This is a genomic window from Bhargavaea cecembensis DSE10, assembly GCF_000348905.1.
Taxonomy (GTDB): Bacteria; Bacillota; Bacilli; order Bacillales_A; family Planococcaceae; genus Bhargavaea; species Bhargavaea cecembensis.
Genome location: NZ_AOFT01000007.1, coordinates 1 through 114,258, shown reverse-complemented (window position 1 = coordinate 114,258; position 114,258 = coordinate 1). Strand labels below are relative to the sequence as shown.

The following is a 114,258-nucleotide window of genomic DNA, read 5'->3' as shown; positions in this document are numbered from 1 at the left end:
CTTCCGTCCATCGGCTGCCTGCCCGCTTGGCGACCAATCCCTCGCCGTTCCCGGCAATCAGCCGGCCTTTGAGCGGTTCGGATTGAGTATGCGCAGGCACACCCTGTAACGGGGACATGTCGTGATGGCTGATTTCTATCGGAAAGCCCGCCGCTTGCAGCACGTTGCCGAGAAGTTTCTTGCGCTCCTCGACTGTTCTTGAACGAAGGTCGTCACCGCCCGACTCCAACAGGTCAAATGCGGCGAAGCGGCACGGGAACATCCGGCTCTGCTCTGTGATGGCCGCTTTCGTCCGGAGCCTCGACCGGCGCGCGACGACGGAAAAATCGCTCCTCACATCGTTCAGCAGAAATACGAGCTCGCCGTCAAGGAGAAGGGGCAGGTCAGGTCGGACGGCATCACTTGTCTCGCTGATCGCCGAAATGATTTCCGGGAAGCGGTCCGCCAGGTCATGGCCGTTCCGGCTCAGCAGGCGTATCCCATCCTCCCGCCAGTCCAGCAGGCACCGGAAGCCGTCGTATTTGACTTCATAAAGCCAGCCGGGACCTTCCGGCAGTGTTTCTGCGGGTGTGAGCTTCATCGGTTTCACGATTTTCCTCCTCTTGTGAAGCGGGATTTTTCGTGAGAGTTAAGATTAGGTGCGTGAGAGTAATGAATTGCGTCCATGAGTGCTAAGATTAGCGCTCAAAGCGTTATGATGATGTGTCCGGCCCCGTGCACCTCCATTCCAGTGTGCGCACCTCGGAAAGCTTCATACATATCACTGTCCGGACGGGACATGCTAGGAAAAAAAGCAGGTGATGGGATGCATACGGTATGGAAGGGCAGCATCAGCTTCGGGCTCGTCAATATCCCGGTGAAGCTGCACGCCGCGACCGAGGACCGGGACGTTAAGCTCCGGCAGCTGCACAAGGAATGCAACGCGCCGATCTCCTATAAGAAGGTGTGCACGTCGTGCAATGCGGAAGTGAAGCCTGAGGACATCGTGAAGGCGTATGAATACACGAAGGGCAAGTTCGTTGTGCTCGATGATGACGACCTGAAGGCGCTCAAGAAGGAAAATGAGGACAAGGCGGTCGAGATCGTCGACTTTGTAAAACTCGAAGAGATTGATCCGATCTACTTTGAGCGGACGTATTTTCTCGCACCGGACAAGGGCGGGGCAAAGGCCTATGCGCTTCTCCGTGCTGCCCTCGGAGATTCTGACAAAATCGGAATTGCGAAAATCATCATCCGGCAAAAGGAACAGCTTGCTGCGGTCCGTGTCTATAAAAATGCGCTGATGCTGGAGACCATCCACTACCCGGACGAGGTGCGCAAAGTTGAGGATGTCCCGAACGTGCCCGAAGCAGAGAACGTCCAGAAAAAAGAGCTGGATGTCGCACTCATGCTGATCGAGCAGCTGACGACACCGTTCGAGCCGGAAAAGTACAAGGACGAGTATCGGGAAGCGCTCCTGGAGCTGATCGAGGCGAAAAAGGCGGGCAAGGAGACCGTCACCGCAGCCGAGCGCGAGACGCCGGCCGCGACCAATGCGACCGACCTCATGGCCGCGCTCCAGGCATCACTGGAGAAAACCACAAAGAAAAAGCCGGCACCGAAAAAACGGGCGGCCGCCAAGAAAAAGAAAGCGTGAGGATGGACCCGGCCAAAGGCCCGGGTCCTCATTTTATTTGCGCCAGGCAACACCTTAGGAATTATTACTAATATAGTTTTTATAGAAAAGATATTGAATCTTCAGCTCATCTTTACTAAGATAGAACACATGCTTTACTGTGTTAAAGGGGGAAAGTGTGATGGCGAATGCCACTGAAACGAAGAAGCGGGGGATTTTCAACCGGTTCCTCGACTTCATCGAGAAATATGGAAACAAGCTGCCCGATCCGATCATGCTGTTTGTCTATATCACTGCGGCCATCCTGATCGCCTCCGCAATCTTCGGCTTTATGGGCACGACCGCGACGCACCCGGGCACCGGGGAGAAAATCACAGTCGTCAACCTTCTGAACGCGGATGGTCTTGTCCGGATTCTTACGGAGATGGTCACCAACTTCACCAGCTTCCCGCCGCTCGGTCTTGTGCTCGTCGTCATGCTTGGCGTAGGGCTTGCCGAGTCGACCGGCCTGATCACCGCTCTCCTGAAGGCGTCGATCCTGAAGGCGCCGCAGAAAATCATTCTGCCGGTCATCGTCATCGTTTCGATCTGCGGAAACGCGGCTGCTGACGCGGCGATGGTCGTCCTGCCTCCGATTGTTGCGATGATCTTCATCGAACTCGGGCGCCACCCGATTGCGGGTATGGCCGCAGCCTATGCATCTTGCGCGGGCGGTTTTGCGGCAAACCTGATTTTGTCGCTGTCAGACCCGCTGGTTTACGGGTTCACGGAGCCGGCTGCTCATATGATCGACCCGGACTATGTCGGAAATCCGATGATCAACTATTATTTCCTCGTCGTGTCCGCGCTCGTCCTCGTACCGGTGGCGACATTCGTTACCAACCGGATTGTCGAGCCGCGCCTCGGCAAATATGAGGGGGCTGCCGAAGGCGTAGGAGAGCAAGTCACGGCAGAAGAAAAAAAGGGCCTCCTCTGGGCAGGTCTCTCTCTTGTCATCACCGGAGCCATCATCGCATTGCTGACGCTGCCGGAAAACGCCATTCTGAGGAATCCCGAAGATGGCGGGCTGATCGTGTCGCCGTTCATGGATTCACTGATTCCGATCATGATGATCCTCTTCCTCGTTCCGGCTCTGGCCTACGGCAAAGCCTCCGGCACGCTCAAGGACTCCAAGGATCTTGGTGACCAGCTCAGCAAGGCAATGGCCGGCATGGGTACATACATCGTCATCGCTTTTATCGCCGGGCAGATGATCGCCTACTTTAACTGGAGCAACCTTGGTCCGGTCATTGCGATCAAAGGCGCAGCCGCACTTGACTCGATCGGCCTTACCGGACTGCCGCTCTTTATCGGTTTTATGATCGTCGCCACGCTGATCAACTTGCTCGTTGCCAGCCAGTCCGCAAAGTGGGCGATTCTGGCACCGGTGTTCATTCCGATGTTCATGCTGCTCGGTTACGACCCCGCAGTCACCCAGGTCGCCTACAGGATCGGGGACTCCATTACGAACCCGATTACGCCGATGCTCGCCTACTTTGCCATCGTGCTCACGTTCGCGAAAAAGTACGATCCGAAAATGGGGATCGGGACATTCATGTCCTCCCTTCTCCCGTACACGATCGCCTTTGCCATCATGTGGACCATTTTGTTCAGTGTGTGGTACCTGCTCGGCCTTCCGCTCGGACCGGGCGGCGGAATTTATCTCGACCAATAAAATCAGCAGCCGTCCGTTTGCATAAATCTGGTGCAAACGGACGGCATTTATTTTTGGATTCAATAATTGTCGGGACCATTGTAATGATTCTTTTATACTGGTTTTTTCTAACAATTCCTTTACCCCGAATTAACTCTGCGTAAACATTCCTCAGATATAGTTGCAAGTGTTCGAGAAACTTGTATTGAGGAGTGGGTAGTATGCTGAAGAAAGTCGGAATTGCCGCGCTGGGGGCGGGCCTCATTTTATCCGGAATGGGTGGCCTTACGGCAGCAGATGCAGCCAAGCCGGAGTGGGCTGGCCAGGGCAAGCCGGAATGGGCCGGAAAACCCGGTAAGGGAAATGGAAAGGACAAAAGCAAAATTGAAAACGTCATTTATATGATTCCGGACGGATTCAGCGCTGATTACGCATCAAACTACCGCATCTACAAAGGCGAAGAAGCGGTGTGGGATGCGCATCTGAAAGGGATGTTCACTACATATTCGGCCAACTCGGACATCACGGATTCCGCAGCGGCGGGAACGGCGATGGCAACTGGCGTCAAGACGAACAATGGCGTAGTCGGCCTGGATGCAGAAGGAAATGAGCTGGAGTCGATCCTTGAGGCATCGGAAAAAGCCGGCAAGTCCACAGGCCTCGTCGCCACTTCGACGATCACACACGCAACGCCGGCTTCATTCGTCGCGAATGTTGAAAGCCGGAACAATGAAACGGAAATCGCCCGCCAGATGGCGGACAGCGAAGTTGATGTACTCCTCGGCGGAGGCAAAAACAACTTCCTTCCGGCGTCCGCAGGCGGCAACCAGGATGAACGCAACCTGATCCAGGAAGTACAGGAAAAGGGCGCTGCATATGTTGAAACCCGTGACCAGCTGCTCGACGTTGATGACCTGGATGTGGACAAAGGCGACCGCCTGATCGGCCTCTTTGCCGATGATGCGCTGGCGCCTGAACTCCACCGCGGCGAAACGGAACAGCCGAGCATTGCGGAAATGACAGAAGCCGCCATCGATGCGCTTGAAGAAGACAAGGACGGATTCTTCCTCGTCGTAGAAGGCAGCCAGATCGACTGGGCGGGCCATGACAACGACGCAGCATGGGCAATGTCTGACGTTGCGGCATTTGAAGAGGCGGTCGAAGAAGCGATCGAATTCGCCGAAGAAGACGGAAACACGCTCGTCGTTGTCGCGGGTGACCACGACACAGGCGGCATGACAACCGGCTCCAAGGGGTCCATGGCGCTGAACGCGGACATCCTCCAGGACGTGACGGCGACAGGCGACCACATGGCTGCCCAGCTGAACGAAGACCGTTCGAACGTGGCGGAAGTGGTAAAGACCTACACCGGTTTTGACCTGTCTGAAGAAGAAATCCAAACAATCAGTAAGGCGCGCAACGCCAGCCTGGCGATCAACCACGTGATCAGCGACCGCGCGAACATCGGCTGGTCGAGCACAAACCACACCGGCGCGGACATTCCGCTCTACGTGTACGGACCTGAAGCGGACAGCTTTGTAGGCCTCCATGACAACACGGACCTTCCGAAGCTGATCGCAGAAGCGATGAAACTCGACAAGTAAACAGAAGCAGGAAAGGGGACCGGGCAACCGGTCCCCTTTTGCTATGGAAAATCTGCAAACATTAAATATTACATCCCGTTTGAACGGGATGTCAATAATAAATTTGTGATATTTCCGAAAAAATGTTACAATAATCGTACAATTGTTTTCCCTACTCGTATTCCTATTTCTGCAGCATGTTCCGCAGATCGCAAAGAATACGTTTTTTTATATTCTTTTTTATACCGAAGTAAAAAACAGTTGGGGAGCAGTTTTACGGAGGAGGAAAAGAATCATGAATCTGATTGACAAGAAAGTCACACACGAACGTTTTGGGACCGGTAATATCGTTCGTTTTAATGATTCCAGAATTGAAATCAAGTTTGGCACGGAAAAAAAGCGTTTTGTTTTTCCGGACGTTTTCGGAAAGCACCTGGTTCTGCATGACCAGGATGCTGCCCATTCACTGAAGAAGTTGATTAAAGAAAAGGAAAGTGAACGGGAGGAAGAAGAACTAAAAAGGGAAGAGGAAAAAGAACTTCAGCAGAAAAAACAGGAACTCCGCCTGGAGCATGAAAAGCTGATGAAGAATCATAAGCTGCATCCCCAATCACAGATGGTCTTTTGGTGTTATCCTGAAGAACGGCATCGTGCTCTTTCGGAGTGGACCGTTTTTTCGGATGAGATTAAAAGTGGCAAGAATCAGGGGAAGCCGAACAAACCCATCCGTCTTCACCAAAACAGTGCCGTCCTGCTGACAGCAAGGGATTCCGCCATGCCTGAAAAAGACAGAAGGATCCTGGGGGTCTATATGGTGAACGAAGAATGCACCGGCAGGCAGTGTGAGGACGGAATGGTCCCTTCCCATTCAGTTTATCGACTCCCGCTCACCGAACAGGAATCGGCTCAAATGCATTTCTGGAAATACTATATCAACGAAAAAACACCCGACAAAATGACGTGGAACACAGGCAAATACCGTTACTTTGATAATTTGTGGATGGCCCAGATTTTGCGGGATATCGTTTCGTTGAAAAGTGACCCGAAGGAAAAGGAGCTCGCACAGCAATTCTTCGGGCATTTCTGCAAAATGAATCAGATCATCGAGCAGGAAATCCCGCAGCCTGACGGCGCATTAATGCGGCATTAATATCTGATGCGATCGGCAGAAAGGAACATGGAATGCCACAGGAAAAAGATGAGATCATCCTAAGAGGACTGAAAGAAAACAACCTGAAAAACATCGATCTGAATCTCCCGAAAGAGAAGATCATCGTGTTTACCGGCCTTTCAGGATCGGGCAAAAGCTCCGTCGTATTTGATACGCTGGCAACAGAGAGCCGGAGGCAGATGACATTAAACTATCCTGCCTATGTCAGATACCAGATGCCGAGATACGAAAGGCCCCAGGCCGACCTGATGCAGAATTTAAGCCCGGTGATCGTTGTGGAGCAAAGAGCTGCCGGAGGCAATTCACGATCCACGGTCGGCACCTATATGGATATTGATCCGCTGATCAGGCTGCTGTTTTCGAGGATCGGGCAGCCGGCGATCGGTTCCGCCAATGATTTCTCCAGCCAGAGTTCATTCGGCAGGTGTCCGGAATGTGGCGGGTTTGGGGAAGTGATCACGCCGGACGTGAATAAGCTGGTCGATTTCGACAAGTCGCTCAGGGAATATGCCGTCAGGTTCAAGCCGCTGTCGCCTTCCGGCTGGCAGGGCAATTGGATGATGACGTGCGGATTGTTTGATCCGGATAAACCGATTAAGGATTACTCGGAAGAAGACCGGCGGCTGCTGCTCTACGGCCCGCGGGAAGGGGAGCGCGCCTATGCACCGTTCCACACGAAGAATGGGCCGCAAAATGCGGAGTGGGACGGGTTATTGCCGCGATTTATACGCGTCTATATCAATCGGGACATTTCAAAGCTCAAGCAAGTCTCCCAGGAAGATGTTTTGGCCGTGTCGACCCATTCATTGTGTCCGACCTGCCAGGGGTCCGGCCTGAATCCGCAGGTGCTGGAATGCAGGATCAACGGCTTGAATATCGCGGAATATGATCAGTTGGAGCTTCCGGAGCTGCTGGCCGAACTGAGGAACATCCAGGATCCGACCGGAGAAGCGATCGCCAAGCAGGCCATCCCCTATGTGCAACAGCTGATTGACATGGGGCTGGGCTATTTGAGCCTGTCCAGAAGGGTGGGCACCCTTTCAGGCGGAGAAGCCCAACGGGTGAAAATTGCACGCCACCTGGGGAACAGCCTGAATAACCTGACCTATATTTTCGACGAGCCGAGCGCGGGCCTCCATCCGGAAGAAGTGCATCTGCTGATCCAGATGCTGAAAAAGATCAAAGACCAGCACAATACCGTCATCGTCATTGAGCATGATCTTTCCGTCGTAAAAGCAGCGGATGAAATCATCGAAATGGGCCCCGGGGCCGGCGTAAGCGGAGGCAGCGTCGTCTTCCAGGGGAAACTGGCAGGATTGGAAAATTCCCCGACTGCAAAAGCTCTGGAGCATCAGCTTCAGATAAATAAAAAGCCAAGGGACCATAAGGGATACTTTTCGATCAGAGATGCCAATCACAATAATTTAAAAGATGTCAGTGCCGATATTCCGAAACAAGTGCTGGTCTCAGTATGCGGAGTGTCCGGTTCAGGCAAAAGCTCTCTGATCCTGGAGGCATTCAAGGGGAAATACCCGGAATCCATCACAGTGGGGCAGGGCGGGATCGGAATCTCCAGCCGCTCGACCATGGCGACGTACATGGGGATCATGGATGACATCCGTGCGGCCTTTTCAAAAGCGACGGGGCAGCCGGCGGGATTGTTCAGCTTCAACTCCCTGGGAGCATGTCCTGTCTGCAAAGGAAAAGGCGTCCTGACGCCGGAAGTGGCATTTGCGGATCCGGTCACGATCCCGTGTGAAGCATGCGGCGGGACAAGGTACTCGGATGAAGCCCTGTCGTATCGGTATGAGGGCAAAAACATCATCGAGATTCTCGAATTGACCATCGACGAGGCTGCCGATTACTTTAAACAGCAAAAGATCCTGAACAGGGTGCATACGCTAAAGAACGTCGGATTGGGTTACCTGACGCTGGGGCAGACGACGAGTTCGTTGAGCGGAGGGGAAGTCCAGCGCCTGAAGCTCGCAAGCCAATTACAGAAAGAGGGCCAGATCTACCTTCTCGATGAACCGTCCCTGGGTTTGCATGCGGTAGACTCCGGAAAACTGCTGGACGTTTTTCAGAACCTCGTGGACAGGGGGAACACGGTCATCATCATCGAACACAATCTGGACCTGATCGCAGCAAGCGACTGGGTCATCGAAATGGGCCCGGGAGGAGGGAAGCGAGGCGGGGAAATTCTGTTCGAGGGGACACCGGAAGACATGCTGGGCGCACAGACGGTGACCGCAAAATGGTTAAGGGACGGGGTTGGCGCAGACCAGCCATAAAAATGGAATAATAAAATTTGGCCGCATTCCGAATGGAGTGCGGCTTTATCGTAATCAGACATTCTTGTGAATAGGCGGAAAATTCATTTACAATGAGAGGAAACCGGACACGGAAGGCGGGATGGGGATGGAATACGACGTAATCACGGTCGGGCACGGACTCGCGGGGCTGGTTGCCGCAGCGGAACTGGCGGAAGCGGGGAAGAAGGTCCTGCTCCTCGATCAGGAGCCGGCGTCGAATTTCGGCGGGCAGGCCTGGTGGTCGTTCGGCGGGCTGTTTCTCGTGGATTCGCCGGAGCAGCGCCGGATGGGCATCAAAGACTCCCATGATCTGGCCTGGCAGGACTGGCTCGGAACGGCAGGATTCGACCGGATGAATGACGAGGATGAGTGGGGCTATCAGTGGGCAAAGGCGTATGTCGACTTTGCCGCGGGCGAAAAGCGCGAGTGGCTCCGGTCGCTCGGCGTCCGGTTTTTCCCGGTTGTCGGCTGGGCGGAGCGCGGCGGTAGCCTCGCGGACGGACACGGCAATTCCGTCCCGCGCTTTCATATCGTGTGGGGAACAGGCCCGGGGATTGTCAGGCCGTTCGCGGAAAAGGTCCGACAGGGGATCCATGAAGGACTCGTCCACTACCTGCCGCGCCACCGGGTGACGGAATTCATTACGGAAAACGGGACGGTAACGGGTGTGCGCGGGGAAAAGCTGGCGGCGGACGACCGCCCGCGCGGCGAAAAGACCACCCGTGAAGTGGAGCGGCTCTTTGAAGCGCGCGCAGGCGCGGTGCTCATGACAAGCGGCGGGATCGGCGGCAACCATGAACTGGTCAGGAAAAACTGGCCGGAGCGCCTCGGCACGCCGCCTGAACGCATGCTGTCAGGCGTGCCCGCCTATGTTGACGGGCAGCTGCTCGGAGAGGCGGAAAGGGCAGGCGGGCGGCTCGTCAACCGCGACCGCATGTGGCACTACACGGAAGGCATCCAAAACTATGATCCGGTCTGGCCGAATCACGGCATCCGCATCCTGCCCGGGCCGTCTCCGCTCTGGTTTGACGCGGAAGGGCAGCGGTTCGGCGCGCCCAACTTCCCGGGCTTTGACACACTGTCGACGCTCCAGGCGATCGGGAAAAGCGGCTACGACTATTCCTGGTTCGTCCTGACGAAAAAGATGATCGAGAAGGAGTTCGCCCTGTCCGGCTCCGAGCAGAACCCGGACCTGACCGGCAAAAGCATCCGGATGATCCTATCCCGGGTGCTCCCGGGTGCACCGGAGCCCGTCGAGAAATTCATGAAGCGGGGCGAGGACTTTGTCGTCGCACGGACGCTTCCGGAGCTGGTCGACGGCATGAACGACCTGGTCGGCGAGGAGCGCATCTTCCTTGAGGAGATGGAGCGGCAGATCCGGGCGCGGGACCGCGAGATCGACAACAAGTTCGCCAAGGACCTCCAGGTGATGGCAATCCGGAGCGCACGTGCGTCAATGGGCGACAAGCTTGTCCGTGTCGCCCCTCCGCATCGCATCCTTGATCCCGCAGCCGGTCCGCTGATCGCCGTCCGCCTGAACATCGTCAGCCGGAAGACGCTCGGCGGCCTTCAGACCAACCTGTCGGGCCAGGTCCTGGGGGCGGACGGCAAACCGGTTCCGGGCCTCTATGCCGCAGGAGAGGCGGCAGGCTTCGGCGGGGGCGGTGTCCACGGCTACCGCTCGCTTGAAGGCACCTTCCTCGGCGGCTGCCTGTTCTCGGGACGGCAGGCGGGCAGAGCGCTCGGGCAGGGATAAACATTTGGCTGTACAGATTGCGAAACAGGAGGGAAGGGTGCGGCCTGAGGGGGCGCAGCCGCCAAAATGAGAAAATGGATCATCGGCCTTGCAGCAGCTGGCATATTGGGAATCGGGGCATGCAGCGGGGAAGAAGCTGCTCCCGAATCCGGCGGGCAAGAACCTGCAGAAGAAACTGAAGTAAAGGATGAAGCGGCGTCCGGGGAAGTAGAGAAGTCCGGCAATGCAGGCTCGCGTGAAATGATTGACCCTGCCTTCATGGTGGAAATGGGGGACGTGGAGGGATGGATGAAAACCGGCCCGGGTCCGTATGGAGGCGACCAATACGATGAGGAAGCGGTCCGGGCGGAAATCGGCCAGTGGCCGGAAGGACTGGATCCGGAAGACTATTTTCGGGCGATCGTGTCACTGACTTCGGCTGATTACCGGCCTTATCAGGAGATATTGGAGACCACTGAAATCGATTATGGAGAGCTGACCGATACGCCCGACGCGGAATCCGGGGAAGAAATCCCGGCAGATGCCCCTCCGCTGAACGTCCAGATTTTGCTGGATGCCAGCGGCAGCATGGCCGGACAGATGGAAGGGCGTTCAAAGATGGATCTTGCCAAGGAAGCGATCACCGGTTTTGCGGGCAGCCTGCCGGACAATGCGAATGTCTCTCTCAGAATCTACGGACATGCGGGATCCAACCAGCCGGACGGGAAGGAACTTTCCTGCTCCACGACGGAAGAAGTGTATGCCCTGGACAGTTATGATGCGGCTTCCTTCAGGAAGGCGCTGGACACGGTTGCGCCTACGGGCTATACGCCGATCGGCCTTGCGATGGAAGAGGCGGCCGCCGATCTGAAGCAGCACGGTGACGGTGCACAGAATGTCGTCTACGTCGTCAGCGACGGCAAGGAAACATGCGGCGGGGACGCGGTCGCTGCGGCAAAAAGCATGCAGCAGGAAGGCATCCGGGCTGTCGTCAATATTATCGGCTTTGATATCGCGGAAGAAGAACGTCAATCGCTTGAGTCCATCGCAGAAGCGGGAGGCGGGGAATACCTCCGGGCCGACACTGCAGAAGAGCTGAAAAATACGTTCAGTGAAGAGCGCACGGCGCTCATCAATGACTGGTTCGACTGGGTCAACGAAAACATCAACAGCACCTATGACCAAAGCACCGACTATGCGCTGGATGCCTATGACAAGGAGACGGAAGCCAAACTTCTTCTGTATGACGAGCAGACCCGCCAGAAGCTTCTCGCGTATGATCTGGAGGGTCAGATGGAGGGAGTAGAGAGTTCCGATATCATCGATATGATCAGTGAGCGCACCGGGCTGATGCTGGACCACGTCCAGGAAGGGTTCCAGGCAATCAGGGATGAAGCCAGTGAGGAAGGGAACAAAATCCGGGAAGACATCAGGGAAAAGGGGAATGATGAGCAGGAAAAGCTCAGAGAAAATGACACTGATTAAGCCTGGTAAATTAAGTACTTGAAATCTTCCGACCTTTTGACCGAAGATAGAAGAGGTCTACATAAGGGGAGGAGATTCATGTGAAGGTACTGACACTGGTCGGCAGCCTGCGGAAGGAATCGTTTAACCGCCGGCTGGCCGAGACGATGCAGGAACGCTATCAGGATAAATTCGAGATGGAGATTGCCGATATCGGCGCGCTGCCTCATTTCGACCAGGACGAGGAGCTGGATCCGCCTGCTGTCGTGAAGGAGTTCAAGCAGAAAGTGCTGGATGCGGACGCGATCATCATCGTGACGCCGGAGTACAACTGGTCGGTTCCGGGTGTTTTGAAAAACGCGCTGGACTGGACGTCCAGGGGCGAGCGGGTTATGGTCGGCAAGCCGGTCTTCCCGCTGGGCGCATCCATGGGCATGGCCGGAACACTCCGCGCGCAGATCCACCTGCGGCAGATCCTGGTCGCGCCCGGCGTCTCCGCCAAAGTGCTGCCTCCGGGCGGAAACGAAGTGCTCGTCAACTTTGCCCAGCAGAAATTCGAAGGCGAATCGGGCAGCCTGACCGACGGGTCCACGCTGGAGTTCCTTGATCAGAAAGTGGATGCGTTTATCGAGTTTGTGAAAGAGGGCTAATGTGCAGCCGGAGGCTAACTCCGGCTGTTTTTTGATGGGGATCCGGCGAGTTTGAAGAATACGGGCGCGAGTTTGAAGATTAGGTGCGTGAGTTTGAAGATTAGGTGCGTGAGTTTGAAGATTAGGTGCGTGAGTTTGAAGAATACGGCGAGGAGGCTTAACATTAGCTCTCCCGGGAGCGCAAACCGGCACCTTAAATCAGTCTAATATTAACTGTCCCACCTAAAACCACTGTTTCAACGTTTCATTTCCCGGGAAACTTATGCAACAGGAGGGGATTCCCGATGAAACTGCATGAACCGATGCCGGAACTGTCCGGCGCGACCGCATGGCTGAACGGTGAAAAAACGAAGGCGGAGCTGGTCGGCGACAAGCCGACGCTCATCCATTTCTGGGCCGTCAGCTGCAGCATCTGCAAGGAAACGATGCCCGAAGTAAACGAACTGCGGGACAAGTACAAGGATGATCTGAATGTCGTGGCGGTCCATATGCCGCTCACCGGCGCAGACAATGACATGGACAAAATCCGGGAGGCGGCGGACCAGTACGGTCTCACCCAGCCGGTGTTCGTCGACAGTGAGTACAAGCTCACCGACGCCTTTGAAAATGAGCTGGCTCCGGCGTACTATGTCTTCGACAGGGAAGGCCAGCTCCGCCACTATCAGGCGGGCCGGACCGGCCTCGACATGGTGGAGGACCGGATCGAGCGGGTCATCGAACAATGAGGAGTGCCCGGCGCATCAGGCGCCGGGTTTTCTTGGGCATAGTTGCCGGCCCTCAGGTCATATGATAATCTGGACTCAACTTAATTCGGAAAGGAATGACGAATGGGAAGATGGACAAGTGACGGAGCGCTTTAGACGAATCGGATGCTTTTTTCGAACGTCGGCGGGATCCGTCTGCCCATTTTTCCATCGTCATCCCGAACTGCGGCCGCAACCGTGCGGCTTGTTTGACGACGCGTAAATGAGGCGTTTTTCGGATCCCTCCGGCCACTATGGCCGGGGGGGCTTTTTCATGCCCTCCAGGAAACAGGGAGGAATCTGTATGTTGCTTGGAAGACTGGAGGAACTCACCGTCGTCTACGGGGATGTCACGATTTTTGAGAAGGTATCGGCTGATATACCGGAAGGCGCGGTCATCGCGCTTGTCGGTCCGAACGGTGCGGGCAAATCGACGCTGATGGAGCGGATTGCAGGCAGACGGGAGCCGTCTTCGGGACGGGTGCGCTGGCACGGGAAGCGCCCTTCCGTCACTTATTTCCGGCAGGAGGAGGTAGCGCCGGACCTGCCGGCTGAAACAGGCGAAGTGCTGGCCGAACGGAAGAAATGGCGCTTATCCGATGAGGTTGCATACAATACCGCGAGCGGGGGTGAGCGGATGAAGCTCCGCCTATCCGCCGCCCTTGTGGAACCAAGCCGGCTCGTGCTGCTCGACGAACCGACCAACCACCTCGACCGGGAAGCGCTGGAGCGCCTGATCGGACAGATCAGCGAAAGCCGGTCGACCTTCATTGTCGTGTCTCATGACCGTCATTTCATCGATCGGGTCGCGGACAGCATATGGGAGCTGGACCATGGCACCCTCACCGAATACGAGGGCAACTACACCAATTACCGGAACAAGAAGGAAGCTGCGCGTGCCGCGCAGCAAAGGCACTACGAACAACAGCAGAAAAAAGTCGCGCGGGTCGAGGAACAGCTTTCGCAACTGTCCGACTGGTCGGACAGGGCGCACCGGGAATCGACGAAAAAAGGCGGCATGAAGGAGTACTACCGGGTCAAAGCAAAGAAAAAGGACATTCAGATCCGCTCCAAGCGCAAACGCCTCGAAGCCGAGCTGGAGAAGGATGGCGTGGAAAAGCCGGAAGAAGAGGCGTCCGTTACGTTCGACGTAAAAGGCGGCCGTCGAAAGGGCATGAGGGTATTCGAACTCCGGGACGTTTCGAAATCATTCGGAAAACGGACGCTTTTCCGTGATGTGCGTTTTACCGTATTGTCCGGAGAACGCCTCGCCCTTCTAGGACCGAACGGCTCGGGCAAGACGACGCTATTCCGCATGCTGCTTGGCGAAGAGCCGCATGAAGGGGAGATCTGGCGGACGGAAGGGATGACGGTCGGCGTGCTCAGCCAGTCGGTGCTGGACCTGCCCCTCGGGAAGACGATGGAGGCCTACTTTTCCGCCGCCACGTTCGAACAGCAGGGAAAGCTCCGGACCGACCTGGCGAATCTCGGCTTTACCGCGCAGCACTGGACACTTCCGCTTTCCCGGCTGAGCATGGGCGAGCGGCTCAAGGTGAAGCTGATGCGGTTCATCCTGGAAGGGACAGATGTCCTGCTCCTTGATGAGCCGACCAACCACCTCGACCTGCCGTCCCGGGAAGAGCTGGAGCGGACACTCGGCACATTCCCGGGAACGCTCCTGTTTGCATCACACGACCGGTACTTTACAGGGAAGCTGGCGGATGGCATCCTCGTATTCGCGGAAGGGACCGTCCGGAAACTCCCGATGACGCCCGCTGAATGGGAAGAAAAGCGGAGCGGGGAAGGGAAGGACAGGGACGGCAAGGTGATGGAAGAAGAGCGCCTGCGGCTTGAGACAGAGCGCCAGGCGGTCCTCGGCAAACTCAGCCTGCTATCACCGGGCGATCCGGATTATGCAGGTCTAGACACCCGTTTCCTGGAGCTGACCCGCGAGATCCGGCAGCTTGAAGAGCATAGGAAGGGCAATTGAACCATTGAAAACCGGCCATTGTTCTGCTATTCTTTCCTTAAATTTAGTTTGAATTTTCTTTAAATTAAGGGGGTAGGCACAATGGTGGAAAGAATGATCGGTAATCCGGCACCCCGCTTTGAGATGAAGGCCGTCCTGCCGAGCAGGGAATTCGGCACGGTCAGCCTGGAGGAAAACATGAAAAAGGGCAGATGGACGGTCCTGATTTTTTACCCGATGAACTTCTCTCAATCAAGCCCGGCCGAGCTCACGGCGTTTTCCGACCGCCAGGTTGAGTTTGCGGAGCTGAATGCCGAAGTCATCGGGATCTCGACGGACACGGTCCACGCCCACCTCGCCTGGGTCGGAATCGCCCGCAAGAACAACGGCCCCGGAGGTCTGAACTTCCCGCTTGCCTCGGACCGGAAGCTCGCTGTTTCCCGGGATTACGGCATGCTCATTGAAGAAGAGGGCATCGCGCTCCGCGGTCTCTTCATCATCAGTCCTGAAGGCGAACTCCGCTATCAGACTGCCTTCCGTGAAGACATCGGCAGAGATATCGATGAGACGCTCCGGGTACTGCAGGGCCTGCAAATGGGAGGCCGCCGCGCCGCGAACTGACCCGGGCCGGGGACCTTTTAAACAGGAGGAGATCTGATGAAACTTCGCACACCGATGCCCGAGCTCCACGGCGCAACCGATTGGTTGAACGGTGTGAAAACCAGGGCGGATCTGGTCGGTGAACGTCCGACGCTGATCCATTTCTGGTCCGTCAGCTGCCGCCTCTGCAAGGACATGATGCCCGATGTCAGCGCAATCCGTGACAAGTACCGGGACCGGCTGAATGTCATCGCGGTCCATATGCCGCGCTCGAGGGAAGACACAGACCCGGGGAAGGTCAGGGAAGCGGCCGCGGCGCACGGCATTACGCATCCTGTCTTCGTCGACAGCAGAAGCAAGCTGACTGCTGAATTCGGCAACCGGTATGTTCCCGCCTATTATGTCTTTGACAAAAGCGGACGTCTCCGCCACTTCCAGGCGGGTGAAGGCGGCATGTCCATGCTGGAAAAGCGCATCACCCGGCTTCTGGAAGATTGACCATGAATTTCACACCCGGCCGCTATCTGAAAAGGGAGCGCCCGGGTGTTTTGTGTGTGCAGCCCTTGTTTTGAACCATGGTAGGCCTTTCGATAAAATAAATTCGACTGGGGGAAGGGTATATGGAGAAACGCAAAAAGAGGAAACGCTCTGATTACCTGGGAAGAGGCTGAAGAGCAAGGGCTGATCGATAAAATGCGAACTCGCAGAAGTAGGGGGTGCTGAAAGTGAACCTGACCCATTTTGAAAACAGGATCAGCGAAGTGATCCTTAAACGTGCTCATCGCTACTTCCTGGAGGGCCGTGTGACAGATGTCCGTGAAATCACTGGCGGTGAATTTGAAGTAGTTGTGGAAGGCACAACCGACTATGAAGTGTCTCTTGTAGTAGAGGCTAACGGGGACATTCTTTATTCAGAATGCAGTTGTCCGTACGATATGGGACCGGTCTGCAAGCATGAAGCAGCCGCTTATTATGAGATTCGGAAGATTTTGCAGGAGCGCAGGCTGTCGAATTCAGTCCCGTCAGCAGAGCTGACCAAGATCCTGGAGGCCATGCCTCGGAAAGAGCTGATCTCGCTGCTGCTGGAGCAGGCACAGAAAGATCAATTGCTTCGGGAGAAACTGATTGGGCATGGCAAGCCGGCTGGTGACGGTTCCTACATAAGCGGAGTGGAAAGAGCGATCGAGAAAATTGAGGACAATTACTCGGACCGTTATGGATTTATCGGCTATGCCGAAACGATGGATTATGCGGATGACATGGAAGAGTTGCTGGATAAGAGAAGTGATGTGGAGGATCCTGTGCTCAAGGCGGAGGTTGCCTGGCGCATTCTTCGTAAGGCGGTCGGTGCTCTGAAATACGCTGATGATTCCGGGGGAAGTTTCGAATTGCTGATTGACAGTGCAATAGAAACGATTCGTCAGGCAGCAGAGGAAGCTGCGAAAGAAGAACGTGAAGCCGGTGAGAAATTGCTTGAGCGCATAGTGGTCTGGAGCGCAGACAAGGTTTTTGATGAGTGGAAGTATATCAGCCACAATTTGCTTTTTGCCGCGCTGGAATTGGCTGACGTCCCTGATTTCAGGAAAAGATTGATGGAATGGATCATGGAATTGTTCCGCAAAGCGGATGAATACGATCGGCGTGACCTTCTGGATATACAGATGGAACTGATTGTCCGGGGCGGCAGCGAAGAGGAACTGAACCGGTTTCTGGATGAGTATGTGCAATATTCAAATGTACGGGAGGAAGCCATCCGCCGCGCGGCCAACGCAGGTGCATTTAAAGAGGCGATTGAACTGGCGAGGCAGGGGGAAGAGCAGGACAGCGAGGACGCTGGGCTTATGAAGAAATGGCGCGCAATGCGGTTCAATTTGCACAAAGAGACCGGACAGAAACGGGAAGCCGAGAAACTCGCCTGGATGCTGCTGGTCGACGGAGAATTGAACTATTACGGGGAACTTCGTGAGCTATCAGCAGACTCTGGCCAACTATATGAAACAGCCAAGCAAAAACTTAAGGATGCCGGAACGTGGAGGGCCGAGCGAGTTTTCCTCTCCCTGATTGACCAGGAAAACGACCTTCCGGAAATGATGGCCCGTTCTTGGGCGAAACCGTCCTCGATCACTTCCTACGGTAAACGGTTGGCCGGTGAATATCCGGAAGAAGTCGCGGAAATTTATGAGACCTACATCATGGATACTGCCAAGCGGTCTTCCAACCGGGGCCAATACCGGGAGTTGTGCAATATTCTTAAAGCCGGCATCGGAACAATTGGAAAAGTTCAGGTGGAATCGCTGATCGTCCGACTTGAAGCCGATTATCGGAGGCGTCCGGCGATGTTGGACGAGCTGGAAAGATTGAAAAGAGAAATACACTCATAAATAAGCCGTCCGCACCCGGTAAATGGGTGCGGCCGGCTTTTGATTGTCCCGATGCAGTCTGCTTCCCGGCCATTATTCCCTCACAGGGGCAGCGGCCTCCGTGTTCCCGGTTTCTTTGTCCTCCATCTTCACCTTCGTGACCGCAAGCGAAGCAATCAGGATCAGTTCGAACAAGTTCGTCGCGGCGTCGCTCGGGATGTCCGGATTGAACATGCTGCCGATGGTCATGGCAACCGTACCGGCGAGCATCCACCAGGAACCGGCCTTCCATGCAAGGAAGATCCCGGCAACCAGAAGCGCTGCGAGAACGATCAGGATCATGGCAGGCGGTCCGGATGCTTCCTCCGCTGAAGAGTAGCTCAGCACGCCATAGCTTTCGCTTTTCTCCAGCTTCAGGCCGCTGAGCACGGTGGTGTATTCGACGACGACCGCGGCAATGGCGGCCGCCCAGAACAGCAGGGCCGCCCAGCTTTTTTGTGCCCACTCAATTCCGGCCTGCCGCATCGCGCCGAGCGAGAATAAGATCAGGGTCGGCGTCACAAGGGCGTGAAGCCAGAAGCGCGCAGCATTCAGCCCCTCCAGCAGGGCCCCTTCCCCGATCAGGCTTCCGACCGCCAGGATGCCGTTGTCATAAACAAGTGCCAGCATGACGAGCAAGATGACGCTCATCAGCGTCCAATGCCTTTGTTTGTTGACGGACCAGATTAGCAGTCCGAGATAAGCAAGGGCAAATGCCCCGAAAATATACGGATCCATCCCATCACTCCCGTGTCCGTTTCGGACAGTTTCTTCCACTCTTCCCTTTAGAAAGGCATGCGGAAACCTTTCTTTGTTATACAACAGATAGGGACAGCCCCTCAGCGGGCGCTGTCCGTTTTGGCTTTTCTCGGCCAGATAAAATAGGAGAGTGAAAGGGCAAGGTCGATGGCGGCGACGAGCGTCCAGACTTTCAGAATCTGCAGGAGGACTTCGGTCTGCTCCGGATTTCCCGCGAGGCGGATCAGGAGGAAGAGGTAACCTCCGCCGAGCACCCAGGCCAGAACATGAAGGAGGCTGCCCGAGAGTTCGTGCCTGGCATGGTCGTAGCCGTACCGCTTCACCGGCCTCGGCCCTTTTTTCATGATGTGATAGCGGAAGCGTTCATCCGCCCACCGGATCATCCGCTTTCCGAACGTGAGCGAGACACCCAGGTAGATGGCGGCAATGCCGTGGGCGGCCGTGGCGGTCGCATCATTGGCAAGGATGTCATAAGTCGTCGCAATCAGCAAAATCAGGTCGAGCACCGGTGTCATGGCCAGCAGCAGCAGCCCAAGCCGTTTCTTTCCAAGCAGATAGCGCGTGACAAGACCTGCTGCGATAAATACCCAGAATCCGACTTCCGCGGCGATGATCAGGAAGGCGATAACGCTCATGTTTGCACTCCTTTTTAATACGTTTGTGTTATTTAGATTTTAACACGCACTTTTTAATTAGCACAAGTGTTTTATTTAAAAACCGATGGTATACTAGAGGTATGCCAAAAATCGTGAATCATGAAAAGCGGCGCGAGCAGATTGCGGAAGCCATGTGGCGGGTCATCCTGGAAAAGGGCATGGAAGGGGCGACGGTTCGGAACATTGCCGGGGAAGCGGGGCTGTCAACGGGTGCCCTGCGGCATTATTTCAAGGACCAGGATGAACTGCTGGTGTACGCGATGCGCCTTGTCAATGAGCGCGTGGAAAAACGGGCGCTGAGCATCCTGCAGGAGGAGCTTCCTCCCAAGGAAAAAGTGATCCGGGTGCTGCTGGAGATTGTGCCGGTCGACGAGGAGCGGCGGGCGGAAATGGATGTGTGGTTTACCTTCCAGGCGCATGTCCGCCACCGGAAGGATTTGGAGGGCGCACCCGGCCATGCGCTCCGCGGGGCTGTCAGCAAGCTTTTCGACTTTCTGAACTATGAAGGGGTGCTGAGAGAGGACCTGGACATCGGGCTCGAGGCGGAGCGGCTTTATTCAATCGTCGATGGGCTGGCGCTTCACGCGTTTCTTGAGCCGGAGCACCTGAAGCCGGACCTGGCGGAAGCGCTCATCCGGGACTCGGTCGGCAGGATCAGCAGGTAAAGCGCCTCTTGCAAAATATTCTGTCCATGATATAGTGGGTGTGAAAACTGAACATGAACTGCCACTGGGGGAGCCTTTCAGAAAGGCTGAGACGCGCATGGGCTGCGCGGACCCTTGGAACCTGATCCGGATCATACCGGCGTAGGGAAGTGGGGCCCGCAGCTTTAGCTGTATCCGAATGCAGATTCAGGCCGCCTTCCGCGTCGAACCGGAAGGCGGCTTTTTCATGTTCTCCAACCAGGAAAGGGGACAGAGAAGATGGGATTTTGTGAACGGGTAAGGCGGGAGTGCGACGGGATCTGGGAGGCGAGTTTCCGGCATCCTTTCGTGGAGGCGCTCGCTGACGGAACGCTTGACGAGGATGTCTTCCGGTTTTATGTGCTGCAGGACGCGTACTACCTGTCTCATTTCGCAAAAGTCCAGGCTCTTGGCGCGGTGAAGGCGCAGGACCTGCTGACGACACAAAGCTTTGCCAGGCATGCGGAAGCGACATGCTCCGCGGAACTGGCGCTTCATGAAGAATTCTTCACGATGCTCGGCGTGACGCCGGAAGAGCATGCGGCGTTCCGGCCGGCGCCGACCGCGTACGCCTACACGTCACATATGTACCGGGCGGCCATCGAGGGCGACCTTGCCGATGTGCTCGCCGCGCTGCTTCCGTGCTACTGGCTGTATTGGGAAATCGGCGAGCGGCTGAAGGGCGCCGAGCCGGGGCACCCGGTCTATGATAAGTGGATCGCAACCTATGGCTCAGAATGGTTCGGCGAACTGGTGAACGAGCAGATCGGCAGGATGAACCGGCTGGCTGAGGAACTGCCTGAAGAGCGCATCCTGGAACTTGCGGAGAGGTTCCGCAAGAGCAGCATCTATGAGCTCAGCTTCTGGGAGATGGCCTGGACGAAAGAACAGTGGGAGACTCCGGAAATGGAGGGTGCAAAATGAGCAGACTGTTGTCGGAACTCCGTGAAAGCCGCCCTCTCGTCCACTGCATGACGAACATCGTCGTCGCGAACTTCCAGGCAAACGGGCTGCTTGCCCTCGGTGCTTCCCCAGTCATGGCGGCCGCGCCTGAAGAGGCGGAAGAAATGGCGGCGGCCGCCTCCTGCACAGTGCTGAACATCGGAACACTCCACCGGGAGGCGCTGGAAGCGATGGAACTGGCGGGCAAGTCAGCGAACAGGGCGGGGAATCCCGTCATACTCGATCCGGTCGGCGCCGGCGCGACCCGGTTCCGGAGAGATGCCGTCAGCCGGCTGCTCGGGGCGTTGGATGTGGCGCTGATCCGCTGTAATGCAGGCGAACTTGCCGCAATTGCGGGCGTAGACTGGCGGGCCTCCGGCGTGGATGCGGGCGAAGGCACAATGGATACGGAGGAAGTCGCTGCGCAAGTGGCACGGCAGCACGGCTGTCTTGTCGCGGTCACCGGAGAAACGGATGTGCTCACGGACGGGGAACGGACTGTGCGCATCGGCGGCGGACATCCGGCCATGAGCCGGATCACCGGCGCCGGCTGTTTGCTGAGCGCGGTGTGCGGGGCGTTTCTCACGGCGGGCAAAGATGACCCGTTTCGTTCCGTGGCCGCGGCACTCGCCTTCTACAAGGCGGCGGGAGAGGGCGCGGCGGAAACTTCATCTGTTCCGGGAAGCTTCCTTCCGGCATTTATCGACCTGCTGGCGCTTCTGGAAGACGGAGACTTCGAGCTTCCGGAATCGGCAAAGGAGGTGCGGGCATGATGGGCGTCGCACTTACCATTGCGGGATCGGATTCGGGCGGCGGTGCGGGCATCCAGGCGGACCTGAAGACATTTCAGGAGCTGGGCGTGTTCGGCACGTCCGCGCTCACTGCCGTCACCGCTCAGAACACGCTCGGCGTGCACGGTGTCTGGCCGCTCGGCCCGGAGGCGATACGTGCGCAGATGGATGCGGTGTTTGCGGACTTTGATGTGGCCGCCGCAAAAACTGGCATGCTGTTTTCCGGGGAGATTATCGGCGAGGTCGCGGCGGGCCTTGCCGCGGCGGGCAACCCGGTGCTCGTGGTGGACCCCGTCATGATCGCGAAGGGCGGCGCACATCTGCTGCGTGAAGAGGCCATAGCGGCCATGCGGGATAAGATCCTGCCGGTGGCCACGGTCATCACGCCGAACATTCCCGAAGCGGAGGTGCTTGCCGGGATGGCGATCAGGTCCGCGCAAGACATGGAGGAAGCCGGCCGACGGCTGATTGCGATGGGCGCCCAATCTGTCGTCGTGAAGGGCGGTCATATGGAGGAAGAAAAGCGGGCCTGCGACCTGTTCATGGACGGACGCGGGGAGCGGATCTGGCTGTCAGCGGAGCGGATCCGGACAAAAGACACCCACGGCACAGGATGCACGTTCTCCGCTGCACTCACGGCATTTCTTGCTGCCGGGGAACCGCTTGAAAAAGCCGTCGGGGGAGCCAAGCGGTTCATCCATGCGGCGATCTCCGACGGTCTCGGCCTCGGCGGTGGCCACGGCCCGACCAACCACTGGGCCTATCACCGTGCCGGAAATGCCCTGAAAGGAGAGGTACTCATTGATTCGTGAGAAGCTTGGTGTTTACTTCATCATGGGAAGCCGGAATGCCGGCTCGCGCAATCCGCTGGAGGTGCTGGAGGCGGCACTGAGGGGCGGCATCACCTGTTTCCAGCTGAGGGAAAAGGGACCCGGTGCGCTTGCGGGGAATGAGCTGCACGCATTCGGTGAGGCTTGCCGTGATCTGTGCCGGGCGCACGGCGTGCCGTTTATCGTGAACGATGATGTGCGCCTTGCGCTGGAGCTCGGGGCGGACGGTGTCCATATCGGACAGGAGGACGGCGACCCCGGAGAAGTTCGAAGGCTAATCGGTGACCGGATTCTCGGCGTCTCGGCGCATAACCTGGATGAAGTCCGGGAAGCCGTTGCTGCAGATGCGGACTATATCGGCATCGGCCCGGTCTATCAGACGACATCCAAGCCGGACGCCCGCCCGGTCTGCGGCACGCTGCCGCTCCGGGAAGCAGCAGCGGCATTCCCGGAGCTCCCGTCAGTCGGCATCGGCGGCATCACTGCGGATAATGCGCGTCCCGTCATCGCGGCTGGCGCGTCAGGTGTCTCTGTCATCACGGCGATTTCCCTGGCGGACGATCCGGAGCGGGCAGCACGGGAGATCCGGCTGGCCGTCAGCGGGGCGCTCAGGCTGCCGGAGGGAGGTGCGGCCCGATGAAATGGAATACAAGGACACTTGTCCTAATGACGATGTTTACGGCCATTGCGGTCGCGGGCTCGGTGTTTGTCTCCTTCCCGGCCGGCGTGGCGCGGGCCTATCCGGTCCAGCACGCGGTGAACGTCATCGCGGCCGTCTCGCTCGGGCCCGGCCCGGCCGTCGGAATCGCGTTCCTGACCGCGCTGATCCGGATCCTGACGGGGACCGGCTCGCTTCTCGCCTTCCCTGGAGGCATGATCGGCGCGCTCCTGGCAGGCTGGCTGTACCGGAGAACCGGCAGGGCCTGGACGGCATCGGCAGGAGAAATGGTCGGCACCGGCGTCATTGCCTCGCTGCTGGCGGCGCCCTACGCCAATCTTCTGATGGGCGCTTCGGCAGGCGCTTTCTTCTTCCTTCCGGCTTTCCTCGTCTCGAGCATCAGCGGTGCGCTGATCGGTCTGGCGATTGCGATCCGTCTGGAGTCGGCGGGCAGGCTTCCTGTGATCGGTGAGCGCTCATAAAGGTAATGTAACGTTCATAGGATCATACGGGTGTCCGGCTGGCCGGGCAATGGTTACTGTTAGGCCTCACGCATCTTCTGTGAGCGCTAATAGAAGCTGTATAAAAGGCGGAGGCACGCGGCCTCCGCCTTTCTTTGACTTTTGATTGACCACCCTGGTCAATTCCGCATATACTGGTATTGACCAGGGTGGTCAATTGCCATCCGCAGAACGGGGTGAATCGATGAAAGAAACATTCAGGCGCCTGGAAGCCGGCCGGCAGGAGGAGATTCTGAAGGCCGCCATGAGGGAGTTTGCGGAAAACGGATATGACAAGGCATCGACGAACCGGATCGTCAGGGATGCCGGCATGAGCAAGGGGATGCTGTATTACTACTTTGAGAACAAGGAAGACCTGTTCCGGGACTGCATCGGCTATGCGCTGGACCATATGGAACAGAGCCTGGAAAGCTGGATCGGCACGGAGCGGGAGGGGTTCATCGAGCGGATGGCCCGGATCGCGGAGGCGAAGCGCCGGTATTTCCGGGAACATCCGGAAATCTCCGGGTTTTCGGCGGTGATCTTGCTTTCGCCGAACGTACCCCCGTCCTTCAGGGAACGCCTCGGAACGCTCATGGAGGAGGGGAAACGGAAGATGTTCGACGGACTTGATCTGTCGCGTTTCCGCGGCGACCTTCCGCCGGAGACGCTCATGCGTCTTGTGCAGTGGACATTTGACGGCTACGCCCGGGAAGCAGAGGAGCAGATGAAGGCGGAAGGGGTGAACTTCGGTGACCTGGACCGTTATTGGGATGAATTCGGTGTGTATCTGGATGCGATGAAGACGATTTATTACAGGGGGGACGGATCATGAGCGTGCTGGAACTAAAGGGGATCACGAAGCGGTTCGGGAAGTTCACCGCAGTGGAAGAGGTATCATTTGAAATCCGCGAAGGGGAAGTGTTCGGGTTTATCGGGCCGAACGGTGCGGGCAAGTCGACCACGATCCGGGCCATCATCGGGGCCATCAGTCCGACGTCGGGAGAAGTTCGGCTTCACGGAAAGCCGGTAACCGCGCAGCCGGACTACCGGAAGCACATCGCCTACGTGCCGGGCGATGTCCAGCTCTGGCCGAATCTGACAGGCGGCGAGGTGATCCGCTTTTTCATGGAGATGAGCGGAAATGCCGACACGGAAAAGATGGAGACGCTGATCCGGGAGTTCCGGCTGGATCCCAAAAAGAAATGCAAGACGTATTCAAAGGGGAACCGACAGAAAGTCGCGCTGATCTCAGCCTTCCTGTCTGATGCGGACCTGCTCATTTTCGACGAGCCGACAACCGGACTCGACCCGCTGATGGAGCGGACGTTCCATCGCCATGTGCTCTCGGCAAAGTCAGAGGGCAAAAGCATCCTGCTCAGCAGCCATATCCTCTCTGAGGTCGAAAAGCTGGCCGACCGGATCGCCATCATCCGGGAAGGGAAAATCATCGAGACCGGCCGGTTCAGTGAACTCAAGCACATCACACGCGTGCACTACCTGGTCCGGACACCGGAGGACCTGGCAGCGGTCGGCCGCATGGAGGGGGTACATGAATTCAGACAGGAAGGCGGGGAGGCGGAGTTCCTAGTCGACGCGGACCGGGTGAAAGATGTCCTGGCTGCCCTGAAGCGCTATGAGCTGGAAGGCCTCGAGACGCTGCCGCCGAAGCTCGAAGATATTTTCATGCGCTACTATGACGCGGGGAGTGGCGCGTCATGAGGCATTATTTACGCCTTTCCTTGAAAGACACCCGGTTCAGGATTTTCTGGTGGATCTTCGGCATCGCATCCCTCACGCTTATGATGCCGCCGTCGTTCCATGAACTCTACCCGACCCAGGCGGACCGTGACGTGCTGAAGGCGACGATGGAAAATCCGGCTGTCATTGCCATGACGGGTCCGATCCAGGAGGGCGACTACACACTCGGCGTCATGTTCTCTCATGAGATGGCGGTGTTCATGGCGATCGTCGTCGGCCTGTTCAACGTCATGATCGCCAACTCCCTGAGCCGCCGCAAAGAGGACGACGGGCTGCTCGAGGTGGTGCTGTCCAGAAACATCACGCGGGGCGGAGTTTTTGCAGCGCAAATTCTGCTCGGCCTCCTCATGAATGCCATCCTTGCACTTGTGCTGTTTGCGGGCCTTCAGTCGTTCGGCTATGAATCGATGGATACCGCGGGCAACTTCCTGTACGCCGCCCACACATTCGGCTTCGGGCTGTTTTTCTATGGGCTGACCCTGCTTGCGGCACAGCTGCTGCCGTCAGCGGACTGGGTGTTCGGCATCGTGCTGACCGTCTTGCTCCTCGGCTATGCGTACCGCGCTGCGACCGACGTGGCGGCGCCGCACCTTTCCGTCATCTCGCCCTACAACTGGATCAGCCGGCTCTCGCTGTACAGTGAAAATGAAGCGATCTGGCTCGTTCCGTTTATTCTGGGACCGGTCTTTCTGCTGGCGGCCTGGCTGCTGTTCAGAAACCGTGACCTCGGAGATTCCGTCATCCGGCTGCAGATGAACCGCCGGAGCCGGAACATCGGGAGCCATCTGCGGCTGGCATTCACGCTGAGCCGGACGCTCATCATCAGCTGGCTTGCCGGGATGCTTCTGATCGGCGCAAGCTACGGATCGATACTTGGTGACCTGGAATCCTTCATCGGCGACAACGAGATGCTCCGCCAGATGGCCGGTGAGGGAGGAAACGGCCTGACCGTCCAGTTTGTCGGGACGCTCATGGTGATCGTCACCATCATCGGACTGGCTCCCCCGCTAATGGTGATGGGGAGATTGTTGAAAGAAGAACGGCGGACGCATCTGGAATATCTCGGCACACTGGACATCAGACGAATGAAAATGATGGGGGATTACGTTATTCTCGCGCTTGCGGCGGGATTCCTCTCCCTGTTTCTCGCAAATGCCGGCATGTATGCGGCAAGCCTCGGCGTAGAAGGCATCGGCCTCACGTTCGGCGATTACACGGTAAGTGCATTCAACTACTTCCCGGCGGTTCTGCTGTTCACCGGGCTGTCGGCGTTCCTGATCGGCCTTCATCACCGGCTCCATGTGCTGGTCTGGCTGTATCTGCTCTACAACTTCTTCGTCAGCTACCTCGGCCAGCTGCTGGGCCTGGACGACATTTACCGGGTCCTGACGCCGTTCCATTACCTGAATGAAACGCCGAACGAAGCCGCTGATCTGTTGGCCTGCCTGGCGGTCGGAGGCACGGGTGTGGTGCTGATGGTACTTGGGCTGATTCTTTTCAGGAGGAGAGATCTCGCTTAGGAATACGGCATTTCCCGGGAAACAATCGCATAACAAAAAAGCGGAGGCGATCGGCCTCCGCTACGCTGGGAGCAGGAGGGGATACGGATGGAAGGGTTGCCCGCAGGTAGTGTGTTTCTGGTTGACCATGATGACAGGTGGAGGGAATCATTCCGGGAAGAAGCGGAGCTGCTCCGGAAATTGCTCGGCCCGAAGGTGGTTGCGGTGGAGCATATCGGCAGCACGGCGGTGCCGGGGCTGAAAGCGAAGCCGCTCGTCGACCTGCTTGTCGGACTGGATGACCTGGGGGAATACGAACGGTTCGATTTCAATGCGCTTGCTGCCCGCGGCTACTGCCGGCTGCGGAACGCGGCGGTCGAAGGGAAGCGGGTTATTGCGAAATTCCGGCAGCTCGACCCGCCGGTCAAGACCCATGTCGTCCACGTCGTCGTGCACGGCGGGGACTGGTGGCAAAAGCATTTGCTTTTCCGCGACCGGCTACGGGAAAATCCCGAAATTGCCGGGGATTATGAGCGCCTGAAGCTTGGATTGGCGGAGCGGCATCCGGGCGACGAGCGGGCGTATGCCGATGCGAAACTGGAATTTGTCGAGAGGGTTCTTTCCGAAAAGTAAAAAACCCCGCTCGAGGCGGGGCGGAATCATTCTTCCGGGTCCTTCGGTTCTTCCGGAAACAGAAACCAGGAGATGACGCCGCTCAGGAGGGCAGCGCCGATTGTGATATACATGCGGTGTGTTCCGGGAACGTCCTGGAACTCCTTGTTCAGGTACCACCAGGCCAGACCGGCGACAATGAGCATGATGGGAATCGCAAATTTAAGTGCTCGTTTCAATCGGAGTCATCCTTTGTGTGTTGTTGACCCGATTTTACCACAACGGATCAGTAGCCGCGTCGCCGGAAGAATCCAGTATTGCCGAAGCCGGATCCGCCGAATCCCGGACCTCCGAATCCTGGACCGTAGGAGTCCGCGTAGATGTTGCGGCCCGGAACTGTTGTTTCGGTCTCGGTGAAGTAGTGGCGCGGTACGTTCACGACGTTTTGCCGGTTGACGTTCACGATCGGATGGACGAATGGAACTTCGCGCTGGGTGAAGGTGTCGTGGAAGCGGTATGTCGGCGGGCAGACGATCGGCTGTGTCCGGCACGAGTGGCAGCCGCAGCCGTGTCCATGGCGATGGTGTTGCATGTGTCGCCTCATGATAAGCACCTCCTCTCTTTTCTTATTACATGCGTGACAATCGCATGCAGATGGACGCGCGTCACGTCCCGGGTCCTGTTTTGCCTCGCGGAGGACGGGGAATACTCGGAAGAGATAGCAACTGCCGGGAGGAGGCAATCCGAAATGAAGAAAGAACGTATCGTGCTGTTTGACGGAACCTGCAATTTCTGCGACAAAAGCGTCCAGTTCATCATCAAGCGGGACCCCGTCGGACACTTCAGATATGCATCGCTCCAAAGTGATGTGGGCCAGGAGCTGAGAAAAAAACACGAGATTCCCGACGATGTCGACTCGATGGTTCTGATTGAAGGGGACAAGGCCTATACCAAGTCCACCGCAGCCCTGCACATCGCGAAGAAACTGGACGGGCTCTGGCACTTGGCCTTCCTGTTCATTGTCGTGCCGAAGCCGCTCCGGGACCGCGCCTATGACTACATCGCAGAAAACCGGTTCAAGTGGTTCGGCAAGAAAACAGAAGAAGAGGCGTGCAGGCTGCCGCCCCGGAACATCCGGGAACGCTTCCTCGCGTAACAACCGCGGTCATCCGCGGTTTTTGCATTCCCGGGAAATTGTCGATTTCCGCCGCTATTTCCCGGGAAATATGTCGGTCCCTGTGATTATTTCCCGAAATAAAGAAGGCCGCCCTCATCGGCGGCCTTTTCATCATTCAAAGTTCGACGTGATCCAGTGCTGGTAAGCGATAACTTCCGACATATGGGCGAGGCCTTTTGACGCCGCGCGGTGAATCGGCACCCAGCCGTCCCCCTTGTCGAGGTAGACCTCGTGATGGGGCGCCTGGTCGTGGTAGCCCGTCACATGGAACGTGCCGTGGCGGCGCAGGATGGCGTGGACCTCGTAATCGATCAGCGGGGCGGGGGTCAGCGGATTGCCGACGGAGTGTTTGAGTTCAAAACCGAACTCCCTTCCGTCATGCTCAAGGGGCTCGATGGTAAAGTCGTCGATCGAAGCGGTTCCTTCCTCCCGTTTCCGGCCCGACAGCCCATACGCGACCGTCTTGCCGGCTTCTTTCCGGAAGACCAGGGGATAGCCCGGGTCCTTGTAGGAAAGTGTCACGTCACCGCGCGTCCGGAACGAATCACCCTCGGGATCGAAGTCGCGGCCATCGCCCTTGAACGTCCGGTTCGGGGAGAGCACGTTCGGGTTGTTGATGAACTTCTCCTCCAGAAATGTCGTATAGCGCATCCGCCAGCGTTCGACCGGCTCGGGCTCCCGCCATTCTTCCACCGGCAGGAGAAGTTTCGACGGCTGCCCGATCACTTTTGTAATCCAGAACTCCTCCATCACATCTTCCTGTGTGCTCGAATCCGGATTGAACTTTCCGGCGATGCGGCCGAGGATCGATTTGCCCGCGCTCATCGGCTCTTCCGCCTCCCGGGCGGGTCGGCTTGTCCGGATCATATAGAAAGTCTTTTCGTCCGGGACTTCCCGGTCGATAAAATAGCAGTCCCCGGTTTCTTGCACAAGGTCGCCGTTTTTAAAGACGGCGTAGGTCTCCGCCTCGGGGATCTTCTCCCAGGAGAGGGCCACCTGCGACTTGGCGACAATCGTTGTGAATACGAGGTAGCGGAGCGGGTTATGGGCGTCTTTCTTCTTTTTCAGCGCGGAGGTCTGCATCATGATGACGTCCTCGGTCCGGTTGTTGCGGATCCGTTCGATCGAGTAATGATACATTTTGCCGTCCTTCACGTCCTCGTCGGTGAAATCGCAAACCGGGCCTTCCTGGCGAAGCTTGCCTTCCTTATAAACCCGGTAGTCATCGCCCGTGTCGTCCCATTCAAAGGTGATGACACCGGGACGGTGCGTCACCGAGCGGATTTCAAATTTCTCCGGTTCCAATCGGCTCACTCCTTTTCTGACAGCTGGTCTGTTATTCGAGTATCGGGCGTCTCTCATCCGTGTATACCCGGAAAAGCGGCCGGATACTGCATGGAGTTTCTCGTTTGATGAGGTACGATGGAGACGGAGGTGATCGATTGATCATGAAGGACCGGGCAAGTCCCGGAATAAGAAAGGTATGTGATGCCGGATTGCGCAGGCTCAGGCCGGGCCATCCGGTCGCCGGCAAACTGGAGGAGCGCAGAAAACAGGCCGAGGCCGGATTCGGCGGAGAAGAACGGGTCGACGGCGTGCTCGCGGAGTACCGCCACCCCGGTCCGATCCGGGTTTTTGCGGATCTCGGGCTTGTCTGTGGCTCCAGGTTCCAGCTGGACGCTCTTTTGCTCACCCGGTCTTGGGCATGCCTTCTCGAAGTGAAAAATATCTCCGGCCGCTCCGTGATCAGGGACATCCCCCCTCAACTGGTCCGGATCACCAAGGACGGCCGCGAAGAAGCGCTCGGCAGCCCGTTTGCCCAGCTGGACAGCCACCTGATGCTGTTCCGTGACTGGCTGCATGAGCGCAATACCCCCATTCCTGTATACGGCGCCGTCGTCTTCGCCTATCCGAGCCAGATGGTCGAGGCGGCAGCCGCTCCACACCCCATTCTCTTTCCGAACAATATTCCATTATTCTTGCGCAACCTTCCCGAACATCCCTTGCTGGACGAACATGAACTGGACGGGCTTGCCCGCCAAGTGCTTGCTGCACATTCGCCTTATGTACAGCGGCCTCTTTGCACCATGTACCCTCAAGTGAGCCGGTCGGACATCCGCACCGGCGTCATCTGTCCTGACTGCGGGGAGATGGGCATGCGCTGGCACGACCGGGCATGGCATTGCCGCTGCGGGTGCATCTCCCGCTCCGCGCATATCGGTGCGCTCCATGACTGGTTCCACATTTTCGGCGGCGAGCTCACCAATGAGGAATGCCGGAGGTTTCTTGGGGTGGAGGACCGGCATGCGGCAAAGCGTTTGATGAAGAGCGCTGGTTTGGAGGTTAGCGGTTCCGGCAGATGGACGACATATAGGCTCAAACTGTGAATTGGGTGCCCATTGCGGCACTTTTTTATTGGGTGAATCCATGAGCGCTCGTAGAAGGGGCCGAAGCGCTCGTAGAAAGTTGATGAGCGCTCATAGAATCTCATCAAGCGCTCATAGAAAGTGGATAAGCGCTCATAGAATTCTATGAGCGCTCCGCCGCCCCATAAATTCTGGACAACCTCCGCGCTCCATAAAAAATGAAACCACCGCCCCCTTTTGTCCGTAGAAAGACCATACACTCCAAAAAGAGAGGGTTTTTCCTCATGCTGAATTTATTGTTGTTTTCCGTGATCGCGGGTCTGGTGCTGGCGCTGCTTGCCGTGCCGTTCCGGGCCACCAAGAATGTGAAAAAGGACGGACACAAGACGGAGGAGCCGGTGAACACGGTGCCGCTCCTGATCGGGTCCGCCGTCACGTTCGCCATCATCACGTTTGCCGTCTATTACTTCCTCAATCTTGACCGCAACTGGACATCGCTCTGGCCGGCGGTTGTCATCGCGGCGGTGATCGGTGCCGCATCGGCTGCCAGGGGCATGGAGCGCAAGGCGCGCACGCTCGTGTCGCTTGCGGCGCTCGTGTTCGCGGCCTATATCCTCGCCGCTCCGCTGTTTAACGCCAATGACAAATACAAGGCAGTCGAGATGGATGAAGAGGTCGAGATCAGCGCGTTCGACGAAACGAAGACGCCTGCCAGCGTTCCGCCGAAGTTTGCACGCAACAAGATGAAAAAGGCGTTCGGCCAGGTGCCGAACACCAGCTACTATGAACTCGGCGAGCTGCAGATCCAGAAAGTCGAAGGCGAGTTCGTCTACATCGCACCGGTCGAGTTTGCCGGATTCTTCAAGTGGATCAACGGTGACACGACGCCCGGCTACTTCACGATGAGCGCAACCGACTCCGCCGACAATCCGAAGTTCATGAAGGCCGAGATGGCCTACACGCCGTCGTCCTATTTCCATAAGAACGTCGAGCGCCATATGCGCATGGCGCATCCGGGCCTCATCTTCTACGGGGATGCCCAGCTGGAGATTGATGACGAAGGCAAGCCGCACTATATCCGCTCGTACGGGGAGTTCATCTCCGCGCGGAACGGCTTTGACGTGAAAGGAATTGTCACCGTCGACCCGGCAACCGGGAAGACGCAGCGCTACGCCATCGGGGACGTGCCGGAATTTATCGACGGCGCCGTTTCGCCCGAGGCCGTCAGCCTGGCAAACAGCTACTTCGGGAAGTACGTCCACGGCTTCTGGAACTCGCTGTTCGGCAAGAAAGACGTGAAGCTTCCGTCCGACGAGGGGACCGAGGCGAATGTGAGTCCGGTGTTCGACGAGACCGGCCATATGTATTACTTCACCGACTTCACGAGCCCGAAAGAAGAGGTGGACTCGATGCTCGGCTACGCGCTCACCGATGCGCGGACCGGGGAGGCCACTTACTATACGGGCAATCTTGAAGAGTCGTACATGGACTCCCAGGGGACGCTCCAGATCATTGAGAAGAAGTTTATCGAGAAGAAATGGTCCGGCGAGATGCCGGTGCTGTACAACTTCTACGGCGAGGCCAGCTGGCTGACGCCGGTGCTTGACCAGAACGGCTTCCTGCAGAACTACTTCATCGTCTCGGCAGCGAATCCGGAAATTTCTGCATTCGCCGGCACGCCGAACGAAGCACTCAAGCTGTACAAGACGGCGCTCCAGCGAGGCGGCTCGACCGTCGACGGATCGTCGGATGCCGAAGAGGCCAAGGCGGCCGTCACCGTCCGGCGTGTCTACAAGGAGCGCGCGGGTGACTTTACGCTCGTGTCGGTCCTGGCAGAAGACGGGCGGAGCTTCCTCGCTTCCACGGAAACGGTGCCGCTCGCGGTCTATATCCAGGAAGGCGACCAGCTGGACATCACCTACCTGGAAACCGGGGAGCTATTCCTGCCGGTAAAAGAAATGACGAATACGACCATCGGACAATAAGTAAAGCCCTCCGCGTGCGCGGAGGGCTTTCTGCGTTATGCGGAGACCGTGAACGGCTCCAGGATATCTTCTTTCCGGCGCTCTTCCTCATGGAAGTCGAACACTTCGTCGGTATGCTCGTAAGATTCGCCGTAGAAGTCCTCGTCTTTGTATGTGTGGATCTCTTCGTATGTCTTGCGCATATGGTCATAGATGGCCTGTTCGACCGTTTCTTCACCCTCATGGTTAGGTGCCCAGTACAGAATTTCCAGGGAGGTCTTTTCTCCGGTTGCCAGCGACCGACGGCTGTAGCCGATCCGGCGGGCGTGGGCAAATCCGTTGTGGGCATAGAACTTCAGCCGCTTGGCGGTATCGGTGTCGTCATAGTCGACCGGCTCGACTTCAAGGATGATCGGCTTGTTCTTGGCTTTCAGCTTATCAATCAGCTTGCCCCCGAGCCCCTGGCCGCGCGACTTCGACGAAACGAACAAATAATCGACAAAGAGAAACTCGTCGAATTCCGCGTACATCAGCACGTGGTACGGCCCCTCATCTTTTCCGTATACGCCTTCCTTTTCTTTAAGAAGCGTCTCCATATGGTCCCTTGACTTCATTTCTTCCACGGGAAAGTATTCGTTGAGCTTGTCGTACCAGTTCAAATCAAATCGCCTCCGGTATGTTTGGATTCATCCGGGGTTTTTGTTTTGGGGGAGATGAAATGAGGAAAAAAACTGATGAGAAAAAATCCTCGAACGTTCCGGCGGGGCCGGTAATTCATGCATTAACGCATGGCACATCCCTTTCTTTACCCGCCCCGGAACAAGATAAACCTCTTTTTATAAAAAAGTTTCATTCTCTCTTATACAACCGGGCTGCGGCCCGCGCAAAATCTTTGCGGATGCATGTATAACATCGTATAATTAAGTCAAAGATAGTCAAAGTCAACTGGGCTCATGTGCATTGGAAAGAGGTGATACCATGCGGAACATCTCCGACATCATTGAAGGATATTTGAAGGCGATTCTCGAAAAAGAACAGGACGGGATGGCGGAGATCAAGCGGAGTGAAGTCGCGGAGAAATTCCAGTGCGTCCCTTCGCAGATCAACTACGTCATCAAGACCCGGTTCACGACGGAGCGCGGCTACATGGTCGAGAGCAAGCGGGGAGGCGGGGGATACATCCGCATCGTCCGCGTCCGGCCGCACAGCCGGATCGACCTGATCGAGCAGATTGTCGAGGGGCTGGACGGCGGATCCACCCAGGCGATGGCCGAGGATATCATCCGGCGCCTTATCGATGAGGATGTCCTGACGGAGCGCGAGGCAAACATGATGCATGCCGCCGTGCACCGGCTGACGCTCATGTCGCAGCTTCCGGAACGGGACCTGCTCCGCTCCCGGATCATGCAGGCGATGCTCAGCACTTTAAAATACGAGGCGTCAGGCGGCCCGGCGAATAGGCAGGGCGGCTCCGCCGATGAAGGAAAAGGCAAATGACCCACGCCGGCACTCGCATGCCGGCCGCTGAAAGAGGTGTGTTCGTTGATCTGTGACAATTGCCAGGAACGGCCGGCTTCGGTCGTCGTGACCCAGAGCAAAAACGGAAAAACAGAGGAGCGGCATCTGTGCGACGTCTGCGCGGCGCACTTCCAGCCGTTCCAGGGGGACTTCGGGGGAGACCCGCTCGGCATCCAGCAGTTTCTCCAGAACTGGTTTGCCGGCCCGGGGACGTTCCAGAAAACCGCGCAGCCCCAGGTTGCCAGCGGCCCCGAATGCCCGAACTGCGGGCTGACGTTCCGCCGCTTTATCGAGCGCGGGAAGTTCGGCTGCGCGGAATGTTACGGCGCATTCCGCAAAGAACTGCCCGAAGTGTTCAACAAGGTCCAGGGCGGCCATACGAAGCATGAGGGCAAGGTACCCGATTCCTACAGCGGGCGCATTGCTGCGGAACGGAAGATCAAGGATTTGAGAAGACAGATGAAGGAAGCCATCAACCAGGAGGAATTCGAGCGGGCGGCACAGCTCCGGGACGAAGTCCGGGAACTGGAGCGCAGCCTGGAGGAAGGGGGCGGACAGGATGTCGTCGATTGAAAACTTCCTTAAGAACGCGGTCACTCCGTGGATGGGGCCGAAGGGCGAGTACTCGAATATTGTCATGTCGACACGCGTCCGCCTTGCGCGGAACCTGAAGGGCTTCCGCTTCCCGCTGGATTTCAGCCGGGAAGAGGCGGAAGAGGTCGAACAGAAAGTTGCGGCAGCACTGGGGGGCATGGAGGACTTTTCCCATATCCCGATGGAGAGCGTACCGGCGATCCAGCGGCAGGCGCTTGTCGAGAAGCACCTGATCAGCCCTCAGCTGGCGGACCCGGAACGGCCCGGATCCGTGATCCTCTCCGGTGATGAATCGGTTTCGATCATGGTGAACGAGGAGGACCATATCCGGATCCAGGTGATCTACCCGGGCCTCCACCTCATGGAAGCGTTCGACCGTGCGAACGACATCGACAACCGGCTTGAAGAGGCCCTGCCGTACGCATTTGACGGGGACTTCGGCTACATCACGAGCTGCCCGACAAATACGGGTACGGGACTGCGCGCCTCGGTCATGCTGCACTTGCCGGCGCTGTCCATCACGAGCAACATGACGCGCATCGCGCAGGCGGTCGCACGGCTCGGCATGACGGTACGCGGCAGCTACGGCGAAGGGTCCGATGCGCTCGGCAATGTCTATCAGGTGTCGAACCAGATGACGCTCGGGAAGTCGGAGCGGGACATCCTGATGGACCTGCGCGACCTGACGGAGCGGCTGATCGAGCAGGAGGAACGGGCGCGCCGGGCGCTGCGGGAGCATTCACCGATGAAGCTCGAGGACCGTGTCTGGCGGTCATACGGAATCCTGACAAACGCCCGCGTGCTCGCGACGGATGAGGCGGCAAACCGGCTTTCCGACGTCCGGCTCGGCATCGATATGGGCATCATCCCCGATGTCGACCTGTCCGTCCTGAACGAGCTCATGATCTTCATGCAGCCGGCGTTTCTCCAGCAGTATGCGGGAGAGACACTCCAGCCCGGCGAGCGCGACGTCTTCCGGGCGCAGCTGATCCGCGAACGGATCGGCATGGGCCGCCAGTCCGGCGGCGCGGAAGACTGACCCGCAGGATGGAAAGTGTTCCGCGAGCATATGTTTTGTACAGGTAAGTCGTACGCCTTATAATGGTCAAAGAAGGTCAAAAAAGGCCTTACCGAAAGAGTTGTCCCGGTTCTTCCGTTTCCGGTTTGACGCCGGGCGGTTTAGGGGAACCTTTTATCATATAACCAGAATCAAAGTTCATCAGGATCTGCATAAATGAATCATTAAGAGAAGAGAGGGATTGTGCATGATGTTCAACCGCTTTACGCAACGCTCACAGAAAGTTCTCCAGCTTGCGCAGGAAGAAGCGATCCGGATGCGCCACGACGCCATCGGGACCGAACATATTCTCCTGGGCCTCATCCGTGAAGGCGGCGGCATCGCCGCGAAAGCGCTCGAGGCGATCGGCATTAATTTCGAAACGATCGAAGAGGGCGTCGAAAAGCTCGTCGGCACAGGCGACCGCGATGTCGGCCCGATCATTCATTACACACCGCGTGCCAAAAAGGTCATCGAGCTGTCACTGGATGAATCCCGCAAGCTCGGCCACTCCTATGTCGGCACCGAGCACCTCCTCCTCGCGCTGATCCGCGAAGGGGAAGGGGTCGCGGCACGCGTCCTCGCCAATGCAGGCGTTTCCCTGAACAAGGCCCGCCAGCAGGTGCTCCAGCTGCTCGGCTCAAATGAAAACGGCCAGGGCGCGCAGGGGGGCGGCGGCAATTCGTCCGCCAGCACGCCGACGCTCGACTCCCTTGCACGCGACCTGACCGAGATTGCCCGCGAAGGCACGCTTGACCCGGTCATCGGCCGCTCCAAGGAAATCACCCGCGTGATCGAAGTCCTGTCACGCCGGACGAAAAACAACCCGGTCCTCATCGGGGAACCGGGTGTCGGCAAGACGGCGATCGCTGAAGGCCTCGCCCAGCAGATCGTCAACAACGAAGTGCCTGAGACGCTCCGTGACAAGCGCGTCATGACGCTCGATATGGGCACGGTCGTCGCCGGCACGAAATACCGCGGTGAGTTCGAGGACCGCCTGAAGAAAGTGATGGAGGAAATCCGCCAGGCGGGCAACATCATCCTCTTCATCGACGAGCTCCACACGCTGATCGGCGCCGGCGGCGCGGAAGGCGCGATCGACGCGTCGAACATCCTGAAGCCGGCCCTTGCACGCGGCGAGCTCCAGTGCATCGGTGCGACGACGCTCGATGAGTACCGCAAGTACATCGAGAAGGACGCCGCGCTCGAGCGCCGCTTCCAGCCGATCCAGGTAGACGAACCGACGGTCGAGGATACGATCAAGATCATCCACGGCCTGCGCGACCGCTACGAGGCGCACCACCGCGTGAAGATCACGGACGAAGCCGTCGAGGCGGCTGCCAAGCTGTCCGACCGCTACATTTCCGACCGCTTCCTCCCGGACAAGGCAATCGACCTGATCGACGAGGCCGGCTCCAAAGTCCGGCTGCGCTCGTTCACGACGCCGCCTGACCTGAAGGAACTCGAGCAGCAGCTCGACAGCGTCCGCTCCGAGAAGAACGCCGCGGTCCAGAGCCAGGAGTTCGAAAAGGCCGCTTCGTTCCGCGACAAGGAACAGAAGCTGAAAGAAGAGCTGGAGCGCACGAAGGAAGAATGGAAGGAAAAGCAGGGCAAGAAAGAGTCCGAAGTGACCGTAGAAGATGTGGCACAGGTCGTCTCCATGTGGACCGGCGTTCCGGTCTCGAAGATCGCGGAGACCGAGACTGCAAAGCTTCTTAACATGGAAGAAGAGCTGCATAAGCGCGTCATCGGCCAGAACGAAGCGGTCGACGCGATTTCCCGTGCGATCCGCCGTGCGCGTGCCGGCCTGAAAGATCCGAAGCGCCCGATCGGCTCGTTCATCTTCCTCGGACCGACCGGTGTCGGTAAGACGGAACTTGCCCGCGCGCTTGCCGAAGTGATGTTCGGCGACGAAGACGCGATGATCCGCATCGACATGTCGGAGTACATGGAGAAACACTCCACGTCCCGCCTCGTCGGCTCGCCTCCGGGCTATGTCGGCTTTGACGAGGGCGGCCAGCTCACAGAGAAGGTCCGCCGCAAGCCGTACTCCGTCATCCTGCTGGATGAGATCGAGAAGGCGCACCCTGACGTCTTCAACATCCTCCTCCAGGTGCTCGAGGACGGCCGCCTCACCGACTCGAAGGGCCGCACGGTCGACTTCCGCAACACCGTCGTCATCATGACGTCGAACGTCGGTGCCGAAACGCTCAAGCAGAACAAGTACGTCGGGTTCAACCTGCAGGACGGCAAGCGGGACCACAAGGACATGAAGGACACGATGCTCGGCGAGCTCAAGAAAGCCTTCCGTCCGGAATTCCTGAACCGTGTCGACGAAATGATCGTCTTCCACTCGCTCGACAAGGAAGAGCTCGGCCAGATCGTCAACCTCATGGCCGACCAGCTTGTCAAGCGGCTGGCCGAACAGGACATCGAGCTCGTCATCACGGAAGCCGCGAAGGAACGGATCGCCGAAGAAGGGTACGACCCTGAATACGGTGCCCGCCCGCTCCGCCGCGCCCTCCAGAAGAACGTCGAGGACCGCCTGTCCGAAGAACTGCTCAGAGGCGAAATGCTCGCCGGCCATAAAGTCGTGTTTGACGTCGACGAAGACGGCAAGTACACGGTCCGCACCGGAGAGCCTGCAACTGCAGGAAGCGCGAAAGAATGATATAATCAATCTATCAAACCAATGGTTCAGACATCCCGTCCGCATTCCGCGGCGGGATGTCTTTTCCGTGCCTGGAGGTACTAATGGCGAAGAAGAAAACAAAGTTCATGTGCCGGGATTGCGGATATGAGTCTCCGAAGTGGATGGGCCGCTGCCCGGGCTGCGGGGAATGGAACACGATGGACGAAGAAGTGGCGATTGTCGGGAAAGCCGCGCGTGGCGGCGCTTTCCGCACCGAGGCAGGCCCGGCCGGCAAGGCGTCCCCGATCACTTCGGTCGAGACGCAGGAAGAGCCCCGCGTCGAGACGGCGTTCGGCGAGCTGAACCGGGTGCTCGGCGGCGGCGTGGTCCCGGGCTCGCTTGTCCTGATCGGCGGCGACCCGGGGATCGGGAAGTCGACGCTGCTGCTGCAGGTGTCGTCGCTCCTCGCTGAAAAGGGCCGCCGCGTCCTTTACATCTCCGGCGAGGAATCGGTGCGCCAGACCAAACTCCGCGCGGAGCGGATCGGTGTCACTTCACCGGAGCTCTATATCTACTCCGAGACCGACATGGAACATATCCGGCTGTCGATCGAGGAGCTGAAGCCTCAGTTCGTCATCGTCGACTCCATCCAGACGGTGCACCATCCGGACGTCACGTCCGCCCCGGGGAGTGTTTCCCAGGTGCGCGAGTGTACTGCTGACCTCATGCGGATCGCCAAGACGACCGGGACCGCCATCTTCCTTGTCGGCCACGTCACGAAGGAAGGCCAGATCGCGGGTCCGCGCCTTCTCGAGCACATGGTCGACACGGTGCTTTACTTTGAAGGGGAGCGCCATCACACGTACCGGATCCTCCGGAGCGTGAAAAACCGGTTCGGCTCGACGAACGAGATGGCGATCTTCGAGATGCTGCAGTCGGGGCTGAAGGAAGTGCTGAACCCGTCCGAGCTGTTCCTTGAGGAGCGCTCACAGGGTGCGGCGGGCTCCGTCGTCGTCGCTTCGATGGAAGGCACCCGTCCGATCCTTGTTGAGATCCAGGCGCTTGTCACGCAGTCCAGCTTCAACTATCCAAAGCGCATGGCGACCGGCCTTGACCAGAGCCGCGTGTCGCTTCTCATGGCCGTCCTCGAAAAGCGGATGAACATGCTGCTCCAGACACATGACGCCTACATCAAGGTGGCGGGCGGCGTGAAGCTGGATGAGCCGGCAATCGACCTCGCCGTCCTCACGAGCATTGTCTCGAGCTTCAAGGACACACCCGTCAGCCAGTACGACGTCTTTGTCGGCGAAGTCGGCCTGACCGGCGAGATCCGCCGCGTGTCCCGCATCGAGCAGCGCGTCCAGGAAGCGAAAAAGCTCGGATTCAAGCGCGCCATCGTGCCCGCCTCGAACCTTGGCGGCTGGGACTATCCCGAAGGCATCCAGGTCGTCGGTGTCAGCACCGTCGCCGAAGCGCTGGGAGAGGCGTTCAAGTAAGCGGGTTTTAATGAGACGTTGACGATCTTCAGTGAAACGTTGATCAACTTTGTTGTAACGTTGACTATCTTGGCTGAGATGTTGATAAACTTCAGTGAAACGTTGACGATCAGCCTCGAAATGCCGGAAAGCAGGCCGGGGACACCCGGCCGTCACACAGTAAACATTGCGGCATAGATTAAAACAAGGCGGTCCCGTTGCATATACATGCGGCGGGGCCGTTTTTTGGTTTCAGGAGCGGCGGTTAGGGGAAGGATTTGAGGATCGGACGGTAAGGAACGGTGTGTCACGGCGGGTATCCATCCAATAAGGAACTTCTTTCCTTCTCCTTCGTCCGAATATTTATGGAAATCATATGGTTTTCATCCCCCTCCGGAAGGAAGTCCGGGGTCCGAACGTGTATACTTTAAGCAAGGAGGTGAAAACCATGCTGAACTTTTTTGTGAAGGTCGCCTATGCACTGATCGGGGCCACGCTTGGTGCTATTTTTCTTCCGTCATTATTCGATTTTTTATCCGTTAACCAGCCATGGCTCACCAATGCGTATACGTCCGCATTGATCGGTGCCGTCCTATTTTATTTGCTGAGCCTCGTGCTGACCGAACCGACCGTGCGATCGATCAAATGGCTCGAGGAGCGCCTCATGAAAGCGCCCGTGCTCGATCTGCTGTTCGGGACAGTCGGGATGATTGTCGGCCTGATTGTTGCGTTCCTTCTGTCATTCGCCGTCGGTGCGATTCAGTTCCCGCCCATCACGGACATCTTGCCGGTCATCCTCTCCGTGCTTCTCGGCTATCTCGGTTTCCAGTTCGGCTTCCAGAAGCGGGAGGAGCTGATCCAGACATTCTCGAGAAGCGGGGAAAAGAAAAAAGACGGCGTGCAGCAGTCCGCCGAATCCCGCGCCAGCCAGAAAATCCTTGATACGAGCGTCATCATCGACGGGCGGATCGCGGACATTTCCGAGACCGGGTTTCTTGAGGGGGAGCTTGTCATCCCCCAGTTTGTCCTGACCGAGCTGCAGCATATCGCGGACTCTTCCGACTCGCTCAAGCGCACAAAGGGGCGTCGCGGGCTTGATATCCTGAAGCGCATCCAGGACGACCGCCAGACCGTCATCACCGACGAAGACTTCGACGATGTGAGCGAGGTCGACATGAAACTCGTGAGGCTGGCGAAGAAAAACGGCGGTGTCGTCGTAACGAACGACTTCAACCTCAACAAAGTGTGCGAGCTGCACAATGTCCGCGTGCTCAACATCAACGACCTGGCCAACGCCGTGAAGCCTGTCGTTATCCCGGGCGAGGAAATGCGGGTCACCGTCATCAAGGAAGGCAAGGAAGCCAACCAGGGCATCGCCTATCTGGACGACGGGACGATGATCGTCATTGAAAACGGGAAAAACCAGATCGGCAAGACGCTCACCGTCGCGGTGACAAGCGTCCTGCAGACATCTGCGGGTCGGATGATCTTTGCCCGGCCGCGTGACGTGAAAGCGAAAAACTGACGGAAGGCAGGGCCCCGTGCCCTGTCCTTTCGCTTGATGGAGTGGAATCAGATGGAATACACAGTCATGCTGCCGGCGGCGGGAAGCGGCCGGCGGATGGGGGCGGGGGAGAACAAGCTGTTCCTGCCGCTCGCAGGGAAGCCGATCCTGGCCAGGACGCTTTCCGTGTTCCAGCAGGACCCGGACTGCGCCGGCATCATCCTCGCGGTGCGCCCGGATGAACGGGACCGGATCCGGGAAATGCTGGCGGACCACGGCATCACGAAAGTCACGGCGATGCCGGACGGCGGGGGAGAGCGCCAGGACAGTGTCCGGGCATGTGTCCGGGCATTCATGGATTCGGGAAGCGCGGACGATGCGGTCGTCATGGTGCATGACGCTGCGCGGCCGTTTCTTTCCCGCCGGGTGATCCGGGAACTGGCGGAGACGGTGCGGGAACACGGTGCCGCGATCGCCGCGGTCCCGTCCAAGGACACCGTAAAGCAGGTGGCGGACGGAGTCGTGGAAGATACGCCCGACCGCAGCACCGTCTGGCTTGTCCAGACCCCGCAGGCGTTCCGCGCGGGCCTGCTGGCAGAAGCGGAGGAAAAGGCGCTGTCCGAAGGGTTCCTCGGAACGGACGAATCGATGCTGGTCGAGCGGCTCGGACACCCCGTCCGCGTCGTCGAAAGCACGTATGATAATCTGAAGATGACGACCAAGGTGGACCTCGCGATCGGCGAGGCGCTGTTGAAACGGCAGGAGGAGATGGAATGATCAGGATCGGACAAGGGTTTGACGTGCATGAATTTGCGGAGGGGCGCCCGCTCATCATCGGCGGCGTGACCATCCCGCACGAGCGCGGCCTCATCGGCCACTCGGACGCGGACGTGCTGCTCCATACCGTAACCGATGCGGCACTGGGCGCGATCGGCGGAGGGGACATCGGGCATCATTTCCCGGACACCGACGAGGCGTTCAAGGACGCGGACTCCGCGGTGCTGCTGGAGCGGGTCTGGGCGGATGTCGAGGCGCAGGGCTGGAAACTCGGCAATGTCGACTGCACGATCATGGCCCAGCGCCCGAAAATGGCGCCGCATATCGGCAAGATCCGCGCCCGCATCGCGGAACTGCTTCACGCGGATGTGTCGCAGGTGAACGTCAAGGCGACCACGACCGAAAAGCTCGGCTTTGTCGGCCGCGAAGAAGGAATTGCCGCACTCGCGGTGATCTTATTGGAGAAAGCGTAATTGACTGGACCGCCCGCGATGCCGGGCGGTCTCTTCTAATAAGAGGAGACTCTCCGCGGGGTTCGCGTAGGAATCGGCAAAATTTGCGCCCGAAAAAGAGGTTCGCGAACGAAAATCCCGACCTTTTTGTCCGCACGCGAATCCCAAAAGCCTCCCGGACATCGTCCGCAGCACCCGGTGCTTTAAAACCTCACGTGCTGTGGTAAAATGGACGGAGCAAACATGTTCGAACGAACAGGAGGAACCATCTATGACACAGGAAGTCCGTGTACGCTATGCGCCGAGCCCGACGGGGCACCTGCATATCGGGAACGCCCGGACGGCGCTCTTCAACTATCTTTACGCACGCCACAACGGCGGCAAGTTCATCATCCGCATCGAGGATACCGACGCGAAGCGCAACATCGAGGGCGGCGAGGAATCGCAGCTCCGCTACCTGAAGTGGCTCGGCATCGACTGGGATGAGAGCATCGACGTCGGCGGCGAGTACGGCCCGTACCGCCAGTCGGAACGGAATGACCTTTATAAGGAACTGTACGACGGGCTCCTGGAGAAGGGGCAGGCCTACAAGTGCTACTGCACCGAAGAAGAGCTTGAGGCGGAGCGCGAGGCACAGCAGGCGCGCGGGGAAATGCCGCGCTACAGCGGAAAATGCCGCCACCTGTCGGACGATGACCGTGCGAAGCTCGAGGCGGAAGGCCGCCGGCCGAGCATCCGGATCGCCGTGCCGGAAGGGCGCACGTACAAGTTCAATGACATGGTCAAGGACGAGGTGTCGTTCGAATCCGGCGATTTCGGCGACTGGGTCATCGTGAAAAAGGACGGCGTGCCGACCTACAACTTCGCAGTGGCGGTCGACGACCACTACATGAAGATTTCACATGTGCTCCGCGGGGATGACCACATCTCCAATACGCCGAAGCAGATGATGATCTATGAGGCGTTCGGCTGGGAGCCGCCGACATTCGGGCACATGACGCTGATTGTGAACGAAAGCCGCAAGAAATTGTCGAAGCGTGACGAATCGATCATCCAGTTTATCGAACAGTACGAGGAACTCGGCTATCTGCCGGAAGCGCTCTTCAACTTCATCGCGCTCCTCGGCTGGTCGCCGAAGGGCGAGGACGAGATCTTCTCGAAGGACGAGTTCATCGAGATGTTCGAAGCGGACCGCCTCTCGAAGTCGCCTGCCCTCTTTGACAAGCAGAAGCTGACATGGATGAACAACCAGTATGTGAAGCAGCTTCCGTCCGAAGAAGTCGTGAAGCTGGCGCTGCCGCATCTCCAGAAGGCGGGCCGCCTGCCGGAAGAGCTGTCCGCGGAACAACGGGAATGGGCAGAGCGCCTGATCGCGCTTTATCAGGAGCAGATGAGCTTCGGTGCGGAAATTGTCGAATTGTCCGCCCAGTTCTTTAATGACGGCATCGAATACGATGAGGAAGCGAAGGCTGTGCTGTCCGGCGAGCAGGTTCCGGAAGTAATGACTGCGTTCCGGGCGAAGCTTGAAGAACTCGAAACGTTCGACCCGGCATCGATCAAATCGGCCATCAAGGCCGTGCAGAAAGAGACCGGGCACAAGGGCAAGAATCTCTTCATGCCGATCCGCGTCGTGACAACGGGCCAGACACACGGTCCCGAGCTGCAGGAAGCCATCTCGCTTCTTGGCCGCGACAAAGTAATCCGGCGTGTTTCCGCGTACGCGGGCTGAATTCACCGGGCATTTGGCGCATACGGTTTAATCAATTGACTTTCCGCGTTCCCCAAGTACAATAGAGGTCAACAAGGAAACAACATACCGAAAGCGACGAAGAGGAGAAGTACGTTGCGCATGCTCGACAGAGAGGGCCGCCGCCGGCTGAAAGCGGCCCGGGCCGCTGCGCGCGGAAATGCACCTCGGAGCGCCGAGCCGAAATGAAGTAGGCCGGCCGCCTTGCCCGCGTTACGGGCACCGAGGGGGGAGGGGCGTTTTTTGCTCCTCCCAAACCAGAGTGGAACCGCGCATACCAGGCGTCTCTGTCAGCTGACAGGGGCGCTTTTTGTTTTGTCGGCATGCCGCCGGATGCCTCCCGCCCGCCTCAGTTTTCGGATATTTGGAGGAATGCCCAACCATGTTCAAGAGGATGAAAGAAGATATTGCGACAATTTTCGACCAGGACCCCGCGGCAAGAAGTGCCTTTGAGATCGTGCTGACCTACTCGGGGCTTCACGCGCTCTGGGGCTACCGGATCGCCCATGCCCTCCATAAGAGGGGGATGCGGTTCCTTGCCCGCGCCGTGTCCCAGTTTTCCCGGTTCCTGACCGGGATCGAGATCCATCCGGGCGCCGTGATCGGCCGCCGGTTCTTTATCGACCACGGTTCGGGCGTCGTCATCGGGGAAACCTGCGAAATCGGTGACGACGTGACGCTGTATCAGGGTGTGACGCTTGGCGGGACCGGCAAGGAAAAGGGCAAGCGCCACCCGACGCTCGGCAACAATGTGCTCGTCGCATCAGGCGCGAAGGTGCTCGGATCGATCACGCTCGGCGACAACGTCAAAGTGGGCGCGGGATCCGTCGTGCTGAAAGACGTTCCGCCGAATTCGACAGTCGTCGGAATTCCGGGGACGGTCGTCGTCCAGAATGGGGTCAGGGTGCCGAAGAAGCTGGACCACCACGACATCCCGGATCCGGTCGCTGACAAGTGCGACATGCTGGAAGCAAAAATTAATCAGCTCAATCAAGAATTGGAGCGGCTGCAGGAGCAGCTGAAGGAGGTACGGCGATGACCATCCAGATTTTCAATACACTCACACGCAAGAAAGAACCGTTTGTCCCGATTGAAGAAGGGAAAGTGAAGATGTATGTATGCGGCCCGACCGTCTACAACTACATCCATATCGGCAACGCGCGCCCGGTCATCGTCTATGACACGGTCCGCAACTACCTGGAGTACAAGGGCTATGACGTTCACTTCGTTTCGAACTTCACCGACGTGGACGACAAGATCATCAAGGCGGCAAATGAGATCGGTGAAGAAGTCGGCGAACTGACGGAGCGGTTCATCGCCGCATATTTCGCGGACATCGAGGCGCTCGGATGCCGTCATGCGGATGACCACCCACGAGTCACGGACCACATCAGGGACATCATCGACTTTATCGGCGTGCTGATCGACAAGGGCTATGCCTATGAGTCGGGCGGCGACGTGTATTACCGGACGCGGAAGTTCGACGGCTACGGAAAGCTTTCGCAGCAGTCGATCGATGAGCTCAAGGTCGGTGCGCGCATCCAGCCCGGCGAGAAAAAGGAAGACGCGCTTGACTTCGCCCTCTGGAAGGCCGCGAAGCCCGGCGAGATCTCCTGGGAAAGCCCATGGGGCGCAGGCCGGCCGGGCTGGCACATCGAGTGCTCGGTCATGGCGCGCGAGGTGCTCGGCGATACGATCGACATCCACGCCGGCGGCCAGGACCTGACATTCCCGCACCATGAGAACGAAATCGCCCAGAGCGAGGCGCATAACGACAAGACGTTCGCGAACTACTGGATGCACAACGGCTACGTGAACATCGACAACGAGAAAATGTCGAAGTCGCTCGGCAACTTCATCACCGTCCACGACATCCGGCAGAAGATTGATCCGCAGGTGCTGCGCTACTTTATGCTGACGGTTCATTACCGGAACCCGATCAACTTCTCCTCGGAAGTGATCGCAGATGCGGAAAACGCCCTTGAACGCCTTCGCACGGCGTACCGCAACCTGATGTTCCGCCTCGAGCAGACGGCGGACAACGGCGACCAGGCGGATATCTGGCTCCATAAGGTCCGGGAGGCGCAGAAGGCATTCGAAGACGCGATGGACGATGACTTCAACACGGCAAACGCCGTTGCGGCACTTTTCGACCTGGCACGCCTGTCGAACACCTACCTGAACGAGAAAAACACCCAGAAGGATGTGCTCCAGGCGTTCCTCGGCGCGTTCGGCAAGCTGGCCGGCGTGCTCGGCATCTCGCTTGAGACGGCAGATGAGCTTCCGGGCGAAGAGGTTGACGCACTGATTGCAGAGCGCGAAGAAGCGCGGAAAAACCGTGACTTCAAGCGTGCCGACGAAATCCGCGATCATCTGCTGAGCCAGGGGATCATCCTGGAGGATACCCGGCAGGGCGTCCGCTGGAAGAGGGGCTGATCGGATGGCAGGAATCAGTGACGGCGACATCCGCCAGCTAAACGGGCTCGCGCTCGCCTACATGGGGGATGCGGTCTACGAGGTCGCGATCCGCGAGCATCTGATCCGCTCCGGCCGGGCCAAGCCGAACACGCTCCACCGGCTTGCGACCGGCTATGTATCGGCGAAGTCCCAGGCGGCGATCGTCCTCTCGATGGAAGAGGGCGGGTTCCTTGATGAGTCGGAATCCGCTGTCGTCCGCAGGGGGCGGAACGCCAAATCGGGACATGCCCCGAAAAACACGGATGTACAGACGTACAATTACAGCACGGCATTCGAGGCGCTGGTCGGCTATCTCCACCTGCTCGGCAAAAAGGAGCGGCTGGACGAAGTGATCCGTTACGCCATCGGATTTGCCGAATCGGAAGGAGGGGAACCGCGTTGACGAAGCGTGAAGAAGAAATCATTGCGGGGCGCAATCCGGTGCTCGAGGCGCTTCGTTCGGGGCGCCAGCTGAACAAGGTCTGGATTGCCGAAGGCATGCAGAAGGGATTTGCCTCGGACATCCGGCGGCTCGCGAAAGAATCCGGCACGGTGGTCCAGCAGGTGCCGAATAAAAAGCTTGATCAGCTGACCGATCTCACCCACCAGGGCGTCGTAGCATCCATCGCTGCCTATGATTACGCGGAGATGGACGATCTGTTCCGCCGGGCGGAGGAGCGCGGGGAGGATCCGTTCTTCCTCATCCTGGACGAGCTCGAGGACCCGCACAATCTGGGTTCAATCCTCCGGACGGCGGACGCGTCCGGCGTGCACGGCATCATCATTCCGAAGCGGCGCTCCGTCGGCCTGACCGGCGTGGTCGCCAAGGCATCGACCGGTGCGATCGAGCATGTCCCGGTCGTGCGGGTCGGCAATATGGCCCGCGCCGTGGACGATCTGAAGGACCGCGGTGTCTGGATTGCCGGCACCGATGCAAAGGGCGACGCCGACTACCGCAACATGGACGCGGGCCTGCCGCTCGCCGTCATCATCGGCAGCGAGGGCCGCGGCATGAGCCGCCTTCTCCGGGACAAATGCGACTTCCTGTACAGCCTACCGATGGTCGGGCATGTGAATTCCCTGAATGCCTCCGTCGCTGCGGCGCTCCTCATGTACGAAGTGTTCCGCAAGCGGGATCCGGAAGGCGGTCAGTGATGGACGTCCTGATCGTCGACGGCTACAACATTATCGGCGCCTGGCCGGAGCTGAAAACGCTCCGGGATGCCCGTCTGGAGGATGCCCGTGACCTGCTTGTCGAGATGATGGCGGAATACCGGGCGTACACGGGCTGGCGGGTGATTGTGGTCTTTGACGCGCAGTACGTGCCGGGCATCCCGAAGCCGCAGCGGCGGCGGGATGTCGAGGTGATCTATACAAGGGAGAACGAGACGGCTGACGAACGCATCGAGCGCCTCGCCTCCGAACTCGGAAGCCGGCGCACCCGTGTGCATGTGGCCACATCGGACTTTACCGAGCAGCGTGTCATCTTTGCCCAGGGCGCGCTCCGTAAATCCGCCCGGGAGCTTCGCCTGGAAATGGGCGAGGTCCGCGACGGCATCGCGAAACGGGTGCGGGAAATCCGCGAAAATCGGCCGTTCTCCAAAATCCCGCTCAGTGACGATGTGGCCGAAATTTTCGAAAAATGGCGCCGCGGACTAAAATGAGCGGTTGACGACAATATTTTCCTTCCTGTAAACTTGTCATTAAACTCGAGGGGGACCGGGGTGATCTGAAATGATGATTGACAGCCGGAAAGAGGTTTTGGGGGAAGCGTTTGAAAACCACAGCGATGAGTCGCTTGTCGAGCTGGTGCATGCCGGAAGGTCGGACGCGCTCGATTACCTGATCCGGAAGTATCATTATTTCGTCCGGATGAAAGCGCGCTCATATTTCCTGGTCGGCGCAGACCGGGAAGACATCATACAAGAGGGAATGATCGGCCTGTACAAGGCGATCCGGGACTTCCGCGCGGACAAGCTCAGTTCGTTCCGCGCGTTCGCGGAGCTTTGCATCACGCGCCAGATCATTACCGCGATCAAGACTGCGACTCGGCAGAAGCATATTCCGCTTAATTCGTCGGTATCGCTCGACAAGCCGGTGTACGAGGATGAGTCCGAGCGGACACTGCTCGATATGCTGACCGGGCCGGAGCTGGACGATCCTGCCGACCTCATGGTCCACCGGGAGGATTTCAACCGGCTGGAGGAAGAGGTCAACAACGTCCTGAGTACGCTTGAACGGCAGGTGCTCGCCCTGTATCTGGAAGGACGCAGCTACCAGGAGATTTCCGACAAGCTGGACCGGCAGGTGAAGTCGATCGACAATGCCCTCCAGCGGATCAAGCGGAAACTGGAGCAGCACCTTGCCGCGGGGGCGCGCCGGTAGGCACCCGGGCGCGTTGACAGCCTTGTTTGCAGGTGGTAGGCTGTAAACGGACCGGTCCGCGGATCGGCGGCACGGCCGTCCTTACCCGGCGGCCGGCGGAAATCGTGATGCGACGCCGGAACTTCCGGTGACACAACCACACTCGACTTAGACACTTATAATCCGGAGGTTTTACGATAAAATGGGCAAGATTCGTGAGTTTTTCAGCGGCGTCGTCTCCGAGATGCGGAAGGTCAGCTGGCCGAAGCGCAAAGAACTGACCAAGTATACGGTCGTCGTTCTTTCGACGGTCATCTTCATGGCTCTGTACTTCGTAGTCATCGACCTCGGCATATCGGAACTGTTCCGCTGGTTCCTGAGCATCTGACTCAGGCTGTCTGAATACATGGCCACAATAGCCCGTCTGGAGGACCGCACGGGCTTTTTCATTTTGCTGAAGTTTCCGGGGCGGGTTGCGCCTGCCGGATGCGGGTACACTCATTGGAGAAGCCGTGTCCGGGAGGCAGCTGTCCCGGCACTCAGCCGTTGATATGGAAGTGAAAGGGAGGGACGGACGGCCAGTCCGATCGAATGGAGAAAAATTGGTACGTGGTGCACACCTATTCCGGATATGAGAACAAGGTGAAGGCGAACCTCGAAAAACGGGTCGAAACGATGGGGATGCTCGACAAGATCTTCCGCGTTATCGTTCCTGAAGAACAGGAAACTGAGCTGAAGGACGGCAAGAAAAAGACCGTCATGCGCAAGACATTCCCGGGATACGTCCTTGTCGAAATGATCATGACGGACGACTCCTGGTATGTCGTGCGCAACACGCCCGGCGTAACGGGCTTTATCGGCTCGTCGGGCGGCGGCGCGAAGCCGACGCCGCTCATGCCGGAAGAGGTTGACTTCATCCTCCGCCAGATGGGCATGAAGGAAGCCAAGGTCGAAATGGACATCGAAGAAGGCGAACTTGTCGAAGTGCTGGAAGGGCCGTTCGCGAACTTCCAGGGCACGGTCGAGGAAGTCGATCCGGCCAAAGGCAAAGTCAAGGTCGCTGTCGAGATGTTCGGACGCGAAACGAAGATGGAGCTTGATTTCGCCCAGATTCGTAAAATTTGACATTCCGCTTGCATACGGAAGGCGTTAGTGGTATCATTCCATAGGTCAGGCCTAAAATAGGTCTGCTGCGGATCAACCGTATTCTACCGGCAATGCCGGCAGACACATATGAGTGGGAGGGGCAACCCTATTACCACATCACGGACTTTAAGGAGGTGCGTCTCGTGGCTAAAAAAGTAAGCAAAATCGTTAAACTGCAAATCCCTGCAGGTAAAGCAAACCCGGCACCACCGGTCGGACCGGCACTCGGTCAGGCAGGTGTAAACATCATGGGCTTCTGTAAGGAATTCAACGCACGGACATCTGACCAGGCAGGTCTCATCATCCCTGTTGAGATCACGGTTTTCGAAGACCGCTCGTTTACATTCATTACAAAAACTCCGCCGGCTGCCGTTCTTCTGAAGAAAGCAGCAGGCATCGATAAGGCGTCCGGCGAACCGAACAAAAACAAGGTTGCCGTCGTCAAGCGTGATAAAGTCCGCGAAATCGCGGAGACTAAAATGCCTGACCTCAACGCCGCTTCTGTTGAAGCAGCGATGCAGATGGTCGAAGGCACTGCCCGCAGCATGGGCATCACGATCGAAGACTGATTCTTTCACTTGATGTTGTTCTGTTACAGGAGGGTTGCGCCCGTTCTACGCGAACGCCGCAATCCTTTTTCGTGGGAGGGTTAATCCGCTATAACCACAATCAAGGAGGAAACAAACATGGCTAAAAAAGGCAAGAAGCTCGTAGAAGCGGCTAAAAAAGTAGACCGCGAACAACTCTACGGCGCAGAAGAAGCAATCGCGCTCGCTAAAGAAACGAGCACAACCAAATTCGACGCTACTGTCGAAGTCGCTTTCCGTCTCGGAATCGACACTCGTAAAAACGACCAGCAGATCCGCGGCGCAGTCGTCCTTCCTAACGGAACGGGCAAAACGCAAAAAGTCCTCGTTTTCGCAAAAGGCGAAAAAGCGAAGGAAGCGGAAGCAGCAGGCGCTGACTATGTCGGCGAAGCAGACTTCGTCCAGAAGATCCAGCAAGGCTGGTTCGACTTCGACGTCGTCGTTGCGACTCCTGACATGATGGGCGAAGTCGGTAAGCTCGGCCGCGTCCTCGGACCAAAAGGCCTCATGCCGAACCCTAAGACAGGCACTGTTACATTTGATGTGACAAAAGCTGTCCAGGACATCAAAGCAGGTAAGGTTGAATACCGTGCTGACAAGGCCGGCATCATCCACGCACCAATCGGAAAAGTTTCGTTCGACAACGAGAAGCTCATCGAGAACTTCGAAACGATCTTCGAAACCATCCAGAAGGCAAAACCTGCAGCTGCAAAAGGCACTTACATGAAGTCTGTCAACGTGACGACTACAATGGGTCCTGCAGTGAAAATCGATGCGGCAAACGTCGTCATCAAAAAATAATCGTTGACAACAGAATGGCAGTCTGGTAAGATTGCCGATGTTGTGAATATCGTTTGTACCGTAGACAGCAGGGGCGGCATGCCGCTTAAACTTCCCTGCCGAGGACAAAGACGTGCTTGATCGAATGAAGCCGACTTTAATGCCCTGTGTCTGCGTTCGCGGATACAGGGCTTTTCCATTGATATGCGGTATAAATGAGCCACTCTAACAGGAGGTGTTGACATGAGCAAGATTCTCGAACAGAAACAAGCGCTCGTCGATGAAATCAGCGGCAAGCTGAAAGAAGCGGCATCCGTCGTCGTCGTGGACTACCGCGGCCTCAACGTGGCGCAAGTGACTGAGCTGCGCAAACAGCTCCGCGAAGAAGGCATCGAGTTCAAGGTTTACAAGAACTCAATGACCCGCCGCGCGGCTGATGCAGCAGGCCTCGAAGCACTCAACGAGTACATGACAGGCCCGAACGCAATCGCGTTCTCGACAGAAGACGTTGTTGCTCCTGCGCGGATCATCAATAACTTCGCAAAGGAAAACGATGCGCTTGAGATCAAAGCAGGCGTCATCGAAGGCAACGTTGCAACTCTGGAAGAAGTCAAGGCACTGGCGGAACTCCCATCCCGGGAAGGTCTCCTCTCCATGGTCCTCAGCGTCCTCCAGGCGCCAATCCGCAACTTCGCCCTCGCTTCGAAGGCAGTTGCAGATCAGAAAGAAGAGCAAGGCGCATAATCCCGCAGCCTGAGCCAACGGACAGCGGCAACGCCGCATAAAATAAATCGATCCATTTAGGAGGAAACATCAATGAGCAAAGAGCAAATCATTGAAGCGATCAAAGAAATGACGGTCCTCGAACTGAACGACCTCGTCAAAGCTATCGAAGAAGAATTCGGCGTAACAGCAGCAGCACCTGTTGCAGTTGCAGGCGGCGCAGCAGGCCCTGCAGCAGAAGAAAAAACAGACTTCGACGTTGTCCTTGCTTCCGCAGGCGACCAGAAGATCAAAGTCATCAAAGTTGTCCGCGAAATCACGGGCCTTGGCCTGAAAGAAGCGAAAGCGCTCGTAGACGAAGCGCCTAAAGCTCTCAAAGAAGGCGTAGCGAAAGAAGAAGCAGAAGAAATGAAAGCGAAGCTCGAAGAAGTCGGCGCAGGCGTCGAACTCAAGTAATCCTTGCTTCCCATACAAAAAAGCCCGTCTCAACTCGACGGGCTTTTTTCTTCATGTCCAAAGGGTATGATAGAAGCAAAGGCTCCCGGCTTCTGCCGGGCACCATCTTCACGAACGGAGGCGACGGGCATGGCGGATCATTATTATTCGAAGAACCCGGGCACCGAGAGCGCGCCGCAGACATGGACGGCAACACTGCGCGGCATCCCGTTCCGTTTCAAGACGGATGCGGGCGTATTCAGCAAGGAAAGTGTCGATTTCGGCTCGAGGCTTCTGATTGATACGTTCAGGGAGCCGGGAATACCGGGTAATCTCCTGGACATCGGATGCGGCTATGGGCCGGTCGGGCTGACGGCGGCCAGGCTGCTGCCGGACCGGACCGTCCATATGGTCGATGTGAACAGCCGCGCACTTGATCTGGCGCGCGAAAATGCCGGCGCAAACGGCGCCGGCAACACGGAGATCTATGAAAGTGACGCGGGCGCGGATGTGCGGGGGGACGGGTTTGCGGCCGTCCTGACGAATCCGCCGATCCGCGCGGGCAAGGACACCGTCTTCCGGATCTATGAGGACGCCTTCCGCCTTCTTGCCGAAGGGGGCGAGCTCTGGGTCGTCATCCAGAAAAAGCAGGGCGCTGCCTCCACCGAGAAAAAGCTGCAGGCGCTTTTCGGCAATGTGACGGCCGAAGAAAAGAAAAAGGGCTATTTCATCTTCAGATCGGTTAAAAAATGACTTGACAAACATTGACTTGACAAATATTCAATGATAGTATAATAAAATGCACAAATAAAATTGAGGTCGTGTGCCCTTTTGACTGAAGTGCCTCCGGTTGCCCTGGCGGCGTCCGGGGCCGGACAATCGTACCGTATAGTCCGGCTCTTCAATTGGGAATACTGGCCCGGAATGGAATAAGCCTGGTGAAACCGAAAATGAGCTTCTGCATCGGACTCGTTTTCTTTTTGTCTTTTCGGATATCATACATCAATTTGCCGGCATCCGCAAAGACCCATTATCGTTTTAATTGAGGGGTGAATCAGTTGACAGGTCAACTAGTTCAGTACGGTCAACATCGTCAGCGCAGGAGTTTTGCGCGGATCAGTGAGGTGCTTGAGCTCCCGAATCTGATCGAGATCCAGACGAAGTCCTATGAATGGTTCCTTGAGGAAGGCCTGCGGGACATGTTCCGCGACATTTCTCCGATCGAGGACTTCACGGGCAATCTTTCGCTTGAATTCGTCGACTACAGCCTCGGCGAACCGAAGTATCCGGTCGGCGAGTCGAAAGAGCGCGATGCGACGTACGCGGCACCACTCCGCGTCAAGGTCCGCCTCCATAATAAAGAAACCGAGGAAGTAAAGGAGCAGGATGTCTTCATGGGCGACTTCCCGCTCATGACGGACAACGGGACGTTCATCATCAACGGCGCGGAACGCGTCATCGTCTCCCAGCTCGTGCGCTCCCCGAGCGTCTACTTCCACGACAAGACGGACAAAAACGGCAAGCGCGGCTTCGGGGCGACAGTCATCCCGAACCGCGGCGCATGGCTCGAATACGAGACGGACGCGAAAGACGTCGTCCATGTCCGCATCGACCGCACACGCAAACTGCCGGTCACGGTCCTCCTGCGCGCACTCGGTTTCGGTTCCGATCAGGAGATCATCGACCTGATCGGGGACAACGAGTATCTCCAGAACACGCTGGAGAAGGACAGCACCGAAAGCACAGAAAAAGCACTCCTTGAAATCTACGAGCGCCTCCGCCCGGGCGAGCCGCCTACGGTCGAGAGCGCGAAGAACCTGCTCTACTCCCGCTTCTTCGATCCGAAGCGCTACGACCTTGCGAATGTCGGCCGCTACAAGATGAACAAGAAGCTCAGCATCAAAAACCGCCTCCTCAACCAGACGCTCGCAGAAGCGATCGCTGATCCGGAGACGGGCGAAATCATTGCGGAGAAGGGGACGCTGCTTGATCGCCGCGAACTCGACCGCATCATCCCGTACCTCGAGCAGGGCGCCGGCTATGAAACGCTTGAGCCGGCCGGCGGCGTACTCGACGAGGATATTACGATTTCTTCCGTGAAGATCTATGCGCCGAACAGCGAAGATGAGAAAGTCATCAACGTCATCGGCAATGCAGATATCGAAGAGGAAGTGAAGCACGTCACGCCGGCGGACATCGTCGCGTCGATCAGCTACTTCTTCAACCTCCTTTATCAGGTTGGCACGACCGATGATATCGACCACCTCGGCAACCGCCGTCTCCGTTCGGTCGGGGAACTGCTGCAGAACCAGTTCCGCATCGGCCTTTCCCGGATGGAGCGAGTGGTCCGCGAGCGGATGTCGATCAACGATACACAATCTATTGTGCCTCAGCAGCTGATCAATATCCGTCCGGTCATCGCGTCGATCAAGGAATTCTTCGGCAGCTCCCAGCTGTCCCAGTTCATGGACCAGACAAACCCGCTTGCGGAACTGACGCACAAGCGCCGCCTCTCCGCACTCGGGCCGGGCGGGCTCACCCGTGAGCGCGCCGGCATGGAAGTCCGTGACGTCCACTACTCGCACTACGGCCGCATGTGCCCGATTGAAACGCCGGAAGGCCCGAACATCGGACTCATCAACTCGCTCTCTACCTATGCGAAAGTGAACAAGTTCGGCTTCATTGAAACACCGTATCGCCGCGTGGACCCTGAAACGGGCGTCGTCACCGACCGGATCGACTACCTGACGGCCGACGAAGAGGACAACTATGTCGTCGCCCAGGCGAACGCACCGCTCGATGAAGAAAAACGCTTCGTCAACGAAGAAGTTGTCGGCCGCTTCCGCGGTGACAACTCCGTCTTCAAACGCGAATCGATCGACTACATGGACGTTTCGCCGAAACAGGTTGTCTCGGCCGCGACGGCATGTATCCCGTTCCTCGAGAACGATGACTCGAACCGTGCCCTCATGGGTGCGAACATGCAGCGGCAGGCTGTTCCGCTCCTTAATCCGGAAGCGCCGTTTGTCGGCACCGGGATGGAGTATGTGTCTGCGCGCGACTCGGGTGCGGCGATCGTCTCGAAGCACCACGGCATCGTGGAGCACGTCGAAGCGAAGGAAGTCCGCGTCCGCCGCATTGAAACGGTGGACGGCAAGGAAGTCAAGGGCGACCTCGACATCTACCACTTCGAGAAATTCATCCGTTCCAACCAGGGGACATGCTATAACCAGCGCCCGATCGTCAAGGTCGGCGACCGCGTCGAGCCGCTTACCGTACTGGGTGACGGCCCGTCGATGGAAGACGGCGAGCTCGCGCTCGGCCGCAACGTCCTCGTCGCATTCATGACATGGGACGGCTTCAACTACGAAGATGCCGTCATCATGAGCGAACGCCTGGTGAAGGACGATGTCTATACTTCGATCCATATCGAAGAATACGAATCCGACTCCCGTGATACAAAGCTCGGACCTGAAGAAATCACCCGCGACATCCCGAACGTCGGTGAAGACGCGCTCCGCAACCTCGATGAGCGCGGCATCATCCGCGTCGGCGCGGAAGTCCGCGACGGCGACATCCTCGTCGGAAAGGTCACGCCGAAGGGCGTTACCGAACTGACGGCGGAAGAACGTCTCCTGCACGCCATCTTCGGCGAGAAGGCACGCGAAGTCCGTGACACCTCGCTCCGCGTCCCTCACGGTGCGGGCGGGATCGTCCTTGACGTCAAAGTGTTCAACCGCGAAGACGGCGACGAGCTGGCGCCGGGTGTCAATCAGCTTGTGCGCGTCTACATTGTCCAGAAGCGGAAGATCTCCGTGGGCGACAAAATGGCGGGCCGCCACGGGAACAAGGGTGTCATCTCCCGGATCCTTCCGGAAGAGGACATGCCGTTCATGCCGGACGGCACGCCGGTTGACATCATGCTCAACCCGCTCGGCGTTCCTTCCCGGATGAACATCGGCCAGGTGCTCGAGCTTCACCTCGGCATGGCCGCGCGCTATCTCGGCCTCCATATGGCGACTCCGGTCTTCGACGGTGCCAACGAAGAAGATGTCTGGGAGACCATGGAAGAAGCCGGAATGGACCGCTCGGGTAAAACGACCCTCTACGACGGCCGCTCCGGCGAACCGTTCGACAACAAAGTGTCGGTCGGCATCATGTACATGATCAAGCTCGCCCACATGGTCGACGACAAGCTCCACGCCCGTTCGACCGGGCCATACTCCCTCGTCACGCAGCAGCCGCTCGGCGGTAAGGCGCAGTTCGGCGGACAGCGTTTCGGGGAGATGGAAGTCTGGGCACTTGAAGCGTACGGTGCAGCCTACACGCTCCAGGAAATCCTGACGGTCAAGTCCGATGACGTCGTCGGGCGCGTGAAGACCTATGAGGCGATCGTCAAAGGGGAGAACATCCCTCAGCCGGGAATCCCTGAATCGTTCAAGGTCCTCATCAAGGAACTCCAGTCCCTCGGCCTCGATGTCAAAATGCTGACGGAAGAATACGAGGAGATCGAGCTCCGCGACCTCGACGAAGACGAAGACCTGCAGCCGACGGATGCGCTGAACATCCTGCCGGCCAACGAGCAGGAAACGATCGGAGCCGAATAACGCGGATATAGTTGCAGCGGGGCGGCACGGCCGCCCGGGACGCTGCATTGCCATGAACGGTGAGCCTGTTCAGATTGAGACTAAAGGGAGGTAGGCTCCTTGATAGATGTAAATAATTTCGAGTATATGAAAATCGGCCTTGCATCCCCGGACAAAATCCGGTCGTGGTCCTACGGTGAAGTCAAAAAACCGGAAACGATCAACTACCGGACTCTGAAGCCGGAGAAAGACGGCCTGTTCTGCGAACGGATCTTCGGGCCGACGAAAGACTGGGAGTGCCACTGCGGGAAATACAAACGCGTCCGCTACAAGGGCGTTGTCTGCGACCGCTGCGGCGTCGAAGTCACCCGCGCCAAAGTGCGCCGTGAACGGATGGGCCATATCGAGCTTGCGGCTCCGGTTTCCCACATCTGGTACTTCAAAGGCATCCCGAGCCGCATGGGGCTTCTTCTTGACATGTCCCCGCGTTCGCTCGAGGAAGTCATCTACTTCGCTTCCTATGTCGTGACCGACCCGGCGGACACCGGCCTTGAGCGCAAGCAGCTCCTGTCCGAGCGTGAATACCGCGCGTACCGCGAAAAGTACGGCAGCAAGTTCTCCGCGCTCATGGGTGCGGAGGCGATCGAAAGGCTTCTTAAGCAGATCGACCTCGACAAAGAGGCCGACGCGCTGAAGGAAGAGCTCAAGACGGCTCAGGGACAGCGCCGCACACGCGCCATCAAGCGCCTGGAAGTCGTTGAATCGTTCCGCCATTCGGGCAACCGCCCGGAATGGATGATCCTCGAAGTGCTTCCGGTCATCCCGCCGGAACTCCGCCCGATGGTCCAGCTGGACGGCGGACGCTTCGCGACATCCGACCTGAACGACCTGTACCGCCGGGTGATTAACCGGAACAACCGCCTCAAGCGCCTGCTTGACCTCGGCGCGCCGGGGATCATCGTCCAGAACGAGAAGCGGATGCTGCAGGAAGCCGTCGATGCCCTCATCGACAACGGCCGCCGCGGCCGTCCGGTCACCGGTCCGGGCAACCGCCCGCTCAAGTCCCTCTCGCATATGCTGAAGGGTAAGCAGGGCCGTTTCCGCCAGAACCTTCTCGGGAAGCGTGTCGACTACTCCGGCCGTTCCGTAATCGTCGTCGGGCCGAACCTGAAAATGTACCAGTGCGGCCTGCCGCGTGAAATGGCGATTGAGCTGTTCAAGCCGTTCGTCATGAAAGAACTCGTCGAGCGCGGGCTCGCGCACAACATCAAGAGCGCGAAGCGCAAGATCGAACGCCTTCACTCGGACGTCTGGGATGTCCTTGAGGAAGTCATCAAGGAACACCCGGTCCTCCTGAACCGCGCACCGACGCTTCACCGTCTCGGGATCCAGGCATTCGAGCCGACACTTGTCGAAGGCCGCGCCATCCGTCTCCACCCGCTCGTATGTACGGCATACAACGCCGACTTCGACGGTGACCAGATGGCAGTCCACGTGCCGCTTTCCGCAGAAGCACAGGCGGAAGCCCGCCTTCTCATGCTCGCGGCACAGAACATCCTGAACCCGAAAGACGGGAAGCCGGTCGTTACGCCTTCCCAGGACATGGTCCTCGGGAACTACTACCTGACGCTCGAGCGCAAAGGCGCAGCAGGCGAAGGAATGGTCTTCAGCAATTCGGACGAAGTGATGGTCGCCTACCAGAACGGCTACGTGCATCTGCACAGCCGGATCGCCATCCATGCGTCATCGCTGAACAACCCGACATTCACGGAAGAGCAGAACCGCCAGCTGCTCATGACGACGGTCGGCAAGGTCATCTTCAACGAGATCCTTCCGGAGTCGTTCCCGTACATCAACGAGCCGACAAACCACAACCTGCAGGTCGAGACGCCTGAGAAGTACTTTATCGATCCGACCGAAGACGTCAAGGCGAAGATCCAGGAAGCGGAGCTTGTCCAGCCGTTCAAGAAGAAAATCCTCGGGAATATCATCGCGGAGATCTTCAAACGGTTCCACATCACGGAAACGTCGAAGATGCTCGACCGCATGAAGGACCTCGGATTCAAATACTCGACCCGTGCCGGCATCACGATCGGCATCTCGGACATCGTCGTCCTGCCGAACAAGGGAGAAATCCTCCAGGAAGCGCAAGGCAAGGTCGACAAGGTCACGAAGCAGTTCCGCCGCGGTCTCATCACCGAAGAGGAACGCTACGACCGTGTCATCTCGTATTGGTCCCAGGCCAAGGACACCATCCAGTCCCTGCTGATGGAGTCCCTCGAGAACACGAACCCGATCTTCATGATGTCCGATTCCGGAGCCCGTGGTAACGCATCGAACTTCACGCAGCTTGCGGGGATGCGTGGCCTCATGGCCAACCCGGCCGGCCGGATCATCGAGCTCCCGATCAAGTCATCGTTCCGTGAAGGCCTCACCGTCCTCGAGTACTTCATCTCGACGCACGGTGCACGTAAAGGTCTTGCCGATACGGCACTGAAGACGGCCGACTCGGGTTACCTGACACGCCGTCTCGTCGATGTCGCGCAGGACGTCATCGTCCGCGAAGACGACTGCGGCACGGACCGCGGCCTTGAAGTGAGCGCGCTCACCGAAGGCACGGAAATCATCGAGACACTTGATGAGCGTATTATCGGACGCCATGCGAAGAAATCGGTGCGCCATCCGGAAACGGGTGAAGTGTTCGTCGAGCGCGACGGGCTCATCACCGAGGACATTGCGCGTGCGATCCTGGATGCGGGCATCGAAACCGTCACGATCCGTTCCGCTTTCACATGCAACACGAAGCACGGCATCTGCAAGAAGTGCTACGGCATGAACCTGGCGACAGGCGAAGCGGTCGAAGTCGGCGAAGCGGTCGGCATCATCGCGGCCCAGTCGATCGGGGAGCCGGGCACGCAGCTGACGATGCGTACGTTCCACACAGGCGGTGTTGCCGGGGACGACATCACTCAGGGTCTTCCGCGTATCCAGGAAATCTTCGAATCACGGAACCCGAAAGGCCAGGCGGTCATTTCCGAGATCGACGGTGTCATCACCGAGATCGACGAGATCCGCGAAGGCCAGAAGGAAATCACCGTCACCGGCGAAGTCGAGACACGCAAATATACACCACCGTATAATGCGCGCCTCCGCTTCGGCCTGAACGATACCGTCAAGCGCGGCGAGGCGCTGACCGAAGGGTCCATCGATCCGAAGCAACTCATCGTCGTCAAGGACGTCAAGACCGTCCAGGAATACCTGCTGAAGGAAGTCCAGAAGGTCTACCGGATGCAGGGCGTTGAGATCAGCGATAAGCACGTCGAGGTCATGGTCCGCCAGATGATGCGCAAAGTCCGCGTCATCGAAGCCGGCGAAACCGACCTCCTGCCGGGCACGCTGCTCGACATCCATCAGTTCACGGAAGCAAACTCCGATGCCATCCGCGATGGCCGGCTGCCTGCGACAAGCCGCCCGGTTATCCTCGGGATCACGAAGGCGTCCCTCGAGACGGAATCCTTCCTCTCGGCCGCCTCGTTCCAGGAGACAACCCGCGTCCTCACCGACGCTGCCATCAAAGGCAAGATGGACGAACTCCTCGGACTCAAGGAGAACGTCATCATCGGGAAACTGGTTCCTGCCGGTACCGGCATGCAGCGCTACCGCCAGATCGAAATGGCCTACGAAGGCATGGAAGAAGAACAGGAAGAAACCGCAGCAGCGGAATAATCCTCACAGGAACCCCGGGAAGCCCAGCGCTTCCCGGGGTTTTTCTGCGGGACGGCCGGGGAATAGGGTCAGGGGAATAGAAAATCGCAGTATGGACCGCGGACTCGTACTTCATCCGGCAGTTTCGTATGATGGATTGCAAATTCGCAGTATGGGCTCCCCGATCCGTACTTAAAATGGAGATATCGTATTACGGAGAGAGATTCCGTTCGATCCCTCTGAGAGTCGTACTATGGACAGGCTGGATCGCAGTAAGCAAGCAGTCTGGAATCGCACTGATCAGGATGACGGACCCCAAGTCCCGCCAGGATCGGAACCGCCGTTTTCACCGCATGGAACCGCACTTCCGGACGCCCGGAAAAATTGATATGTTTTTTATTGACATACCGGAACAGGGATGATAATATGTTCAAGGTTGAGAGTTGACTTTTGGTTCCTTGGAGGAAATGGCATGTCTCATGGACAAGCGAATCAGAAACAGACGATCATCGGTATAAAGCAGGCAGTAAAGGCGCTCCGGAAGGGCCGTGTGCGGGAAGTGATTCTCGCAGCGGATGCAGACGGGCGGCTGATCGGCGACGTTCTTTCCCTTGCGGAACAGAACGGGATTCCTGTACGCTATGAAGGCACGAGGAAAGACCTCGGCCGGGCATACGGAATCGATGTCGGCGCATCGGTCATCGCCATTACTGAGTAGGTTTTTGCGTCATGCTGCGCAAAGACTTTGTTTTTACCCCTAAAATGAACCACCTGGATGTGTGGTATTAAAAAGAACTGAAGGGAGGACCCTATCGATGCCTACAATTAACCAACTGGTCCGCAACCCGCGTAAGTCGAAAGCGACCAAGTCGAAGTCTCCGGCACTCGGGAAAGGTTACAACAGCTTCAAGAAATCTCTTACAGATGTGAACTCGCCTCAAAAGCGCGGTGTCTGCACACGTGTCGGCACAATGACGCCTAAGAAGCCGAACTCCGCGCTTCGTAAATACGCTCGTGTCCGCCTGACGAACACGATCGAAGTCAACGCGTATATCCCGGGTGAAGGCCACAACCTGCAAGAGCACAGCGTTGTCCTGATCCGCGGCGGCCGTGTTAAAGACCTTCCGGGTGTCCGCTACCACATCGTGCGCGGCGCCCTCGATACAGCCGGCGTTCAAGGCCGTATGCAGAGCCGTTCCCAATACGGCGCGAAGAAGCCAAAAGAGAAAAAATAATACACCTGCCAAAGGTGCCGTAAAGTTTGAAAGGAGGAACACACATGCCTCGTAAAGGTCCAGTAGCAAAACGTGACGTGTTGCCTGATCCGCTGTATAACTCGAAGCTCGTGACACGTCTTGTAAACAAAATCATGGTAGACGGCAAGAAGGGTACTGCCCAGAAAGCCCTCTACGGCGCATTCGAAATCGTCCGTGAGCGTTCCGGTAAGGATCCTCTGGAAGTATTCGAAGCAGCACTTGAAAACATCATGCCAGTCCTCGAAGTACGTGCCCGCCGTGTCGGTGGCGCGAACTACCAGGTACCGGTTGAAGTTCGCCCGGACCGCCGTGTCACACTCGGCCTCCGCTACCTCGTCAACTACTCCCGCCTGCGCGGTGAGAAGACGATGGAAGAGCGCCTGGCAAACGAGATCCTCGATGCATCCAACAACACTGGTGCATCCGTGAAGCGTCGTGAAGATCTTCACAAAATGGCGGAAGCGAACAAAGCATTCGCTCACTACCGCTGGTAAGTTCAAGCCGAAGTCCACTCTATTCCGACATAACAGGAGGAGAAACACATTATGGCTAGAGAATTCTCCTTGGAGAACACTCGTAACATCGGGATCATGGCCCACATTGATGCCGGTAAGACGACAACGACAGAGCGTATCCTCTACTACACAGGTAAGATCCACAAGCTCGGCGAAACACACGAAGGGGCTTCCCAGATGGACTGGATGGAGCAGGAACAGGAGCGCGGAATCACAATCACATCCGCTGCGACGACTGCTGCATGGAAAGGCCACCGCGTCAACATCATCGACACTCCGGGACACGTCGACTTCACAGTTGAAGTTGAGCGTTCCCTCCGCGTACTCGACGGTGCGGTAACGGTCCTTGACGCCCAGTCTGGCGTTGAGCCTCAGACGGAAACGGTATGGCGCCAGGCAACCACTTACGGCGTTCCTCGTCTCGTATTCGTCAACAAGATGGACAAGACTGGCGCAGACTTCCTCTACGCCGTCAAGACACTGCACGACCGCCTCGATGCAAATGCCCACCCGATCCAGCTTCCGATCGGTGCGGAAGATGAATTCCGCGGCATCATCGACCTTGTCGAGCAGCGTGCCATCATGTACGGCAATGACCTCGGAACGGATGTCGAAATCACCGAGATCCCTGAAGAGTTCAAGGCCCAGGCCGACGAATACCGCGAGAAGCTCATCGAAGCACTCGCAGAGTTCGACGAAGAGCTCATGGAGAAATACCTCGGCGGCGAAGAACTCTCTGTTGAAGAGATCAAAGCAGCCATCCGTAAAGCAACGCTTGCGGTAGAATTCTATCCGGTTGTCCTCGGTACGGCATTCAAGAACAAAGGTGTCCAGCTCGTCCTTGACGCGGTTGTCGACTACCTGCCGTCCCCGATCGACATCCCGGCAATCGACGGAATCGACCCTGAAACCGGCGAAGCGCTCGAGCGCCACGCTGATGACAGCGAGCCGTTCTCGGCACTCGCGTTCAAGGTCATGACTGACCCGTTTGTCGGTAAGCTGACATTCTTCCGTGTCTACTCCGGTATCCTTCAGTCCGGTTCTTACGTTCAGAACTCGACAAAAGGCAAGCGTGAGCGCGTCGGCCGGATCCTGCAGATGCACGCGAACTCCCGTGAGGAGATCTCCGAAGTGCACGCAGGTGAAATCGCCGCTGCCGTCGGCCTGAAAGACACAGGCACAGGCGACACGCTCTGCGACGAGAAATCTCTTGTCATCCTTGAGTCCATGGAGTTCCCTGAGCCGGTTATCTCGGTTGCAATCGAGCCGAAGACCAAAGGCGACCAGGACAAGATGGGCATTGCCCTCGGCAAGCTCCAGGAAGAAGACCCTACGTTCCGCGCGCACACTGACCAGGAAACTGGTGAAGTCATCATCGCGGGCATGGGTGAGCTCCACCTCGACATCATCGTTGACCGCCTCAAGCGCGAGTTCAAGGTTGAAGCGAATGTCGGTGCGCCTCAGGTATCCTACCGTGAGACGTTCCGCCAGACTGCACAGGTCGAAGGTAAGTTCGTACGCCAGTCCGGTGGCCGCGGTCAGTTCGGTCACGTCTGGATCGAGTTCGCACCAAACGAAGAAGGTGCAGGCTTCGAATTCGAGAACGGCATCGTCGGTGGTGTCGTACCGCGTGAATACGTCCCTGCTGTTGAAGCGGGCGTTAAAGACGCACTCGAAAACGGTGTCGTTGCAGGATTCCCTGTCATCGACGTCAAAGCCAAGCTCTTCGACGGTTCCTACCACGATGTCGACTCCAGCGAAATGGCGTTCAAGATTGCCGCTTCCATGGCAGTCAAGAACGCTGCAGCGAAAGTCAACCCTGTTCTTCTTGAGCCGATGATGAAAGTAGAAGTCGTCATCCCTGAAGAGTACATGGGCGACATCATGGGCGACGTCACTTCCCGCCGCGGACGTGTCGAAGGTATGGAAGCGCGCGGTAATGCACAGGTTGTACGTGCGATGGTTCCACTTTCCGAAATGTTCGGCTACGCGACATCGCTTCGCTCGAACACACAGGGCCGCGGTACATTCTCGATGGTGTTCGATCACTACGAGGAAGTTCCTAAGTCCATCCGGGAAGAAATCGTCAAAAAAAATAAAGGCGAATAATTGAAATTCCCCTTTGTTTCAAGTATAACTAACGTATAAGTTATGGAAGGTGGGGAAGTATGGCTTCCCCGCGGACCATACCAAATCATCTCTTACATTTAAGGAGGATATTCCTAATGGCTAAAGAAAAATTCGATCGCTCCAAAACGCATGCGAACATCGGTACAATCGGTCACGTTGACCATGGTAAAACAACTCTGACTGCTGCAATCGCGACAGTTCTCGCGAAAAAAGGCGGCGGTGAAGCACGTTCGTACGCTGATGTTGACAACGCTCCGGAAGAAAAAGAGCGCGGGATCACAATCAACACATCCCACATCGAATATGAAACAGAAAAGCGCCACTACGCTCACGTTGACTGCCCAGGTCACGCTGACTATGTCAAGAACATGATCACTGGTGCAGCTCAAATGGACGGCGGAATCCTCGTTGTATCCGCAGCTGACGGCCCAATGCCACAAACTCGTGAGCACATCCTCCTGTCCCGTCAGGTTGGTGTTCCTTACCTCGTCGTATTCCTTAACAAGTGCGACATGGTTGACGACGAAGAACTCCTTGAACTCGTTGAAATGGAAGTCCGCGACCTCCTTTCCGAGTACGACTTCCCTGGCGATGACGTTCCTGTCATCAAAGGTTCCGCTCTAAAAGCCCTCGAAGGCGAAGCTGAGTGGGAAGAGAAAATCGTTGAGCTCATGGACGCAGTTGACAGCTACATCCCAACTCCTGAGCGCGACACTGAAAAGCCATTCATGATGCCTGTCGAGGACGTCTTCTCGATCACAGGCCGTGGTACAGTTGCAACTGGCCGTGTAGAACGTGGCCAAGTTAAAGTCGGCGACACTGTTGAAATCATCGGTCTTGCTGAAGAAGCAAAATCGACTACAGTAACAGGCGTTGAAATGTTCCGTAAGCTTCTCGACTATGCAGAAGCTGGCGACAACATCGGTGCGCTTCTCCGTGGTGTTGCACGTGAAGACATCCAGCGTGGCCAAGTTCTTGCAAAGCCAGGCTCGATCACTCCACACACTAACTTCAAATCTGAAGTTTACGTTCTGTCCAAAGAAGAAGGTGGCCGTCACACGCCATTCTTCTCCAACTACCGTCCGCAGTTCTACTTCCGTACAACTGACGTAACCGGCATCATCACGCTTCCAGAAGGCGTTGAAATGGTTATGCCTGGCGACAACGTTGAAATGACAGTAGAACTCATCTCGCCAATCGCGATCGAAGAAGGTACAAAGTTCTCGATCCGTGAAGGCGGCCGCACAGTTGGTGCAGGCGTCGTAGCTTCTATCCAGAAGTAATTTGAGATGATGTAACCTGAATACCGGAAACGGACCGGCCTGATCAGCCGCTCCGCTTCCTATGTCCAGACGTGGACATAGACCTCCGCCCAGACGTGGGCGGGGGTCTTTTTTTGTTGTCTGGGAATCCCCATCTTTCCGGTTCATGTCCCCTACTTGTGTATCGCTTCCGGAGGATACCAGGATTGGTCATCACTCCTGGGACAGGGGAGGAACCTTGAAACACTCGTCCCGCTCAAAAAAATTTAAATAAATTTTTCTGAATTGCAGAATGCGATATATCAACATTTGCAAACGTTTACAGCCCGACTGTATATCTAAATTGCACAAAAACTTGGAAAAAGCGACTTGACGCAATATTTTAACCGCGTTATGATGTGTTCAATTCATTTTGAGAGACGGCAAAAGAGCACGGCCAGCAGCCGCTCCGCCTCCATTCAGAGGAGAGATCATCTTATGCGAAGCGACATGATAAAAGTAGGAATCGACCGGGCACCGCACCGGAGCCTGTTATATGCAGCAGGCGTCAAAGCGAAGGATATGGGCAAGCCGTTTATCGGCGTGTGCAACTCCTACGTCGACATCATCCCGGGGCATATGCACCTGAACAAATTTGCGGAGGTCGTCAAAGACGCAATCCGTGAAGCAGGCGGCGTTCCGTTCGAGTTCAATACGATCGGCGTCGATGACGGAATTGCGATGGGGCACATCGGGATGCGCTATTCGCTCCCGAGCCGGGAGATCATCGCCGACTCCGCGGAAACAGTCATCAATGCTCACTGGTTCGACGGTGTGTTCTACATTCCAAACTGTGACAAGATCACGCCGGGGATGCTCATGGCGGCTGTACGGACCAACGTCCCGTCGATCTTCGTATCGGGCGGGCCGATGGAAGCCGGAGTCGATTCAAACGGCAATCAGCTTTCCCTCACTTCCGTGTTTGAAGGTGTGGGCGCCTATAAGCAGGGCACGATGTCGGAGACACAGCTTCTCGAGATCGAGCAGAGTGCCTGCCCGACATGCGGCTCCTGTTCGGGGATGTTCACCGCCAACTCGATGAACACCCTGATGGAAATGATGGGCGTCGCGCTACCTCAGAACGGCACGATCGTCGCGACATCCGATCATCGTAAAGATCTGATCTATGAAGCGGCCAAGCAGCTGATCCGCATGGTCGAGGAAGACGTGAAGCCACGCGACCTCGTCACTGAAGAAACCATCGACGACGCATTCGCCCTTGACATGGCGATGGGCGGATCGACTAACACGGTCCTCCATACCCTTGCCATCGCACATGAGGCAGGCATCGACTATGACCTGAAAAAGGTTAATGAGATTGCAGAGCGCGTTCCGTATCTGTCCAAGCTCATGCCCGCATCGGACTACTCGATGCATGACGTGCACCTTGCCGGCGGCGTCAGTGCGATCATCCGTGAACTGTGCGATATCCCGGGTGCCATTCACCCGGACCGGATGACGGTCACCGGCAAGACACTCTTTGAAAACGTGAAAGACAGCAAGATCCTGAACGAGCAGGTCATCCGGCCAAAAGAAAACCCGTATAGTCCGGTGGGCGGCCTATCCGTCTTATACGGGAATGTGGCACCGGATGGCGGCGTCATCAAGGTCGGTGCAGTCGATCCTTCGATCAAGGTGTTCGAAGGCGACGCAATCGTCTTTGATTCTCAGGAAGACGCCCTCCAGGGTATCGATGACGGCACGGTCCAGGAAGGGCACGTGGTCGTCATCCGGTACGAGGGTCCGAAAGGCGGACCGGGCATGCCGGAGATGCTCGCACCGACATCGGCAATTGTCGGACGGGGGCTCGGCACGAAAGTCGCTCTCATCACGGACGGACGATTCTCGGGTGCATCCCGCGGCATCGCTGTCGGCCACATTTCGCCGGAAGCGGCGGAAGGCGGACCGATCGGCCTGGTGGAGAACGGCGACATCATAGAAATCGACCTCGTCAACCGCAGGATCGAACTCAAGGTCCCGGAAGACGTACTGGAAGAGCGGCGCAAGAAAGTGAAGCCGTTTGAACCGAAAATCAAGACGGGCTATCTCGCCCGATACTCGAAACTGGTCACATCCGCCAACACAGGCGGCGTCATGAAAATCTGACGGCGGCCGACAGAGCTAAATCGAACCAAAGCGCAGAAGAGGCAAAAGGGAAGGACCCCTGCATTTACCAGAGAGCCGGAACCGCTGGAACCCGGCATTGCAGCCCTGACCGACATCACCTCCGAGCGGAACACTGAACGGATCATTCCCAAGGTGTTCCCGGGGCAGGCATCGCGCCGCCCCGTTACCAACCGGCCGGGCATTACGCCCGGCTGCCGAGGCGGCAATGCCGCGAACAAGGGTGGTACCATGAAAGGCTCTTTCATCCCTTGCAACGGAAGACGACTGTGTTCCGTGCAGGGAGTGGAGGGGTCTTTTGTTTTTTTATATACAAAACTCACGAGTGAAGGAGGAAGGCGCAGATGGAAGCGAGCGTCAAGGTAAGGGAAACAAAACAAGCCGTCACGCCGGCAGCAGCCGGCAACGGAGCCGACCTGCTGGTCCGGTCTTTGAAAAACGAGGGCGTGGACATTATTTTCGGCTACCCGGGCGGGGCGGTGCTCCCGATCTACGATGCACTGTACAAGAATCCGATCCGGCACATCCTGGCCCGCCACGAGCAGGGTGCCATCCACGCAGCCGAAGGGTATGCGCGCACGACAGGAAGGACCGGCGTGGTGATTGCCACTTCCGGACCGGGAGCGACGAACCTTGTGACCGGCATCGCGGATGCCATGCTGGACTCGCTCCCGCTCGTCGTCCTCACCGGGCAGGTCGCCCAGCAGGTAATCGGAACGGATGCTTTCCAAGAGGCGGATGTCATCGGCATCACACAGCCCATCACGAAGCACAACTACCAGGTGAAGGATGCAAAAGACATCCCGAGGATCATCAAGGAAGCCTTCCACATCGCTTCCACCGGACGGAAGGGCCCGGTCGTCGTCGACATTCCGAAGGACGTGTCGGTCGCTGAACTAGCCGCGGATATCCCTCATCCGGAAGGCATCCATCTGCCGGGCTACCAGCCGACGTTCAAACCGAACTTCCTCCAGATCCAGAAAGCCGCACAGGCCCTTTCAGAGGCGAAGCGGCCGCTGATCCTGGCCGGGGCCGGCATCCTTGCCGCAGAAGCCACAGCGGAGCTCAGAAGCTTTATCGACCAGTACCGCATCCCGGTGACGACAACGCTGCTCGGCATCGGCACCGTCCCGGGCGGCCATGAGCTCGGCCTCGGAATGGCGGGCATGCACGGGTCCTACGCGGCGAACATGGCCATCCAGGAATGTGATGTGCTCCTGAACATCGGCGCCCGCTTCGACGACCGGCTCACCGGCAACCTCGAAGGATTCGCGCCGAATGCAAAGGTGATCCATATCGATATCGACCCGGCCGAGATCGGCAAGAACGTCCCGACCGACATCCCGATTGTGGCCGACGCCAAGGCAGCCCTCGCCGAGCTGAACAAAAAGGGCTTCGGCGCTCCGGATACGGAAGCGTGGCTCGCCCGCCTCGGCGAATACCGGGAAACCCGTCCGTTCGGCTACGCGGAGGCGCCGGAAGGGCAGATCATGCCGCAGGACGCGGTACGGCTCATCCACAAGTACACGGGAGGCGATGCAATCGTCACGACCGATGTCGGCCAGCACCAGATGTTCGCAGCCCAGTATTATGAGCCGAACCACCCGCACCATTGGGTGACATCGGGAGGCCTCGGGACGATGGGCTTCGGATTCCCTGCAGCCATCGGCGCCCAGCTCGCCTTCCCGGGTGAGAAAGTCGTCGCGATTGTCGGTGACGCCGGATTCCAGATGACATTGCAGGAGCTGTCCATTCTCCAGGAGTTCAAACTTCCGGTGAAGGTCATCATCCTGAACAATGCGTCGCTCGGCATGGTGCGCCAGTGGCAGGAGACCTTCCACGGGGAGCGCTACTCCTCTTCGCTCGTTCCGGTGCAGCCGGACTTCGTGAAGCTGGCGGAAGCGTATGAGGTCAAGGGGTACAAAGTCGAGACGCTTGCCGAGGCGGACCGGGTGATCCGCGAAGCCATCGAGTCGGACGGTCCGGCACTCGTCGACTGCCGGGTACTCGCGACGGAAAACGTCTACCCGATGGTCGCGCCGGGCAAGAGCCTCAGTGAAATGATCGGAGTGATGGAACGGTGAAACGGATCATAACGACAACAGTCCTCAATCAAAGCGGTGTCCTGAACCGGGTGACGGGGCTCCTCATGAAGCGGCAGTTCAACATCGAGAGCATCACCGTCGGGCATACCGAGACGCCGGGCATGTCGAAGATCACCTTCGTCGTCCACGTCGAGGATTCCTCAAAGGTCGAGCAGCTGGTCAAACAGCTGTCCAAGCAGATCGACGTCATCAAGGTGAATGACATCACCGACAAGGCGATGGTCATGCGGGAGCTGGCGCTCGTCAAGGTCGTGACCCCGCCGCAGATGCGCCAGGAAGTCCGGAGCATCGTCGAACCGTTCCGCGCACAGGTCATCGACATGAGCAAGAACGTCACGACCTACCAGGTGACAGGGGACCCCGAGAAGATCGAGGCCTTCATCGACCTTGTCCGCCCATATGGCATCAAGGAAATCTCGCGTACCGGTGTCACCGCCTTTACCCGCGAGACACAGCGCGCGGATACTGTGCCCGACCTGATCCTGCAGTAAGGCTTCAAGCAAAAACAGAGAGATTCCCGCGGCCGGCCGGCCCGCTTTCAAGCCCGGCCCAACCAAAAAAACAGAACCCACAGGGAGGAAATTGAAAATGGCAAAAATGTACTATAACCAGGATGTTAACGAGGCAGTTCTCGAAGGACGTAAAATCGCGGTCATCGGCTACGGTTCCCAGGGCCATGCACATGCGCAGAACCTGAAAGAATCCGGCTTCGATGTCATCGTCGGGGTACGCCCGGGCAAATCGTTCGAAATGGCGAAGGAAGACGGCCTCCAGGTCGCAACCGTTGCCGAAGCTTCCGCAGCTGCGGATGTCATCATGGTTCTCCTCCCGGATGAGCGCCAGACCCAGGTCTACAACGAAGAGATCAAGCCGTCCCTCACTGCAGGCAAGGCGCTCGTCTTCGCACACGGGTTCAACATCCACTTCGGACAGATCGTCCCTCCGGCTGATGTTGATGTGTTCATGGTTGCGCCTAAGGGCCCTGGCCACCTTGTCCGCCGTACGTATGAAAGCGGCGCAGGCGTCCCTGCACTGATTGCGATCCAACAGGACGCAACCGGCCAGGCAAAGGATCTCGCACTCGCTTATGCCAAAGGAATCGGCGCTGCGCGTGCAGGCGTCCTTGAGACAACCTTCCAGGAAGAGACCGAGACGGACCTCTTCGGCGAACAGGCTGTTCTCTGCGGCGGTACAACCGCACTCGTGAAGGCCGGATTCGAAACACTGGTCGAAGCGGGCTACCAGCCGGAAGTCGCCTACTTCGAGGTTCTGCACGAACTGAAGCTGATCGTCGACCTCATGTACGAAGGCGGCATCGAAAACATGCGCTACTCCATCTCCGACACTGCACAGTGGGGCGACTTCGTCTCCGGGCCGCGCGTCATCACGGACGAGACAAAAGTCCGCATGAAGGAAGTGCTCGAAGATATCCAGAACGGCAAGTTCGCAAAAGGCTGGCTGCTTGAAAACCAGCTTGGCCGTCCTGAGTACAACGCCATCAACCGCCGCGAGTCCGAGCACCAGATCGAGAAAGTCGGCCGCGAGCTTCGTGCGATGATGCCATTTGTCAACGAAGGGAAGAAGATTAAAAAGGAAGTGGTCGCCAGTGCGCAAAATTGATATTTTCGACACGACCCTGAGGGACGGGGAGCAGTCGGCGGGGATTAACCTGAACACCGCCGAGAAGCTCGAGATCGCGCGCCAGCTGGAACGGCTCGGTGTGACGGTCATGGAGGCCGGCTTCCCGGCAGCCTCCCCCGGCGACCAGGACGCCGTCCGGAAAATTGCAGGCACGGTCAAGAACTCGATCGTGACGGGCCTCGCCCGCTGCAACCAAAAAGATATCGATGCTGCATGGGAAGCGCTCCGCGTCGCGGAGCAGCCCCATATCCATATCTTCCTGGCGACGTCTCCGATCCACATGGCCTACAAGCTGAAAAAGACGCCTGAAGAAGTGATCGAGGCATCGGTCGAAGCGGTCAAGTACGCGAAAAAGTTCTTCCCGCTTGTCCAGTGGTCGGCGGAAGACGGTTCACGTACGGAGCCGGACTTCCTCGCCCGCATCGTGACCGAAGTCGTCAAGGCCGGCGCCACGACCGTCAACATCCCTGACACCGTCGGCTATGCGACACCGCAGGACTACGGCGCCATCTTCAAGTTCCTGAAGGAGACCGTTCCGAACATCGACCGGGTGAAGCTGTCCGCACACTGCCATGACGACCTCGGCATGGCGACGGCAAACACGCTCGCAGCCATCGAAAACGGTGCCGACCAGGTGGAAGGCACGATCAATGCAATCGGAGAGCGTGCCGGCAACGTCGGCCTCGAGGAAGTCGCGGTTGCTCTCCATATCCGGAAGGATCACTACAATGTCGAGACCGGCATCAACCTGAAGGAGATCAAGCGCACGAGCCAGCTGGTCAGCCAGCTGACGGGCGTTGCCATCCAGCCGAACAAAGCGGTGACGGGCAAGAACGCCTTCGCCCATGAGTCCGGGATCCACCAGGACGGCATGCTGAAAAACCCGAACACTTATGAAATCATCACGCCGGAACTGATCGGCGATGCCCATACCGAACTGGTCCTCGGCAAGCACTCCGGACGCCACGCGTTCAAGACCCGTGCCGAAGAGATGGGCTTCACCCTCGAGCCGGAGCGGCTGAACGAAGCGTTCGCAGAATTCAAGAAGCTGGCGGACCGCAAAAAGGTCATCACCGAAGCGGACCTGCTTGTCATCCTCACCGACCAGCAGATCCAGGAAGCGGACGCGCGGATCTACGAACTGTCGGGCGTCCAGCTGTCCAGCGGCACGGCGAACATCCCGACGGCGACTATCACCGTCGTCCGTCCTGACGGTGAGACCATTACCGAGGCTGCGACCGGTACCGGTTCCGTCGAATCGATCTTCAACGCGCTCGAGCGCATCGTGAGCGAGAAGGTCCACATCCTCGACTACCGTGTGTCTTCCGTCGGCAAAGGCCGCGACGCACTCGGTGAGGCGGTCGTCAAAGTCCTGATCGGGGAAGACGAGATCACGGGCCGCGACGCCGCGCAGGATGTGCTGGAAGCAACGGCCAATGCCTACCTGAACGCCATCAACCGGAAACTTGTCAAAAACGCACAGCCGACAGAGACCGTTCCATTAACGTAACCCGCACGTCGAGCTGACCACCAAAAGGAGGAAACGAACATGGAAAAGACAATTGCCGTATTGCCCGGAGACGGAATCGGCCCTGAAGTGACAAGGGCCGCCGTCAAGGTCCTGAAGCTTATTGCACGCCGCTATCAGCACGAATTCAATTTTTCCTACGGCCTCATCGGCGGAGCGGCAATTGACGCCCTCGACAACCCGTTCCCGAAAGAGACGGCCGACGCCTGCAAGACGGCCGATGCCGTTCTCCTGGGTGCCGTCGGGGGACCGAAATGGGACAACAATCCGTCCGAACTCCGCCCGGAGAAGGGGCTGCTTGCCATCCGCAAACATTTCGGCCTGTTCGCAAACCTCCGTCCCGTCAAGGCGGTCCCTGCTCTTCTGGCCTCTTCTCCGCTAAAAGAGGAAAAGGCGGCAGGCGTCGATCTCATGATTGTCCGCGAGCTGACCGGAGGCCTCTACTTCGGGGAAAAGGCCCGCACGGCAGACGATGCATATGACACGCTTGTCTACTCCAGAGAAGAAATCAGCCGCATCGTCGAGCAGGCATTCGAGCTTGCCCGTGTGAGAAGGGGCAAAGTGACTTCCGTCGACAAGGCCAACGTCCTGGAGTCCAGCCGGCTCTGGCGGGAGGTCGTCGAGGAGAAGAAGGCAGCTTATCCGGATGTCACGGTCGAGCACCAGCTGGTCGACTCCTGTGCGATGAAGCTGATCACGGATCCGTCCGCATTCGACGTCGTGGTGACGGAGAACATGTTCGGGGACATCCTGAGCGACGAAGCATCGGTCATCACCGGCTCCCTCGGAATGCTGCCGTCCGCTAGCATCCGCACCGACGGCTTCGGCCTGTACGAGCCGGTACACGGTTCCGGCCCGGACATCGCCGGCAAGGGAATTGCGAACCCGGCAGCGGCCATTCTGTCGGCCGCGATGATGCTCCGCTACTCGTTCGGCATGGAGACCGAGGCAGCAGCAATCGAGGAAGCGGTCCAGACCGTTCTCGAAGACGGCTGCCGCACGGCAGACCTCGCCGAGGCGGAAGGACGATCCCTCACGACAGAAGAATGGACCGACAAAGTCATCGAGCAGCTCGACGCGGAAGCCGTGTCGGAAGATATTATGTTTTCGTACATGTAAAACAGGAGGCGGAACGCAATGGCAAAGACAATCATCGATAAAATCTGGGACCGGCACATCGTCGTCGGGGAACCGGGCAAACCGGATCTCCTCTACATCGACCTCCATCTTCTTCACGAAGTCACGTCTCCTCAGGCGTTTGAAGGTCTGCGCCTGAACGGGCGCAAAGTCCGCCGCCCCGACCTCTGCTTCGCGACGATGGACCACAACGTGCCGACGGTCAACCGCAAGGTGATTAAAGACCCGATCGCGCGCAAGCAGATCCGCACACTGGCGGAAAACTGCGAGGAGTTCGGCGTACCGCTCGCGGACGTCGACCATCCAGACCAGGGAATCGTCCATGTCATCGGGCCCGAGCTCGGGCTTACCCAGCCGGGCAAGACAATCGTCTGCGGTGACTCCCATACTTCGACGCACGGCGCATTCGGCGCACTCGCTTTCGGTATCGGAACAAGCGAGGTCGAGCACGTGCTGTCCACACAGACGCTCTGGCAGTCCCGCCCGAAGACACTGGAGATCCGCATCGATGGTGAGATTGCCCCGGGCGTTGCCGCCAAGGACATCATCTTGGCGATCATCTCCAAGTTCGGTACCGACATGGGCACGGGCCACATCGTGGAGTATACGGGTGAAGCCATCCGCAAGCTCACGATGGAAGAGCGGATGACCATCTGCAACATGTCCATTGAAGCAGGAGCCCGTGCAGGCCTCATCAGCCCGGACGAGACGACTGTGGAGTATCTCCGCGGGCGCAAATATGCACCGCAGGGCGAGGCATTCGACAAGGCTGCCGAGGACTGGCTTTCCCTCGCTTCCGATGAAGGGGCAACATACGACAGGTCTGTCTCGATCCATGCGGATGAAATCGAACCGTTCATCACCTGGGGCACAAACCCGGGTATGGGTGCCGGAATCTCCGGCCGCGTCCCGCTCGCTTCGGATTATGCCAACGAGCTTGAGCGCGATTCCTTCCTCCGGGCCATCGAATATATGGGCCTTGAAGAAGGGCAGAAGTTTACCGACATCGAGATCCAGCACGTCTTTATCGGATCCTGCACAAACGCCCGCCTGAGTGACCTTCGCGAAGCGGCACGCGTGATCGAAGGCAAGAAAGTCCGCGACGGCGTCAGAGCCATGGTCGTGCCGGGCTCCCGGACAGTCAAGAAACAGGCTGAAGAGGAAGGCCTCGACAAGGTCTTCACCGAAGCCGGCTTTGAATGGCGTGAATCGGGATGCAGCATGTGCCTCGCCATGAACGACGATGTCGTACCGGCAGGCGAACGCTGTGCATCCACATCCAACCGGAACTTCGAAGGACGGCAGGGGACGGGTGCGCGAACGCACCTCATGAGTCCGGCGATGGCCGCAGCCGCAGCCATCAATGGCCGATTCACCGACGTCCGCGAAGAATTTGCCGTCCACGCCTGAAGCGGGACGATGAAAGGAGGCTGCATCCATGAAACCGATCAATGAAGTCACCAGTATCCTCACACCGCTCGACCGGAGCAACGTCGACACCGACCAGATCATCTCCAAGGAATTCCTGAAGCGCATCGAACGGACCGGATTCGGCAAGTACCTGTTTTACCACTGGCGCTTTGACGCCGAGGGCAATAAGAAAGACGGATTCGTCCTGAACGATCCGCGCTTTGATGGGTCCGAGATCCTGGTCGCACGCGAAAACTTCGGCTGCGGCTCGTCCCGCGAACACGCGCCGTGGGCCATCCTGGACTATGGGTTCCGCGTCGTCATCGCGCCGAGCTACGCAGATATCTTCTATAATAACTGCCTGAAAAACTGCATCCTGCCGATCAGGCTGCAGGAAGAGGAAGTGGAAGAACTCCTCGCCAAGGGCAAGGCAGAACCGGTCCGTCTTGAGGTCAACCTCGCAGAACAGACCGTCACGCAGCCGGACGGCACCGTCCACCGGTTCGACATCGACCCGTACTGGAAGGAAATGCTCCTGAACGGCTGGGACGAAATTGCTCTGACCTTCAAATACGAAGACCAGATCACGAAATACGAAAAAACCATGCAGCGCGCATAACCGGAAAACCGGCAGGCCCCTTTTGGGAGCCTGCCGGCTTTTTTGTTTGTGGAGATGTGCTGCGGCAGGGAAGAGCGCTCATGGATTTGTATGAGCGCTTGTTGCCGTTCTACGAGCGCTTAAGCCGCTTCTACGAGCGGTTATGCCTGTTCTATGAGCGCTTGCACCGGTTCTATGAGCGGTTGAGGCAACTCCGGATGCACTTTGCGCCTCATAACGTGACAGTGAGCGCTTCTGCCAGCCCATCCAGTCACGGCCAGTCAGTCGACTTTAGAGGGTTGACAGTCTGTGGCCGCCATGATAATCTAATAACATTCATTTTAACGCTTTACCATGATAAAGTAGTGAAGCGAAAAGGGGTACTTGTTATGAATGCAGTGATCATTGCGGTCGCCATCATGCTGATCTTGAGTCTTCTCCGGGTCAATGTGGTGCTGGCGCTGGCGGTCGGCGCACTTGCCGGCGGTCTGGCAGGCGGCCTTTCCATAAATGAAACAATCGAGGCCTTCACCGGCGGTCTCGGAGGCGGGGCGACCATCGCACTCAGTTATGCGCTCCTCGGAGGATTTGCGGTCGCGATCTCCCGAACCGGCATCCCGGAGGTGCTCGTCAAACTTATTCTGAAGGTTGTCGGCAATGAAGGGGAGGGGGAGCGAAAAGGGCTTGCCAAGGCACTGATCATCCTGATCCTGCTTCTGGTCGCTATCTCGTCCCAGAACCTGATTCCGATCCATATCGCTTTTGTTCCGCTGCTCGTGCCGCCGATTCTCCACATCCTCGACATGCTGAAAATCGACCGGCGGCTCATCGCCTGTGTGCTTGCATTTGGACTCATCGCTCCTTATGTCCTGCTGCCTTACGGATTCGGCCTCCTCTTCCATGAGGTCATCGCCAATCAGATGGCACTTGCGGGGCTGGAGATCGACATGGCGGATATCCCGTCGGCCATGGCCCTCCCGGTTGCCGGCATGGCCCTCGGGCTGATCATCGCCATTTTCATCTCCTACCGGAAACCGCGTGACTACGGAAACAGCGAGGCCATCTCGAACGGGCCGGATCGGGAAGTCCGGACACGCAATATCGTCTTTACGGTCATCGCGCTCGCGGCTGCTCTTGCCGGCCAGATCACGACCGATTCGATGATCATCGGTGCCATTTCCGGTATTGCGGTACTTTACGCAACCGGCGCCGTCCGCTGGAAAGAAGCGGACGAGCTCCTGAACGACGGAATGAAGATGATGGCCTTCGTCGGCTTTGTCATGATTACGGCAAACGGTTTTGCCGCCGTCATCCAGGCAACCGGCCACGTCCAGGCGCTTGTCGAATCCGCCAGCGGCATGCTCGGCGACAACAAGAGCGTGGCGGCACTGATCATGCTCCTCGTCGGCCTGCTGGTCACGATGGGCATCGGCTCCTCGTTCGCGACGATCCCGATCATCGCCGCCATCTTCGTTCCGCTCAGCGTCGAGTTCGGCTTCAGCACACTGGCGATCATCTCGCTGATCGGAACGGCCGGAGCACTCGGCGACGCCGGCTCACCGGCATCCGACTCCACACTCGGACCGACCGCCGGACTCAACGCCGACGGCAAGCACAACCACATCTGGGACACTTGCGTCCCGACCTTCATCCACTACAACATCCCCCTCATCATCTTCGGCTGGATCGCAGCCATGATTCTCTGAGGGAACAGAAAAAAGCTCCGGGCTGCCGGGGCGTAAACTGTAGACAAAGTGAGCTGCTTGCTCCTTTTTCTGCAGTTTTTTCTTTTACTAAAAATCCTGCGGATTTAAGCTGCAGGCCCTCGCTTACCGCGGGCGTTGCCTTAGCCTCCTCGAGCTTCGCTCTGCGGGTTCTTCGGCTAACGCTTTTCCCGCAGGTGTCTCGGGCCCTCCGCTACAATCCGTTCATAGGTCTGTTGTAACCAAAGATGATAATTGAAAGTCCCGTATCCTCTAAGCTTTGGCTTTTTTCTATACCTCAAAGCACCAGAAACGATTACCTTCTATATAAATAACTGATCAATATTCACCTGTTGATTGGAGTGAAGGGCGGCGACTCCTGCGGAAAAGGAAGCGCGGAGAGACCCTGCAAGGGGCTCGATGCCTTCCCCGCGGAAAGCGTCCGCCCGTAACGGAAATCAGCTTCTTTAATTTGGGGAAGATTTAAGATAACAAAGTGTCCCCAGGAGCCGAAGGATGACTTCCTTCCATATAAAAATCCCACTCACAGCAACCTAATATTCCGACTCTTTCCTTACTGATTGCATCCTGAGCCAAACCGTTATATAATTCTAGGGTCCAGCAAAGAATCTCGCGCGTAATGCTTGCGAGGCTCTTCCGTTTTGTGTATAATACGGAATGTTGGTCATTTGACTGCGATGAAGCGGGAGGTTGCTGACACACCCGGCCGCTTTGCCATGGCGGTGTGCAGGAGATTTCCGTGGAGAATTGTCTTGAAAAAAGGCGAAAGGGAGGGAAAGTAATGGCAAAACAAAAAATCCGTATCCGTTTGAAAGCGTACGACCACCGTATCCTCGATCAATCAGCTGAGAAGATTGTAGAAACGGCAAAACGTTCTGGTGCAAGTGTTTCGGGTCCGATCCCGCTTCCGACAGAGCGTTCGGTTTACACGATTCTTCGTGCGGTCCACAAGTACAAGGACTCGCGTGAACAGTTCGAGATGCGCACACACAAGCGTCTGATCGACATCGTCAACCCGACACCAAAAACGGTTGATGCGCTCATGAAGCTTGATCTGCCATCCGGCGTAGACATCGAAATCAAACTTTAATCAACACAAAATAAAAAAACACACAGAATGCAGGAGGTGTGACGAATGACCAAAGGAATCTTGGGTAGAAAGATCGGCATGACACAAGTCTTCGCTGAAAACGGCGATCTCATCCCGGTAACTGTCATCGAAGCGGCACCAAACGTTGTCCTTCAAAAGAAGACAGCAGAAACGGACGGCTACGAAGCAGTCCAGATCGGCTTCGAAGACAAGCGCGAGAAGCTCGCGAACAAACCGGAAAAAGGCCATGCAGCAAAAGCAGAAACTGCGCCTAAGCGCTTCGTTCGCGAATTCCGCGGAGAGGACACGGCCGATTATGAAGTTGGTCAGGAAGTCAACGTAGAAATTTTCGCAGCTGGCGATTTCGTCGATATTACAGGTGTCACAAAAGGTAAAGGATTCCAGGGTGTCATCAAGCGCCACGGGCATGCCCGCGGACCGATGAGCCACGGTTCCCACTTCCACCGCGCACCTGGTTCGCTCGGTCCGGTTGACCCGGCACGCGTCTTCAAGGGCATGAAGTCCCCAGGCCGCATGGGCAGCGACACCGTAACGATCCAAAACCTCGAAATTGTAAAAGTTGACGCAGAGCGCAACCTGCTCCTCGTCAAAGGGAATGTGCCGGGCGCACGCAAGTCGCTCGTAAAAGTTCGCGCATCCCTCAAGAAATAAGGAAAGGAGGACAACACAATGCCAAAAGTATCCGTACTTAATCAAACTGGCGCTTCCGTCGGCGAAGTTGAACTGAGCGAATCCGTATTCGGAATCGAGCCGAACGAAGCCGTTCTTTTTGAAGCGATCATCTCCCAGCGCGCATCGCTGCGCCAGGGTAACCACAAAACGAAGCAGCGCGGAGAAGTAGCAGGCGGAGGCCGCAAGCCATGGCGCCAAAAAGGCACAGGCCGTGCGCGTCAAGGCTCCACCCGTTCCCCGCAATGGCGCGGAGGCGGCACCGTATTCGGTCCGGTTCCACGCAGCTACAGCTACAAGCTTCCTAGGAAAGTCCGCCGTCTGGCACTCCGTTCGGCACTTTCCGCGAAAGTCCGCGAAGAAAGCCTCGTCGTACTCGACGCACTCACTTTCGACGCACCTAAGACGAAAGCATTCGTTCAGGTCCTGAAAGATCTTTCCGTCGACAAAAAAGCATTGTTCGTCACTGCAGAGCTCGATGAAAACGTGGCACTGTCCGCACGCAACATCCCGGGCGTCACAGTCGTCTCCGCAAACGGCATCAACGTCCTCGACCTGGTCGGCCATGACAAGCTTGTCATGACTAAATCCGCGGTCGAAAAAGTACAGGAGGTGCTTGGTTAATGGATGCACGTGATGTATTGAAGCGTCCGGTCATTACCGAGCGTTCCGCGCAAGCGATGGAAGAGAAAAAATACACGTTCGATGTAGACGTACGCGCCAACAAGACACAGGTCAAACAGGCCGTCGAAGAAGTCTTCGGTGTCAAGGTCGAGAAAGTCAACATCATGAACGTCAAAGGCAAGTTCAAGCGTATGGGCCGTTTCGGCGGATACACGAACAAACGCCGCAAAGCCATCGTCAAACTGACGGCTGACTCTAAAGACATCGAACTTTTCGAAGCGTAAGACTTACGCTCTGAACCCATAAAACAAGAGGAGGGAAAACAATGGCGATCAAGAAGTACAAACCGACTTCCAACGGCCGACGCAACATGACGGCTTCCGACTTCGCAGAGATCACAACTGACAAGCCGGAAAAATCGCTCCTCGCGCCTAAACACCGCAAGGGCGGCCGCAACAACCAAGGCCGTACGACTGTCCGCCACCAAGGCGGCGGGCACAAGCGCCAATACCGTGTCATCGACTTCCAACGCCGGAAAGATGGCATTCCGGGACGCGTTGCTACGATCGAATACGATCCGAACCGTTCCGCGAACATCGCACTGATCAACTACGTGGACGGGGAAAAGCGTTACATCCTCGCTCCTAAAGGCCTCAAGGTCGGCATGGAAATCATGTCCGGTCCTGAAGCAGACATCAAAGTGGGGAACGCACTCCCTCTCGAAAACATTCCGATGGGTGCGACGATCCACAACATCGAACTGAAGCCTGGCAAAGGCGGACAGCTTGTCCGTTCCGCGGGTACATCCGCTCAGGTTCTCGGTAAGGAAGGCAAGTACGTCATCGTCCGTCTCCAGTCCGGCGAAGTCCGCATGATCCTCGGCACATGCCGCGCGACAATCGGCCAGGTCGGCAACGAGCAGCACGAACTGATCAACATCGGTAAAGCAGGACGTTCCCGCTGGATGGGCAAGCGCCCGACAGTACGCGGTTCCGTCATGAACCCGAACGATCACCCGCACGGTGGTGGTGAAGGCCGCGCGCCAATCGGACGTCCATCCCCGGTCACGCCTTGGGGCAAGCCGGCACTTGGTCTCAAAACCCGCAAGAAGAAAAACAAATCGGACGACTACATCATTCGTCGCCGCAAAAAATAATGTGGTTTCTCAGCGGTTCACGGGGTGGGCCGCCGGGCAATCACGGAGGGAGGTACCAAAATGGGTCGCAGCTTGAAAAAAGGACCTTTTGTGGATGATCATCTCATGAAAAAGGTCGAAGCACAGAACGAAAACGAGAAGAAGCAGGTCATTAAAACTTGGTCCCGCCGCTCTACAATCTTCCCGAACTTTGTCGGCAACACGATTGCTGTCTACGACGGACGCAAACATGTACCGGTTTTCGTAACGGAAGATATGGTCGGCCACAAACTGGGTGAATTTGCACCTACACGCACTTACCGCGGTCATGGAGCCGACGATAAGAAAACGAAACGCTAATTGAGAGGAGGTACTCCTGATGCAACAAGCAAAAGCCGTAGCCCGCACAATCCGGATTGCTCCTCGCAAAGTCCGTTTGGTCGTCGACCTGATCCGGGGCAAGCAAGTGGGTGAAGCGGTCGCAATCCTGCGACTTACACCGAAAGCCGCATCGCCGGTTGTCGAGAAAGTATTGAAATCCGCAATTGCCAACGCAGAGCACAACTACGACCTGGACGTCAACAACCTCGTCGTCAGTGAAGTATTCGTAGATGAAGGCCCGACGCTCAAGCGTTTCCGCCCACGTGCACAAGGCCGTGCAACTGCAATCAACAAACGTACTAGCCACATCACAGTAGTGGTATCCGAGAAGAAGGAGGGATAATTCGTGGGTCAAAAAGTACATCCAAATGGTATGCGACTCGGAGTCATCCGTGACTGGGAGTCGAAATGGTATGCAGAAAAAGACTATGCAACTCTTCTCCATGAAGACCTTAAGATTCGCGAGTACATCGATGAGCGCCTGAAAGACGCTTCTCTGTCCCAGGTCGAGATCGAGCGTGCTGCGAACCGTGTGAACATCACGATCCATACAGCGAAGCCCGGCATGGTAATCGGGAAGGGCGGTTCTGAAGTTGAAGCGCTCCGCAAAGAACTCAACGCACTCTCAGGCAAGCGTGTGCACATCAACATCGTTGAAGTGAAGCGTGCAGATCTTGATGCGAAACTTGTCGCAGAAAACATCGCCCGCCAGCTTGAACAGCGTGCATCGTTCCGCCGTGCCCAGAAACAAGCGATCCAGCGCACAATGCGTGCAGGCGCTAAAGGGATCCGCACAATGGTATCGGGACGCCTCGGCGGCGCCGACATCGCCCGTGCCGAACACTACAGCGAAGGTACTGTACCGCTCCATACACTCCGTGCCGACATCGACTACGCTCACGCGGAAGCCGATACAACATACGGCAAACTCGGCGTAAAAGTATGGATCTACCGCGGTGAAGTCCTTCCTGAGAAGAAGAAATCCGAGGAAGGAGGCAACTGATCATGTTGATGCCTAAACGTGTTAAGCACCGTCGTGTACACCGCGGTAAAATGCGCGGAGAAACAAAAGGCGGCGGCACAGTGAACTTCGGTGAGTACGGCCTCCAGGCTGTTGAAGCCGGCTGGATCACCAACCGTCAGATCGAATCTGCCCGTATCGCCATGACCCGTTACATGAAGCGTGGCGGTAAGGTCTGGATCAAGATCTTCCCTCATAAGCCATATACGAAAAAGCCTCTTGAAGTCCGGATGGGTTCCGGTAAAGGTGCCGTTGAAGGATGGGTGGCTGTCGTGAAGCCAGGCCGTGTTATGTTTGAAATCGCTGGGGTCTCTGAAGAGGTTGCCCGTGAAGCGCTGCGTCTCGCATCGCACAAACTGCCGGTTAAGAGCAAGTTTGTAAAACGCGAAGAAATTGGTGGTGAATCGAATGAAAGCTAAGGATATCCGTGATCTGACCACTGCTGAGATCGAACAAAAAGTGAAGTCGCTGAAAGAAGAGCTCTTCAACCTGCGTTTCCAGCTTGCTACCGGCCAACTCGAGAACACAGCTCGCATTCGTGAGGTGCGCAAGTCGATCGCGCGCATGAAGACAGTTATTCGCCAACGCGAACTCAGCGCCAACAACTGATAAAAGGAGGCTGCAAGCATGTCTGAGCGTAACCAACGCAAAGTTTACACAGGCCGCGTCGTTTCCGACAAAATGGATAAGACGATCACGGTTGTTGTCGAGACTTACAAGAAACACCCTGTCATCGGCAAACGTGTGAAATACTCGAAAAAATATAAAGCTCATGATGAAAACAATGTTGCAAAAACAGGCGACATCGTCCGCATCATGGAAACTCGCCCGCTTTCCGCTACGAAGCGTTTCCGCCTTGTAGAGGTCGTTGAAAAAGCGATTATCATCTGATCGGAATTTAACTTGAGAGGAGGTACCCTCGATGATCCAACAAGAGAGTCGTATGAAAGTCGCTGACAACTCCGGCGCACGTGAAGTCCTCACGATCAAAGTGCTCGGCGGTTCCGGCCGTAAGACAGCGAACATCGGCGACGTCGTCGTCTGCACCGTCAAGAAAGCAACACCAGGTGGCGTTGTTAAGAAAGGTGACGTCGTGAAGGCAGTTGTCGTCCGTACGAAGAGCGGTGTCCGCCGCAAAGATGGTTCTTACATCAAGTTCGACGAGAACGCATGCGTCATCATCCGTGACGACAAAGGCCCGCGCGGTACGCGTATCTTCGGACCTGTCGCACGTGAGCTGCGCGACAACAACTTCATGAAAATCATTTCCCTCGCTCCGGAAGTTCTTTAATCCATAGGGTAGTGCCAACCAAGGAGGTGCAAGAGAATGCACGTTAAAAAAGGTGATAAAGTCCAGGTGATCACAGGAAAAGACAAAGGGAAAACCGGCGTCATCCTTGCTGCATTCCCTAAGAAAGACCGTGTCATCGTGGAAGGTGTCAACATCATCAAGAAGCACACAAAGCCGAACCAGGAAAGCCCTCAGGGCGGCATCGTGAGCAAAGAAGCCCCAATCCACGTTTCCAACGTAATGCTGCTTGATCCGAAATCGGGCGAACCGACTCGCATCGGCTACAAAGAAGTAGAACAAGACGGCAAAATGGTCACAGTCCGCGTTTCCAAGAAATCCGGCGAGATCATTGCTGACCCATACAAGAAATAAGCGACTTAGAGGAAGGAGGTACTCCTGATGAACCGCCTGAAAGAGAAATTCAAAACAGACATCACACCTGCTCTCATGAGCAAGTTTGAATACAGCTCGGTTATGCAAGTGCCGAAAATCGAAAAGATCGTCATCAACATGGGTGTCGGTGACGCTGTCCAGAACAGCAAGTCCCTCGACTCCGCTGTAGAGGACCTCGAAATCATCTCCGGCCAAAAACCGGTCGTCACGAAAGCGAAGAAATCGATCGCCGGCTTCCGCCTCCGTGAAGGAATGCCGATCGGTACGAAAGTAACGCTCCGCGGTGAGCGCATGTATGATTTCCTCGACAAGCTGGTTTCCATCGCGCTTCCGCGTGTCCGCGACTTCCGCGGCGTATCGAAGAACGCGTTTGACGGCCGCGGCAACTACACGCTCGGCGTCAAAGAACAGCTGATCTTCCCGGAAATCGATTACGATAAAGTATCCAAAGTCCGTGGCATGGACATCGTCATCGTCACGACTGCTAACACGGACGAAGAAGCCCGTGAGCTCCTGACGCAGCTCGGCATGCCATTCCAAAAGTAAACGAAAGGGAGGCGAAATTGTGGCTAAGAAATCGATGATCGCGAAGCAAAAGCGCACACCGAAATACAAAGTGCAGGAATACACACGCTGCGAGCGTTGCGGACGTCCTCACTCCGTATATCGTAAATTTAAGCTTTGCCGTATTTGTTTCCGTGAACTTGCATACAAAGGGCAACTGCCTGGCGTCAAGAAGGCCAGCTGGTAATCCCTATACCTGGGAAGGAGGTACAACACAATGACTATGAGTGATCCGATCGCAGATATGCTTACGCGTATCCGTAACGCCAACATGGTACGCCATGAAAAGCTGGAAGTTCCTGCTTCCAACATGAAAAAAGAGATCGCCGAAATCCTGAAACGCGAAGGATTTGTCCGCGACGTTGAATATATCGAAGATGATAAGCAGGGGATCATCCGGATCTTCCTCAAATACGGTCAGGACAACGAACGTGTGATCACGGGCCTGAAGCGTATTTCGAAGCCGGGTCTGCGCGTATACGCAAAGACAAACGAAATCCCTAAAGTCCTGAACGGCCTGGGCATCGCCCTCGTCTCGACTTCTCACGGTGTCATCACCGACAAAGAAGCACGTGCTAAGAAAGTCGGCGGCGAAGTCGTCGCATACGTCTGGTAATCTGCTACAAACGAATGGAGGTGCACACACATGTCCCGTATTGGCAATAAGCTGATCGAAGTGCCTGAAAGCGTGACTGTCACCATTGCGGATGACAACACGGTCACGGTCAAAGGCCCGAAAGGCGAACTCACTCGCAAACTGAGCAGTGACATCACGATCAACCAGGACGGCAACGTGATCACATTCACACGCCCGTCCGACAACAAAGAACACCGCGCGATCCACGGAACGACCCGTTCGCTCCTGAACAACATGGTCGAAGGCGTCTCGAAAGGCTTCGAAAAGTCCCTCGAGCTCGTTGGTGTCGGTTACCGTGCGCAAAAACAGGGCAACAAGCTCGTCCTGAACGTCGGTTACTCCCACCCGGTCGAGTTCACTCCTGAAGAAGGCGTGGAAATCGAAGTTCCTTCGAACACGAAAGTCATCGTCCGCGGTTACAACAAAGAGCACGTCGGCGCGCTCGCTTCCAACATCCGTGCCGTACGCCCGCCTGAGCCGTACAAAGGCAAAGGGATCCGCTACGAAGGCGAACAAGTCCGCCGCAAAGAAGGTAAGACAGGTAAATAATGCCGCATAGGCATCGAAAGGAGTGACCACGATGATTACGAAACAGGACAAGAACCAGGTCCGCAAAAAGCGCCATGCACGTGTGCGTTCCAAGATCAGTGGCACTGCCGAGCGTCCGCGCCTGAACATCTTCCGGTCCAACAAGCATATCTATGCTCAGCTGATCGACGATGCAAACGGTGTGACACTCGCAAGTGCGTCCACTATGGACAAAGGTTTCGAAGGTTCCACTTCGAACACTGAAGCAGCAGTGAAAGTCGGCGAAACAATCGCCAAGGCAGCTGTTGAAAAGAACATCAAATCTGTTGTCTTCGACCGTGGGGGATACCTCTATCACGGCCGTGTGAAGGCTCTGGCAGATGCAGCCCGTGAAAACGGACTCGAATTCTAATTAAAAGGAGGGACCCATACACATGCGTCGCAATGAAGTGAAAAGTGAGTTCGAAGAACGCGTAGTTACGATCAACCGCGTAGCGAAAGTCGTAAAGGGCGGACGTCGTTTCCGCTTCACGGCACTCGTCGTCGTCGGCGACAAGAATGGCCGTGTCGGTTTTGGTACTGGTAAAGCACAGGAAGTTCCGGATGCGATCCGCAAGGCAGTCGAGGATGCGAAAAAGAACCTCATCAACGTTCCTATGGTCAAGGGCACAACGCCACACGAAGTGACCGGACGTTATGGTGCAGGCTCCGTCTTCATCAAACCTGCTGCCCCTGGTACCGGTGTTATCGCCGGCGGCCCTGTCCGCGCAGTACTTGAACTTGCAGGCATCACGGACATCCTTTCGAAATCCCTCGGTTCCAACACGCCGATCAACGTCATCCGTGCAACGATCGCAGGTCTTCAGGACCTCAAGCGTGCCGAGGAAGTTGCAAAACTCCGTGGCAAATCCGTAGAAGAACTGCTGGGTTGAGGGGGGAAAACTAATGGCTAAGCTCGAAATCACCCTTAAGAAGAGCGTGATCGGGGCGAAACCGGCTCAACGCAAAACGGTTGAAGCTCTCGGTCTGCGCAAGACGAACCAAACGGTCGAACACGAAGACAACGCTGCGATCCGCGGCATGCTGAACAAAGTCGGCCATCTCGTCGAAGTTAAAGAAAACTAATCTTTCATCAAATCATAAGGAGGTGCCAGTCAAATGAAACTGCATGAACTGAAACCTGCAAAAGGATCCCGCAAAGAACGCAACCGTGTGGGCCGTGGACCTGGTTCGGGCAACGGCAAGACGTCCGGCCGCGGTGCAAACGGTCAAAACTCGCGTTCCGGCGGCGGTGTACGCCTCGGCTTCGAAGGTGGCCAGATGCCTCTTTTCCAGAGCCTGCCTAAGCGTGGCTTCACGAACATCAACCGCAAGGAATATGCCATCGTGAACCTCGAAACGCTTAACCGCTTCGAAGAAGGCACGGAAGTCACTCCAGCGCTCCTGCTCGAAACAGGCGTCGTGAGCAAGGAGAAATCCGGCATCAAGATCCTCGGCAACGGTCAGCTTGAGAAAAAGCTTACTGTACAGGCTCACAAATTCTCTGCTTCCGCTAAAGAGGCCATCGAGAACGCAGGCGGCTCCGTCGAGGTGATCTAATGTTTGAGACCATCTCCAACTTTATGCGTGTTCCGGAAATCCGGAAGAAAATCCTATTTACGCTGGCGCTGCTCATCGTCTTCCGGCTCGGGACCTTCATCCCGGTGCCGAACGTGGACGCGTCGGCACTCCAGGCAGCCGATCAATTCAGCCTGATCGGCTTTCTGAACACGTTCGGGGGCGGTGCGCTCGCGAACTTCTCCATTCTGGCGATGGGCATCATGCCGTACATCACGGCATCGATCATCGTCCAGCTCCTCCAGATGGATGTCGTCCCGAAATTCGCCGAGTGGGCGAAACAGGGCGAGGTCGGCCGGAGGAAGCTGGCCCAGTTCACCAGATACTTCACGATCGTCCTGGCATTTATCCAGTCGATCGCCATGTCGTACGGCTTTAACCGCATGTACGGCGGCACGCTGATCCAGAACGACAGCATTGCGACTTACCTCGTCATTGCAGTTGTCCTGACAGCAGGCACGGCGTTCCTCCTCTGGCTTGGTGAGCAGATCACCGAGAACGGGGTGGGGAACGGGATCTCGATCATCATCTTCGCGGGTATCGTTGCGGCGATCCCGAATGCGGTGAACCAGATCTATGCGCAGCAGATCCAGGATGCAGGGGACCAGCTGTTCCTGAACATCCTCATTCTGATCCTCCTTGCACTCGCGGTCGTCGCCATCACGGTCGGCGTCGTGTATTTCCAGGAGGCGCTCCGGAAAATTCCGGTGCAGTATGCCAAGCGTGTCACGGGCCGCGGCCGCCAGCAGGCCGGCCAGCAGACCCACCTGCCATTGAAAGTAAACGCGGCCGGCGTTATTCCAGTCATCTTCGCCGTCGCGTTCATCATAACCCCACAATCGATTGCATCGTTCTTCGGCCAGAACCGCTGGACGGCGGCGATCATCGAAATCTTCGACTATACGAAGCCGGTGGGGATGATCATCTATGTAGCGCTCATCATTGCCTTCACGTACTTCTATGCGTTCATCCAGGTCAACCCTGAGAACGTATCGGACAATCTGAAGAAACAGGGCGCCTACATCCCGGGCATCCGCCCGGGCCAGGACACCCAGAACTACCTGACCCGTGTCCTGAACCGCCTGACCTTCGTCGGAGCGCTCTTCCTTGCGGTCATCTCGGTCCTGCCGATCTTCTTCATCAACCTGGCAGGCCTCCCGCAGTCCGTGCAGATCGGCGGCACCAGCCTCCTGATCGTTGCCGGGGTTGCGCTCCAGACGATGAAACAGCTGGAATCCCAGCTCGTCAAGCGGCACTACAAAGGCTTTATGAAGTGATCTGCTGCCGGTTCCGGCCGGCGGCACAAAACACTGTAGGAGGGCACGACGTATGAACATCGTATTGATGGGCCTGCCGGGCGCCGGTAAAGGCACCCAGGCGGACAGGATTGTCGAGAAGTACGAAATCCCTCATATCTCTACAGGCGACATGTTCCGTTCCGCTATTCAAGAGGGAACGGAACTCGGTCTGAAGGCAAAGCAGTTCATGGATGAAGGGGCGCTCGTCCCTGATGAAGTGACCGTGGGCATCGTCCGTGAACGCCTGTCGAAGCAGGACTGCGAGCAAGGCGTCCTTTTGGACGGCTTCCCGCGGACGGTCGCACAGGCGGAAGCACTGGACGAAATCATGTCCGGGCTCGGCCGGAAGATCGACCATGTCATCAATATCCGGGTGGAGCATGACGAACTCGTCAAACGGCTGACCGGCCGCCGCATCTGCAAAGAATGCGGAACTTCCTACCACCTTGTCTTCAACCCTCCCGAACAGGACGGGGTCTGCGACAAGGACGGCGGGGAGCTCTACCAGCGCGCCGACGACAACCCGGAGACCGTCAATAACCGCCTGGAAGTGAATATGAAACAGAGTGAACCGCTCCTCGCCTACTACGGCGACAAAGGCGTTCTGACCCACATCGACGGGCAGCAGGACATCGAAGTCGTATTTGAGGACATCGACCGGCTGCTCCGGGGCAACTGAACCCGTGCCGGGGAGGCGAGACGATCCTGTTTTATGGCATGTGACGGCAGACCATGTCCGCCGGCCGCTGCGAACGGCGGGCATGGCGCGGAAATGCAGGCATGGCGGGACTCCGTCCATGCAATGCAGTCCGGAACAAGGTATAATGGGGACCGTGGATCCGTCCGCTTTTCGGACTGGGAAGCGGAATCCATTGGTAGTCTTTCGGACATCTCTCATGCAGACCGTTCATATGTTTGAAGGTAGGGCGCAGCGGGACGAAGAGAGACCTGATTCTAACATGAAGGGATGATGATGGATGGCGAAAGATGATTTAATCGAAGTGGAAGGCAAGGTCGTCGAGACTCTGCCAGGAGCTAATTTTCAAGTGGAACTCGAAAACGGCCATACGATCCTTGCGCACGTTTCCGGAAAGATGCGGATGCACTATATCCGGATCCTGCCGGGTGACCGTGTGACAGTGGAACTTTCCCCCTACGATCTGACCCGTGGCCGTATCACATACCGTTACAAATGATCTAAGCACTCCGGACGATAAGGAGGTTCTATGCGATGAAAGTAAGACCATCTGTTAAGCCGATCTGCGAAAAGTGCAAAGTCATCCGCCGTCGCGGTCGGGTCATGGTAATCTGTGAAAACCCGAAACATAAACAACGCCAAGGCTAAACCCTAAGGAGGTGCACGAATATATGGCACGTATTGCTGGTGTAGACGTACCGCGCGAGAAGCGCGTAGTCATCGCTCTCACTTACATCTACGGAGTCGGTAAAACGACTTCCCAGAAGATCCTCGCCGGCGCAGGCGTTTCCGAAGAGACTCGCGTCCGCGACCTCACTGACGCCGAGCTCGACAAGATCCGTGAACAAATCGACAGCCTGAAAGTTGAAGGTGACCTTCGCCGTGAAACGAACCTCAACATCAAGCGTCTGATGGAAATCGGCAGCAACCGTGGAATCCGCCACCGCCGCGGCCTTCCTGTACGCGGTCAGCACACGAAGAACAACGCACGTACCCGTAAGGGCCCGCGCAAGACAGTCGCAAACAAGAAGAAATAATTAGTAAAGGAGGTAACTTCACACTATGGCACGTAGACAACAAACGCGTAAACGCCGCGTCAAAAAGAATATTGAATCCGGCATCGCACACATCCGTTCCACTTTCAACAACACAATCGTCACGATCACGGACACTCAAGGTAACGCAGTATCCTGGTCGAGCGCAGGTGCACTCGGATTCAAGGGCTCCCGTAAGTCCACGCCGTTCGCTGCCCAGATGGCTGCAGAAACTGCTGCACGCACATCGATGGAGCACGGCATGAAGACTCTCGAAGTAACGGTTAAAGGACCTGGTGCAGGCCGTGAAGCGGCAATCCGCGCACTGCAGGCTGCAGGCCTTGAAGTCACTGCGATCCGCGACGTAACACCGGTTCCTCACAACGGTTGCCGTCCTCCAAAACGCCGCCGTGTATAATGGCTGTCCGTCCATTGATTGAGAAACACGATTTACGGATAAACTGGTTTGTGAGAGTGCAATAGTTGTCTTGTATATCGATTTCCAATAGGAACTGCCATTCATGGACGTTTTGAGGGAGGGTGAATTTGAATGATCGAAATAGAAAAACCGAGGATTGAAGCTGTACAGACTGTGGAGAACACCTATGGAAAGTTTATCGTGGAGCCGCTTGAGCGGGGCTACGGAACCACCCTGGGGAATTCCCTGCGACGGATTCTTCTTTCTTCACTGCCGGGTGCCGCTGTAACATCCATCCAGATTGACGGAGTCCTCCACGAGTTTTCGACGGTGGACGGCGTAGTGGAAGATGTGGCATCGATCATCCTGAACGTGAAGCAGCTGGCCCTTAAAATCTACTCGGACGACGAAAAAGTCATCGAGATCGATGTGAAGGGCGAGAGCGAGGTAACGGCCGCAGACATCACGCATGACAGCGACGTTGAAATCCTCAATCCGGATCTGCACATTGCAACCGTCGGCAAGAACGGTCACCTCCGCATGCGCATGTATGCACAGCGCGGGCGCGGTTATGTTCCGGCTGACCGCAACAAACGTGAAGATCTGCCAATCGGCGTGATCCCGATCGACTCCATTTACACCCCAGTCTCACGCGTCAATTTCCAGGTGGAAAACACACGTGTCGGGCAGCTGTCCGATTACGATAAATTGACCCTCGACGTCTGGACCGATGGCAGCATCGGGCCGCAAGAGGCAATCTCGCTCGGATCCAGGATCCTGACCGAGCACCTCAACATCTTCGTCGGCCTCACGGATGAAGCACAGTCCGTCGAGATCATGGTGGAGAAGGAAGAAGACCAGAAGGAGAAGGTCCTCGAGATGACCATCGAGGAGCTCGACCTGAGCGTCCGTTCCTACAACTGCCTGAAGCGTGCCGGCATCAATACGGTGCTTGAGCTCGCGAACAAGACCGAAGATGAAATGATGAAAGTGCGCAACCTGGGCCGCAAGTCCCTCGAAGAGGTCAAGGCGAAGCTGACAGATCTCGGACTCGGCCTGCGTACGGAAGAATAAATCGTCCATAGCGGACCATCCAATTCACCCAAAAGGAGGGAAACTCGATGGGCTACAGAAAGTTAGGTCGTACAAGCTCCCAGCGTAAGGCGATGCTTCGTGACCTCGCAACCGATCTCATCATCAACGAACGCCTGCAGACGACTGAAACGCGTGCGAAAGAGCTCCGTTCCGTCGTTGAGAAAATGATCACTCTCGGAAAACGCGGTGATCTCCATGCACGCCGTCAGGCTGCCGAATTCATCCGTCGCGAACTCGTTACGACGACTGACGAAGAAGGCAACGAACAAACGGTCTATGCACTGCAGAAACTGTTCGACGATGTGGCACCTCGCTACGCTGAGCGCCAGGGCGGCTACACACGCATCATGAAGGTCGGCCCTCGTCGCGGTGACGGCGCACCGGTCGTCATCATCGAACTCGTTTAATTGCGTCAACGGAAAAGGGTGTGCGGTTACCTGAGTATGGACGGCACCCTTTTCTTTCTATAATGATTTATACGGCAAATGAAAAAGCTGAGCGTTATGATGGGCGGAGCAACTGCTTGCGTCCCGTCTAGCTCTCCGCACCCCATCATGGTCCCGGCGGTGTGAGCAGCCGCCGGGTCATGCCATACGACAAAAGCGCAGTCACCAGTTGGGGTGCGCGCTTTTTTTTTACATAATGACGGAAGCGGGAAGGCGCCGCGGAGCGTTTGGCGGTGAGACGCTGCGATATTCGGCTGAGACGTTGCTATATTTCATTGAGACGTTGCCATATCCGACTGAAACGTTGACATATTTCCCACAGGCCGCCGAAGTGCGCGCCAAACCCGCAGGGGCCGGACGACACGACCCGCAGATTCCGTTACAATAGACAGCAGAGTTGAGCGAAGCAGAGGAGGAATGACTATGGAACGGATCCTGTCCCTTCAGGACGTCCGTTTTACCTATACACCGGACGACCCTGACGGCCGCCATGCAGTCGACGGCGTTTCGTTCGATATGCATGCGGGCGAGTGGATTGCCGTCGTCGGCCACAACGGCTCGGGCAAGTCCACACTGGCACGGCTCATGATCGGCCTCCTGTTCCCGCAGGAGGGGACAGTGGGCCTGTTCGGTGACACGCTCACGGAGGACAACCTCTGGGAAAAACGCTCGCAGATGGGCATGGTGTTCCAGAATCCGGACAACCAGTTTGTCGGAGCGACCGTGCAGGACGATGTCGCGTTCGCCCTGGAGAACAACGGCATCCCGTTCGAGGAGATGACCCTCCGCGTGCAGAACGCGCTGAAGCAGGTCAAGATGGACACCTTCCTCGACCATGAGCCGCAGCACCTGTCGGGCGGCCAGAAGCAGCGTGTGGCCATCGCGGGTGCACTGGCGCTCCGGCCGAGGCTCCTGATCCTGGACGAGGCAACCTCGATGCTCGATCCCCAGGGGCGCGAGGAAGTGATCCGGGTCATCCTCGACCTGAGGGAGAAGACGGGCCTGTCCGTCATCTCGATCACCCATGACCTGGAGGAGGCCCTGCTTGCGGACCGCGTCGTGGTCATGAACGGCGGCCGGAAATTCGCGGAAGGGACGCCGCAGGAAGTTTTCCTGAAAGGGGAGGCACTGACGGAGCTCGGGCTTGATCTGCCGTTCGCCATGCGGCTGTCCGCGCTTCTCGGGGAGCAGGGGATCGGAACAGAGCCCGGAACAATGACGGAACGGAAGTTGGTGGAGCAGCTATGGACATTGCGCTCGAACAGGTAGGCTACACATACGCGGCGGGTACGCCGTTCCAGAAGCAGGCGCTCCATGACGTGAATGTCCGCATTCCGTCAGGCTCCTACACGGCGATCATCGGCCATACGGGCTCCGGCAAATCGACGCTCCTGCAGCACCTGAACGGCCTCCTGAAGCCGACGGCGGGCATCGTCCGGATCGGGGACACCCAAGTCACCAAGGAAACGAAGGGCAAGCAGCTGAAGCCGATCCGCCGCAAAGTCGGCATCGTCTTCCAGTTCCCCGAACATCAGCTGTTCGAAGAGAATGTGCTCAAGGACATCATGTTCGGCCCGCTGAACTTCGGCGTAGAGGAAGAAGAGGCGAAAGCCCGGGCGCTCAGGTGGATCGAACGCCTCGGCCTTCCGGAAGGGACGGCGGAAAAGTCGCCGTTTGACCTGTCCGGCGGCCAGATGCGCCGCGTGGCGATCGCCGGGGTGCTGGCGATGGAGCCGGATGTGCTCGTACTGGATGAGCCGACCGCTGGGCTGGACCCCGCCGGACGCAAGGAGATCATGGACCTGTTCTATGAACTCCATGAACAGCGGGACATGACGACGATCCTCGTCACCCACAGCATGGAGGACGCCGCGCGCTATGCGGACCACATGATCGTCATGCATGACGGCATGGACGTCCTGCAGGGGCCGCCCGGGGAAGTGTTCGCGGATGCGGAGCGCCTCGCAGAATGGCGCCTCGGCGTCCCGCGCACGGTCAGCTTCCAGCGGCTGTACGAGGAAGGCGCAGGACTGCCCCCTGGCCCACCGGCACTCACGGAAGAGCAGCTCGCGGCCTATCTCGCGGCGGATCTCGGGAAGGGGGGCGGCGCATCATGATGGAGAAAATGGTGTTCGGCCGCTATATTCCCGGAGATTCATTTGTCCACCGGCTCGATCCCCGATCGAAGCTGATCTTTGTCTTCATCTTCATTGCGGCCGTGTTCCTTGCGAACAATACCGTGAGCTACGCGCTGCTGCTCGCTTTTACGCTGCTGTCGATCCTTGCATCCAAGGTGCGCATCGGGTTCCTCATCGGCGGGCTGAAGCCGGTCATGTTCCTGATCGCATTCACATTCCTTTTGCACATCTTCTTCACGAAAGAAGGCGACCTGCTGTTCCAGCTTGGTTTCCTGAAGATCTATGAGGAAGGTCTGCGGCAGGGGATCTACATCTCGATCCGCTTCCTCGTGCTCGTATTGATGACGTCACTCCTCACACTCACGACGTCACCGATCTCGATCACGGACGGGCTGGAGGTGCTCTTGAACCCGCTGAAGAAAGTGAAGTTCCCGGTCCACGAGCTTGCCCTTATGATGTCGATCTCGCTCCGTTTTATCCCGACCCTGATGGACGAGACCGACAAGATCCTGAAGGCCCAGCTTGCCCGGGGCTCAGACATCTCGTCGGGCACGATGAAGGAACGCATCCAGGCGGTCGTCCCGCTGCTTGTCCCGCTCTTCGTCAGCGCCTTTAAGCGCGCCGAAGACCTCGCCGTCGCGATGGAAGTCCGCGGCTACCGGGGGGGAGAAGGGCGGACCCGCTACCGTCAATTAAAATGGGACTGGCGGGATACCACGGCGCTGCTGATCCTGCTCGCGGTGATCGTGGCCCTGTGGTTCCTGCGGGGATGACCATGCCGGCATGTGAGGATTCGGATAAAACCGGCCTGGATGGAATAAAGGCGCCGGAACTGGAGTAACAGCGTCCGGTTTGGAGTAACGGTAGCTGGAATTGGAGTAACGGCGCCGGAACTGGAGTAACGGTAGCCTTTCATTCGTACTTACAGCGTCCAGTCGTACTTAGCCGTCCTGATTCGTACTTACAGCATGCATTCTGGTCTTAGCACTCCGGTTTCGGACTTACACACTAGAAACACCGCCCCAACACCTGAAAGGAGAGAGTCCCATGCCACGCATCAAACTGATCATCGCCTATGACGGGAGCGGCTTCGAAGGCTACCAGATCCAGCCGAAGGGACGCACCGTCCAGGGCGAGCTGGAGCAGGCGCTCTCCGTGATCCATAAGGGGGAGGCGGTCCGTGTGCATGCATCCGGCCGCACCGATGCCGGCGTGCATGCGAGCGGGCAGGTCGTCCACTTCGATACACCGCTCGGCATCCCGGACGGCCGCTGGGCCATGGCGCTCAATACACGGCTTCCGGGGGCCATCCGTGTCCTCTCCGCGGAGACGGTGCCTGACAGCTTCCACGCGCGCTTCTCGGCGACGGGAAAGACCTACAGGTATATCTGGCACCTGTCCGACGTCATCAGCCCGTTCAGGCGGTATTTCACGACACCGTCGCTCGGTGTGAAGCCGGATGTCTCCCGCATGGAAGAGGGCGCACGGCACCTGGTCGGCACGCATGACTTCACGAGCTTCTGCTCGGCGAAGACCGATGTGGAGGACAAAGTCCGCACCGTCGAATCGATCCGGTTCGAAAGGCACGGAGAAGAGCTCCATATGGTGATCAGCGGGAGCGGCTTCCTGTACAACATGGTCCGCATTATCGCCGGCACGCTCTGGATGTGCGGAAAGGGAGAACTGGATCCCGGCGACCTCCCCGGCATCCTCGCCGCAAAGGACCGGTCCAGGGCCGGGAAAACCGCGCAGGCACAGGGTTTGTACCTCGAAAACGTGCGCTACGGGCAATGAAACAACTTTTCCTGGTGTACACACAAAAATGGTTGACTTCAATGCCAATTCAAGGTATGATGATAAACGGTATTTCGATAACCCCACTAAGAATGCCCCGGTAAGGTTTCTTTGTGTTTGGGATAGAGAATCGGAACTCGGAACTTTTGATTGAGTGAAATTTAGGAGGACTAACAAATGCGTACAACGTACATGGCGAAAGCCCAAGAAGTCGAGCGCAAGTGGCTCGTTGTCGACGCAGCAGGCAAGACGCTCGGCCGTCTATCGTCCGAAGTCGCAGCAATCCTGCGCGGCAAGCATAAACCAACGTACACTCCGAACGTGGACACAGGCGACCACGTCATCATTATTAATGCAGAAAAGATCGAAATGACTGGAAACAAGCTCCAGGACAAGATCTACTACCGTCACACAGGCCACCCGGGCGGCATCCGTCAGCGTACAGCAGGCGAAATGCGCGAGAAGTACCCTACAAAGCTTCTCGAAACGTCCATCAAGGGCATGCTTCCAAAAGGCCCGCTCGGCCGTCAGATGTACCGCAAACTTCATGTTTACGCGGGCGCTGAACACCCACACGCAGCACAACAACCGGAAGTCTACGAACTTCGCGGGTAATTAAGAGGAGGAACCACTTTGGCACAAGTTCAATACATCGGCACAGGCCGCCGCAAGACTTCCGTTGCCCGCGTACGCCTCGTACCCGGCGAAGGCAAAGTCGTAATCAACGGCCGTGACGCAGAAGATTACATTCCATTCGAAACACTCCGTGAAGTCATCAAGCAACCGCTTGTAGCGACTGAAACTCTCGGCAGCTACGACGTTCTCGTTAACGTCAACGGCGGCGGATACACTGGACAAGCCGGCGCAATCCGCCATGGCGTTGCCCGTGCCCTGCTTCAGGTAGACCCTGACTTCCGTCCTGCGCTCAAATCCGCAGGTCTCCTCACACGTGACCCACGTATGAAGGAACGTAAGAAGTACGGTCTCAAAGGCGCGCGTCGTGCACCTCAGTTCTCGAAGCGCTAATCGAATTGCAAAAACCTCTCTCCAATTTATTTATTGGAGAGAGGTTTTTTATTCGCAGTGTAATATAATGTGGTTTGTTAAGAAAATAATATCCAAAACCTGTGCAGTAATGAAGAAATTAATGGCCGAATAATGGAAGGGATGACAATTTGGATTTCTTAGGGTTTATTACATTGATCATTGCCGGCTTTACTGCTTGTGCAGAGTTTACTTCATATGCTTTAGTACATCCGATTATTCGTCAATTACCTCAAAAGCAACATATACGTTTTGAACAAGGTTCACTGAAAACATATGGACTTATTATGCCCATCCTTATGCCTGCAAGTGTGATTCTAACTTTGTCTTTCGCATTATTTACTAAAGAACTTGGAGAGATCGAGCTCACTAGCCGTTTTGCTTCTGCTGGTATGTTCATTATAGCAACGATACTAACTATTATTTACAATGTCCCGATTAACAAGGCAATCCAACAATGGGATGCAGACAATCCGCCCGCTGATTGGAAGGAGACAAGAAAACGGTGGATGTTCTTTCAATCAATTCGTTCCTGGTTACTCCTTATTGGTTTCGTGTTGCTTTGCTTCTCAGTGTCGATTTTATAGTACATCCATTATTTAACTAAGGAGAGAGGAGGCTCATTCTTGAAGATCTTGATATTAGGAGGCACCGGACGGGTCGGAAGCCACATCGTCGGGCATGCGCTTCGCGACGGACATCAGGTGACCGTCCTTGCCCGCACGCCGGGGAAGGTCCAGATCAACGATGAACGTCTGACGGTCACCCAGGGTGATGTATTAGACCAGGAAGCGATTGCGAGCGCCATGCAAGGAATGGACGTGGTGATCAGTGCCCTCAATACGGACGGAGGCACGACGCTCTCGGAAAGCATGCCGCTGATCATCAAAGCCATGCAAACGGAAGGGATCAGCCGCATTATTACCATCGGGACTGCCGGAATCCTGCAGAGCCGGGTCACCCCGGATGTCCTGCGCTATCGTTCAAGTGAATCCAAGCGCAAAACGACCCGTGCGGCCGAAGAACATGAAAAAGTCTACCATTTGTTAAAGGAATCCACTCTCGACTGGACCATCGTCTGTCCGACGTACTTGCCGGACGGCGAACGATTGGGCAACTACCGGACAGAAACCGATTTCCTGCCGGAAGGCGGCAGCAAGATTTCCGTGCCGGATACCGCAGAATTCGCTTATGGCCTGATCAAAAGCAGAGAATACACAAAAAAGCGTGTGGGAATCGCCTACTAATAGAGGTTCATGCATACGGCCCTTTCCGGTTTCAGTCGGAAAGGGTTTTTTAAGTGCGCCCGGCATGGGCTATAACTTGGTGGTGAAAGTCCACTACAGGCTTGGCAGTAGGAACTGTTAGCTGATGGCAAGGGTGTCCACCGTGAGGTGGAATCTGAAGGAAGCCGGAGGCAAAATCCCGAACCGACGAACAGAAACCGCATAGAAGGCTGAATTGGAATGGACGAGTTTGCTTAACAAATCGAAGTCCTATACTGCCCGAGTTCCATACAGTAAATGCGGCGGTTACATGGGAGGAAGGTTATAGCTCTTACCCGGGGAGGTCTTACAGGGGTTCCCGACAAGAGGGATGGAATATCCCACAGGAACAAACCCGTCAGTGATGGCGGGTTGAACTGTAAGAAGTCAGCAGAGGCCATAGTAGTCCGACAGGACGAAGGGCCGAACAATAACAACCCCAAAACGAAATGGAGGTAAGGACAGTGCAGAGACCACAGAATACATCGCCAGATGGCTGGCCGCAAAGAGATAGGTTGGAAACCGAAGGGTATGCGGGAGCGTGCAGCTCTGTCTTTACGGAAATTGAGCAGCGGGGTGGTATCCGTTTGATTGACCGAGTGGTTGACATCAACAATCTCTTCAATGCCTGTAAGAGAGTGAAGGCCAATAAAGGAGCACCCGGTATCGATGGAATGACTGTGGACGAACTCTTCGGTCATGTCGCCAAATACCGTGACGCCCTAATCCGGAAACTAAAGGACGGATCATACGAACCGATGCCCGTCAAACGGGTGGAAATTCCAAAGCAGGATGGGTCAAAGCGGAAATTAGGCATTCCATGTGTCCGGGACCGTATGGTCCAGCAAGCCATCTATCAAGTGATTGGAAAGCTCATCGACCCGCACTTTTCGGATATGAGCTTTGGATTCCGTCCTCAAAGGAACCAGCACCAGGCAATCAAGAAATCAATCGCCTACTACGAGCAAGGGTACAGGGTGGTCGTAGATTGTGACCTGAAAAGTTACTTCGACACCATCCATCATCAGAAATTGATGGAGTACCTAAGAGAGTTCATCAGCGATAGAACCGTTCTGAAACTGATATGGAAGTTCCTTAGGAGCGGCATCATGGAAGGCGGACTTATCAGTCCGACAGAAAAGGGTGCTCCGCAAGGAGGCGTACTGTCACCCCTTCTCAGTAATGTCTACCTGAATCAATTGGACAAGGAACTGGAGAGGCGGGGACATAAGTTCGTCCGGTTTGCGGACGACTTCTGTATCTACGTTAAAAGCAGAAGGGCTGGAGAACGGGTGCTGGAAAGTATCACCGGATTCCTTGAGGACGACCTGAAGCTAACTGTGAATCAAAAGAAGAGCCAAGTCGGTTCCCCGACCAAGTTGAAATTCCTTGGCTTCTGTCTGCATCCTACGGCTAAAGGTATTGGATGTAGACCCCATCACTCGGCCAAGAAACGCTTCCAAGCCAAATTAAAGGGCATTACAAAACGGAACCGTTCGGGCCGTTTCGATGAGATAGCAAAAGAAATCAACCAAGTGACGGTTGGCTGGATCAATTATTACGGCATCGGATTGATGAAAAAGTATATCCAATCAATAGCCCAGTGGCTTAACCATCGGTTGCGACAGATGATATGGAAACGATGGAAGAAGATTGGAACAAAGTACCGCCAATTGCGCAGACTGGGCATCTGGCATGAAGAGGCCTGGAAAGTATCAAATTCCCGGAAGGGATATTGGCGTGTGTCCAAAAGTGAAACACTCCACAAAGCAATCAAGACAAAAACGCTCATAAAGTGGGGTCTGAAAGACCTGAACCAACTTTACGAGCGTCGATACTTAAGTTATTGAACCGCCGTATACGGAACCGTACGTACGGTGGTGTGAGAGGACGGGAGGTATCACTCCCTCCTACTCGATTACCAAGAGTTCGGGATTGAACAGCCCTATCTGATACAATATTCAAAAGACTCAAAGATGACTTGTCTGCAAAGGGAGTATGTTGAATGAAGCTGCTTTTTCCGTTACTCGCATTAATCGGCGGCATCGCCGTCGCCATCCAGAGCCAGGTGAATGGAAACCTGGGCAGAAACGTCGGAGTGATTGAAGCGTCGTTTATTTCATTCCTGATCGGCACACTCGCGCTGTTTTTTGCTGTTCTCTTTTTCGGCAACGGCAACCTGATGGCCATGGCGTCGGTTCCGAAATGGCAGCTGATCGGGGGGCTGATGGGTGCGATTTATGTGATCATTCTCGTCTTCTCCGTCCCGAAAATCGGCGTGGCGGCGACGCTTGCCGGAATCATAGCCGGGCAGATGATCATGGGCGCAGTGATCGACCACTTCGGGCTGTTCGGAGGGGAACGCTTTCCGGTTGATGCGAAAAAGCTGGTGGCGATTCTGCTGCTGTTCGTGTCGCTTTACTTGTTCAATCAGAAGTAAGACTGTGCCAAAATAGTGTCAAGGCGCTGCATGCATAAAGTAATACATAGGGGATCAGTCAGTTCAGCAGCCAGGAGGAATTGCCGAAGGGGGAGCTTGAATTGAAAATCGCACTGATCGGGGACAGTCTGACCGAGGGGCGTCCGGGTGTCCCGTTTATCCGCAAGCTGAAAGAGCGCTATCCCGGGCTTACATTGGTCAATCTGGGAAAACCGGGGGAGTCGGTGAAAAGCCTGCACACACGCCTGAACAAAACCAAACTGGATACGGACTATGACCTCAGCTTTCTTTGGATCGGGGTCAATGATGTCTATACAAAACTGCTGAAAGTCCAGGCCCAGCCCATCGCGGCAGACCAGGAGGAATTCCGGGAGCTGTACACCGCGGTCCTGGAGTCGGTGATCTCCTCTTCCAAGCACGTAGTGGCGGTTTCTCCCGGTTTGGTCGGTGAGGACATGCAGAATGCGCCGAACCAAGAGTTAAAAGAGCTGGCAGCCATCATTCTGTCCATCACCCGCAGCTACCCGAATGTCGATTTTCTTGATATCCGATCCGCATTTAAGAATAAGCTGGATGAATCGGACAGCTCCGGCTACATCAGCACCGGGGTGCTGACGGTCATGAAAGAGGCCCTCTTCTATAAGGACCCGAAGCGGATCGACAAGTTATCCGAGAAACGGGGGCTGCATCTCACCCTGGACGGCATTCATTTGAACAGCAGGGGGGCAGAGGTGGTTGCAGAGGAATTTGCGGCGGTGATTGATCGGTATTTATAAAGACGGTTAAACGGTTTACCAAAGAAACAGATAGTAGGTGACGACCATGGAAAAGGCGCGGGGTCTCAAAGTTTACATGATCACCATGCTGGGCGCAGCCTGTTGGGGATTAATCGGGCTATTTATTGCCCCCTTGTATGATCGGGGATTTACTGCATGGGATGTAGTTGCGGTCAGAAGTATCTTTACGGCCGTCTTTCTGTTAATTGGCATGGCGGTGCTTAATCGGTCCCAACTCAAAACCCGGCTAAAGGATCATGTTTTTTTCGCAGGTGCCGGGATCTTGAGCATTTCCTTATTTAACTTCTTTTATTTTGAGGTGTTTTCCAGGTCGAGCCTTTCTCTTGCCGTGACGCTCCTTTATACGGGACCGGTGTTTGTGACGATATTGTCGAGGATTTTTTTCAAGGAACCTCTTACGCTTCGCAAAGGATGGGCGTTGGGACTCGCCATGGGCGGATGTGCTTTTGTGGTGGGACTGCTGCCGTTCGGAAATGTAAATGTGACATGGGGAATTCTGTTAATGGGGATTTTATCCGGCTTCTGTTACGCGCTCTATAGCATTTTCAGTAAAGCAGTCATCGATCGGTATTCTTCATTAACGGTTACGTTGTACACGTTTTTGTATGCCAGTATCTTCATGCTGCTGACCAGTGATGTGACCAAACAAATCAGCCAATTCCAATATGCAGATGTTTGGATCTCGTCGCTATTGCTGTCCCTGGTTTCAACCATTGCGGCTTTTGCTTTGTACACTTATGGTCTAAAACATCTGGAAGCCAGCAAAGCTTCTATATTGGCAACGGTGGAGCCCATCGTAGCGGTGGTGATCGGAATCGTTCTCTTGCAGGAAAGTCTTCAAGGGTGGCAAGTGTTGGGGATTGTTCTGGTCCTGTACTCAGCTGTGCTGGTCACCAGAGGTCAGCCGAAAGATGCCGGACTCGAAGAGGAGACATTGGCATAAACACGCCAATGGCGGCCATTTACCCCCAGAACAAACTAGAGTACTGAAATTTAGATACAAGACCTCCCCTGATTCTTACAAGGATCAGGGGAGGTCTTTTTTAATTGAAGCGATTCAGTGGTTCCCGCCGGGAGCCGGACATAGGCCGGCCCGTAAACCGTCAAGGCCGCATATCCTGTCGGGAGGTGGTTGGATGCATGATCTTTTGTATGTCCTGATTCTGTACATCAATCTGGTGCTGTTTGCATGGCTGTACTTCTATGTGCGCCGTCACCGGAAAGTGGTTGCCGTTCATCTGGGCATGAATATTGCGATGGCTATGGGCGGGCTGGTCGCTTTGTCAGCGGGGATTTTCCTGATCTTTCAGTATCCCTTCCACTTTACGGCCATTACAATGGCGGCCGCTTTGGCCGGGATGGTTGCCGGTACGTTTTTTGGTGCGCTGTTCGACTATCAGACGGTGCTGACCGGGCTGATCAACGGCATGATGATGGGCTTGATGGCACCGATGCTCGGAGCTATTGTGACAGAACCCTATTTCTTCACGGTCATTCTGGAAGTCTTCATTGCCCTGATCATCTCTGTTCTGTTCACTGCGGTCAAACGATCATGAGGGTGAGAAAATGCTCGGCATTGTTGGACTTCTGATCTGGAATGTTGCGATGGTTTGTTTTTGTTATTTTCGGTTGCACAGAAGGAAGAAGCTGTTTGACGGCCGGAATGCCGCCACCATCGCAGGCACGGTGACATTGGGTGTCACACTCGTGCTGGGCATGCACGTGACTGTGTTGGTGTCACCCGGCCTCTCCCTGGTTTTTCTTGTGAACCTTCTGCTTGGAGCAGCAGTCGGGGCTCTTTTCGGAGCGCTCGTCAAATACCATTCGGTTCTGACCGGTCTGTACAATGGGCTGGTCGGCGTCTCGATGGGTGTCATGATCGGGGAAGTGCTGAAGAACCCGCAGATCTGCAGCATCCCGATCTCTGATCATACCCAGATTCTGATGAATATGTACCAATTGTGCGGATTCGCCACTTTGCTGCTCACAGTTGTTGTCTGCCTCGTGATCTATTCAATGAAAGGTTGAGGGTGAGCCAGTTGAAAAGAATTTCGGTCATTGTATTGATTGTCCTTATCGGATTTGCAGCGGTCTACTTTTTTTGGCCCCGGACTGTAGATCTCCCCAAGCTGGCTTCTATCGGTGATCCGCAAATGCCGTCGATTACGGGTGAAACGGATACCTTTTCCTCGGGAAAACCGAAACTCGTGGCGTTTTATTACACCCAGTGTCCGGATGTTTGCCCAATGACCGTGTTTGACCTGCTAAGGCTTCAAGAAACATTGGAGGGCAAGGGCGTTCAAGAGAAAGACTACGAAGTCATCATGATTACATTGGACCCCGAAGTGGATACGGTGGAAAGGATTGAGCAATACAAGAACCAATTTGACATCACTGCCGGAAACTGGGTATTTCTCAGGGGGACCGTTGAGCAGACAGAAAAGGTCACAAACCAGTTTAAAATGGTTTTCCAGAAAGACCAGGAGGGACAGATTGTTCATGGAACGACCATGTATGTTTTGGATGATGAAAATCAGATCCGTGCCGTTCACGACATGAACACGGGGCAGGCAGCGGTCAATGTGGAGCAGATTGCCGAACATATCGAAATGCTGATCAAATAGCCGGCAGACGTTTCAGAGACAAGTGGAGATTGGAGCACCGGGCGGACAAGAATAACGGTTAAGAACATACGATGACTGAAATGGAGCCGTCCGCCTTCAGGATGGCTCCTTTTTGCTTGATCGGTGACGGTTTGCCTCCAAAAAAAGAGCTGCATCGAGAGAACTCCTCATCGATGCGGCTCTATTTTTCCCGTTGACAGTCGTGTCATCTTCCAACGGCGAATCTGCATAGCAACCGATCTGCTGCATGAGTACCAGTCCAGAATTGGGGCTGTCTAAACGGAGTCTAAGGTCATGGCGCAGATTGTACATTCTTCAGGATTCATAATAGCCCGTTACAATTGCATCCGCCTTTGCACTTGCACCCGCCGCCGCAATTGCACTTGCATCTGCCAGTGCAGTTGCACCCGCCGCCGCATTTACACTTGCATTTGCATCCGCCAGTGCAGTTGCATCCGTCGCCGCATTTACACTTGCATTTGCATCCGCCAGTGCAGTTGCACCCGCCGCTGCATTTGCACTTGCATTTGCATCCGCCAGTGCAGTTGCACCCGCCGCCGCACTTACACTTGCATTTGCATCCGCCGGTGCAGTTGCACCCGCCGCCGCAGTCACACTTGCAATTGCAACCCTCTGCTTGACAGGATTTTTCAGGCCCGTCGGAACCGGAAAACGTGCTCATCGAAAGTCCTCCTCTCTGTCGTCTTATCGGGGGACCAAAATTGTAGCAACTTCAGTCACTTCATCATATGTATCTTTTTTTACTCCACGTGGTCCAAACAACTATGAAAGGTAAATCTTCGGCTATCGGAACGAACCGGGTTGTTTGCATGAGCAGGATCTTATGGCTATGCTTCTACTGAATACGGGCTTTTGGCCGGATAGAAAGGATGGATGGGAAAAATGAGCACATTCCAGGCGATGGTATTGAAGGACGGGCAGTCACGCCCTGAGATCAGACAGCTGGGCATGGGGGACTTGCCTGAAGGGGAGGTGACCGTCCGGGTGGCCTATTCCAGTGTGAACTTCAAGGATGGCCTGGTCGCCGTGAAGAAGCGGATGGTCGGCTCTTATCCGATGGTGCCGGGGATCGACCTGGCCGGGACGGTGATGGAGTCGTCGGACGGTCGCTTTAAGCCGGGTGATGAGGTGATTGTGACCAGCTACGATCTGGGGACCGGGCATTTCGGCGGGTTTAGCGAAGTGGCGCGCGTGCCGGCGGATTGGGTCGTGCCGCTACCGGAAGGGCTGTCGCTGCGGGAGTCCATGATTCTCGGGACAGCCGGGTTTACCGCTGCCCTTTCCGTCCTTCGGCTTGAAGAGAACGGGCTGACGCCGGACAAGGGGCCGGTCCTTGTCGCGGGTGCCACGGGCGGCGTCGGCAGCATTGCGGTGAACATCCTGGCCAAGCGGGGCTATGAGGTGACGGCCAGCACCGGCAAGTCAGATGAGGAGGCTTATCTGAAATCGATCGGGGCAAGCCAAGTCATCCCCCGAAACGAAGTGGTCGATGAAGACGGAGCACCGGTCCGGGGAGAAATGTGGGCCGGAGCGGTCGACCCGGTCGGCGGTAAAACCCTTCAGTACATCCTGAGCACCCTGAAGTACAGCGGGTCGGTCGCGACTTCAGGCCTGACCGGCGGCATCGACGTCCGGACGACGGTCTTGCCGTTTATCTCGCGGGGCATCAACTGGCTCGGAATCGACTCCGTGCAGTGCCCGATGGACCGGCGGCTGAAGGTGTGGGAGCTGTTAAGCGGAGAATACAAGCCGACCGTGCTGGACGGCGACCTGGTCAATGAAGTCTCACTGGAAGAGCTGCCGGAAGTGCTCGAGGCCATCCTGGAAGGGAAGGTCCGGGGACGGACGGTTGTAAAACTGTAACGGAAAAGGGACCCATCAGCGGATGGGTCCCTTTCAGAGTTCAGGAGGGTCCTGATAAAAATAGTTCGGCGTCAGCTTCTCATTGTTGTACGGTTTGTGGAAGATATGCGTCGAGGCCGGGGACAGGGGCGGAATGAGCCAGGACCAGTTTCCGGTGACAGAACGGCCTTCCTTTTGCTCATTTTCTTCGAACTTCCGGAACTGCTCGGCCGCCGTGTGATGGTCGACCAGCGTGACGCCGGCCTGCCGGTAGGAATGCAGCACGGCGATGTTCAGCTCGACGAGGGCCCGGTCGACCCAGAGAGACCGGTTAGAGGAAGTATCCAGGCCAAACACGTCCGCTACAGCCGGCAGGAAATCATAGCGGTCCTCGTCCGCTAAGTTCCTCGCGCCGATCTCCGTGCCCATGTACCAGCCGTTGAACGGTGCCATCGGATACTCGATCCCGCCGATCTCGAGCAGCATATCTGAGATCATCGGGACGGCATACCATTTCAGTCCAAGCTCTCTGAATCCATCGTTATCCGGATGGGTGATCGGCACTTCCATTACGGCATCATCCGGAATCCGGAACAGCTCCGGCTCTTTTCCGTCTTCCCTGATGACGAGGGGGAGGACGTCAAACGGCGTGCCTTCCCCCTGCCATCCGAGATTTTCGCACAGACGGGTGAACCGGAGGGATGCCGGATCGCCGGTGACGTCATCGCCCGTCTCATAACCGGCGTAGCGGATCAGCTGGTGATTCAGGATGCGGAGCGGGTCGGTCCCCTGTTTCCGCGGCGGGAAGACGGTGATCGTGGAGCGGATCTTTCCGCCGTTCGTGGCAAATCGGATATGGTCCATCAGCTGTCCAAATGCATCTTCTGCAGTGCGGACATGGCGGGCATCGATAACATGCAGGGTGTGCCAGAGCAGGCGCCCGATGCAGCGGTTGCTGTTGCGCCACGCCATCCTGGCCCCGTGCGTCAGCTCAGCGGACGTGTGGACATATGTGCCGGTGGCTTCCACTTCCGACCGGATTTCCCGGATCCGTTCTTCCTGCCGGTCCTCCGGGATTCCAAGCTCCCCGTAGCATTCCCTGATAAACTGTCCGGCCTTCGTCATCAGCAAGTTGTCCGTGATCACCTGTTTCATTCGCCTCAACCTCCATTACCCAAAGTGTAGCACGGGCATCCGGCCAAACTGCGGTGAGGCCGTGGAGGTTTGGTGAACGATTCTCCGGAGCTCCGGACGCAAAAAAGCCCGTGCGCCGGATTCCGGCACACGGGCTATAAACAGTGATTTCAGGCTTTATTCTCTTCTTCCCGGTCAAACCATAGCAGTTCCTGGTCGTCCACGTCACCGTTGTAGTTGATGAGAATCTCTTCCCCGGTTTTGATGGCGGTGTGGGCGTAGAAGTTGAACGTCTGGTTCTCGAAGCTGATCTCATAGTCCGCATTCGGCCGGTAAGAGTGGTTGAACAGCATCCCATAACCGAGAAGGATGGCGGTGTGGTTGAGTCCGTACTCAAACGCATAGTCAGCCAGAAGCGTCCGTTCAATGTGTTCATGCTGATCGTTCGGGTAGGCGATCACAGGAGCCTGGTGGATCAGCGTACCTTTTTGGATATCGCACGTGGCAAATACCCCTCTGTTGAATTCTCCGTCGCTTAGTGTAGATGTTTTGATTTCGATCAAACAATTCACCTGCTCGTTTCTGATTGGAATACATCCGGCAAAAGAAATCTTCTCGCGCTGGATGGTCTATATAAACTTAAGAATGGTCGTCAGTATTCCATCAGTATACAACAGAATGGGCGGGGAGTGGAGCACAGGGGCTTCACCGGGCACTTTAGGACTGCAGGCTGCCGATCAGCTCCAGCTCGGCGACTTCTCTGGAATCGGCTGCGCCGTTCATGATCTCTTTCACATCATGCAGCGTTTCCTGGAGGCTGACGGATGCTCCCGGCTTCTTCGTGAAGGCCTCTGTAACGTAAAACGGCTGGGTCAGATACGCCTCCAGACGCTCGCCCCTCCGGAAGGTCTGCAGTTCGGATGCCGGTAACCGGTCGATTCCGCCGACTGCCACCAGGGAACGAAGCTCCCGGTAGCGGCGGAGGAGTTTCAGGGCTTTCTGTTGGACGGCAAAGTGTTCCTGATCCAGATGGGCCCCTTCAAGAACAGAGGACACGGATCCCAGGGGGCTGACAGCAGGGTAGCGGTGCCTGGCCACCAGGTCGGCGTCAAACTGCCACAGCGTCTCAAGCGGACCGTAAGGCAGGTTCTCATCCACCACGTCGCCGGTCAGGTCGACGAGGAACGTAGTCACGGAATGGATGCCTTTATCCTCGAGGTTCTCTTGGAGTTCCTGGATGCCTCCGGTGATGACATGGGTCCGGTCAGCGACGAAGATCAATTCCCGGTCACCGCCCAGCTCGGTGATTTTACGGCTGGTTTCCCCGATCGAATGGGTGATGATATCCACGTTCTCTGAAAGATCCTCCACTCCGCGGTGCTCGCCCTCCGGCATGAGCAGGATGGTCTGATAACCATCCTGCTTCAGCCGGTAAAGCAGTTCCGCCAATACGACCAGCTGGCCCATCCCCGGACGCGCAACGAGACCGACGGTACCGCCTTTGGCAAGAGGCGCAAACAAATCCAGCGTCTTGATCTTCGTCTCAATCATTTCGATCTTCTCCCCCCTGATAATCAGATCATCCAATGTGCAGTTGGCCAATGATGCGAGTGCTGCCAGTGTCCGTACCTCGGCCCGCCCTACGGGGATCTTGCCCGTGCACAGGTTCGATACGGTCGCCGGACGAAGCCCGACCTGCCGGGCCGCACTTGTCAGGTTCGGGACCTTCCTCCGCAGCAGACCGACATTCAACCGCAAGTCATCCATTTCAAACACCCCTTTCTTACTTTGAAGTGTAAATTGTATTACGCTTAAATGCAACTGAAAATTAATTAAAACGTATTAAAAATTACGCTTTGACGTATTCCGAGTTCGTTAAACACAAACACTCCCCCTCCAAGGATGATTTGGCGAGGGAGTGTCGCACTTAGTCCTCTTCTTCGCTGTCCTTCCTGACCAGTGTGAAAAAGGCGATCAGGCCGATGAGGGAGGTGCCGAAAAGGGTGGCCCCCATCGGGACGGCTGTTGCGCCGGCAATGCCGGACAGTGGGGTGAAGGCTGCGCCGAGCAGGCTGGGGAGCATGCCGAGAACGGCACTGGCGCTTCCGGCACGGCCGCCCTGCTTGGCCATCCCGAGCGTGAAGGTGCTGGTGATGATCATGCCCATCGTGGTCATGTAGATGAAGATCAGGATCACCAGCGACGCCAGCGGCCCTTTGATGATGGTCATGATCAGCAGGATGAACGTTGAAGCTGCAGCAATGGTCACGGCTGCCTGCAGCAGCTTTTTCTCGGAGACGATTCCGCCGAACCGCCCGATGATGAAGCTTCCGGTGATGATGGCTACACCGTTGATCCCGAACAGGATGCTGAAGACTTGGGGGGACACGCCGTAGATCTGCTGGTAAACAAAAGGCGTGCCCGAGACGTAGGCGAAACTCCCGCCATGGACAAACCCGACAACAAGCGCGTAGCCGATAAAGGAGCGGTCCTTCAGCAAACTGCCCATCGTCTTAACCGAGGAGCCGATGGAGCTTGGAATCCGGTTTTCCGGTGGCAGGGTCTCCTTCAGCCTTGCGGCCACGATTGCGACGATCAGGACGCCGATCAGAGCCAATGCATAGAAAATCGTCTCCCAGCTTGCAGAAGGAATGGCAAGGATCACTCCCCCGAGCATGGGAGCGACGACCGGTGCGACGGCATTAATGACCATCAGCAGCGAGAAGAACTTCGTCATCTCACGCCCGCTGAAGACATCCCGCACCACGGCACGGGACAGGACAACCCCCGCCGCAGCGGTGAATCCCTGCAGGAACCGTGCGATGATGAGCACCGTGATATTGGGGGCGAGCGCGCAGAAGACGGATGCCAGGGCGAACAGGGAAGTACCGATGATCAGCGGCTTTCTCCTGCCCTGTGCATCACTGATCGGACCGACAACGATCTGCCCGAGCGCAAGCCCGATCAGGCAGGCGGTCAGACTCAGCTGCACCTGCGAGGCACCTGTGCCCAAATCCCGGGAAATCTCCGGGAAGCTCGGAAGATACATATCGATATTTAGAGGCCCGAGTATGGCGAGGAGCCCGAGGACGAGCGCCAGTCCGATCCGGGTTTTTCCGGTCGGATTATGTAGTCTGTCTTGTTGCAGGTTGATAGGTCATCACTCCTCGTCTGGCCCATTATAAAAGAATCATTCCCTTTTGTGTGAAGTTAAGTCATTACAGTTCATCGGCGGGCTGAATCGTCAACGTCCCAATGAAGATCATCAACGTCTCACTATACATCGCGACCATCCTCCCGCGTTTCGTTGACAGCACTTTTCGTTTCCTTCATAGTTACCTTAATTAATCATTTAGATAGTAAATGGGAGGCATCGGTTTTTGGAAGGGATCTTTCGTCAGTATCTTGCTGTTTACCGTCCGCTGATCACCAGGCTGAATCAATTGCTGGAGCCGCATGGACTCTCGTATTCGCTGTGGCAGGTCATTTTCTATATTGAGCGTGAGGGACCGTCGACGCTTGTTGAGATTTCAAATTATTACGGGGTCGAAAAACCATCGATTACGAGAAGGGTCCACCGTCTGGAAGAGCAGGGTGTGGTGGAGCAGATTCCCGGGAAGGACCGGCGGACAAAGATCATCCGTCTGACGGAAAAGGGCGTGACCGTTTACCGGGAATGCCGGGAAAAGATTTCCCTGTTGGAAGACGAGGCCATGGAAGGGATCGGGCATGGGGATCAGGAGCTTCTGCATCGTTTCCTTGCCGCAGTCCGGAACAATCTCGTGCGGAAAGGGGGAGGCGGGGATGAAAGCTGACGGCAGGCTTTGGACAAAGGACTTTATCATTGTATCCGGCGTCAATTTCCTGATGACGCTGGTCTTTTACTTGCTGGTGGTCATCATTGGGATCTATGCCGTTGATGAATACGGTGCCACGGCAAGCGAGGCGGGACTGGTCACCGGCCTCTTCATTGTGGGTGCGCTGGCAGGGCGGCTGTTCACCGGGCACAGTATTGAAACGCTCGGAAGGAAGAAGACCCTGTTCATCGGGCTTGCCCTGTTTGCTTTGACGGCTGCCCTGTACTTTATCCAACTGGGTATCGCCTTTCTCATGCTGACGCGATTTCTTCACGGAGCGGCGCTGGGCATGGCGAGCACCGCGACAGGAACGATAGTTGCCCAGATCATCCCTGCGGTGCGCAAGGGGGAGGGAATCGGCTACTACAGCATGAGCTCGACGCTGGCCACGGCGATCGGTCCGTTTATCGGACTTTACATGAGCGGCAAGACCGGAATGACGGCGATCTTCGGCCTTTGCCTCGCTGTCAGCATCATCGGACTGGCAGTGGCACTGTTCTTGCGTGTTCCTGAATCGGAGGCTGTGGCGGACCCGGCGGATGAAAGAAAGTTCAGCCTCTCCCGCATTGTTGAGCCGCGCGCTATACCGATCGCGCTCGTGACCATGGTCATCGCGTTCTGCTATTCCGGCGTTTTGTCGTTTATCGGCAATTATTCAATAGAGCTGGACCTGGTGAGAGCGGCAAGTTTCTTCTTCCTCGTGTATTCCATCTCGGTCCTGCTGTCGCGTCCGTTCACGGGACGGCTGATGGATATAAAGGGTGCGAATGCCGTGATGTATCCGGCGTTTGTCTTGTTCGCAGCCGGATTAGTCCTGCTCGGGACTGCGCAGAACGGACTGATGCTGCTTGCTTCCGGCGTGCTGATCGGCCTCGGATTCGGAAACATGCAATCCTGCACGCAGGCTGTCGCGGTGAAGCTCACGCCATCGCACCGCATGGGCCTTGCCACGTCGACGTTTTTCATCGCTCTTGATGTGGGGCTCGGTTTCGGCCCGTTTCTGATTGGCTTCCTGATCGCGTACATGAGCTTTAGTGCGCTTTATCTGATTCTGGCGGCGGTCGTGCTCGTTTCGGCGCTGCTGTACTTCTCGATGCACGGCAAAAAGGAGAAGGCGGGCCTGCAGGTACAGCCCGAGGTGTGAGATCTCGCCGCTTTCGGTTTCACCATTCGGCCGTCAGGTTTCATCATTCAACCGTTTGT

At 56.7% G+C, this 114,258-nt stretch carries 124 protein-coding genes, 1 riboswitch and 1 other annotated feature (1 of these 126 only partly in view); of the genes, 112 read left to right on the top strand and 12 right to left on the bottom strand.

All coding sequences use genetic code 11. From position 1 onward, the window contains the following. Positions 1 to 580, bottom strand: partial view of a DNA ligase D gene (gene ligD, locus C772_RS08225; RefSeq protein ID WP_235046395.1) — the start only. It extends 1,262 nt beyond the left edge of the window; the window shows 580 of its 1,842 coding nt (coding positions 1-580); its start codon is at positions 578 to 580; its stop codon lies off the left edge, out of view. 225 nt (positions 581 to 805) lie between these two features. Here ligD and ku point away from each other — a divergent pair, with 225 nt between their 5' ends. The 13 genes from ku (at position 806) to C772_RS08160 (ending at position 17,916) form a co-directional block, all read left to right on the top strand. Then, entirely contained in the window at positions 806 to 1,636 is an 831-nt protein-coding gene (gene ku / locus C772_RS08220; RefSeq protein WP_008299017.1) for a non-homologous end joining protein Ku, read from the top strand. 160 nt (positions 1,637 to 1,796) lie between these two features. Continuing rightward, positions 1,797 to 3,329: an AbgT family transporter gene (locus tag C772_RS08215; protein WP_008299015.1), complete on the top strand. Its 1,533-nt coding sequence runs from the start codon at positions 1,797 to 1,799 to the stop codon at positions 3,327 to 3,329. A 200-nt stretch (positions 3,330 to 3,529) separates the two neighbouring features. Continuing rightward, the gene (locus tag C772_RS08210) at positions 3,530 to 4,912 is read left to right on the top strand and encodes an alkaline phosphatase (RefSeq protein WP_008299013.1); all 1,383 of its coding nucleotides are present in this window, start codon (positions 3,530 to 3,532) and stop codon (positions 4,910 to 4,912) included. Between the two features lie 274 nt (positions 4,913 to 5,186). Then, positions 5,187 to 6,041, top strand: a complete 855-nt coding sequence (locus C772_RS08205; RefSeq protein WP_008299011.1) for a hypothetical protein — start codon at positions 5,187 to 5,189, stop codon at positions 6,039 to 6,041. A gap of 32 nt (positions 6,042 to 6,073) precedes the next feature. Then, positions 6,074 to 8,353 (top strand): ATP-binding cassette domain-containing protein, encoded by a 2,280-nt coding sequence (locus C772_RS08200; RefSeq protein ID WP_008299009.1) that lies wholly within the window; start codon positions 6,074 to 6,076, stop codon positions 8,351 to 8,353. A 127-nt stretch (positions 8,354 to 8,480) separates the two neighbouring features. Next, positions 8,481 to 10,130 (top strand): FAD-binding dehydrogenase, encoded by a 1,650-nt coding sequence (locus C772_RS08195; RefSeq protein ID WP_008299007.1) that lies wholly within the window; start codon positions 8,481 to 8,483, stop codon positions 10,128 to 10,130. Positions 10,131 to 10,196: 66 nt separating this feature from the next. Continuing rightward, positions 10,197 to 11,594 (top strand): vWA domain-containing protein, encoded by a 1,398-nt coding sequence (locus C772_RS16100; protein WP_008299005.1) that lies wholly within the window; start codon positions 10,197 to 10,199, stop codon positions 11,592 to 11,594. Between the two features lie 80 nt (positions 11,595 to 11,674). Then, positions 11,675 to 12,223, top strand: coding sequence for an NADPH-dependent FMN reductase (locus C772_RS08185; protein ID WP_008299003.1), 549 nt, complete (start codon positions 11,675 to 11,677; stop codon positions 12,221 to 12,223). Between the two features lie 284 nt (positions 12,224 to 12,507). Beyond that, positions 12,508 to 12,948: a TlpA family protein disulfide reductase gene (locus C772_RS08180; protein ID WP_008298999.1), complete on the top strand. Its 441-nt coding sequence runs from the start codon at positions 12,508 to 12,510 to the stop codon at positions 12,946 to 12,948. Between the two features lie 322 nt (positions 12,949 to 13,270). Continuing rightward, positions 13,271 to 14,956: a ribosomal protection-like ABC-F family protein gene (gene abc-f / locus C772_RS08175; RefSeq protein ID WP_008298996.1), complete on the top strand. Its 1,686-nt coding sequence runs from the start codon at positions 13,271 to 13,273 to the stop codon at positions 14,954 to 14,956. Positions 14,957 to 15,037: 81 nt separating this feature from the next. Beyond that, positions 15,038 to 15,556, top strand: coding sequence for a peroxiredoxin (locus C772_RS08170; protein WP_008298994.1), 519 nt, complete (start codon positions 15,038 to 15,040; stop codon positions 15,554 to 15,556). A gap of 36 nt (positions 15,557 to 15,592) precedes the next feature. Continuing rightward, positions 15,593 to 16,033, top strand: a complete 441-nt coding sequence (locus C772_RS08165; RefSeq protein ID WP_008298991.1) for a redoxin domain-containing protein — start codon at positions 15,593 to 15,595, stop codon at positions 16,031 to 16,033. Positions 16,034 to 16,260: 227 nt separating this feature from the next. Continuing rightward, positions 16,261 to 17,916 (top strand): SWIM zinc finger family protein, encoded by a 1,656-nt coding sequence (locus tag C772_RS08160; RefSeq protein ID WP_008298988.1) that lies wholly within the window; start codon positions 16,261 to 16,263, stop codon positions 17,914 to 17,916. A 72-nt stretch (positions 17,917 to 17,988) separates the two neighbouring features. On the opposite strand, the gene C772_RS08155 is transcribed toward C772_RS08160, so the two are convergent. Further along, a complete protein-coding gene (locus C772_RS08155; RefSeq protein WP_008298986.1) occupies positions 17,989 to 18,672 on the bottom strand; it encodes a hypothetical protein in 684 nt (227 codons plus the stop codon). A 101-nt stretch (positions 18,673 to 18,773) separates the two neighbouring features. Beyond that, positions 18,774 to 19,328 (bottom strand): hypothetical protein, encoded by a 555-nt coding sequence (locus tag C772_RS08150; RefSeq protein ID WP_008298984.1) that lies wholly within the window; start codon positions 19,326 to 19,328, stop codon positions 18,774 to 18,776. Between the two features lie 101 nt (positions 19,329 to 19,429). On the opposite strand from C772_RS08150, the gene C772_RS08145 reads away from it, so the two are divergent. From C772_RS08145 to C772_RS08100, 10 genes are all read left to right on the top strand, one after another. After that, a complete protein-coding gene (locus C772_RS08145; RefSeq protein ID WP_008298982.1) occupies positions 19,430 to 20,014 on the top strand; it encodes a TetR/AcrR family transcriptional regulator in 585 nt (194 codons plus the stop codon). A gap of 56 nt (positions 20,015 to 20,070) precedes the next feature. After that, positions 20,071 to 20,179, top strand: a riboswitch (TPP riboswitch). A 93-nt stretch (positions 20,180 to 20,272) separates the two neighbouring features. Next, positions 20,273 to 20,956: a thiaminase II gene (tenA, locus tag C772_RS08140; protein ID WP_008298980.1), complete on the top strand. Its 684-nt coding sequence runs from the start codon at positions 20,273 to 20,275 to the stop codon at positions 20,954 to 20,956. Beyond that, positions 20,953 to 21,747: a hydroxyethylthiazole kinase gene (gene thiM, locus C772_RS08135; RefSeq protein ID WP_008298979.1), complete on the top strand. Its 795-nt coding sequence runs from the start codon at positions 20,953 to 20,955 to the stop codon at positions 21,745 to 21,747. Before tenA ends, thiM begins: the two co-directional genes overlap by 4 nt. Beyond that, on the top strand, positions 21,744 to 22,577 hold the full coding sequence (gene thiD, locus C772_RS08130) for a bifunctional hydroxymethylpyrimidine kinase/phosphomethylpyrimidine kinase (protein ID WP_008298976.1): 834 nt from the start codon (positions 21,744 to 21,746) through the stop codon (positions 22,575 to 22,577). The genes thiM and thiD overlap by 4 nt, the downstream gene beginning before the upstream one ends. Before the next feature lie 22 nt (positions 22,578 to 22,599). Next, the gene (thiE, locus tag C772_RS08125; RefSeq protein ID WP_051059425.1) at positions 22,600 to 23,235 is read left to right on the top strand and encodes a thiamine phosphate synthase; all 636 of its coding nucleotides are present in this window, start codon (positions 22,600 to 22,602) and stop codon (positions 23,233 to 23,235) included. Beyond that, the gene (gene thiW, locus C772_RS08120; RefSeq protein ID WP_008298972.1) at positions 23,232 to 23,735 is read left to right on the top strand and encodes an energy coupling factor transporter S component ThiW; all 504 of its coding nucleotides are present in this window, start codon (positions 23,232 to 23,234) and stop codon (positions 23,733 to 23,735) included. Before thiE ends, thiW begins: the two co-directional genes overlap by 4 nt. Before the next feature lie 223 nt (positions 23,736 to 23,958). Next, complete coding sequence (locus C772_RS08115; protein ID WP_035001830.1) at positions 23,959 to 24,588, top strand: TetR/AcrR family transcriptional regulator; 630 nt, start codon at positions 23,959 to 23,961, stop codon at positions 24,586 to 24,588. Then, positions 24,585 to 25,475 (top strand): ABC transporter ATP-binding protein, encoded by an 891-nt coding sequence (locus tag C772_RS08110; protein ID WP_008298967.1) that lies wholly within the window; start codon positions 24,585 to 24,587, stop codon positions 25,473 to 25,475. Before C772_RS08115 ends, C772_RS08110 begins: the two co-directional genes overlap by 4 nt. Continuing rightward, positions 25,472 to 27,034 (top strand): ABC transporter permease, encoded by a 1,563-nt coding sequence (locus tag C772_RS08105; RefSeq protein ID WP_008298964.1) that lies wholly within the window; start codon positions 25,472 to 25,474, stop codon positions 27,032 to 27,034. Before C772_RS08110 ends, C772_RS08105 begins: the two co-directional genes overlap by 4 nt. A gap of 87 nt (positions 27,035 to 27,121) precedes the next feature. After that, on the top strand, positions 27,122 to 27,646 hold the full coding sequence (locus C772_RS08100) for a GrpB family protein (RefSeq protein ID WP_008298962.1): 525 nt from the start codon (positions 27,122 to 27,124) through the stop codon (positions 27,644 to 27,646). Between the two features lie 26 nt (positions 27,647 to 27,672). On the opposite strand, the gene C772_RS08095 is transcribed toward C772_RS08100, so the two are convergent. Together C772_RS08095 and C772_RS08090 are read right to left on the bottom strand one after the other, a co-directional pair. Next, on the bottom strand, positions 27,673 to 27,864 hold the full coding sequence (locus tag C772_RS08095) for a hypothetical protein (RefSeq protein WP_008298960.1): 192 nt from the start codon (positions 27,862 to 27,864) through the stop codon (positions 27,673 to 27,675). A gap of 47 nt (positions 27,865 to 27,911) precedes the next feature. Beyond that, the gene (locus C772_RS08090; RefSeq protein WP_008298959.1) at positions 27,912 to 28,229 is read right to left on the bottom strand and encodes a hypothetical protein; all 318 of its coding nucleotides are present in this window, start codon (positions 28,227 to 28,229) and stop codon (positions 27,912 to 27,914) included. 144 nt (positions 28,230 to 28,373) lie between these two features. On the opposite strand from C772_RS08090, the gene C772_RS08085 reads away from it, so the two are divergent. After that, on the top strand, positions 28,374 to 28,781 hold the full coding sequence (locus C772_RS08085) for a thiol-disulfide oxidoreductase DCC family protein (RefSeq protein WP_008298957.1): 408 nt from the start codon (positions 28,374 to 28,376) through the stop codon (positions 28,779 to 28,781). 132 nt (positions 28,782 to 28,913) lie between these two features. Here C772_RS08085 and C772_RS08080 read toward each other — a convergent pair whose 3' ends face one another. After that, positions 28,914 to 30,107: a DUF3238 domain-containing protein gene (locus C772_RS08080; protein WP_008298955.1), complete on the bottom strand. Its 1,194-nt coding sequence runs from the start codon at positions 30,105 to 30,107 to the stop codon at positions 28,914 to 28,916. Positions 30,108 to 30,250: 143 nt separating this feature from the next. Here C772_RS08080 and C772_RS08075 point away from each other — a divergent pair, with 143 nt between their 5' ends. Both C772_RS08075 and C772_RS08070 read left to right on the top strand, forming a co-directional pair. Then, positions 30,251 to 31,189, top strand: coding sequence for a nuclease-related domain-containing protein (locus tag C772_RS08075; RefSeq protein ID WP_235046394.1), 939 nt, complete (start codon positions 30,251 to 30,253; stop codon positions 31,187 to 31,189). A 263-nt stretch (positions 31,190 to 31,452) separates the two neighbouring features. After that, positions 31,453 to 33,153, top strand: coding sequence for a hypothetical protein (locus C772_RS08070; protein WP_008298951.1), 1,701 nt, complete (start codon positions 31,453 to 31,455; stop codon positions 33,151 to 33,153). Positions 33,154 to 33,188: 35 nt separating this feature from the next. Here C772_RS08070 and C772_RS08065 read toward each other — a convergent pair whose 3' ends face one another. Then, positions 33,189 to 33,791 carry a GNAT family N-acetyltransferase gene (locus C772_RS08065; RefSeq protein WP_008298948.1) on the bottom strand — a complete coding sequence of 201 codons (603 nt, stop codon included), beginning with the start codon at positions 33,789 to 33,791 and terminating at the stop codon, positions 33,189 to 33,191. A 59-nt stretch (positions 33,792 to 33,850) separates the two neighbouring features. Here C772_RS08065 and C772_RS16530 point away from each other — a divergent pair, with 59 nt between their 5' ends. From C772_RS16530 to C772_RS07660, 83 genes are all read left to right on the top strand, one after another. After that, the gene (locus tag C772_RS16530) at positions 33,851 to 34,042 is read left to right on the top strand and encodes a hypothetical protein (protein ID WP_152419736.1); all 192 of its coding nucleotides are present in this window, start codon (positions 33,851 to 33,853) and stop codon (positions 34,040 to 34,042) included. 68 nt (positions 34,043 to 34,110) lie between these two features. After that, positions 34,111 to 34,629, top strand: coding sequence for a CtsR family transcriptional regulator (locus C772_RS08060; RefSeq protein ID WP_008298947.1), 519 nt, complete (start codon positions 34,111 to 34,113; stop codon positions 34,627 to 34,629). A 45-nt stretch (positions 34,630 to 34,674) separates the two neighbouring features. Further along, positions 34,675 to 35,223 (top strand): UvrB/UvrC motif-containing protein, encoded by a 549-nt coding sequence (locus tag C772_RS08055; protein ID WP_008298944.1) that lies wholly within the window; start codon positions 34,675 to 34,677, stop codon positions 35,221 to 35,223. Next, positions 35,210 to 36,283 carry a protein arginine kinase gene (locus C772_RS08050; RefSeq protein WP_008298942.1) on the top strand — a complete coding sequence of 358 codons (1,074 nt, stop codon included), beginning with the start codon at positions 35,210 to 35,212 and terminating at the stop codon, positions 36,281 to 36,283. Before C772_RS08055 ends, C772_RS08050 begins: the two co-directional genes overlap by 14 nt. A 226-nt stretch (positions 36,284 to 36,509) precedes the next feature. Continuing rightward, the gene (gene clpC, locus C772_RS08045) at positions 36,510 to 38,972 is read left to right on the top strand and encodes an ATP-dependent protease ATP-binding subunit ClpC (protein ID WP_008298940.1); all 2,463 of its coding nucleotides are present in this window, start codon (positions 36,510 to 36,512) and stop codon (positions 38,970 to 38,972) included. A gap of 83 nt (positions 38,973 to 39,055) precedes the next feature. Beyond that, a complete protein-coding gene (radA, locus tag C772_RS08040) occupies positions 39,056 to 40,429 on the top strand; it encodes a DNA repair protein RadA (protein WP_008298938.1) in 1,374 nt (457 codons plus the stop codon). Positions 40,430 to 40,856: 427 nt separating this feature from the next. After that, complete coding sequence (locus tag C772_RS08035) at positions 40,857 to 41,933, top strand: PIN/TRAM domain-containing protein (protein WP_008298936.1); 1,077 nt, start codon at positions 40,857 to 40,859, stop codon at positions 41,931 to 41,933. A 51-nt stretch (positions 41,934 to 41,984) separates the two neighbouring features. After that, positions 41,985 to 42,689, top strand: a complete 705-nt coding sequence (ispD, locus tag C772_RS08030; protein ID WP_008298934.1) for a 2-C-methyl-D-erythritol 4-phosphate cytidylyltransferase — start codon at positions 41,985 to 41,987, stop codon at positions 42,687 to 42,689. After that, the gene (gene ispF, locus C772_RS08025) at positions 42,686 to 43,162 is read left to right on the top strand and encodes a 2-C-methyl-D-erythritol 2,4-cyclodiphosphate synthase (protein WP_008298933.1); all 477 of its coding nucleotides are present in this window, start codon (positions 42,686 to 42,688) and stop codon (positions 43,160 to 43,162) included. Before ispD ends, ispF begins: the two co-directional genes overlap by 4 nt. 250 nt (positions 43,163 to 43,412) lie before the next feature. After that, positions 43,413 to 44,870, top strand: coding sequence for a glutamate--tRNA ligase (gene gltX, locus C772_RS08020; protein WP_008298930.1), 1,458 nt, complete (start codon positions 43,413 to 43,415; stop codon positions 44,868 to 44,870). 382 nt (positions 44,871 to 45,252) lie between these two features. Next, entirely contained in the window at positions 45,253 to 45,927 is a 675-nt protein-coding gene (gene cysE, locus C772_RS08015; RefSeq protein WP_268743605.1) for a serine O-acetyltransferase, read from the top strand. After that, entirely contained in the window at positions 45,924 to 47,324 is a 1,401-nt protein-coding gene (cysS, locus tag C772_RS08010; protein WP_008298924.1) for a cysteine--tRNA ligase, read from the top strand. The genes cysE and cysS overlap by 4 nt, the downstream gene beginning before the upstream one ends. 4 nt (positions 47,325 to 47,328) lie before the next feature. Then, positions 47,329 to 47,748, top strand: coding sequence for a Mini-ribonuclease 3 (locus C772_RS08005; RefSeq protein ID WP_008298922.1), 420 nt, complete (start codon positions 47,329 to 47,331; stop codon positions 47,746 to 47,748). Next, a complete protein-coding gene (gene rlmB / locus C772_RS08000; protein ID WP_008298920.1) occupies positions 47,745 to 48,500 on the top strand; it encodes a 23S rRNA (guanosine(2251)-2'-O)-methyltransferase RlmB in 756 nt (251 codons plus the stop codon). The genes C772_RS08005 and rlmB overlap by 4 nt, the downstream gene beginning before the upstream one ends. After that, positions 48,500 to 49,009 (top strand): NYN domain-containing protein, encoded by a 510-nt coding sequence (locus C772_RS07995; protein ID WP_008298918.1) that lies wholly within the window; start codon positions 48,500 to 48,502, stop codon positions 49,007 to 49,009. The genes rlmB and C772_RS07995 overlap by 1 nt, the downstream gene beginning before the upstream one ends. A 70-nt stretch (positions 49,010 to 49,079) precedes the next feature. Beyond that, positions 49,080 to 49,730: an RNA polymerase sporulation sigma factor SigH gene (gene sigH / locus C772_RS07990; RefSeq protein ID WP_008298916.1), complete on the top strand. Its 651-nt coding sequence runs from the start codon at positions 49,080 to 49,082 to the stop codon at positions 49,728 to 49,730. 181 nt (positions 49,731 to 49,911) lie between these two features. Further along, positions 49,912 to 50,097, top strand: coding sequence for a preprotein translocase subunit SecE (gene secE / locus C772_RS07985; protein WP_008298915.1), 186 nt, complete (start codon positions 49,912 to 49,914; stop codon positions 50,095 to 50,097). 203 nt (positions 50,098 to 50,300) lie between these two features. Further along, positions 50,301 to 50,834, top strand: a complete 534-nt coding sequence (nusG, locus tag C772_RS07980; RefSeq protein WP_008298913.1) for a transcription termination/antitermination protein NusG — start codon at positions 50,301 to 50,303, stop codon at positions 50,832 to 50,834. 164 nt (positions 50,835 to 50,998) lie between these two features. Next, the gene (rplK, locus tag C772_RS07975; RefSeq protein ID WP_143020570.1) at positions 50,999 to 51,424 is read left to right on the top strand and encodes a 50S ribosomal protein L11; all 426 of its coding nucleotides are present in this window, start codon (positions 50,999 to 51,001) and stop codon (positions 51,422 to 51,424) included. Between the two features lie 117 nt (positions 51,425 to 51,541). After that, complete coding sequence (rplA, locus tag C772_RS07970) at positions 51,542 to 52,243, top strand: 50S ribosomal protein L1 (protein ID WP_008298910.1); 702 nt, start codon at positions 51,542 to 51,544, stop codon at positions 52,241 to 52,243. 40 nt (positions 52,244 to 52,283) lie between these two features. After that, positions 52,284 to 52,429 (top strand) — a sequence feature (ribosomal protein L10 leader region). A gap of 36 nt (positions 52,430 to 52,465) precedes the next feature. Beyond that, complete coding sequence (gene rplJ, locus C772_RS07965; RefSeq protein WP_008298909.1) at positions 52,466 to 52,966, top strand: 50S ribosomal protein L10; 501 nt, start codon at positions 52,466 to 52,468, stop codon at positions 52,964 to 52,966. A 72-nt stretch (positions 52,967 to 53,038) separates the two neighbouring features. After that, complete coding sequence (gene rplL, locus C772_RS07960) at positions 53,039 to 53,401, top strand: 50S ribosomal protein L7/L12 (RefSeq protein WP_008298908.1); 363 nt, start codon at positions 53,039 to 53,041, stop codon at positions 53,399 to 53,401. Positions 53,402 to 53,530: 129 nt separating this feature from the next. Further along, positions 53,531 to 54,133, top strand: a complete 603-nt coding sequence (locus C772_RS07955; RefSeq protein ID WP_008298907.1) for a class I SAM-dependent methyltransferase — start codon at positions 53,531 to 53,533, stop codon at positions 54,131 to 54,133. A gap of 305 nt (positions 54,134 to 54,438) precedes the next feature. Next, positions 54,439 to 57,987 (top strand): DNA-directed RNA polymerase subunit beta, encoded by a 3,549-nt coding sequence (gene rpoB / locus C772_RS07950; RefSeq protein ID WP_008298906.1) that lies wholly within the window; start codon positions 54,439 to 54,441, stop codon positions 57,985 to 57,987. 99 nt (positions 57,988 to 58,086) lie between these two features. Continuing rightward, positions 58,087 to 61,692, top strand: coding sequence for a DNA-directed RNA polymerase subunit beta' (gene rpoC / locus C772_RS07945; protein WP_008298905.1), 3,606 nt, complete (start codon positions 58,087 to 58,089; stop codon positions 61,690 to 61,692). Between the two features lie 451 nt (positions 61,693 to 62,143). After that, entirely contained in the window at positions 62,144 to 62,389 is a 246-nt protein-coding gene (locus tag C772_RS07935; protein WP_008298904.1) for a ribosomal L7Ae/L30e/S12e/Gadd45 family protein, read from the top strand. 97 nt (positions 62,390 to 62,486) lie between these two features. Then, entirely contained in the window at positions 62,487 to 62,906 is a 420-nt protein-coding gene (gene rpsL, locus C772_RS07930; RefSeq protein ID WP_008298903.1) for a 30S ribosomal protein S12, read from the top strand. Positions 62,907 to 62,950: 44 nt separating this feature from the next. Next, positions 62,951 to 63,421 carry a 30S ribosomal protein S7 gene (gene rpsG / locus C772_RS07925; protein WP_008298901.1) on the top strand — a complete coding sequence of 157 codons (471 nt, stop codon included), beginning with the start codon at positions 62,951 to 62,953 and terminating at the stop codon, positions 63,419 to 63,421. A gap of 51 nt (positions 63,422 to 63,472) precedes the next feature. Next, entirely contained in the window at positions 63,473 to 65,551 is a 2,079-nt protein-coding gene (fusA, locus tag C772_RS07920; protein WP_008298900.1) for an elongation factor G, read from the top strand. Between the two features lie 116 nt (positions 65,552 to 65,667). Continuing rightward, on the top strand, positions 65,668 to 66,855 hold the full coding sequence (tuf, locus tag C772_RS07915) for an elongation factor Tu (protein ID WP_008298899.1): 1,188 nt from the start codon (positions 65,668 to 65,670) through the stop codon (positions 66,853 to 66,855). A gap of 456 nt (positions 66,856 to 67,311) precedes the next feature. Further along, positions 67,312 to 68,979: a dihydroxy-acid dehydratase gene (ilvD, locus tag C772_RS07910; protein ID WP_008298898.1), complete on the top strand. Its 1,668-nt coding sequence runs from the start codon at positions 67,312 to 67,314 to the stop codon at positions 68,977 to 68,979. A gap of 362 nt (positions 68,980 to 69,341) precedes the next feature. Next, a complete protein-coding gene (gene ilvB, locus C772_RS07905) occupies positions 69,342 to 71,081 on the top strand; it encodes a biosynthetic-type acetolactate synthase large subunit (protein WP_008298897.1) in 1,740 nt (579 codons plus the stop codon). Beyond that, the gene (gene ilvN / locus C772_RS07900; protein ID WP_008298896.1) at positions 71,078 to 71,593 is read left to right on the top strand and encodes an acetolactate synthase small subunit; all 516 of its coding nucleotides are present in this window, start codon (positions 71,078 to 71,080) and stop codon (positions 71,591 to 71,593) included. Before ilvB ends, ilvN begins: the two co-directional genes overlap by 4 nt. Before the next feature lie 97 nt (positions 71,594 to 71,690). Further along, a complete protein-coding gene (ilvC, locus tag C772_RS07895) occupies positions 71,691 to 72,722 on the top strand; it encodes a ketol-acid reductoisomerase (protein WP_008298895.1) in 1,032 nt (343 codons plus the stop codon). Beyond that, entirely contained in the window at positions 72,709 to 74,253 is a 1,545-nt protein-coding gene (locus C772_RS07890; RefSeq protein WP_008298893.1) for a 2-isopropylmalate synthase, read from the top strand. The genes ilvC and C772_RS07890 overlap by 14 nt, the downstream gene beginning before the upstream one ends. A 39-nt stretch (positions 74,254 to 74,292) precedes the next feature. After that, entirely contained in the window at positions 74,293 to 75,390 is a 1,098-nt protein-coding gene (gene leuB / locus C772_RS07885; RefSeq protein WP_008298892.1) for a 3-isopropylmalate dehydrogenase, read from the top strand. Between the two features lie 18 nt (positions 75,391 to 75,408). Then, positions 75,409 to 76,818, top strand: a complete 1,410-nt coding sequence (leuC, locus tag C772_RS07880; protein ID WP_008298891.1) for a 3-isopropylmalate dehydratase large subunit — start codon at positions 75,409 to 75,411, stop codon at positions 76,816 to 76,818. Positions 76,819 to 76,846: 28 nt separating this feature from the next. Continuing rightward, a complete protein-coding gene (gene leuD / locus C772_RS07875; RefSeq protein WP_008298890.1) occupies positions 76,847 to 77,437 on the top strand; it encodes a 3-isopropylmalate dehydratase small subunit in 591 nt (196 codons plus the stop codon). A 368-nt stretch (positions 77,438 to 77,805) separates the two neighbouring features. Continuing rightward, entirely contained in the window at positions 77,806 to 79,122 is a 1,317-nt protein-coding gene (locus C772_RS07870; protein WP_035001821.1) for a Na+/H+ antiporter family protein, read from the top strand. A 799-nt stretch (positions 79,123 to 79,921) separates the two neighbouring features. Continuing rightward, entirely contained in the window at positions 79,922 to 80,230 is a 309-nt protein-coding gene (gene rpsJ, locus C772_RS07865) for a 30S ribosomal protein S10 (protein WP_008298888.1), read from the top strand. A gap of 45 nt (positions 80,231 to 80,275) precedes the next feature. Beyond that, on the top strand, positions 80,276 to 80,902 hold the full coding sequence (rplC, locus tag C772_RS07860) for a 50S ribosomal protein L3 (RefSeq protein WP_008298887.1): 627 nt from the start codon (positions 80,276 to 80,278) through the stop codon (positions 80,900 to 80,902). 18 nt (positions 80,903 to 80,920) lie between these two features. After that, positions 80,921 to 81,544, top strand: a complete 624-nt coding sequence (rplD, locus tag C772_RS07855; protein ID WP_008298886.1) for a 50S ribosomal protein L4 — start codon at positions 80,921 to 80,923, stop codon at positions 81,542 to 81,544. After that, a complete protein-coding gene (gene rplW / locus C772_RS07850; protein ID WP_008298885.1) occupies positions 81,544 to 81,828 on the top strand; it encodes a 50S ribosomal protein L23 in 285 nt (94 codons plus the stop codon). Before rplD ends, rplW begins: the two co-directional genes overlap by 1 nt. 41 nt (positions 81,829 to 81,869) lie before the next feature. Next, positions 81,870 to 82,700 (top strand): 50S ribosomal protein L2, encoded by an 831-nt coding sequence (gene rplB / locus C772_RS07845; RefSeq protein WP_008298883.1) that lies wholly within the window; start codon positions 81,870 to 81,872, stop codon positions 82,698 to 82,700. A 60-nt stretch (positions 82,701 to 82,760) separates the two neighbouring features. Beyond that, complete coding sequence (gene rpsS, locus C772_RS07840; protein ID WP_008298882.1) at positions 82,761 to 83,039, top strand: 30S ribosomal protein S19; 279 nt, start codon at positions 82,761 to 82,763, stop codon at positions 83,037 to 83,039. Between the two features lie 19 nt (positions 83,040 to 83,058). Then, complete coding sequence (gene rplV / locus C772_RS07835; RefSeq protein WP_008298880.1) at positions 83,059 to 83,403, top strand: 50S ribosomal protein L22; 345 nt, start codon at positions 83,059 to 83,061, stop codon at positions 83,401 to 83,403. A gap of 3 nt (positions 83,404 to 83,406) precedes the next feature. Continuing rightward, positions 83,407 to 84,063 (top strand): 30S ribosomal protein S3, encoded by a 657-nt coding sequence (gene rpsC, locus C772_RS07830; protein ID WP_008298879.1) that lies wholly within the window; start codon positions 83,407 to 83,409, stop codon positions 84,061 to 84,063. Positions 84,064 to 84,065: 2 nt separating this feature from the next. After that, complete coding sequence (gene rplP, locus C772_RS07825; protein ID WP_008298878.1) at positions 84,066 to 84,500, top strand: 50S ribosomal protein L16; 435 nt, start codon at positions 84,066 to 84,068, stop codon at positions 84,498 to 84,500. After that, a complete protein-coding gene (gene rpmC, locus C772_RS07820) occupies positions 84,490 to 84,690 on the top strand; it encodes a 50S ribosomal protein L29 (protein WP_008298877.1) in 201 nt (66 codons plus the stop codon). The genes rplP and rpmC overlap by 11 nt, the downstream gene beginning before the upstream one ends. Positions 84,691 to 84,708: 18 nt before the next feature. Then, complete coding sequence (rpsQ, locus tag C772_RS07815; protein ID WP_008298876.1) at positions 84,709 to 84,972, top strand: 30S ribosomal protein S17; 264 nt, start codon at positions 84,709 to 84,711, stop codon at positions 84,970 to 84,972. A 31-nt stretch (positions 84,973 to 85,003) separates the two neighbouring features. Further along, entirely contained in the window at positions 85,004 to 85,372 is a 369-nt protein-coding gene (gene rplN, locus C772_RS07810; protein ID WP_008298875.1) for a 50S ribosomal protein L14, read from the top strand. Positions 85,373 to 85,408: 36 nt separating this feature from the next. Next, on the top strand, positions 85,409 to 85,744 hold the full coding sequence (gene rplX / locus C772_RS07805; protein ID WP_008298874.1) for a 50S ribosomal protein L24: 336 nt from the start codon (positions 85,409 to 85,411) through the stop codon (positions 85,742 to 85,744). Positions 85,745 to 85,771: 27 nt separating this feature from the next. After that, complete coding sequence (rplE, locus tag C772_RS07800; RefSeq protein ID WP_008298872.1) at positions 85,772 to 86,311, top strand: 50S ribosomal protein L5; 540 nt, start codon at positions 85,772 to 85,774, stop codon at positions 86,309 to 86,311. 19 nt (positions 86,312 to 86,330) lie between these two features. After that, positions 86,331 to 86,516: a type Z 30S ribosomal protein S14 gene (locus C772_RS16355; RefSeq protein ID WP_008298870.1), complete on the top strand. Its 186-nt coding sequence runs from the start codon at positions 86,331 to 86,333 to the stop codon at positions 86,514 to 86,516. Between the two features lie 30 nt (positions 86,517 to 86,546). Next, complete coding sequence (gene rpsH, locus C772_RS07795) at positions 86,547 to 86,945, top strand: 30S ribosomal protein S8 (protein WP_008298867.1); 399 nt, start codon at positions 86,547 to 86,549, stop codon at positions 86,943 to 86,945. A gap of 30 nt (positions 86,946 to 86,975) precedes the next feature. Continuing rightward, positions 86,976 to 87,515: a 50S ribosomal protein L6 gene (gene rplF, locus C772_RS07790; protein WP_008298866.1), complete on the top strand. Its 540-nt coding sequence runs from the start codon at positions 86,976 to 86,978 to the stop codon at positions 87,513 to 87,515. Positions 87,516 to 87,546: 31 nt separating this feature from the next. Further along, complete coding sequence (gene rplR / locus C772_RS07785) at positions 87,547 to 87,906, top strand: 50S ribosomal protein L18 (protein ID WP_008298864.1); 360 nt, start codon at positions 87,547 to 87,549, stop codon at positions 87,904 to 87,906. Between the two features lie 22 nt (positions 87,907 to 87,928). Next, positions 87,929 to 88,426, top strand: a complete 498-nt coding sequence (gene rpsE / locus C772_RS07780) for a 30S ribosomal protein S5 (RefSeq protein ID WP_008298862.1) — start codon at positions 87,929 to 87,931, stop codon at positions 88,424 to 88,426. Between the two features lie 13 nt (positions 88,427 to 88,439). Continuing rightward, positions 88,440 to 88,619 carry a 50S ribosomal protein L30 gene (rpmD, locus tag C772_RS07775; RefSeq protein WP_008298860.1) on the top strand — a complete coding sequence of 60 codons (180 nt, stop codon included), beginning with the start codon at positions 88,440 to 88,442 and terminating at the stop codon, positions 88,617 to 88,619. A gap of 33 nt (positions 88,620 to 88,652) precedes the next feature. Then, entirely contained in the window at positions 88,653 to 89,093 is a 441-nt protein-coding gene (rplO, locus tag C772_RS07770) for a 50S ribosomal protein L15 (RefSeq protein ID WP_008298858.1), read from the top strand. Then, positions 89,093 to 90,388 (top strand): preprotein translocase subunit SecY, encoded by a 1,296-nt coding sequence (gene secY, locus C772_RS07765; protein ID WP_008298856.1) that lies wholly within the window; start codon positions 89,093 to 89,095, stop codon positions 90,386 to 90,388. The genes rplO and secY overlap by 1 nt, the downstream gene beginning before the upstream one ends. A gap of 52 nt (positions 90,389 to 90,440) precedes the next feature. Next, the gene (locus C772_RS07760; RefSeq protein ID WP_008298853.1) at positions 90,441 to 91,088 is read left to right on the top strand and encodes an adenylate kinase; all 648 of its coding nucleotides are present in this window, start codon (positions 90,441 to 90,443) and stop codon (positions 91,086 to 91,088) included. A 298-nt stretch (positions 91,089 to 91,386) separates the two neighbouring features. Further along, entirely contained in the window at positions 91,387 to 91,605 is a 219-nt protein-coding gene (gene infA / locus C772_RS07755) for a translation initiation factor IF-1 (RefSeq protein ID WP_008298852.1), read from the top strand. Between the two features lie 35 nt (positions 91,606 to 91,640). After that, on the top strand, positions 91,641 to 91,754 hold the full coding sequence (gene rpmJ, locus C772_RS16350) for a 50S ribosomal protein L36 (protein ID WP_076758849.1): 114 nt from the start codon (positions 91,641 to 91,643) through the stop codon (positions 91,752 to 91,754). Positions 91,755 to 91,777: 23 nt separating this feature from the next. Next, entirely contained in the window at positions 91,778 to 92,143 is a 366-nt protein-coding gene (rpsM, locus tag C772_RS07750) for a 30S ribosomal protein S13 (protein ID WP_008298850.1), read from the top strand. 25 nt (positions 92,144 to 92,168) lie between these two features. Next, positions 92,169 to 92,558 carry a 30S ribosomal protein S11 gene (rpsK, locus tag C772_RS07745; RefSeq protein WP_008298848.1) on the top strand — a complete coding sequence of 130 codons (390 nt, stop codon included), beginning with the start codon at positions 92,169 to 92,171 and terminating at the stop codon, positions 92,556 to 92,558. A 132-nt stretch (positions 92,559 to 92,690) separates the two neighbouring features. Continuing rightward, entirely contained in the window at positions 92,691 to 93,632 is a 942-nt protein-coding gene (locus tag C772_RS07740; RefSeq protein WP_008298847.1) for a DNA-directed RNA polymerase subunit alpha, read from the top strand. Positions 93,633 to 93,679: 47 nt separating this feature from the next. Beyond that, a complete protein-coding gene (gene rplQ, locus C772_RS07735; protein WP_008298846.1) occupies positions 93,680 to 94,060 on the top strand; it encodes a 50S ribosomal protein L17 in 381 nt (126 codons plus the stop codon). 462 nt (positions 94,061 to 94,522) lie between these two features. After that, a complete protein-coding gene (locus tag C772_RS07730) occupies positions 94,523 to 95,368 on the top strand; it encodes an energy-coupling factor ABC transporter ATP-binding protein (protein WP_008298845.1) in 846 nt (281 codons plus the stop codon). Next, positions 95,344 to 96,216 carry an energy-coupling factor ABC transporter ATP-binding protein gene (locus tag C772_RS07725; protein WP_008298844.1) on the top strand — a complete coding sequence of 291 codons (873 nt, stop codon included), beginning with the start codon at positions 95,344 to 95,346 and terminating at the stop codon, positions 96,214 to 96,216. Before C772_RS07730 ends, C772_RS07725 begins: the two co-directional genes overlap by 25 nt. Beyond that, positions 96,213 to 97,010, top strand: coding sequence for an energy-coupling factor transporter transmembrane component T family protein (locus C772_RS07720; RefSeq protein ID WP_008298843.1), 798 nt, complete (start codon positions 96,213 to 96,215; stop codon positions 97,008 to 97,010). Before C772_RS07725 ends, C772_RS07720 begins: the two co-directional genes overlap by 4 nt. 274 nt (positions 97,011 to 97,284) lie before the next feature. Beyond that, entirely contained in the window at positions 97,285 to 98,031 is a 747-nt protein-coding gene (gene truA / locus C772_RS07715; protein ID WP_008298842.1) for a tRNA pseudouridine(38-40) synthase TruA, read from the top strand. 177 nt (positions 98,032 to 98,208) lie between these two features. Next, the gene (rplM, locus tag C772_RS07710) at positions 98,209 to 98,646 is read left to right on the top strand and encodes a 50S ribosomal protein L13 (protein ID WP_008298841.1); all 438 of its coding nucleotides are present in this window, start codon (positions 98,209 to 98,211) and stop codon (positions 98,644 to 98,646) included. An 18-nt stretch (positions 98,647 to 98,664) separates the two neighbouring features. After that, positions 98,665 to 99,057, top strand: coding sequence for a 30S ribosomal protein S9 (gene rpsI, locus C772_RS07705; RefSeq protein ID WP_008298840.1), 393 nt, complete (start codon positions 98,665 to 98,667; stop codon positions 99,055 to 99,057). Positions 99,058 to 99,206: 149 nt separating this feature from the next. Continuing rightward, positions 99,207 to 99,662, top strand: coding sequence for a DUF1772 domain-containing protein (locus tag C772_RS16095; protein WP_051059422.1), 456 nt, complete (start codon positions 99,207 to 99,209; stop codon positions 99,660 to 99,662). Between the two features lie 39 nt (positions 99,663 to 99,701). After that, positions 99,702 to 100,322, top strand: a complete 621-nt coding sequence (locus C772_RS07695) for an NAD(P)-dependent oxidoreductase (protein ID WP_008298839.1) — start codon at positions 99,702 to 99,704, stop codon at positions 100,320 to 100,322. Positions 100,323 to 100,921: 599 nt separating this feature from the next. Next, positions 100,922 to 102,190: a group II intron reverse transcriptase/maturase gene (ltrA, locus tag C772_RS07690; RefSeq protein WP_235046392.1), complete on the top strand. Its 1,269-nt coding sequence runs from the start codon at positions 100,922 to 100,924 to the stop codon at positions 102,188 to 102,190. A gap of 155 nt (positions 102,191 to 102,345) precedes the next feature. Beyond that, a complete protein-coding gene (locus C772_RS07685; RefSeq protein WP_008298835.1) occupies positions 102,346 to 102,780 on the top strand; it encodes a DMT family transporter in 435 nt (144 codons plus the stop codon). 101 nt (positions 102,781 to 102,881) lie between these two features. Further along, positions 102,882 to 103,556 carry an SGNH/GDSL hydrolase family protein gene (locus C772_RS07680; RefSeq protein WP_008298833.1) on the top strand — a complete coding sequence of 225 codons (675 nt, stop codon included), beginning with the start codon at positions 102,882 to 102,884 and terminating at the stop codon, positions 103,554 to 103,556. Positions 103,557 to 103,602: 46 nt separating this feature from the next. Beyond that, complete coding sequence (locus C772_RS07675) at positions 103,603 to 104,520, top strand: DMT family transporter (RefSeq protein WP_008298832.1); 918 nt, start codon at positions 103,603 to 103,605, stop codon at positions 104,518 to 104,520. 193 nt (positions 104,521 to 104,713) lie between these two features. Further along, positions 104,714 to 105,133: a hypothetical protein gene (locus C772_RS07670; RefSeq protein WP_008298830.1), complete on the top strand. Its 420-nt coding sequence runs from the start codon at positions 104,714 to 104,716 to the stop codon at positions 105,131 to 105,133. A gap of 10 nt (positions 105,134 to 105,143) precedes the next feature. Further along, positions 105,144 to 105,605 carry a hypothetical protein gene (locus tag C772_RS07665; protein ID WP_008298828.1) on the top strand — a complete coding sequence of 154 codons (462 nt, stop codon included), beginning with the start codon at positions 105,144 to 105,146 and terminating at the stop codon, positions 105,603 to 105,605. Between the two features lie 125 nt (positions 105,606 to 105,730). Further along, entirely contained in the window at positions 105,731 to 106,201 is a 471-nt protein-coding gene (locus C772_RS07660; protein WP_235046391.1) for an SCO family protein, read from the top strand. Between the two features lie 315 nt (positions 106,202 to 106,516). Here C772_RS07660 and C772_RS07655 read toward each other — a convergent pair whose 3' ends face one another. Beyond that, entirely contained in the window at positions 106,517 to 106,816 is a 300-nt protein-coding gene (locus C772_RS07655) for a hypothetical protein (protein WP_035001812.1), read from the bottom strand. Between the two features lie 288 nt (positions 106,817 to 107,104). On the opposite strand from C772_RS07655, the gene C772_RS07650 reads away from it, so the two are divergent. Beyond that, positions 107,105 to 108,085 (top strand): acrylyl-CoA reductase family protein, encoded by a 981-nt coding sequence (locus tag C772_RS07650; RefSeq protein ID WP_008298824.1) that lies wholly within the window; start codon positions 107,105 to 107,107, stop codon positions 108,083 to 108,085. A 33-nt stretch (positions 108,086 to 108,118) separates the two neighbouring features. On the opposite strand, the gene C772_RS07645 is transcribed toward C772_RS07650, so the two are convergent. The 4 genes from C772_RS07645 to C772_RS07630 form a co-directional block, all read right to left on the bottom strand. Then, entirely contained in the window at positions 108,119 to 109,219 is a 1,101-nt protein-coding gene (locus C772_RS07645) for a nitric oxide synthase oxygenase (RefSeq protein ID WP_008298823.1), read from the bottom strand. A gap of 149 nt (positions 109,220 to 109,368) precedes the next feature. Further along, positions 109,369 to 109,761, bottom strand: a complete 393-nt coding sequence (locus C772_RS07640; RefSeq protein ID WP_008298820.1) for an SET domain-containing protein — start codon at positions 109,759 to 109,761, stop codon at positions 109,369 to 109,371. Positions 109,762 to 109,915: 154 nt separating this feature from the next. Further along, on the bottom strand, positions 109,916 to 110,965 hold the full coding sequence (locus C772_RS07635; RefSeq protein ID WP_008298819.1) for an ATP synthase beta subunit C-terminal domain-containing protein: 1,050 nt from the start codon (positions 110,963 to 110,965) through the stop codon (positions 109,916 to 109,918). Positions 110,966 to 111,125: 160 nt separating this feature from the next. Then, a complete protein-coding gene (locus C772_RS07630; RefSeq protein WP_035001810.1) occupies positions 111,126 to 112,346 on the bottom strand; it encodes a Bcr/CflA family efflux MFS transporter in 1,221 nt (406 codons plus the stop codon). A 232-nt stretch (positions 112,347 to 112,578) separates the two neighbouring features. Here C772_RS07630 and C772_RS07625 point away from each other — a divergent pair, with 232 nt between their 5' ends. Both C772_RS07625 and C772_RS07620 read left to right on the top strand, forming a co-directional pair. After that, positions 112,579 to 113,013 carry a MarR family winged helix-turn-helix transcriptional regulator gene (locus tag C772_RS07625; protein WP_008298815.1) on the top strand — a complete coding sequence of 145 codons (435 nt, stop codon included), beginning with the start codon at positions 112,579 to 112,581 and terminating at the stop codon, positions 113,011 to 113,013. Beyond that, positions 113,003 to 114,199 carry an MFS transporter gene (locus C772_RS07620; RefSeq protein ID WP_008298813.1) on the top strand — a complete coding sequence of 399 codons (1,197 nt, stop codon included), beginning with the start codon at positions 113,003 to 113,005 and terminating at the stop codon, positions 114,197 to 114,199. Before C772_RS07625 ends, C772_RS07620 begins: the two co-directional genes overlap by 11 nt. Positions 114,200 to 114,258 lie beyond the last annotated feature (59 nt).

Excerpts from the sequence above, each read along its gene's own strand:
- ku (WP_008299017.1), top strand. The coding sequence starts at position 806 with ATGCATACGGTATGGAAGGGCAGCATCAGCTTCGGGCTCGTCAATATC.
- C772_RS08215 (WP_008299015.1), top strand. The coding sequence starts at position 1,797 with ATGGCGAATGCCACTGAAACGAAGAAGCGGGGGATTTTCAACCGGTTC.
- C772_RS08210 (WP_008299013.1), top strand. The coding sequence starts at position 3,530 with ATGCTGAAGAAAGTCGGAATTGCCGCGCTGGGGGCGGGCCTCATTTTA.
- C772_RS08205 (WP_008299011.1), top strand. The coding sequence starts at position 5,187 with ATGAATCTGATTGACAAGAAAGTCACACACGAACGTTTTGGGACCGGT.
- C772_RS08200 (WP_008299009.1), top strand. The coding sequence starts at position 6,074 with ATGCCACAGGAAAAAGATGAGATCATCCTAAGAGGACTGAAAGAAAAC.
- C772_RS08195 (WP_008299007.1), top strand. The coding sequence starts at position 8,481 with ATGGAATACGACGTAATCACGGTCGGGCACGGACTCGCGGGGCTGGTT.
- C772_RS16100 (WP_008299005.1), top strand. The coding sequence starts at position 10,197 with ATGAGAAAATGGATCATCGGCCTTGCAGCAGCTGGCATATTGGGAATC.
- C772_RS08180 (WP_008298999.1), top strand. The coding sequence starts at position 12,508 with ATGAAACTGCATGAACCGATGCCGGAACTGTCCGGCGCGACCGCATGG.
- abc-f (WP_008298996.1), top strand. The coding sequence starts at position 13,271 with ATGTTGCTTGGAAGACTGGAGGAACTCACCGTCGTCTACGGGGATGTC.
- C772_RS08170 (WP_008298994.1), top strand. The coding sequence starts at position 15,038 with ATGGTGGAAAGAATGATCGGTAATCCGGCACCCCGCTTTGAGATGAAG.
- C772_RS08165 (WP_008298991.1), top strand. The coding sequence starts at position 15,593 with ATGAAACTTCGCACACCGATGCCCGAGCTCCACGGCGCAACCGATTGG.
- C772_RS08155 (WP_008298986.1), bottom strand. The coding sequence starts at position 18,672 with ATGGATCCGTATATTTTCGGGGCATTTGCCCTTGCTTATCTCGGACTG.
- C772_RS08150 (WP_008298984.1), bottom strand. The coding sequence starts at position 19,328 with ATGAGCGTTATCGCCTTCCTGATCATCGCCGCGGAAGTCGGATTCTGG.
- C772_RS08145 (WP_008298982.1), top strand. The coding sequence starts at position 19,430 with ATGCCAAAAATCGTGAATCATGAAAAGCGGCGCGAGCAGATTGCGGAA.
- tenA (WP_008298980.1), top strand. The coding sequence starts at position 20,273 with ATGGGATTTTGTGAACGGGTAAGGCGGGAGTGCGACGGGATCTGGGAG.
- thiM (WP_008298979.1), top strand. The coding sequence starts at position 20,953 with ATGAGCAGACTGTTGTCGGAACTCCGTGAAAGCCGCCCTCTCGTCCAC.
- thiD (WP_008298976.1), top strand. The coding sequence starts at position 21,744 with ATGATGGGCGTCGCACTTACCATTGCGGGATCGGATTCGGGCGGCGGT.
- thiE (WP_051059425.1), top strand. The coding sequence starts at position 22,600 with ATGGGAAGCCGGAATGCCGGCTCGCGCAATCCGCTGGAGGTGCTGGAG.
- thiW (WP_008298972.1), top strand. The coding sequence starts at position 23,232 with ATGAAATGGAATACAAGGACACTTGTCCTAATGACGATGTTTACGGCC.
- C772_RS08115 (WP_035001830.1), top strand. The coding sequence starts at position 23,959 with ATGAAAGAAACATTCAGGCGCCTGGAAGCCGGCCGGCAGGAGGAGATT.
- C772_RS08110 (WP_008298967.1), top strand. The coding sequence starts at position 24,585 with ATGAGCGTGCTGGAACTAAAGGGGATCACGAAGCGGTTCGGGAAGTTC.
- C772_RS08105 (WP_008298964.1), top strand. The coding sequence starts at position 25,472 with ATGAGGCATTATTTACGCCTTTCCTTGAAAGACACCCGGTTCAGGATT.
- C772_RS08100 (WP_008298962.1), top strand. The coding sequence starts at position 27,122 with ATGGAAGGGTTGCCCGCAGGTAGTGTGTTTCTGGTTGACCATGATGAC.
- C772_RS08090 (WP_008298959.1), bottom strand. The coding sequence starts at position 28,229 with ATGAGGCGACACATGCAACACCATCGCCATGGACACGGCTGCGGCTGC.
- C772_RS08085 (WP_008298957.1), top strand. The coding sequence starts at position 28,374 with ATGAAGAAAGAACGTATCGTGCTGTTTGACGGAACCTGCAATTTCTGC.
- C772_RS08075 (WP_235046394.1), top strand. The coding sequence starts at position 30,251 with ATGAAGGACCGGGCAAGTCCCGGAATAAGAAAGGTATGTGATGCCGGA.
- C772_RS08070 (WP_008298951.1), top strand. The coding sequence starts at position 31,453 with ATGCTGAATTTATTGTTGTTTTCCGTGATCGCGGGTCTGGTGCTGGCG.
- C772_RS16530 (WP_152419736.1), top strand. The coding sequence starts at position 33,851 with ATGAGGAAAAAAACTGATGAGAAAAAATCCTCGAACGTTCCGGCGGGG.
- C772_RS08060 (WP_008298947.1), top strand. The coding sequence starts at position 34,111 with ATGCGGAACATCTCCGACATCATTGAAGGATATTTGAAGGCGATTCTC.
- C772_RS08050 (WP_008298942.1), top strand. The coding sequence starts at position 35,210 with ATGTCGTCGATTGAAAACTTCCTTAAGAACGCGGTCACTCCGTGGATG.
- clpC (WP_008298940.1), top strand. The coding sequence starts at position 36,510 with ATGATGTTCAACCGCTTTACGCAACGCTCACAGAAAGTTCTCCAGCTT.
- radA (WP_008298938.1), top strand. The coding sequence starts at position 39,056 with ATGGCGAAGAAGAAAACAAAGTTCATGTGCCGGGATTGCGGATATGAG.
- C772_RS08035 (WP_008298936.1), top strand. The coding sequence starts at position 40,857 with ATGCTGAACTTTTTTGTGAAGGTCGCCTATGCACTGATCGGGGCCACG.
- ispD (WP_008298934.1), top strand. The coding sequence starts at position 41,985 with ATGGAATACACAGTCATGCTGCCGGCGGCGGGAAGCGGCCGGCGGATG.
- ispF (WP_008298933.1), top strand. The coding sequence starts at position 42,686 with ATGATCAGGATCGGACAAGGGTTTGACGTGCATGAATTTGCGGAGGGG.
- gltX (WP_008298930.1), top strand. The coding sequence starts at position 43,413 with ATGACACAGGAAGTCCGTGTACGCTATGCGCCGAGCCCGACGGGGCAC.
- cysS (WP_008298924.1), top strand. The coding sequence starts at position 45,924 with ATGACCATCCAGATTTTCAATACACTCACACGCAAGAAAGAACCGTTT.
- C772_RS08005 (WP_008298922.1), top strand. The coding sequence starts at position 47,329 with ATGGCAGGAATCAGTGACGGCGACATCCGCCAGCTAAACGGGCTCGCG.
- C772_RS07995 (WP_008298918.1), top strand. The coding sequence starts at position 48,500 with ATGGACGTCCTGATCGTCGACGGCTACAACATTATCGGCGCCTGGCCG.
- sigH (WP_008298916.1), top strand. The coding sequence starts at position 49,080 with ATGATGATTGACAGCCGGAAAGAGGTTTTGGGGGAAGCGTTTGAAAAC.
- secE (WP_008298915.1), top strand. The coding sequence starts at position 49,912 with ATGGGCAAGATTCGTGAGTTTTTCAGCGGCGTCGTCTCCGAGATGCGG.
- nusG (WP_008298913.1), top strand. The coding sequence starts at position 50,301 with ATGGAGAAAAATTGGTACGTGGTGCACACCTATTCCGGATATGAGAAC.
- rplA (WP_008298910.1), top strand. The coding sequence starts at position 51,542 with ATGGCTAAAAAAGGCAAGAAGCTCGTAGAAGCGGCTAAAAAAGTAGAC.
- rplJ (WP_008298909.1), top strand. The coding sequence starts at position 52,466 with ATGAGCAAGATTCTCGAACAGAAACAAGCGCTCGTCGATGAAATCAGC.
- rplL (WP_008298908.1), top strand. The coding sequence starts at position 53,039 with ATGAGCAAAGAGCAAATCATTGAAGCGATCAAAGAAATGACGGTCCTC.
- C772_RS07955 (WP_008298907.1), top strand. The coding sequence starts at position 53,531 with ATGGCGGATCATTATTATTCGAAGAACCCGGGCACCGAGAGCGCGCCG.
- C772_RS07935 (WP_008298904.1), top strand. The coding sequence starts at position 62,144 with ATGTCTCATGGACAAGCGAATCAGAAACAGACGATCATCGGTATAAAG.
- rpsL (WP_008298903.1), top strand. The coding sequence starts at position 62,487 with ATGCCTACAATTAACCAACTGGTCCGCAACCCGCGTAAGTCGAAAGCG.
- rpsG (WP_008298901.1), top strand. The coding sequence starts at position 62,951 with ATGCCTCGTAAAGGTCCAGTAGCAAAACGTGACGTGTTGCCTGATCCG.
- fusA (WP_008298900.1), top strand. The coding sequence starts at position 63,473 with ATGGCTAGAGAATTCTCCTTGGAGAACACTCGTAACATCGGGATCATG.
- tuf (WP_008298899.1), top strand. The coding sequence starts at position 65,668 with ATGGCTAAAGAAAAATTCGATCGCTCCAAAACGCATGCGAACATCGGT.
- ilvD (WP_008298898.1), top strand. The coding sequence starts at position 67,312 with ATGCGAAGCGACATGATAAAAGTAGGAATCGACCGGGCACCGCACCGG.
- ilvB (WP_008298897.1), top strand. The coding sequence starts at position 69,342 with ATGGAAGCGAGCGTCAAGGTAAGGGAAACAAAACAAGCCGTCACGCCG.
- ilvC (WP_008298895.1), top strand. The coding sequence starts at position 71,691 with ATGGCAAAAATGTACTATAACCAGGATGTTAACGAGGCAGTTCTCGAA.
- leuB (WP_008298892.1), top strand. The coding sequence starts at position 74,293 with ATGGAAAAGACAATTGCCGTATTGCCCGGAGACGGAATCGGCCCTGAA.
- leuC (WP_008298891.1), top strand. The coding sequence starts at position 75,409 with ATGGCAAAGACAATCATCGATAAAATCTGGGACCGGCACATCGTCGTC.
- leuD (WP_008298890.1), top strand. The coding sequence starts at position 76,847 with ATGAAACCGATCAATGAAGTCACCAGTATCCTCACACCGCTCGACCGG.
- C772_RS07870 (WP_035001821.1), top strand. The coding sequence starts at position 77,806 with ATGAATGCAGTGATCATTGCGGTCGCCATCATGCTGATCTTGAGTCTT.
- rpsJ (WP_008298888.1), top strand. The coding sequence starts at position 79,922 with ATGGCAAAACAAAAAATCCGTATCCGTTTGAAAGCGTACGACCACCGT.
- rplC (WP_008298887.1), top strand. The coding sequence starts at position 80,276 with ATGACCAAAGGAATCTTGGGTAGAAAGATCGGCATGACACAAGTCTTC.
- rplD (WP_008298886.1), top strand. The coding sequence starts at position 80,921 with ATGCCAAAAGTATCCGTACTTAATCAAACTGGCGCTTCCGTCGGCGAA.
- rplW (WP_008298885.1), top strand. The coding sequence starts at position 81,544 with ATGGATGCACGTGATGTATTGAAGCGTCCGGTCATTACCGAGCGTTCC.
- rplB (WP_008298883.1), top strand. The coding sequence starts at position 81,870 with ATGGCGATCAAGAAGTACAAACCGACTTCCAACGGCCGACGCAACATG.
- rpsS (WP_008298882.1), top strand. The coding sequence starts at position 82,761 with ATGGGTCGCAGCTTGAAAAAAGGACCTTTTGTGGATGATCATCTCATG.
- rplV (WP_008298880.1), top strand. The coding sequence starts at position 83,059 with ATGCAACAAGCAAAAGCCGTAGCCCGCACAATCCGGATTGCTCCTCGC.
- rplP (WP_008298878.1), top strand. The coding sequence starts at position 84,066 with ATGTTGATGCCTAAACGTGTTAAGCACCGTCGTGTACACCGCGGTAAA.
- rpmC (WP_008298877.1), top strand. The coding sequence starts at position 84,490 with ATGAAAGCTAAGGATATCCGTGATCTGACCACTGCTGAGATCGAACAA.
- rpsQ (WP_008298876.1), top strand. The coding sequence starts at position 84,709 with ATGTCTGAGCGTAACCAACGCAAAGTTTACACAGGCCGCGTCGTTTCC.
- rplN (WP_008298875.1), top strand. The coding sequence starts at position 85,004 with ATGATCCAACAAGAGAGTCGTATGAAAGTCGCTGACAACTCCGGCGCA.
- rplX (WP_008298874.1), top strand. The coding sequence starts at position 85,409 with ATGCACGTTAAAAAAGGTGATAAAGTCCAGGTGATCACAGGAAAAGAC.
- rplE (WP_008298872.1), top strand. The coding sequence starts at position 85,772 with ATGAACCGCCTGAAAGAGAAATTCAAAACAGACATCACACCTGCTCTC.
- rpsH (WP_008298867.1), top strand. The coding sequence starts at position 86,547 with ATGACTATGAGTGATCCGATCGCAGATATGCTTACGCGTATCCGTAAC.
- rplF (WP_008298866.1), top strand. The coding sequence starts at position 86,976 with ATGTCCCGTATTGGCAATAAGCTGATCGAAGTGCCTGAAAGCGTGACT.
- rplR (WP_008298864.1), top strand. The coding sequence starts at position 87,547 with ATGATTACGAAACAGGACAAGAACCAGGTCCGCAAAAAGCGCCATGCA.
- rpsE (WP_008298862.1), top strand. The coding sequence starts at position 87,929 with ATGCGTCGCAATGAAGTGAAAAGTGAGTTCGAAGAACGCGTAGTTACG.
- rpmD (WP_008298860.1), top strand. The coding sequence starts at position 88,440 with ATGGCTAAGCTCGAAATCACCCTTAAGAAGAGCGTGATCGGGGCGAAA.
- rplO (WP_008298858.1), top strand. The coding sequence starts at position 88,653 with ATGAAACTGCATGAACTGAAACCTGCAAAAGGATCCCGCAAAGAACGC.
- secY (WP_008298856.1), top strand. The coding sequence starts at position 89,093 with ATGTTTGAGACCATCTCCAACTTTATGCGTGTTCCGGAAATCCGGAAG.
- C772_RS07760 (WP_008298853.1), top strand. The coding sequence starts at position 90,441 with ATGAACATCGTATTGATGGGCCTGCCGGGCGCCGGTAAAGGCACCCAG.
- infA (WP_008298852.1), top strand. The coding sequence starts at position 91,387 with ATGGCGAAAGATGATTTAATCGAAGTGGAAGGCAAGGTCGTCGAGACT.
- rpmJ (WP_076758849.1), top strand. The coding sequence starts at position 91,641 with ATGAAAGTAAGACCATCTGTTAAGCCGATCTGCGAAAAGTGCAAAGTC.
- rpsM (WP_008298850.1), top strand. The coding sequence starts at position 91,778 with ATGGCACGTATTGCTGGTGTAGACGTACCGCGCGAGAAGCGCGTAGTC.
- rpsK (WP_008298848.1), top strand. The coding sequence starts at position 92,169 with ATGGCACGTAGACAACAAACGCGTAAACGCCGCGTCAAAAAGAATATT.
- C772_RS07740 (WP_008298847.1), top strand. The coding sequence starts at position 92,691 with ATGATCGAAATAGAAAAACCGAGGATTGAAGCTGTACAGACTGTGGAG.
- rplQ (WP_008298846.1), top strand. The coding sequence starts at position 93,680 with ATGGGCTACAGAAAGTTAGGTCGTACAAGCTCCCAGCGTAAGGCGATG.
- C772_RS07730 (WP_008298845.1), top strand. The coding sequence starts at position 94,523 with ATGGAACGGATCCTGTCCCTTCAGGACGTCCGTTTTACCTATACACCG.
- C772_RS07725 (WP_008298844.1), top strand. The coding sequence starts at position 95,344 with ATGGACATTGCGCTCGAACAGGTAGGCTACACATACGCGGCGGGTACG.
- C772_RS07720 (WP_008298843.1), top strand. The coding sequence starts at position 96,213 with ATGATGGAGAAAATGGTGTTCGGCCGCTATATTCCCGGAGATTCATTT.
- truA (WP_008298842.1), top strand. The coding sequence starts at position 97,285 with ATGCCACGCATCAAACTGATCATCGCCTATGACGGGAGCGGCTTCGAA.
- rplM (WP_008298841.1), top strand. The coding sequence starts at position 98,209 with ATGCGTACAACGTACATGGCGAAAGCCCAAGAAGTCGAGCGCAAGTGG.
- C772_RS07685 (WP_008298835.1), top strand. The coding sequence starts at position 102,346 with ATGAAGCTGCTTTTTCCGTTACTCGCATTAATCGGCGGCATCGCCGTC.
- C772_RS07675 (WP_008298832.1), top strand. The coding sequence starts at position 103,603 with ATGGAAAAGGCGCGGGGTCTCAAAGTTTACATGATCACCATGCTGGGC.
- C772_RS07670 (WP_008298830.1), top strand. The coding sequence starts at position 104,714 with ATGCATGATCTTTTGTATGTCCTGATTCTGTACATCAATCTGGTGCTG.
- C772_RS07665 (WP_008298828.1), top strand. The coding sequence starts at position 105,144 with ATGCTCGGCATTGTTGGACTTCTGATCTGGAATGTTGCGATGGTTTGT.
- C772_RS07660 (WP_235046391.1), top strand. The coding sequence starts at position 105,731 with ATGCCGTCGATTACGGGTGAAACGGATACCTTTTCCTCGGGAAAACCG.
- C772_RS07650 (WP_008298824.1), top strand. The coding sequence starts at position 107,105 with ATGAGCACATTCCAGGCGATGGTATTGAAGGACGGGCAGTCACGCCCT.
- C772_RS07645 (WP_008298823.1), bottom strand. The coding sequence starts at position 109,219 with ATGAAACAGGTGATCACGGACAACTTGCTGATGACGAAGGCCGGACAG.
- C772_RS07635 (WP_008298819.1), bottom strand. The coding sequence starts at position 110,965 with ATGGATGACTTGCGGTTGAATGTCGGTCTGCTGCGGAGGAAGGTCCCG.
- C772_RS07620 (WP_008298813.1), top strand. The coding sequence starts at position 113,003 with ATGAAAGCTGACGGCAGGCTTTGGACAAAGGACTTTATCATTGTATCC.